Consider the following 82,995-nt stretch of genomic DNA (forward strand, 5'->3'; position numbering starts at 1 on the left):
AAGCGGCAAAGGTCATGAAGTGGGTGGATCCGACCATTGAACTTGTAGCTTGCGGAAGCTCGAGCAGCAGTATGCCAACCTTTGCCGATTGGGAAGCTACGGTTTTGGATCATACTTACGATCAAGTGGAATATATTTCACTGCATCAATATTATGGGAACCGGGATCATGATACGGCCAACTTTGTTGCGCGTTCTCTCGATATGGATGCCTTTATTCGCTCAGTAACAGCGATTTGCGATTATGTGAAGGCGAAGAAGCGAAGCAAGAAGAACATCAACCTATCCTTTGATGAATGGAACGTATGGTACCACTCCAACGAAGCGGATCGAAAGATGGATCCTTGGCAGATTGCTCCCCATCAGCTTGAGGATGTGTATACATTCGAGGATGCCATTCTGGTAGGCTGCATGCTGATTACGATGCTCAAACATGCGGACCGGGTGAAGATAGCTTGTATGGCACAGTTAGTTAATGTTATTGCACCGATCATGACGGACAGAGGGGGCGCTGCTTGGAAACAAACGATTTTCTACCCGTATATGCATGCTTCAGTATTTGGAAGGGGCACCGCATTGAACTCCATTATTTCGTCTCCATTATATGACAGTAAGGATTTTACAGATGTGCCTTATCTGGAATCGACCGCTGTATATAATGAGGAAACGGATGAACTCACGATTTTTGCAGTCAATCGGGATTTAGAAGAGCCATTGCTGCTGGAATGTGACGTTCGGAATTTTGAGGGCTACCGAGTCATCGAACATATCGTGCTTGAGCACAATGATGCAAAGGCTCGAAATACGATCAGCAATCCTGCGAATGTGATTCCGCACAACAGAGGAAACGCGGAGATTAAAGACGGCTATATCCAGTCTACATTGTCTAAGTTTTCGTGGAATGTTATTCGGCTGTCGAAATAACCCTGGCTGCTTACGGTATTGATCCTTAAAATCTGTAAGCACCATACGAAGCTGACTATAACCGCCACCGCCTGTATTGATTGGGTTTGTGGCGGTTTGTGTATCCGTTTCAGACCATTTGTGATATATCGCCGTTGCACTTTCCTTGAAGCGAGGCATAGTATAAGATAGTCTATGAGCAGGATGATGCAGAGAGGAAAGTGAACGAAGCAATGAAAACAATAGCTGTATTTTGTGGATCAGGTACCGGAAAAGACCCCATCTATATGAATGAGGCCAGGAAGCTGGGACAAACGTTAGCAGCGCATGGATTGGATCTTGTGTACGGTGGAGCCGTCGTTGGCTGTATGGGTGCCGTCGCCGATGCGGTATTGGAATCGGGCGGCAAGGTCATCGGAGTGATCCCCCAAAAATTGGTGAATGTTGAAATCGCGCATAACCATCTGACCGAGCTTCATGTCGTGGAAACGATGCATGAAAGAAAGGCGCTCATGGCACAGTACGCTGATGGCTTTATCGCACTCCCTGGCGGGACAGGCACCTTGGAAGAATGGTTTGAAGTTTTTACATGGGCACAGCTAGGGTATCATAACAAGCCGTGCGCCTTGCTTAACATTAATCAATACTATACGCCGATTTTATCGCTCTTTGACCATATGGTTGAACAAGGGTTTGTAAAAGGAGCGTATAAAGATTTAATTGTAACCGACGATGATTCAGCCCGCTTAATTGATAAGCTCAAGAGCTACAAAGCGGAGTATGTACATAAATGGAGCGCCTCATCAGTTAACGGATAAAAGCCGCTCCATAAAATTCGGAAGCAGGCTGCCGCACGGCGGCCTGTTTGTGCTTGTATAGGAAATGTTGCGCAGACAGATTAACTATACCTGAATAAGCTTTTGACTATCAAACATACTATGGGTACTATTGGGATGAAGGAGGGAAGAAGGTTTATGAACAAAATAAAATCCATGTTGAACCATCATTACGATCAACATATTATAGACGTTTTACCGCAGCAGGGCGGCTGGTCGGCACTTGCCTTTAAAGTGTGCGCCAACAAGCAGAGCTTCTTCTTGAAGATTTATGAAAAACGCAGAGCATCCACCCTTAGATGGACCGCTCTTATCGATATATATATACCGATCACGATTTGGCTCATGTGGCATAGCCGCTTGAAGGCTAAAATTCCTGTCCCTGTATTAACAAAGGACGGTCATTACAAGTGTGAAGATGAGGATGGCATTTATTTGCTTTTTGAATATATCGAAGGAGAAACCATTGGAGATAAAGATTTAACAGGCGAGCAAGTTCGCCAGCTTTCGGAACTAATATCGGAGCTTCATTTATTTGGCGAAGATGTGTCTGTTGAAACGGATACGGATGCTATCAAGGAAAATTTTGAAGTCCCGTTTCTGCAGAGGCTGAGAGATTTACTTGTTAAGGAGTTTCATCGCATTCCAACTGATGTTAGAGAAGCGATAACCCTCACATCGAACAAATAAATAGTTGGATAAATATCGTTGAAATGCTGTCTCTGCGCTTGAAGAGCAGCCATATAAGAATGGCTCTGTGCCATACGTATATTCACAATTGGAATCTGATGCAGTCCGGGCAACAACTCATATTGATTGATTGGGAAGGTCTGAAATTGGCTCCCGTTGAAGCGGATCTGATGTTTCTGACTGACAAGCCGTACTATCATGATTTTTTAACCGTCTATCAAAAAAAGCATCCCCATTTTGTCATCAATCCCGATGCACTGCAGTTTTACCAGGGCAGACGTAAATTGGAAGATATATGGGAATTTATCGAGCAGATTTTAAATGATAAGCAAGTGGGGGATGCAAGAACTACTACCTTAAAAAGCTTAAGAAAAGTATTGAAAGAGATTGACGACTAGGAAGTTGCGACTTTTCACACATCATTGCCGGGCAGCGGATTCATAATCAGTATATAATTAATATGGTTAATAATAAGTTTCGTTTAGTATTTATCAATTCGCTTACAGAAGGAAAATGGAATAGGCTGTCGAAGTTTTTTGAGGTTGTAAAAAATACTTAAACCTTGCAATTCAAGGGAGAAAGGACTTTTAAATGGTCATTGCTATTAAAATACCGAAAGAACAAAAAACAGAAATGATTAGGGACGTTCAAGCTTATTTTGAAGAAGAGCGTTCAGAAAGCATAGGGGATTTAGGGGCAGAGCAATTCATCGATTATATGATTAAAGTTCTTGGGCCGCATATTTATAACCAGGCAATAGAAGACTCGAGGAAATTAATAAGCGAAAAAATGAATCAACTGGATGATGAATTGTACACGCTCGAAAAACCTATTCAAAACTGGAAAAGGTGAGCCCCTTGGTGCAAAGTGGAATCTGAGGGAGTTATTTCAAGCAGGTGATCAGATGGAATTGGTTATTAAGGAAGCGGAAGTCAACCAAATGAATATCGTTTATACAACGATGAGGTACATTGGACGAGTATCGGTAATCCCGAACAACTCAATTATACGGAAATTGAAGAAATTCAATACCCGGAAGGGACAGATAGCTGGTACATTATGAAAAAGGATTTGAAATTCCCGGGATTTTGTAGAGGTAACGAGAACCCAAGTTAAAATTGGTATCGGAAGCAATCTGTTGTAAAGAAACAGAGAGCTGGGACTCAATTTGATTAAGGAGAGCCAGTATGAGTAATTACTTACTATGGGATTTTGATGGAACCCTTGGTTGGCGAATCGATGGTCTGCAAGGGAGAGCATGGAGCTCATCGATGTTAGAGGCAATTATTCATTTATATCCCGAAAACAGTAAAATATTGATTGATGATATAACGCCTCATTTAAGATATGGTTTTCCTTGGCATGAACCTGATATGGCACACACTCATTTGAACTCTTCCGAATTATGGTGGAAGCATATAAGGAAGGTGATGTCTGATGCTTACATGAAGTTAGCCTTTACAGAACAACAGGCAAATGAACTTTCCGTCGAAGCACAAAACAGGTTTGTTGATTTAAGTACTTGGGAGCTTTACGAAGATACAATACCTGTATTAAGCTCTTTACAAACTCACGGATGGAATCACATCATAGTATCTAATCATGTTCCGGAGCTTGAATTGATCATTAATCATCTGGGATTAGGCGCATATGTTGAGGAAATTATTAACTCTGCGATTATCGGTTATGAGAAACCGAATCCGGAAATATATAAACAAGCATTGGTGAAGGCTGCCGGCTCAAAAAACATCTGGATGATAGGAGATAATATTCATGCCGATATTTTAGGAGCGGAAGCAGCAGGTATTAACGCAATTTTAGTACGGAATGCCGATGAAAGAGCTAAGAACCAATTTGATCATTTATATGACCTGCAAAAATTTTTGATGCATATCGAATAGGGAAAGGACTGACCAAGAGTAACGAGGTATTCCTAAACTATCATGCAATTGGCGTTCCGTCAGGTACTTTCCCATCCGGTCTAAGCAGTACAACATCCCCCTTCTCAGGAACGCCTCCGAGCACCAGTACCTCCGATTCGAATCCGGCGATTCGTCTAGGCGGGAAGTTCACAACCGCCACGATCTGAATGCCCACAATGGTTTCCGGCGAATACCGGTTTGTAATCTGCGCACTGGAGCGTTTTATACCGAGCGGACCAAAATCAATCTTCATCTTGATAGCCGGAACGCGCGCTTCCGGGAAAGGTTCTGCCTCCAATACCGTTCCAACGCGAATATCATGTTGTATAAAATCATCAAAGGTTGCCATGAGAAAATCTCCTTCTACGTGGATTGCTATGCTTTTTCAATCTTTGCATCCACAGTTATTATAGTCAGATCATAAGATGACAAAACGTCTCGCTTCCAGATAAAAAATTGTTATAAATGTGCTCTCCTGCTTCAGTTAATACAAATTTGCAAAAATATCTTTACTCTATCAGGATGATCTGGTAACCTGATTTCAATAATTCAAATGCGATGAAGAGAAAAGTAAATAAATGGACTTTTTCACAGAGAGCTCCGATTGCTGAAAAGGAGTATAAAGTCGTTTATTGAAGAAAGCCTCCGAGCAGTACATCGGAACCGTAAAAGGGGATGGTGTAACAGGAGCTCCTGTTACAGAGCTAGAGTATAAGCATTTTTCGAAATAAATGCCGTACTTGAAGAGGCTGATATGGCGACATATTCGGCGAATCTGGGGTGGTACCACGAGCATACAAATCTCGTCCCTAAGACTAAGGTCTTGGGGGTGGGATTTTTTTTATTTGGTTTCATATCATAGGTTAAGGAGAGTGATCGCAATGTCCCGATTAAAAGCAGCGGTTGTCGGAGCAACCGGAATGGCAGGTCAGCAATTCGTTCAGGCTTTATCCAACCATCCGAATTTTGAAGTCGTCATTATGGTAACTTCAAGAACGGTGAACCATTATGAAGAAGCATTATTGGAAGCAAACGGGTCTTCAAGATGGACACAGTCCGAGCCGGTTCCAGATGATATGCGGGGAGTTCCTGTTGTGTCTTCGAAACAATTCCGACCGGATTCTGTCGATGTTATCTTTACGGCAATTGAATCCGACCTTGCCAAAGAGCTGGAGCCTTGGTTTGCACAGACGACTCCAACCTTCTCAACGGCATCGGCTTTTCGCTACTTTGACGATACCCCGTTACTCATTACCGGTGTCAATGATGAACATGCGGAATTAATACGAAAACAGCAGCGGGAACGCGGCTGGAAAGGATTTGTATTGCCTGTACCGAATTGTACGGTAACCGGACTTGCCATTACTTTAAAACCGCTGCACGAACGGTTTGGCATTAATAATGTCCTCATGGTTTCCATGCAATCGGTCAGCGGCGCAGGAAGAAGTCCCGGGATCCGTACTTTGGATATACTGGATAACATCATTCCGTACATCCCGAACGAGGAAGGTAAAGTAAGAAAAGAGCTTCAAAAGATACTCGGTCAATTGTCCGGCGAATACATCCAACCGGCAGAAATTAATATTAATTGTATATGTACGAGGGCAAACGTCTTGGACGGACACACAGAATCCGTGTTTGTAGGGTTAAGGAATCAAGCGGATTTAACTGAAATTAAGGAAGCGATCACCGGCTATAATCCATTCAATAATAAGAACCTGCATTCGGCTCCCGAGCGAATGATTCATATTTTTGACGATCCATTTCGTCCTCAGCCTCGTTTGGATCGCGATCTCGGAGGCGGGATGACAACAAGTATGGGGCGACTTGAGGAAGAACCGGTATTAGGCGGCGTGAAATATGTTCTGGTATCGCACAATACCAAAATGGGCGCAGGGAAAGGCGCAGTGCTGCTTGCTGAATCCATGTTGGAACAAGGCTTGCTGATTAAGAAACGATAGATTACATGAATGGCTGTAGACCTATTCCGTATGGGCAAATTACAGAAGCGGAAGCGACATTATCATTGCCCAGCTTGCGGACTACTTTCAGTAGACTTTTATATCAAAACGCCCCATTATAAAAGGTGTGCAGTTCCTATTATAATCGGGGCTATTATTATGTAAAACCTAAGTTTCTGCGCCTGGAAGCGGCAACCGGGGAAGGGGCATTACGTGATCCTATTTCAAAATCGGCGAATCCGATTCGCGCTGCTGTTAGCCATCATACTAGTTTCGATTGCCGCAGTGGTCCTGCCCTTCGCCGCTCCGTATTCCGGGAAGGCCGGTCCCCGGGCGAAGAACGGCGTACTGGACTTGCGAGAATGGAGCTTGGACAAAGATGGAGCGGTCCGGCTAAACGGTACCTGGTCCTTTTATTGGGAACGGCTGCTCACTTCCGCCGACATACTCGGAGCGAACGCTGCCAAATCGAACCTGCTCGCTGAAGTACCAGGTGTGTGGACGCGCTTTGGAAAACCGGGTCGCGGTTATGCGACACCAACGGGGAAGACGGATCGCTCGGTTTGCAAATTCCTGCCATAGCGCCGGCCTACCAAATCATCGTAAACGGGAATGTTATCGCAAAGGCGGGGACAGTCGCAGTGGACCGGTCAAACATGCACGCCGCCTACTCGCCGCAAACCGTCATATTCGATCCTCCCGGCAAGGAGTTTGACATCATCCTGCAGATCGCCAACGATCTCTACCCGCACGGGGGTGTTTGGTACAGCATGACGCTGGGCACCGAACGGGACATGCTGAATATGAAGCAGCGCAATTTGATTGTCGATATGGCGGTATTCGGCGGCTGCGCGCTGGTCGGCTTGTATCAAATAGCCGTTTTTCTGCTTCGCCGCGCAGAACGCTCGTCTTTGTATTTTGGCATTTGCTGCTTATTGGGCAGGAATTCAACAGCTTCATGATTAAGCTGCTCGCTTGGATCGGCTGCGGCTTCGTCGGGACTGTTCTGCTGCTCCCTACCGAAACTTATACCAATCTGATCGGATATTACAAGTATGTGTCGTTGTTTTGCCTGATCTATTTCATTTACGGGTTCACATTGGCCTTATGGCGCGGCCGAAGGAGCGCGTTGCTTCAACTGTTCGGTTGGCTTGTTTTTGTTGCTACAGCCATTCATGATATCGCATACAGTAATGACCGGATCATTTGGATTGACCTGCAACTTGTTCCCTATGGTTTTATCCTGCTTGTGTTTATTGAAGCGATGGAGCTTGCCAGACGGTTCACCAACGCGTACCGCACCATTGGGACCATGTCGGACGAATTGATCGCCATGAACCGGATGAAAGACGAATTTTTGGCCAATACCTCACATGAGTTGAAGACGCCGGCTTCACGCCAAGATGATTGCTCTGCTGCTGCTAATGAACAGACAAGCGGACGCGCGTTCGTACCACGAGCTTGCACTGGAGCTGCTTGATCATGCGGACGCACCGTCCGAGCTGGACATCTCGAAACTGTCCGCAAATCCGCATTCCTTGTTTTTTGAATAACTCGGAGGCAGTTCAAGTGTTTCATATGGTTACCAGCGAGCAGTAAATTGAATTCGAAAAGGGTTCGCAATAACGAAAGGAGTGACTGGAGTAATTAAAGAGTTTATAATAATTAACAAAATCAAGAACTAAATAGGAGCTTCGAAATGAACTATCAAATACGTTTTGGTCAAGCAGATGATTTGGAAGTAATTTCTGCAGGAGACCTGTCCATCCCTGGGCATATATTGAACTGGAAGCTTCAAAATCATGAAATTATAGTGGCAGAAGAAGAAGGTGAAATAGTAGGATACTTGAGATTGGAGTATTTATGGTCCAAGTACCCGTACATAGGATTGATTATAGTGAGGCCAGAGCTTAGAGAAATAGGGATAGGAAAGTCGATGCTCCATTTTTTGGAAGAACATTTAAGAAAACAAGGAATTCACACCCTGTACAGTTCTTCCCAGATCAATGAAGCGGAACCGCAGAAATGGCATAGACATTTAGGGTTTAAAGAGTGCGGAATCATTAACGGAATAAATCCGGGCGAGATCGGCGAAGTCTTTTTTGTAAAGAGCCTTTAAAAGGAGACGATGGAAGGAGCATCGCCACGGCTCCCGACGAAATCTTGCCCAGTCAAGTAATTCAAGCTGTACGCCACAGCCGCATGAGTGGTGATAATGATTGGAATAAGGGATCAGGGCGCCGGATGTTCGGCGCTCTTTTTCGTATACGAATAATGAGAAGTCATATCGACTAAAATGATGGTTCTAACGTTTCCAACAATATTTCTCCTGTTCGAGACAAGTCATAGCCTGAGATCGTTTGAAGCTCTTGTTTGAATTCCATGGACTGCAAAATTTGCAAAACGGAATGAATCCATGCTTGATTTTCCGTGCTTTTAAGCATGACGAGATCATAGCGTTCCCGGATTAACGGAATAAAATCGAGTTGTCCGACAATGGAGGCGGCTTTCTCTATGCCCACGCCAACATCGGCTTCACCGGATGCCACTTTGGACGCCACTCCCAGATGGTTGGTTTGTTCATTGTCATATCCGTCAAGCTGCCCGGGGTTGATTCCGTGAAGGCGGAGCTGTTCATCCAGCAGCACTCGCGCGCCGGAGCCTTTCTCCCGATTCACGAATCGCAAGCCTTGCCGGCTCAAATCAGTCCAATGTTCAAGCTGGAGCGGATTGCCTTGTTCGACGTACAAGCCGGCATTTCTGGAAAGCAGATTGACGACTATATAAGAAGATCCGACGAGCAGCCTGCGAATATAGGGGAGATTGTACTCTCCGGTATCTCCGTCCAGCAGATGAGTGCTTACGATGTCCGACTCACCGCGGTACATGGAGATCAAGCTGTCGAGGCTGCCGACAAATGAACGTAATGGCCGTATGCCGGCTATATGCTTCTCCATATGCTTGGCTAATATATCGAGTCCGATGTCATGCCCGGTTATGACGATAGGGCGAATCGCATTGATGGAAGCCGATGGAAGGGAACGTAAGGGCTGATTGGCCCCATCCGGGCGATTGGCATTCGTTTTGGTTCGTGCCCGTTGTTTATATGCTTCCAGATCTGCGGCATCCACTCGCATTTGCTTGCCAACCCGGTAAGAGGACAGCTCGCCTTTTTTGATCAGATCATAGACGGTGAGCTTGGATATTTTCAATAGCTTGGAAATTTCTTCGGTCGTATAAGACATGTCGCCGGGCATATCAGGATCCCCCTAGTCAACTGGTAAACTGCTTAGTTCTGTGCCTTATTATATCACAATTGGACCGGCAGGATGACTCCGAATCGATTGGATATCTTGCCGGCTTAAAGTTTACAACAACTCAACCCAAATGTATAATAAATATGCCTATTTATAATTATATATCATTTCGGAGGGGAATCTATGTATAATAAAATTAAAAACAGTATGATCCTATTATTAGTCTTAACGATGGCACTGGTGTTCTCAGGCTGCGGAACGGATCCAAAATCAGCATCAAATGTTAAGGTCGGTACGGAGACATCAAGCAGCAGTGCTCCTAATCAGAAGCCTGTTGAAACCGTAGAGCTGATTGTATCTGCCGCAGCAAGCATGACCGACGCTCTAAAGGAAATTCAGAAAGCTTATGAAACCAAAAATACTAACATCAAAATAAATTTCAACTTCGGCGCATCCGGCGCACTGCAGCAGCAGATTGAGCAGGGGGCGCCGGCTGACTTGTTTCTTTCCGCAGCAACCAAGAACATGAACGCGCTTGTAGATAAACAGCTAATCGATGCGAAGCAGCAAAAAAAATTGTTGACTAACGAATTGGTGGCTGTCATTTCCCCAGATGGAAAAGCTGCGATCGGGAGCGTGGCGGACTTGTCCAAGGCTGAACTGAAAAACATTGCGATCGGCATTCCGGAGAGCGTGCCTGCGGGTAACTATGCCAAAGAAGCGCTCACCAACGCGAAAGTTTGGGACAGCTTGCAACCTAAGCTGGTTCAGGCGAAAGACGTAAGACAGGTGCTTCAATATGTGGAAACGGGCAATGCGGATGCCGGATTCGTCTATAAAACGGACGCTCTGACTTCGCAAAAAGTGAAAGTCGCATTCGCTGTCGATCCGAAAAGCTATACGGCTGTCGAATATCCGATCGGGATCGTCAAAGCAACCAAGCATAGTAAAGAGGCTGAAAATTTGTACGCTTATCTGCAATCTCAACAAGCGCTTGACGTGTTTGTGAAATACGGATTTTCCGTCGTTCAATGATCGTATCGGCTATAAGTTGGCATGAATTTTGGGCGCCCGTCGTACTTTCCCTGCAAGTCGCATTGTTATCCAGCCTTGTCGTTATCGTGATCGGCGTCGGGGCTGCATGGTGGATGTCCCGACGATCGTTTAAAGGAAAGACGGTGCTTGAGACGGCTTTTATGCTGCCGCTTGTACTTCCTCCGACCGTGATAGGCTTCGTGCTTCTGGTCATGCTGGGACGAAAAAGCTGGTTTGGACAGTTCATCGAATGGCTGTTTGCCGCGCCGATCATATTTTCCTGGTGGGCTGCCGTCATCGCTTCAATTGTAGTGGCTTTTCCGCTCGTGTATCAAACCATGAAGGCAGGTTTTTCATCGGTTGACAAGGATTTGGAGGGAGCCGGGCGATCCATCGGAGCCAATGAATGGCAGGTATTCATCTATATAACGTTTCCATTGACCTTTCGTTCGCTTGTCTCCGCATTTATCCTCGGTTTTGCACGGGGGCTTGGCGAATTCGGGGCGACCTTGATGATTGCGGGAAATATTCCGGGAAAAACACAAACCATTCCAACTGCGATTTATGTTGCGGTTGATTCAGGCAATATGGCGATGGCCTGGGCTTGGACCTGTTCAATCATTATCATTTCCTTTATCATGCTGATGCTCACCAGACGAAGAAATTAAGTGTAAAGGGCCGGGAGTTAATTCTCTCGGCCTTTTAAATCTACTCAAATCGGGTACGTATGTGGTAATATTAACCTATTTAGATAAAGTGGAGAGGTATTCTGCTATTCCGGTTCCCGATTCGAATACAGCTGTTTGAGAGTGATGTTGAACTTGATTTGGAGGTGCCCTACATGGAATTAAATGAAGAAATATCGATCACAAATCACAATCCGATATGGAAACAATGGTATTTAAACGAAAGCAAAATTATTCAAGAGGTATTTACAGCCGATCTAATGGAGATTCAGCATATCGGCAGCACGGCGATTCCGGAAATTCATGCCAAACCAATAGTAGATCTATTAGTCGGTCTTAAGACTTATCATGTGTCAGAAGAGCAGAATGAACAGCTCGTCAAGTTAGGATATGAGGGATTTGGAGAAGCCGGAGTGCCCGGCAGATTATATTACAGGAAGCGTTCTACGGAATCTTTTAATCTGGCTGTTTGTGAATGGAATAGTGAGGTTTGGAGCAACAATTTGATCTTTCGCGATTATTTAATATCCCATCCTGAGGAGGCGGCTGCTTACAGCTTATTGAAACAGGATATATTATCGCAAGGAATTCATACGTTACTGGGGTATTCAGAAAGAAAAGCGGCTTTTATACTGGAAATGATTTTGAAGGCGACTCAATGGAAAGAAGAGAAGAAGATATAATACCATGTTCCCTTTGAAAACCGCGTCTACAACTTAAAACGAGGAGAACTTCAATGAAACCTATAAGAAACTCGGCTAGAGCATTCATTGTTAAGGACGATCGAATACTTCTAACAAAAAATCGGGATGATCAAGGCTATTTCTATCTGTTTCCCGGAGGGGGACAAGAAAAAGGGGAGGAGCTAAGGGCGGCAGTTATAAGAGAGTGTGCCGAGGAATTAGGATGTCTAGTAGAAGTAGGGGATATTGTATTTATAAGAGAATATATCGGCAAAAATCATGAGTTCGCGGATTGGGACTATGACCTGCATCAAGTAGAGTTCTATTTTGAGTGCAGGATTGATATCCACATCGACAGCTTTAATGGAACAAATCCGGACAATGACCAAGTCGGGGTTGAGTGGGTGGAAATAAATAAACTGGGCGAAATAAGAGTTTATCCAAGGAAATTGGCCGATCAGTTAAAAAATAACCAGTTGAAGCTCTGTTACATTGGAGATTCGAATTAAGATTCAAGGTCGTTCTGCTTCCTTCTCTTAAGAGACGTTTCCCGCTCCTCAGGACGGCCGGCTTACTTCTTCCCAAATATGTCCCTTGCTAGGACTTGGCATTCCACTCCAGCTCATCCGGGGCCGTTTGCAGTAACGATCTTGGGGAGGCAGTTCCTCTTGTCCGTATATCCTTCTTCATCCACTTCGCAATTTCATGATTCCAGCAGTTCCCCGACCATGACGGTTCTTCCATAACATCACCCAGTGACAAAAACTCCGCTACAATTATTTTTCTCATCATTTATCTGCTCCCTTTGAGGTTAGGCTTGAATCTAACATGAAAATAACAAAGTGATTGGTTTTTCAAACAAATAAATGCGTTTAAATTAGGTGCATATACGAATTTGTGTTAGGTAAATTGACGTATAGCGGCCAAGGAACTATATTGTAAATACCGAATGTAAGACATTATCACATTTATTTAGTTTTAATTGTTTGTGTGATCGATTAGGTTCGATTCAATTATTGGACGGAAGTCCGGAGAGGAAGATGATGATGCTAACGACGGTAACGCATACGGGTCATTTTGAAAACTGTCCGGTGCATAAAATTTCTGCCCGGGACAGCAACAAATTTGTCATCCTGTGCGACGGAGAAAAGTTTCCTTTTGTATCCGTTGTAGAAATTTTTGATGTGGGCGGGAAAACACCGCCGAATGAACATAGTGTAGCCTACGAATATTTTTACGTAATTGCGGGGGAAGGCAAAGCGACAGTAGACGGCGGGACGATACCGATTCGGCCGGGATCCTATTTCGTTGTATATCCGGGACATACGCATGAAGTTGAGAATACGGGGAGCGGAAGGCTTTATGTGTTGACCACGATGGTTCCCGACGAGAAATTTACGGCTCTTATTCGATCCGGACCGGAGGCTAGCCTGGATGACGAAGATTTAAGGGTATTAAGAGGAGCGTATTGAGAGGAGTTAAAAATATGTTTAGATATGAAGGCAAGGTTTGGGAGGAACGGTTTTTACCCCGGCTCTCTTCTCTGCAAATCAAGCAGCTTCCGAAGGATGACGCCCTCGTCATCTTGCCGGTCGGAGCCATAGAACAGCACGGTTGGCACTTGCCGGTCATGACGGACTCTCTCATAGGGGAAGCGCTGCTGACGCAAACGATCGAGCTGCTGCCGGAGGAATCGAACGTCTGGCTGCTGCCTCCGATTTCTTATGGCAAGAGCAACGAGCACCTGGATTATGCCGGCACCTTTTCTTTGTCTTCGACAACGCTGATGCATGTGCTGTCCGACATTGGAACCAGCTTGAAAAGAAACGGATTCAGGAGGCTGCTGTTGTTTAATACGCATGGCGGAAACGTTGATTTGCTGAACGTTGCCGCAAGGGAAATTCGCGTTTCAACCGGCCTGATGGTTTTCTATGTCAATCCGCACAGTTTGGACACGACGCAAGGTCTTGTTTCGGAAGAGGAACAGGAATACGGTATTCACGGAGGTGACATCGAAACCTCCATGCTTATGGCGATTAAGCCCAACTGGGTTCAGGAAGAGTTGAGAGTATCCGAAACGCCGGATGTATCCGCACTTGAATTTTTAACCTTAGAAGGAAAAATCCGATTTGCCTGGGTGATGAGCGACATTTCGCATAGCGGAATAGCTGGGGACGCGACAAAAGCGACCGCTGAGAAAGGAAAGGTCATCATGGAGCGGAGCGCAAGCGGACTGGCCAAATCAATGCAAGAGCTGTGCCGGTTTGACATCGAACAGGTTCTTCCCAAAGTGAAACATGAGCCTTCCTACAACAATCGGATCTAAGAGGGTAGAGGTCATGACTCAATGAGATACAGCATACAAGCGGAAGGGATGAGAGAATGACACTATTAGGATATCCCCGAAACAGCTGGCAGGTGACCAAGGAGCAGGTGGATCTTCAAAGGCTGCCGCTGCCCGCCAAACCGGTTACCTTCGATGCGCAGCCCCAACGGGTTACAGTAGATCTGGCGAAATCAGCGATAGTCGTCATTGATATGCAGAACGATTTTTGTACGGCCGGAGGTTGGCTGGATTATGTCGGGGCTGATATCACGCCTAACCGCAAGCCGGTCGAAACGTTAAACCGATTGCTTCCTGCGATGCGCAAGGCGGACGTTCCCGTCATTTGGCTCAATTGGGGGAATCGGCCGGACCGATTGAATTTAAGCCCGTCCGTCCTCCATGTATACAACCAGAGCGGGGAGGATGTCGGTCTGGGCGGGAAGCTTCCGGCAAACCATTCAGCCGTGTTGGAGAAAGGCAGCTGGGGGGCGGCTATCGTATCGGAATTGGACGCTCAGGAAGCGGACATTTACGTGGATAAATACCGCATGAGCGGTTTTTGGGATACTCCCCTCGACAGCATCTTGAGAAATTTAAACCTTCATACGCTGTTCTTTGCAGGCGTCAATCTGGATCAATGCGTGATGGCTACGCTGGAGGATGCGGTTTGCCTCGGGTACGACGCCATATTGCTGGAAGATTGCTGCGCGACAACCTCGCCGGCGTTTTGCGAAGAGGCGACAATCTACAATGTAAAACAGTGCTACGGCTTCGTCGCTCAGTCGACGTCCGTATTATCCGGAATGATGTAATGGATCTCCGAAAGGGGGGCAGCAACATGTCCTATATCAAAGTAGAGAATCTCAGCAAACGTTTTGTTCGCCGGGGACAGATGACCGAAGCGTTAAGCGAAATCAATTTGGACATTCATCAAGGATCGTTTGTGAGCTTTATAGGTCCCAGCGGATGCGGCAAGTCGACATTACTGCGGATTATCGGCGGTTTAATGGGCGCGGAAGAGGGCGGAATTACAGTTGGCGGCCGAACGCCGTTTGAGATGCAAGCGGATAAGCAGTTCGGATTTGTTCCGCAAAGTCCGGCGCTTTTTCCTTGGAGATCGGTACTGCAAAACATGAATATTCCATTTGAAGTGAACCGCAAGAGCAAAACGGACCTCTCCGGGGAAGAAGGTGATCCGATCGAGCTGCTGCATGCCGTCGGGCTTGGGGATTTCATGCACGCCTATCCGAAGGAGCTTTCCGGAGGGATGAAGCAGAGGGTTGGGATTGCCCGAGCGTTTGCATCCGGCGCTCCGATATTGTTGATGGATGAACCGTTCTCGGCGCTGGATGAAATTACGAGAGAGCTGCTGATGCATATGCTGATGAAAATTTGGGAGCAGCACAAGAAGACGGTTATTTTCGTTACGCATAACATCCAGGAAGCGGTTTATCTTTCGGACAAAGTGGTTATCATGTCGAGCCGGCCGGGACGCATCTCGTATGATGTGGATATCGATTTGCCAAGACCGCGCGGGGAGGCCATCATCGAATCTTCCGAATTTTATCAATATGTGGTTCAATTGCGGGAATTGCTACGGGAAAGGTGGTAATGGCGAGATGAGTCAATCCGTATCGGAAACGAACGGTCGATCGGTTCTGGCCGCAGGCACGAAGAAACATGCCGACGATTCGACGGAATCCAAAATAAAAGGAATTGCAGGCAGCGCTCTTGCACCTCTCCTTGCTTTTGTTGCGTTGTTCGGCTTGTGGGAATTGATCATTCGTATATTTAACATCAAGATGGTAATTTTGCCGGCTCCATCCGGCATCTTTGCTGAATTAGTCCGTAATTTCGGTTTTTATGTGCCGCATATATGGACTACGTTTACCGAGGCGATATTCGGATTTCTCATCGGAGCTGCAATTGCGTTGCTGGCCGGTGTGTTGATGTCCCAGTCCCGTTTCCTGGAACGTGCGCTGCTGCCGCTTGCCGTACTGGCCAACGTGACGCCGATTGTTGCCATCGCTCCCTTGTTCATTGTTTGGTTCGGGTTCGGCGGTCTTCCTAAAATACTGCTCGCGGCCATCAGCACGTTTTTTCCGATGATGATCAATTCGATCATGGGCTTCCGTTCGATCGATGAGAACAATTATGAATATTTGCAATCATTGCATGCCAGCAAATTTGAAATCTTTCTGAAGCTTCGCCTGCCGAACAGTCTGCCGTATTTGTTTTCCGCAGCGAGCACCGGGATGAGTATGGGCGTCATAGGCGCGATTGTCGGAGAAATGTACGGCGGAAGCGAAGGGCTTGGCAATGTGCTTACGGTAGCGGCAAACTATTTGCAGATGGAACGTATGTTTGCATCCATCTTGCTGCTGGCATTAATGGGTATATTGCTGACCAATATCGTAAAGATTGTGGAACGCAAGTTCCTGCATTGGCACAGCTCTTCAAAGTAATTCAATTCCCATTGAAGGAGGAGAATATACCGAATGACCAATAAAATCCATTTTGGATGGTTTTCCCAATGTGCGGGGCCTATCGGCTTTGATAGCCCGAACGCGACAGAAGGCGCGGACTGGCGGGAGCCGGAAATGTATCAGAAAATGGCGCAAATTTGCGAGAATGGAAAATTTGATTTTGCCCTGTTCGCCGACCATCTCGGCATATCGGTCGATTCCGGAAACCGTATCGATACGCATGTAGAGCAAGGCGTAACTGTTTGCCACGATTCGACGGTACTGGCTGCTACGGTAGCAGCCCATACGAAACATCTTGGGGTTGGAACAACAATGTCTACCTCATTGACGCTGCCTTATCAGCTTGCCCGTCAGATTTCGTCACTGGATCACCTGACCAAAGGGCGTGTCGCATGGAACATCGTGACGTCATACAGCAAGGGGGCATTTGACAACTTTGGATATGACAGCGTACCGGAGCATGATGCGCGTTATGACCAAGCGGATGAATTTATGGATCTTTGCTGTCAATTGTGGGGCAGCTGGGAAAAGGACGCGGTAGTCATGGACAAGGCAAGCGGGTTATTTGCCGATCCGGACAAAGTGAAGCCGATTCACTTCAAAGGAAATTATTATAAGAGCGCAGGGCCGCTTAACATGGTACCTCCGGCAGCAGGCAGACCGGTGATGATTCAGGCCGGATCATCGAACCGCGGTATGGAGTTTGCGTCCAGATGGGCTGATGCTGTCATCGTCGCCAAGCAAACGGTGGAAGACATGAAAAAGTATTACGACAGCTTGAAGGAGATGGCGCGCAAGTACGGACGAAAGCCGGAGGAAGTAAAGGTGTTATTCATTATTAAGCCGATTTTTGCAGCGACAGAGGAGCTTGCCGCACAAAAAGCTGCTGAGCCGGTATCGGATAATGAACTTCATAGGGCGATAACACAATTGTCTCATAGAATGAATTTCGACTTATCCAAGCTTGAGCTCGATGAGCCGGTTCCTGTCATGAACGAGAAGGGAATTACCGGCGGTCAGACCACGTTGTCGCGACACCAGACCGCAGGTCACCGTCCGACACTAAGAGAGATTGCAACGAGGGAGGTTGTCGGAAACAATCTGAATATTACCGGTACTCCCGAACAGGTGGCGGATCAGCTGCAGCAGATTATGGAAACGATCGGAGGAGACGGCTTTGTTCTCAGAGTCAACCCTCACGAGCATGGATATATGCAGGAGTTCGTAGATACGGTTGTTCCGGTTCTGCAACAGCGGGGAGCTATCAGACAGCAATATACGGGGGATACGCTGCGCGACAATTTGCTGGAATTTTAAAGGATTTCAATTTATAAAAAACGGCTTTGACATCTACAAAATATAAATAGATCAAACGGGAGGATGGGGACGATGAAGAGAAACCACAGGATTTGGGCATCGATGGCGTTAAGTGTGATGATGGTCGTTTTGGCCGCTTGCGGAAGTACCGGATCGACGAATGCAACAAAAACGGACGCAGCAGCAGGTGCGACAAATGCGGCGAGCGCTCCTGAAACGAAGGGCGGCATTGACTGGGAGGCGCGGATCGCTGCCAACAAAGCAATCGGTGAAATCAGGACGATGACCAGCTTTAACTATTCGGCCAACATCGCAAATACGAATGCGTGGATCGCGGATGAGCTTGGTTTTTTCAAAGAGTTGGGACTTAATGTGAAAGTAATGCCGGGACTAAGTGCCGACGCGATGAAATTGCTTGCCGTCGGACAGCTGCAAATGGCTCATGCCGGCTCGGCGAGCGAGGTCGTTCAGTCTGTGGCGAACGGTGCGGAGATCAAAGGCGTTCTGGCCATGGCACCGGTCGGATTGAGCGTATTGATGGTGTTGGACAATTCCGGAATTAAAACCGTTAAAGATTTGGAAGGCAAGATTGTAGGGTATAAAGGAGCGATGCCCGCCCATATTACGGCAATGCTTAAAAAGGGAGGCGCCGATCTTTCGAAGATCAAACAAGTGGGCGTAGGTTTCGACCCTACGATTTTAAATACGACGGAAGTGGCTGCGATCACGGTGTTCAAGTCAAACGAGCCGTATCAAATGGAAAAGCTGGGCTTTAAAACCCGGATACTGGATCCGCAGGAATATGGAGTCAACACTTCGTTCGGGATTGTAGGCGCGAATAACGATTTTGCCGCCAAGCATCCGGCAGCCGTAGAAGATTATTTGCGAGCGATCATTAAAGCTCATGAATGGATTCTGAAAAATCCTGAGGAGACGATTAAAATTTTGGAAAAACGGGCAGGCGGCAACTTTAATAAAGAAATTGAAACCAATCGCCTGAAAGTGGAAACGGGACTCATCGATCCTGCGAAACAGCAAGGAAAAGGGCTCGGCATATTCACAAAGGAGCAATGGCAGTCCGAGATCGACATATTGTCCGAAAACGGAGTGCTTGTGAAACCGGTGACGGCAGATCAAGTGGCTGATGTTAAATATATTTCTAATGTTTACAATGGCGAGCAATTAATATGGCCGGAGCAAGGCGCCAAAAAGTGAACTCGTTCAGCTTTGCTGAACATCGGGGAATCAGATGGGGACTCTACCCCACCTGATTCAAGGCCCACCTTAGAGGTGAGGGTCTTAACCCGATAAAGTCGTAATCGGATAAATTGAAGAACTTATGGGGAGGAACCGACAGTGCTGCAGACCAAACAAAAAATATTTCGATCATTTTATTATCCTGTCATGCCGATAGCGGATCTTCAAGACGGTCCCAAGCCGTTCAAATTAATGGGTGAACCTATCGTATTGTGGCTGGATGAACAGCAGAAGCCTGCGGCAGCGGTCGACCGCTGCTGTCATCGCACGGCGAAGCTGTCCAAGGGTGAGCTCAGGAACGGCTGCATCGTTTGCCCGTATCATGGCTGGACCTTTAACAGAGACGGAAAATGCACCTGGTTTCCGCAATCGGAGCTGGAGGATCCGCCAAAGGTGTACAAAATTAAGGGCTACCGCTGCGAGGAAAGGTACGGTTACGCATGGGTAGCGCTGGATACGCCTGTTACGGAGCTCCCTGTATTCAAATATTCGGACAACACGGAATTTCGTAAGGTGGATGAATTTTATGAAGTCATTCATTGCGCCGCTTTGCGGTTGATGGAAAATTCATTCGATGCGGCACACGTCAATTTCGTTCATAAAAATACGTTCGGGGATATCGACAATCCGATCCCCCCGAAGGTGACCCTTACCCCGAATGAATGGGGATTTGAAGCCTACATGGAAATTCCGGTTCACAACAAATTGAATCAAAAGGTTAAGGCGTTGAACATGGATGAAGAAAGAACGGTGCGAAAGCAAGTTAGCGAGTGGTTCATGCCTTTTATTCGGCAAACGAGCATTACGTATCCGACAGGACTTATTCATTCGATCGTCACTTGCGCCACACCGATTGACGACGATAGCTGCCAGCTGGTGCAGTTCGTGTACCGGAACGATCGCGAGGAGGATGTCCCATCCGAGAGCATCATCGCCTTTGACCGAAACGTGGTAGATGAAGATATGGAAGTGCTGGAAACGACCGAAACCAATGTTTCTCTCGATATTACGAAAAAGGTAGAGAACCATATGCTTTCGGACCAACCGGGAATTTTGATGAGAAAAATGCTGCTGGAGCTGTTCGAAAAGCACGGCGAACAAGAAGTGTATTGACGGCTGTAACGAACATGCGGAAGGGGGTGAATTGTTATGGCGGAAAAACAACTGCATGAATTGACTCCGGAGATGATGGAGTTTCTGCAAGGAGAAAAGGTCATTTTTTTATCCACGCAGGATCATGAAGAGGGCGCGCCGACGATCACTTGCATTTCTTGGCTGTTGGCCGTCACTCCCACGAAGATTCGATTTGCCATTGATCCGCGCTCAAGAGTAATTGAGAACATAGCGGCCAATCCCCGGTTATCATTGGCCTTTATCGGATTGGAGAGCAGCTTTGCCGTTTCCGGCAGCGGCAGCAGCGAATTGAATCAGCTGGATGGAGTGACCATTCGAATGACCGAGGTCAACGTTGACGTTGTTGGCGTACGGGAAATCATGTTCTATGGCAGCAAAATCATAACGGAACCCGAATTCGAAAAAACGTACAACCTTGATTTGGCGAATAAATTCGACGCTGCCGTTTATGCGGCGCTCGGTAAAGCATAGCGTTCGATCAACTCATTGAGAGAATGTGTGGGAGGGGAATCCGTTGAAAAAGAAAATTCACTTTGGCTGGTTTACAGAATACGGCCCCATAGGCTGGGATGGCCCGGATGCGGTGGAGGGAGACTGGCGGCAGCCGAAGCTGTATCAGCAGATGGCGCAAATTTGCGAGAAAGGCATGTTTGACTTTGTGTTGTATGCGGACCATTTGGGAATTACGTCTTCCTTCAAAGGCTCCATCGATAACTACGTGAAGTACGGCTTGAACGGGGTTAACCACGATTCGACACTGCTTGCCACGATGGTCGCGGCATCTACGAATCATTTGGGCGTCGGCACGACCGTCTCGACCATGCTTACCCCTCCATATCTTCTGGCGCGCCAGATGGCATCGTTGGACCACCTATCCATGGGCCGCGTGGCATGGAATGTCGTCACGACCGGCAACGTTGCCGGGTTTTTAAACTTCGGCATGGATCAATTGCCGGATCACGATGCACGCTATGACCAGGCCGAAGAATATATGGAGCTGTGCTTCAAATTGTGGAGCAGCTGGGAACCGGATGCCGTCATTATGGATAGAAAAACAGGCGTTTTCGCGGATCCTGACAAAGTACAGCCGATAAACTTTGAAGGGCAATATTACAAGAGCCGCGGACCGCTGAATGTATTGCCTACTCCGCAGGGCAGACCGACGATCATTCAGGCGGGTTCGTCGCAGCGCGGGAAAGACTTTGCGGCAAAATGGGCGGATGCCGTCATCGTCGGCGCGCATTATTTGGACGATATGAAAGCTTATTATGACGATATGAAGCAGCGCGTAACCAAATTCGGACGAGAGCCCGAACAATTGAAAGTGTTTTTTATTATCAAACCGGTGCTTGGGATGACGGAACAACTCGTTAATCAAAAACTGGAGGCTCTAAGGCATCCGCCGGAGTCGGCCATTCATGCCGCATTGTCCGCTCTTTCGTCCCGGATGAACTACGACTTGTCCAAGTTTAACATCGACGAACCGCTGCCTCCGATCGATGAGAAGGAAATCCAGGGGGGTCAAACGACTTTGTCCCGGTTTTATACTTCCGGCCGCCGCCCGACACTGCGGGAGGTCGCCATTGAAGAGGCCGCCGGAAACAAAGGCTCCATTGCCGGCACGCCGGAGCAAGTGGCGGACCAACTGCAGCATATTATGGAATCGGTAGGCGGAGACGGTTTTGTCGTTCGGGTGGATACCCACGACCACGGTTATATGCAAGAGTTTGTAGATACGGTCATTCCCGTTCTGCAAGCAAGAGGCCTGGTTCGAAAGGAATATACAGGGAAGACGCTGCGCGATAATTTAATGGAGTTTTAATTCGCAAAAAAATACATTTCCTTCGGGGTTCCCTCCCAACGCTCAAACGTAAATCCTACACCAAGGTCGCCGCAAGACGTTTTTCTTAGCCGGGACGAATGAAACGAGGTGAAAGGAACCATATGTTTACCGGATTAATTGAAGAAATCGGATCGCTGCAGCATATAAACAGACAAGGCGAGTCGCTTGTGCTTACAATTCGCGCCAAGCGGGTTTTGGAAGGCGTATGTCTAGGGGACAGCATCTCAGTGAACGGAGTATGCTTGACTGTCATCCGGTTTGACACCAATACGGTCTTGATGGACGTAACAGCGGAGACGTTCCGCCGTACGGCTTTGAATCGGCTCATCCCGGGAGAGCGTGTCAATTTGGAGCGCGCCATGCAGGTAACGGCTCGATTCGGCGGACATATCGTCCAGGGCCATGTAGACGGAACCGGATTCATCCGGGACAAAGAAGTGCAGGTTCATGCCGTTTATTTCACGATTGAACCCGGAGATTCAAGCTTGTTTCGGTATATAATACCGAAGGGATCTGTCACGATCGACGGTATTTCATTAACTGTAGTCGATACTAACGAACATCGTTTCCGCGTTTCTATCATTCCGCACACGCTTGCCGAAACGGTGCTGCAGTATAAGCGGCCGGGCGACCCGGTTAACCTGGAGACGGATATTATAGGTAAATATGTAGAACGTCTGCTATTGTGGAACGCTGCGGATGTAACGGATCGCAGGGCGGTGCACCCAAACGGCGGATCGCGGTTGTCGGAAGCTTTTTTAAAAGAACACGGGTTTTAAGTAACGGCAGCATGATTTGATCGGGAAACGGAGGAGAAGACGATGACGAACCGGTCGATATTCGACAGCATTGAGGAAGCGCTGGATGATTTGAAATTAGGCAAGCCTGTTATTGTAACGGATGATGAAAACCGGGAGAATGAAGGGGATTTCATCGCACTTGCCGAAAAAACGACGCCGGAGGTCATTAATTTTATGATCAAGGAGGGCCGCGGGCTTGTCTGCGTGCCCATTACAGAAGAACGGGCGCAGGAACTCAACCTGCAGCCTATGGTTCAGCACAACACCGATTATCACGGAACCGCGTTTACGGTCTCCATCGATTATGCAGGGGCAACGACAGGCATTTCCGCGCATGAGCGGTCGCAAACCGTACAAGCGTTGATTGCCCCCGGTTCCGGGCCTGGCGATTTCCGTCGTCCCGGGCATATGTTTCCGCTTGTCGCCAACAAAGGCGGCTTGCTGAGCCGTGCCGGCCATACGGAAGCGGCTGTCGATTTGGCCCTCATGTGCGGAAGTTATCCGGCGGCAGTCATCTGCGAGGTTATGAAGGAGAACGGGGAGATGGCCCGCGTACCGGATTTGCGGGAGATCGCCGATCGTTTCGATATGAAGCTGATTACGATCAAAGATGTGATCCGGTACCATAATGGAAAGGAAATGCTTGTCCACCGTGAGGTATAAATAATGCGAACAAAAATAGGGTCGATACGATCTTTAGGAGGATCAGCTTATGATTCATCATTTTGAAGGCAATCTTATTTCGCAAGGTAAAACGTACGGCATAGTTATCGGCCGGTTTAACGAATTTATATCCTCGAAGCTGCTCAGCGGGGCGTTAGACGCCTTCAAGCGCCATGGCGCAACCGAGGATGAAGTTACCGTCGCCTGGGTGCCGGGCGCCTTCGAAATTCCACTAATCGCGCAGAAGATGGCGGCGAGCGGCCGATTCGACGCCGTCGTTACACTTGGAGCGGTCATTCGCGGATCCACTCCGCATTTTGATTATGTTTGCAACGAAGTGGCGAAGGGGGTGGCGGCGATTTCACTCAAAACCGGCGTTGCCACCGTCTTCGGCGTATTGACGACCGATTCCATCGAACAGGCTGTGGAGCGCGCCGGCACGAAAGCAGGCAACAAAGGTTGGGAAGCCGCGGCCACCGCAATCGAAATGGCTAATTTGATTGCCCAATTCGATAATAAGTATACATAATAAATAATATGTAAACTTATATTTTAATGGAACATGTGTTCCCGAATCTGTAAAGGCTATCGCTTGAAATAACGAACGAGCAGGTCGACATGGCGGCCCGCTCGTTAATTGTAATCAATTATTGCCGATTTGATTCTCAAGGTTAAATTCATCGACAAGATTAATCAAATATTTTTCCATGTACTTGCTGGGTGAAGTTGGAGGATGATGTACTATAAAATCTGTGTCCGGGGAACGGAAGAAAAGATTTTTGATATGTAAAGCAACAGGCTTTACATAACCAGGCAAATTTTCAGAAGTTAGCGTATGGTATAAATTAACCAGTATTTGTTTCGTGTTGCGGTCTTCCTTCGCTAATTCAATAACCTCCTGAAATAATTGTTTATCGGTCAAAGCGTAATATATAGCAGTCGTATTCATTCTGTCATGTTTAGTCGTGAGCAAGTGCTTCAATGACTGATTTTTAGGAGCCAGGAAGTTCTTCCAACGAATAGCTGATGCTTGAAAGTCCGAATAAATCATGGCATTCCCTTCAAAAGGAGTTATATGTGTTGTTGACCACAATAACGCAAGCTCCAAATACTTCTTTGATTTCTTTATTCTCCCCATAAAGCAGTAATGTATTCGGCGTGACGGTGATTGAAGCTGCTCCTATATCTCGCAGGTTCGATTATGGCGACTGTCGTGTTCAACTTGCCGCTGAATGATGCACCGGCTGCCGCGGATTCAAACTGTACTGAAGTTCTTTTTGCATGACAGACAGATCTTTCAGGAAAATGGTATAATGCTGGCAATCGCCGATGAACAAACAATGGTACAATCGACTTTCAAAAAAACGAATATAAGAGGCTAACGTCGTCTTCGAAAGGTAGGTTGCACAGTCCATTGATCATTCCCTCCAAATATAATCAAAATGGTAAAATAGATAAAGAAATTACTAAGAAAAGCTTCTGACCGAAGCCTTTCGATGAAGATACATTCGTGTTTTTGATGTAGCTTTTCTTGCAATATCAGAATTGTTCAGCTCCGCTGAAAACATATAAATCCTGATATTAAAAAATTAGGAGGAATAACTGTGACAAAAACAAATCAAACTATCGTTCCGCATTTATGGTATGACAAGGAGGCGAATGAAGCAGCAGAGTTTTATGCTTCCATATTCCCGAAATCAAATATTACGAATATCTCAAAACTCCACGACACACCATCAGGAGACGCCTATGTAGTCTCTCTTTTGAGCTGTGGGGGCAGAAGTTCATGGCAATCAGTGCAGGGCCTTATTTCAAATTCAATCCGTCGGCGTCTTTCATAGTTAATTTTGACCCATCGCGAGAAAAAGACACGAGAGAAAAAATAAATGAGGTTTGGAACAAATTGTCCGAAGGTGGCACAGCGTTAATGCCACTTGATAAATATCCGTTCAGTGAGAGGTACGGCTGGATTCAAGATAAGTATGGTTTGTCGTGGCAGTAATCCTATCCAATCCAGAAGGTGAAGAGCGGCCTGCGATAGTACCGTCGCTAATGTTTGTCGGTGATAAATGCGGCAAAGCGGAAGAGGCGATAAATTTTTATTTATCCGTATTTAAGAACTCAAAGCAGGGCCTTATTGCCCACTACCCCCAAGGCATGGAACCTGACAAAGAAGGAACAATCATGTTTTCTGATTTCATGCTTGAGAATCAGTGGTTTGCCGCAATGGACAGTGCGCAAGATCATAAGTCCAGTTTCAACGAGGCAATCTCATTTATGGTATATTGTGACACACAAGAAGAGGTTGATTACTACTGGGATAAGCTGTCTGCGGTTCCTGAAGCCGAGCAATGCGGCTGGCTGAAAGATAAGTATGGAGTGTCCTGGCAGATTGTGCCGAGAGAAATGGACGAGATGATGAGCAAGGGTACACCGGAGCAAAGCGCGCGCGTAACGAAAGCATTTCTTAAAATGAAGAAATTTGATCTTGCGGAGTTACAAAAAGCATACAAGGGGTAATGAAAATATAGACCGCTAATTTATTGCATGGAAGCGCCGAGTAAATCGAACAAATAACTGAAGAGTTGAGGGAAAGACCCAAGGCTGCCAATCATGTTGGTAACCTTGCTCTGACTGGAATTTACCATTAAGATCCATGCGTTTATGTCGGGTGACAAAAAAATTGTCCCATTATAAGTCGTGTAAATTGCGGCTTTTGCTTTTTATGGGATAAAGTTCTTGTCAAATTCCTGTGACAAGAACATTATCCCATTCCCGAAATTGACAAGAACATTATCCCATTCCCGACAATACAACGGGCCCAAGCGTTTAGATGTCACAAGAGGAGGGGCCATGCGTTCTCGAACATAAACCCTTAAAACCGAGGGACGAAAACGATAGCTCAACACAAACATCATGAGGCCGCCGCGGGATCTATCTGGTGGCCTCATTAAACTAAATGGCAGTTATCTTCAATAACTTCCTATGGTATGCGCAACAGCAAAGCTGCGCTTGCAAAAAAACATCGTCAAAAGTTAGTTTTGACGATGTTTTTTTGTCGGGAATGGGATAAAGTTCTTGTCATTTATGACATCAAGTTCTTGTCAACCGACACCGATAAAATATTCAAAATTATAGCTGCGCTTGCAAAAAATATATACATATGTATAAAATACGGATTTTGTGTAAATGTCCAACCGCATAAACCGTCGTGAAGGATACTTACAACTTCCCCGACTTTGACATTTTTATTGGATAAGTCGGCATATAATTGATCGACATTATCCGTGAAAAACATTCCGTCCATGGAACTAAGAATACCTTACTACCTGGGCACACCAAGCATATTCAAACCTCCATTTATAATGAGTTAAGAATCACTATTAGGGGTAGTACCAGCGAAGCTGTCACCAAGTGCCAACTTGGTAAATCGGAATATACCCTAATTCAGGTACAGCCGACATATACACCTAAAAACAGGTCCTTTTATGGAGGGAGTTACCATAAAGTGACCTGTTTTACATTAGCGCTGCTTAACTATCGTCTCCGTTAGTTAAGTCTCACAACCCTGATAATCGATTAATAATATTTGGTATATCCGCTAAGTCATCACAAACCGCATCGGGTTGTGTGAATGAATACTCCTTACTTTTTAAGATTGCAAGCATACCGAGTTCCTTAGCGGGAATTACGTCAGCTTTGAGACTATCACCAACGAATACACAACGTTCACTTGAAGATCTTAAATTACTCAATGCGATTTTAAATATTGCATGATCTGGTTTTTTTATTTTAACTGCACCAGAAGTAACGACATCGTTGAAATAATCTGAAATTCCTAAAGCTGAGATTTTGTTTCGTTGGTAAAAGTCCCTTCCATTCGTTACGATTCCCAGCTTATATCCTCCCTTTTTTAGAGTTTCAAGCATCACGTGAAGTCCAGGAAACCCAACACTGTTTAGATGGAAATTGTTGTTCAGATCATCAAGTAATCCAGTGCATAGGCTCCCCTCAATATTGAAGATGTCTACTAACTTTTGATAGACTTCATCTTTTGGCATTACAATATTGTTTAGTTCAGTGAATTTTTCAATAAAATTCTTCTTATCTGGAATATATCTGGCTAGGGAGAACTTTTCATACTGGTAATTTGCAAAGCTTGTTAATGACTGATCTTTATCAAGCAATGTCTGGTCAAGATCAAAAAGCACTGTATCAATTTTTTTCAAAGTAGCAGCTCCTTCCAAATTACTTCTAACATATTAGTAATTATGCGGGACGCTGTAAATTAACAGAAATAGATTTTTTACATTGCGACATAGACAAGTTCTATACCATTTCAGCACGATAGCTGAAGATTACTGCCAGTTAGCTTAACCAACGGGCGTCAGTCTACAACTTTATTTTTCAGTCTAATACTTTATTTTCTTCTGACACTTCTAACAGAAGACTCGCAATATAAAACACATTGCCAGCTACTGCCACTAGCTTAATGCCAATTGCTAGTCTATAATTTTTCAGTCTATTACTACATATCAAAATAAAGGGAGGCTGTCCCAAAAGCCATTTATTGGCTCTTGGGACAGCCTCTTCAAAATTTGGCTGATTATGATGCTTCTTCGATATCAGGGAAGGCCCAAAAATCGGGGGCCACGTCCGACCATGTTGGAACGGAAACATTTGCCTGCGGTATTCTATGCAAAATACGGTTGATGATCACAACGGCCTCCGCCCGGCTTAAAGACCGATCTGGTGCAAACGAACGGTCTTCGTAACCGGTCATAATCCCTTTTTTGTACACTGCCTCAATTTGTCCGCTGGCCCAGTGTCCCGCCGTATCCTTAAAGGAAGGTTTCGACGGGTTATTGTCCAATTTCAGCCACTTCCCTATAATTGAAGTCATTTCAGCGCGAGTGATCGGGGCGTTCGGTCTGAACGTTTGGTCGGGATAACCTGATAATAAGCCCGCTGCCTGGCCCCATCGAATGGAATCAGCGGCCCAGTAGTTCGGATCGATATCGGTAAAATCTGACGCTGCCGCCTTCTTCTCGACCGACTTTTGCAACAAGCGGGATAACATAACGCTCATTTCCGCTCTGGTCACCGGTTCATTCGGTCTGAATGTGCCGTCAGGATAGCCGAGTATATATGGATCGTGTTGCAGCGGTTCCTTTTTTATCGAAACGATCGTAAACGTACTGAATTGGTTGATTTGAATTTGTATGCCTGAGGGATCGCCGTTCACATCGAAGATGATCCCTCCCCGCTGCAACTCCTTCTCGCCGTCCGTGTGTTCGACATAGACGCTCAAGGTTTGCAAGAAAGACTCTCTTTGAACCGGATCGGCCGGAATGGCAGCTCGGTCAATCGGAAAAGCGACCTTGAATGGAGCTTTAGGCAAATTCGTTTCAATGGTCACCGGCGTACCAAGCACCTCAACGCCTCCTGCATTGGCCACATTGCGGATTTCATCCGCATTTGCGATTCTTTCTTTCACAGCCTGCCGTTCATCCTCTTTTTTGATCGGAGCTACACGAAGGTAGTAGTCCTGATTTCCGGGGAGGCCTTTGATCGCATCGTTCGGAATGGTGACCGTTGCATTTTCCGTTTTCATTTCCAGAGTTAACGACCGTTCTGCCAAAATAGATACGGAACGTGCCGGCAATACGATATTCACCACATCCGCCGAATCTTCCGACAAGCCATCAATGACGACCCGCATCGTATTTTGTCCGGATTGCAAGCTTGCTACGATTTCTTCCATCTCTTTGTCGCTCATAATCACTTGGTCGGCTTTTTGCTGTCCGACCCAGATTCTAGTTATTTCAAACCGCTCGATGATTTGTGAGGTTCCCACCTCAACCTTCGCATGCCGGGTGTTGGCCTTAGTCCCCGTGCCGGTTGATCTGTTGCTCTTGTTGTAAACGGTGACTTGCGTTTGGGCTTTCAATCCCCCATAGGTTGCTTCCAACACACCGGTTCCGACGGATCTTCCTGTCATTTTGCCGGTTTCTGATATTGTGGCGATTTCATTCGAAAGTGAGAATTCGGAGAGCAACGTAATCTCGGAATTCGAACCGTCGGAGAAGGCAGCGTTCACCGCCGTTTGCTGATCCATGTTGATTTCAACCCAGTAAGCCGGTTCTGCAAAAGAAATGCCCTTGAGAGCAGGGTCTACCGTTACCGTCGCGCTGGCCGTGTTATTGTCATAGACTGCCGTCACAACTGTTTGACCGTATTTTAGAGCCTTCCATTTACCGTTAGACGATAATCCGACAATTTCCGGATCTGCAATTTGAATTGTTCCTTGTTTCGTAACATCGATTTCTTGATTGTCCGAATATCCGATAATAAGCTGGAATGCCGCCTCATTCCCTTCGACTAACGAATAGGTCGCGGAATTAAAACGCAGTCCTGTCGGCTTCGGAATAACCGTCACCGTCCGCACTTTGTCTTGGGCCCGGTTTCCGGCCAGATCGGTGACGCTGTAGTGTATTGGATACGTTCCGGCTTTGCCGGTATTCACCGAACCGGTAACAGTTAACGGAGTAATGCCGGAAAGTGAATCCGATGCCAGAGCTCCCTTTTCAACATAATCATCGCCCAAGTACAAAGTAATTGTTTTATCCCCGATTAAGGTCAAAACCGGCGCCGTTTTATCGATCTTGATTTCGGCGGAAATCGCTTCGCTGACACTGTCCGAGCCTGCGGCTCTGGCATACATAGCCATTATCCCTTCTTGTTCGACGACGACCGGTGCGCTGTAATCCGTCCATTCTCCGGACTCTCCGATCTTGTATTGCACCCGGCTGCTGGAGTCGCTGTACACCGTTGCCGTTACGCTTTGATTCGTCCAGCCTGTATGGCTTAACGTAACCGTCAGATTGTTGCTGATAAGGATCCCCTGCGTAGCTCCGATATGGTTCAGCGTCAGATCCGCGGGATTGCCCGCCGTATCGTTAATGGTCACTCCGGATGCGTCAATGGCGGTAGATACCAGCTGTATGCCATCGGTGTCTTGATCCTGAACCCTTACTTGATAACGGAACAGAAGCTCCTTCGAATCAAGCGAGCTTTCGTAAACGGCTTTGACAATCGTATCGCCCACCTTAAGCCCAATCGTCGGAGCTGTACCCGACGCCATATTCACGACAACCGGCTCGCTCATCTTCACAATAAAGGTGAGGTACATTCCCGGTGTGTACGTCCCGTTCGCCGGTACGCTGACCGAGGTTACTACCGGAGCCGCCGTATCCACCAGCACCGCCGCCGTGCTGCCCACGCTGTTCAGCGCCAGGCTCGCGTTGTTGCCTGCGCTATCCCGCAGCGTACTTCCGTTTACGCTCAGGGCGGCGCCTACAGAGATCCCATCTGCGTCGTTGTCTCCGTTCTGCACCGTGTAGCGGAACACCAGTGCGCTCGTCCCCGAACCGGACACGTATGAAGCATTTACGCCCGTTGATCCGACCGTCAGCGGCAGCTGCGGCGTGCCTCCTGCCGTATTTACAGTCACGTTTTCGCCGTAGTTCACGGTGAAGTCGAGGTTGTCTCCTGCTTTGTATGCTCCGTTCGCCGGTACGCTGACCGAGGTTACTGCCGGGGCCGCCGTATCCACCAGCACTGCTGCCGTGCTGCCCACGCCGTTCAAAGTCAGGCTCGCGTTGTTGCCCACGCTGTCCCGCAGCGTACTTCCGTTAGCGCTCAGGGCGGCACCTACAGAGATCCCATCTGCGTCGTTGTCTCCGTTCTGCACCGTGTAGCGGAAGACCAGTGCGCTCGTTCCCGAACCGGACACGTAAGGAGCGTATACCCCTGTCGATCCGATCGTCAGCGGCAGCTGCGGCGTGCCTCCTGCCGTATCTACCGTAACGTTATCGTCGTAGTTCACGATGAATTCGAGGTTGTCCCCCGCTTTGTACGTCCCGTTCACCGGTACGTTCACGCTGCCGATCGTTGGAGCCGCGGCGTCCACTAATACTGCTGCCGTGCTGCCTACGCCATCCAACGTCAGGATAGCGTCGTTGCCCACGCCGTCCCGCAGCATGCCGCCGTTTGCACTCAGGTCGGTGCCTACGGCAATCCCGTTCACATCGTAGTCTCCGCTCTGCACCGTGTAACGGAAAGTCAATGCATTTGTTCCCGAGCCGGATACATACGGGGCTTTCACTGCCGTCGATCCGATCGTCAGCGGCAAATACGGTGTACCTCCCGTCGTATTTACTATCACAGTTTCGCTAAAGTTCACTATGAAACCCAACGGATCCCCTGCTTTGTACGTTCCGCCTGCAGGCACTCCTACGCTCCTGACAACCGGTGGAATGGCTTCGACTAATACCGACGTCGTGTTGCCTATATTGCTCAGAGCAAGGTCCGCATCGTTGCCCATGCCGTCCTGCAGTGTGCCGCCGTTTGCATTAAGGGAGGAGCCTACGGCGATTCCATCAAAATCCTGCTCGCCGCTTTGCACTATGTAGCGGAACAGCAGCGCACTTGTCCCCGAACCGGATACGTAATGGGCATTCACATCCTTTGATCCGATCCTCAACGGCATCTGTGGTGTGCCTCCTGTTGTATCTACCGTCACGTTTTCGCTGAAGTTCACCGTGAAGTCGAGGTTGTCTCCCATTTTGTAAGTCCTGTTTGACGGTACGTTGACCGAAGTTACCGTTGGCCTCACCGTGTCGATGGAATAAATGTTAGATTGGGTGTACCCGGTCCCTGCGGTGCCACTGTTATCAGTCACTAGCGCATTGTTGAGCGTGATAATATTGCTGTCGTCGACGACGCCAACGTCAGGTATCAAGGTTGCGGTATAGGCGATGTTGTTTGCAGTCGTGAGGTTGGTTAGGGTGCCGTTCTCCACTGTCATGTCAGTAAGAGTAAATCCGGTCACCGCTTCTGAGAAGGTGATCGTCACCGGCGAGGTTTCACCGATACCCAGATCATTGTTAATGACTGTAATGTTGGCTGTTAGAGGGGCGGCAAACGCTTTGTCGATCAGGAACAATGGTATCCCCCCTAAGATGACTAAACCTAAAAATAACTTCCATACTCTACTCGCAGGATTCATATCCTTGTTCCCTCTCTCAATTTCGATCTTCTTTTGCTATTGGCCGTAACGTTTCTGCCTTTCCGGATGACAGCAAAGGAGAAGCCATATCTTTATTTTCGGTATTTTTTGACATGGTATTAATAGTTTAATAGTTCTATCCCGCACCAAAAATCCCCCGTTACACTCTTCTGTAAAAAAACGAAGTGAATTTTATATAAATGTCACTATTTTGACAAAATTCACTTCCCCTAATCAACTTTGACCATTGCTTTCTACTCCGTCTATTCAACGAATAGGCAGGTCGCCACAGTGCCTGACCTAATGATAGGTATCCCAATTAACTATCGTACCGTTTACATCCAGATAAAATAGCACAGGTGTTCGGTGAAAATAAAGTGTTAGACTGGAGTCGTTGAATTACCGCGTTTTTGAGCTGAAGAATCGCTCAGCTTTTAAAAAATAAGTTTTAGACTGATCCATTAAAGCAGCGGCGGACCAAGACTTGAAAAATAAAGTCTTAGACCGCCGCTGTTGTCATTCAACTAACGTCACCCGTTAGCGTAACACTTGAACATTCTTTTTGTTATTTTCCTCCAACATGAAACACTCCAATTATGGCTTCACCATCAACGTTATACAGCGGAATATCACGACCACCTGGTGATCTACTGTTCTGTATCGCAATGGCTTCCTCGGGTGATTTTGGTTGCTCACCGTCCAAATCTTTTTTCAGCACATATCCCGAAGTGCCATCAACACCTATAGCACTGATTAATTCAGGTTCCGTTTCTGGAGAAGCAGCATCTGCGGCAGAACCGTATGTCTGTCCGTTTTTATTTTTAGGATAGTTCATAATCTTAGCGCGAATATGAAAAGAACCAATTATGGTTTTCCAATCAACATCATACAGTGGGACATTATGACCAAGTTCACCTAGATAATCTTTTTTCAGCACATATCCGCAATGCCATTCACACTTCCTACATGGATTAAGTCAGGTAGCATTTCAACGGAAGTGTCTTCTTCAACAGAACCGTTTGTCTGTCCATTTTCATTTTCAGGATAATTAGGAAGATTTGTGGGGCTTTGATTATTCGCGCTTTTAGCAAATGTGCTTTGGAACGCCATTACGCCTCCCACTACGCAAACGATAAAAACCACATAATCTTAAGCGATCCGGATTCTTTGGTGGTTTAACCCGCTCATCAGGTTTTCGAGTACGTTTTAATCCTACATAGGCGTATTGAATCCCCTCCCTCTGCCTTATTCCGCCTTTCGGGTAATGGTTCCGCAGCATCAAAGGCACTAAAGGAAACAAAAACCACGTTAGCGAATAAGTCATTCTTGCTTAAATTCGAAGTTGATGTAAAAAATCCTACTTTGCTTGGCGAAGCATCCTGATTGATTAAAGAATTGATCATATTGTTGAGGAGATGTGTCTTACCAACACCATTCCGACCGATCAAAATATGAATATTGGTCGGAGGGTTCGATTCCGGTATGACTTCAAAGGTTAGATCGATAGGCTTCTTTAAACTGCCTTTAATTTTAGGTGCGGTATAAATAAACGAATATTTCGTTAACCTAGCGTCCCCGTTCGCAAGACGGCGATATTGCCCTTTTACGGATACAGAGCTGACATCCCGCATAATTGATTGCCTCATAACGCGTTCGTGACGGGCGTTCTCGTACATACCCGGCAACAATGCGATATCATTCAAAGCCGTTAAAACGTGTTGACGAAAATCATCACCAATCTCGTTGAGCGTCTCATAATAACTGACGTCTTGTCCAATCGAAAAGAACGTGCCTGGCAGTTTATCGAAAGTTTCTGGTAGGTGTGGCCTATCCTGCTTGGCGACCATATCGAACTGACCGATCTTTACGCTGCCAATATTCTGTCTATCCCCATCCATATCGATATAGTACACCGTATACATGGTGCGGTATTCCCACCAATCATTCCACTGATCTTCAATCAAATAGATCCGGTCATGATAACCTGAGGCGATGTTGAAAGAGACCGGTTTAACCTCAAATAACATAATGAGCAGGCTCCTTTTCGTTCAAAATACGATTTCGCGTATTTAAATCTTATATTCTCTATTGTATTTCCAAGAAGTCAGCTGCAGCATGAAAAATTTGCCGGCTACTTAACTTCACGGGCGAAAAAAAAAACCTCAATTTATTAAAATACAAAGAATTGAGGGTTTTTTAAGAAAGCTTTAAGTACTATATCCAGTATATTATATCAGTTTAAGAGTTTAGTAATTTACGGATCAGACGCAAACTATCGTAATCACAAACATATACATATTCTTTACTCTTGCAAAGTTCATCAACAGCCCTTTTGACATCTTGATAAACCGTGTAGTCATGAAATGCAATCATACCACCGGCAACAACTTTTGGAGCATAAAGTTCTATATCTTTTTTTACGTTTAAATAACTGTGATTACCATCAACAAAAAGTGCGGAAATACGCTCAGGACACTCATGGATTGCTTCATGACTATCTTTTTTTATTGGAATTACATAATTTTCTAGATGTAATCCTCGTATGTTTTTTTGAAAATCATTAAAGTAATCTCCATAATCTCTACTAGGAATAAATGGATCAATTGCAAATATCGTTCGTTTCCGCTCACTAATCCACTTACTCCCGAGACCTAAGGCGATTGTACTTTTTCCTTTATAAGAACCAATCTCAATGATCTCCCCGTCTAAATGATCAACTAAAGCCGGCAGATGCAGAAGTGCTGTTTGTTCCAAGTTTGTCAACCAACCATCTATACTTTCAATGAATCCATACAATTGGCTTATTTGTAATTGAGGATAATTTTCGTGTTTATTCACTTTATTAGGTCACCCCTATAAAATTATAAGATACATCCAATAAATTTATTAATTATCGTAGAGATAATTGAAAATATCTATATAATTTTATCAAAATCCATTATTTTCCAAAGCATTCTTTACTGCTTCCAAATATTGATACCCATACTTTTTATCTGGCTCCAAATATGTTCCTTCCGCCCACTCATTCCAAGCATTAATAAACAAAAATTCACTGTTTCTGTTCACTGCCTTTTTAATTTGTTCGTTTAGATAATAACTGAATTTTTCGGGGGTTGACCCTTTGAAAATCAGTGCTCGGTTTCCAGTTCTTGCGGAGTTATCCCAATCAACAAATGCACCTAAAAATGTCTTAATATTATTTTCAGGTCTTTCTAGTATATTTAACCAAAATTTATCGTAATCCATCACATTAAACTTTTGATGATACCCATCTACAGCTCTTTCAAAATTGAAACCAAAATTTGTAAGAGTTAAGGTGTATGATGGTTCGAATTCAACACAAGCATCAAAACCTGTAACTTGAGGGTCTTTAAATACATTTAGGGTTTGAACAAAATAAATACCTTCGAGTCCATTCTGCTTGGCTAGATTTTGCCAATACAGTAGCATTTCCTGACATTTTGGAATGCTACGAGTTCGATAGATAATAAATAAAGGTTTGTTGTCCACCCTGATATACCTTTCGTCTTTAAATGCTGTTAATAGAAAATCGAAATGTTCTTTCCAATCCTCTTCATCGCCATAATCTTGAGGCATTAAGACATCGTAATTCGTTCCATCCCATCTTCTAGACCACGGTTCATTTGCCCATGAGAGACAGAAAGGAAAATGAGGTTCTCCTTTTCGAAGAATCTCATTAAAGGGTTTTTCGAGTAACCTTTTTCCTTTGAACCAGTAATGATAATAGCAAAATCCATAGATCCCATATTTTTTAGCAATTTCTGCTTGCCATTTCCTAGCAGTTTCATCTGTTAAATCATAATAATAATCTTGATAAGGTTCCCGAGGTTGATAATGTCCAGGAAATAGAGGCTTTGCTTTTCTTGTATTCGTCCATTCGGTAAATCCTTGTCCCCACCAAAGATTATTCTCAGGAATTTCATGAAATTGAGGCAAATAGAAAGCTATAATTTTCAAAAAAATCATCTCTCCTTTTGACCATCTATATCCGTTTTACGCTGCTTTTTCTCTACATTTTCCCACTTCCCATCTGACTTGCTTTTAACCGTAATGTAATCTTATGCTAAAAATCAGTTTTTAGTTCCTCAGAGATATAAGCTGTTGCCGCTAGAAGATAACGTCCAAAAGCTGGCGGGATTGCCTGTCCGGAAGTTGCTGAATATAATGACCTTATCACAGAAAAGGAAAAGGATGCGCCCCATAAATGTGGGCCTGCGGCAACAGGCTCACGGGATACATCCCCTACCCAACATGGTCATTGTAGCAGAGTACGATCAGCCACATGCCGCCGTAGCCGGCGATTTCGGAGCCGCATTCCATGACGACTTAGTGCGCGCGAACTGATTGTTTGTCAGCTTGTTGTGGAACGCCCCGGCCGACCACGGAGTCGTAAATGCCTCCTGCTCGATGGCGCAAATGGTAGGAATATCTTCTATTTTCATCAGGCTAAACGCAAAATGCCCGACTTCCTGATCGGGACGCTCCACTCGCTGTTCTAACGAATGAGTCATCTGGATTTTATGCTCTTATGATTCAACCTCAAAAACCACATTCAAAAGTTGTTTCAATCTATGCGGATACGTTTGCTCCTGCAACGTTCGATGAAGCCCCCTTAAAGCGATTGTATTTCGCTCCTCCTCGTGAGTCAGGTAATATCGTATTTTTTCGATTAGTTCCTCAGGAGACGAGTAGGTTTCGATTTCTTTTCCCACCGTATAATTGTGAACCAATTCCTCTCGTACATCCGTAAGCTGAAAAGTACCGCAAGCCGCGATTTCGAACGTTCTCGGGTTAATGGAATGAGCGGGCAATCTTCTGCTGTTTTTGTCGAAAAATGTCGTATCGTCATACGCCCGATGATTGTTGATAGCTATTTTGGATGCGTTCAAGCAGTATGCAGATTGTTCGGGAGACAAAAATACAGGCTGAATTTTATCGGGAAGCAGCTTATGGCCTAGTTTCCCCCAGTCAGGACCTACAACAAGGGTTTGATATCGATTCAATTCGGAGGCAATTTGGTCAAAGAGAGCGATTCTGTTAATCCATGCCGTACCCAAAAAACAAATATCCGTGTCTTTGGATACTTCTTCGTTCCGGTGAAATATTGCCGTATGGACTGCCAGCGGCAAATAATGGACATGGCTGCACCCTAATGACTGGTATAATGGTACACAGCTGATCTCTTGCGTAAAAACAAAGTCGTAATAGGCGGCATAATTTGCCGTTACATCCGTATAATAAGGATCGTCCGTAAACCATACGGCGGTTTTGACGCCCATTTTCCGAATCGCTTCCACTTGAGCAACCGGAAACATGTCGCCTAATATAACGAGAACAAGATCCGGGTGCAGTTCCGAGACCAAGCGGGCTACATCGTCTCGTACGTCTGCAGTCACGCATTCCTTGACCAAACCTGCCAAGCCTTCCACAATCCCTCGGGTAATGACCTTATAAGTCCCCTCGTTACTCGCGGGAACGACGACGATTCGTTTATCTTCATATATCGTACTAATGTCGGTTCCGACCTCCTTTGCGAAACATTTCCTGCCACATCGCCATCAAAGCTTGGAATCATGGATCAGTTTGGCAATCTTTTTATTAAATAGCTCATCAGCTTCAGTAGCCACTTCGAACAAGATGCCCAGTTTCTATTGCCGTCAGCACCCCGTTTTTTTTTCCATGTTCATAAAGAGCATTATTATGTCCGGGGTTTACGCCTCCTGGAACAACCTCCTTTACGCTAGGCAGCACACCTAGCGAGGAATATCAATCATTTTTAATTCGTGAAAAAACGGTATACCAGTTATGGTCTCCGTCAATTAAAACGATGTCACAATACTTAATTGTTTTCAAAGTCGTCAAGCTTAAATCCCGAATGAATTCGAACGGTCACCGTACGCCTCATTTGTCTGTACATTGAACATGGGGACCGGGTCGATGCAGATTAATTTGCTGTCCGCAGCTTCACAGTAGCGAAGCAAGTTGGCTGTATTCAAACCGTCCGCGCAGCCGATTTCAACAATGACTTTTGGACGAATCATGTTGAAGATCAGTTGAATAAGCGGGTCCTAAAATCTCTTCATGTTTACTCCCTTTCTCTACCATTTGGTAATTTCCGTCATAATTGCTCAAAGAGCGCGAAGCAACCACTTAGGTAATGGAGGTTTGCTTCATTGTACGTCCGGGATGGATGTTGTGAAACGGCATTTGTACGTTCACGGTGATTAAAGAGACATCCGGTTGCCCGTATTTAAGGCTGTGTTAGGTACTCCCAAGACCTGATACAAATCAACGAAAGACATCATAAATCCCCCGAACACCGTGATAGCTTTATTATATGACATTCCATATTTTGTAACAATAAAAGGACACAAATCCGAATGAGATTTGGCGGTTTTCGCAGCAGCCTCAAAAATACTGTATTTTCTTTCATGAAAAAATTATGTACATATGTATCAAATGCTCTATTTTGCGAGGATGTCAAAAGGAGCTGCCGTGGCAGCTCCTTTATCCGTATTTTTATTAAACAAACGTTCCCGTCCCTCGGTTTTAAGGGTTTATCTCACATTTACTCACTCATTCGCAGGATTTCATCAACTAGGAAGTCAATGTCGGAGGGAAAATAAGGTATGAACCCATGAGGTCACTTTTTTTAAGCATGCGTAAATAGAAGTACTGTCTGGAACTTTTCTCCAAGCATTTTCTACTGCACGTATTCTCCACAAGATCCCAGGAAGTTTACCATCCCACGGCTCGACGGGTCTATGCCCTTACATTCCTTCGTTACACTTATCCAAGGTGTGGAGACCGATAGCGTTTAGCTGATGGGTCTATGCCCTTATCGGGTACGAACTCGGTCCTCCGTGCTTTCTTTGTTTGAAATCCTACGAATGAGTCAGTTTACGTTATTTCACTTTTTATGCTGCTTGTACGTATGAGTGGACTGTTTTTTCAGGGGTGAACGAGTCTTCGTTCTGAACAATACCGACAAGGATTCGTGCCAGTTTCCCCAGTACTTTGAATACGGACTGCTGCTTGCTCATGTGCTTAACCTGAACATTGTTTTCATGCAGTTGCCGGAAGACAGGATTGGTTCCTACCAGTGTAAGTGTGGCTAGATACATATATTTTCGTAGCTTAGCATCTCCGCGTTTCGAGATCACGATCTCTCCCTTGCGCTTTCCTGACATGCTCTCTGCCAGGTTTAAGCCGGCTCTCCTCAGCAATTGACGCCCGTGGGCATACTGTCTCAAGTCACCGGCACTGGACAGAATCGCAGCAATGTAAATCGTACCAAGACCTTTGATCGAGCGAAGTTGGCTCACCAGCGGAATCCCTTCCAGTACCGTTCCGAGTTCCCGTTCAAACTGTTCTAAGATGTCAGCAATACGCTCAAACTCGTCTAACAAACGTTTTAGGTCCTGCTTTGCCTCCCTTAGTGAAGCACTCTCTCCTACACTCTGTCTGGCTTTAGAAAGGAGTTCAGCGGCTTTCTGTCTGCCAGTGTTGCCGCCAGCTCGCTTCATGTATGTTCTCCAACCACTAATGACCCCTTCAATGGTTTGGCCACGCAGATCGGACGGTGACGGAAATGCTTTGAGGGTTGCAATCGACCGCGGGCATGTCCAATCCTTAAAGACAGAAGCATATTCAGGGAAATAAATATCCAGCCAGCGGACAATCCGATTCTGTAGCCGAACGCTATTCGTGACCCAAAACTCCCGATCACTCATCATCGTACGCAGCCTCTGGAAGTCCCCCGCTTGACGAGTGTAATCGTAGTAATATCCACGGCTGACAACGTCTGCAATGACGAGAGCGTCTTTGGGATCGCTCTTGGAAGGGCAGTTATCTCGGTTTTCCTTGTTTCGTTTCGTTGTCGCTGGATTGACCATGACAACATCTTTGCCCTTGTCAGCAAGCCAATTGGCCAGATTATATCCATAGTGTCCCGTCGGTTCCATTCCGATTACGACGTTCTTCAACTGGTGTTTCTGCTGGATTTCATCGATCCACCGATCTAATTTCATATAACCTTCAATTGTGTTTGAGAATGAAAGATGCCTCTTGGTAAGTATGATACCGCGAAAATTGGTTGCTTGTGCTACGTGAGTTTCTTTCGCTATGTCGATTCCCACAATGAGGTGAGTCGTGGAAATTCGTTCAATTCGTTGATTTTGGCCGTCTGTTTGTTTAAACTTCATTATAAGAGCGCCTCCTTGATGGTGTTGGGTTTTAAACCTGTGGACAAACCCATCATACCGAGGCGCTCCTTTTTTGACAAAGCCTATTTCTTAGGCTATACAGGAATGTTTAGCTCAATGATCTGAAGAAATTGTTTCACTCAAGCTATTCCTCAGAAATCTCTACGCACTATCTAAACCCAATTTGACGCCAAAATTAGGCATTCACCTTGCCTATGGCGAATATCTTAATGGGGAAGTACATTTTTTAAAATTGAGGCGATACACTTGGGATACTTCGTTACTGTGGAACCGGGCGTAAAAGTATTTATAGAGGACATCAATCCGAAGGGAAATAAAACGATACTTTTTATTCATGGATGGCCGCTAAACCATAACCAGTTCGAATATCAGTTCAATTTCCTTCCTAATCTCGGATATCGTTGTATCGGAATGGACTGGAGAGGATACGGCAATTCGGATAAACCATTCGACGGTTACGGTTTCGACAGATTAGCAGATGATCTTCGTATGGTCATCGAAGCGTTACAGCTAAAAAACATAACACTGGCAGGACACTCTACCGGAGGCGCGATCTCGATTCGTTATATGGCTCGTTACAAAGGGTTCGGGGTATCTAAACTCGTCCTGATCGACGCTGCGTCTCCATCAAGCGTTCCAAAAGAATTTACGAATAAAATCATCGAAGAAACAAACAATGACCGTCCGAAAATGCTGCAAAACCAAACGGGGATTTTTTTCTTTCAGTACATTTCTGAACCGAAATCCGAATGGTTCTTTCTTATGGGTTTACAAGCTGCGAATTGGTCGACTTCCGCCATTATGGTCACGCTAAGAGACGAGAATGTTTACAACGATCTTGGACAGATCGATGTACCCACATTAATTATTCATGGAATTCATGATAAAGTCGTTCCGTTTACCCAAGCACAGGAAACAAATAAGCTGATTAAAAATTCGCGATTAGTTCCATTCCAATACAGCGGCCATTGCCCTTTTTTGGAGGAGCGTGATAGATTCAACCAACTATTATCTTCTTTTGCATAACGCCTCGGATTAGCCGCACCATCGCTACCCATAAATATAGTCCGATAATGCCCGATGATTGAGCAAATCTGCCCGATAGTTGAGAAAACGGCTGCAAATCCATTTCTGGACGGCAGCCTTCTTAGTTTATGGAGCTATCGTTTCCGTTAGCGTAATATCTCCAATACCATTTTTATCAATTTTAATTTTGTTCTTGAAGTTGTTCCTCGAATTCATTTACAAATACAAAACCTTTGGAGTTATAAAATCTTCGCCCAATGATATTCTCCTTTTCCACGACAACGAATAACCTTTTAATTCCACTTAATTCTTCAATGCCTTTGTTCATTAATTTACCTCCAATCCCTTGAGATTGTGCTTCTGGAAAGATATAGATTGCTCCTAGTTCCGCTTCCTCAGCATTTTGCTTTGAAGGAGAGAAGTTTGCAAATCCGTTCACCATTCCATCAATCACTGCAACTAATAAGACCGATCTTTCTATCCTGTTTTTCATAGCAATATCAGAATAATTTTTTTGAAGGAAGTCATCTTGTATTTGTTGAGGAATAATTCCTCTATATGTTTGATCCCAAGTAATTTTCGCAACCATTTGTTTCTCAGCAATATCATTGAAAGTCGCTTTTCTGATGATAGTTGCCATGTTTCTTCCTCCTAACGGTTTTTATTATTGTAACACGAAATGGATATTTATGGTTAAAAAGCATCGTTCCATAACTACGCATAACTGCCATTTAGTTTAATGAGGCCACCAGATAGATCCCGCGGCGGCCTCATGATGTTTGTGTTGAGCTATCGTATCCGTCCCTCGGTTTTAAGGGTTTATGTTCGAGAACGCATGGCCCCTCCTCTTGTGACATCTAAACGCTTGGGCCCGTTGTATTGTCGGGAATGGGATAAAGTTCTTGTCACAGGAAATTGACAAGAACTTTATCCCATAAAAAGCAAAAGCCGCAATTTACGCGACTTATAATGGGACAATGTTCTTGTCACCCGACAATTCGTTGATTTTTGTCGGTTGACAAGAACTTTGATGTCATAAATGACAAGAACTTTATCCCATTCCCGACAAAAAAAACATCGTCAAAAGTTAGTTTTGACGATGTTTTTTTGCAAGCGCAGCTATAATTTTGAATATTTTATCGGAGCATTTAATCTATGCAAATATTTATTGATGTAATTCTTTTCTTCTTGATAATTGTCTGGGTATTTCGATTCGAAATATCTCATTGAATATGCAATTGGCGTATGATCCTTTTCAACCATATGATTAATGCGTCTTTCACCAGTACAAACTAAATTATTTTCCTTTAAAGGCCGGCTCTTGGGCTCCTTAACAGTAATTAATTCAAGCCATTTTTGAGTTGTACGGCACTTAATTTCTGTATTGTTTTGCGTCCATCTACCCCACCCTTCACATAAATCAGCATATCTATAACCACATTCACAAGTGGATGGAGATGTCATCTTTTTATCGCTCAATAGATAAGGGAATGTCCCTTTACAATTGGGACATTGGTTACTAAGAGGAATTAAGTGGAATGGGCAATTGTGTATTAATACAAATTGATGCAATATACTGTGAAATCCGAATTTAATACACTGTTCGCACCAAATCGGCAACTCAACTTCTTTTCCTGAGAGCCCAAATTCTTGCCTTATGTCCAAGAACAGATTAAATAAGCTAGTTGAAAAATCAGCAAGTCTTTTCCCAGAGTCGAATGCTTGAGGAAAGTAATATCTTGAATAGAACCATCCACTATTCGGAGGAAATTCCGATTCATCATAGCTCTGAAGCACGAACTCCATTTCCTCTTTTTTCGTGATACCGTGAAACTGATGCTCCTTGGGCATAAACCTTCCAACTATGTGTGACTTTGCATTAGCCAGAAAGAAGGATCTACGGTTCACCAACTGTTCTTGACCTATAGATATCGTTATCATCGTTATATTCCTTCGAATCAACTGATTATAAATATCAATCAAACAGTCATACTGCTACTCTGTAAGCTTCTGTGCCTCATCCATAATTAAGGCGACCCTTCGTAGTCTGGAGTCTTCAGCTTTTTCATGCATTAAATTAACGATTTGATTCCGGAGTATGATTTCATCCTTTTTCCCATCAAATCCAAAGCGGAAATCAGAAAGCATATCTCGAAAAAATTTTTCTGCAGATGGTACTTTGTAACTTTTACTGTCCGCTATAAATACAGGTATTGGAGTATCTAGAAGCGCTGGTAAATAATTCACAGCGAACATTGTGGCTCTTGTTTTTCCAAGCCTAACAACGCCGCCATAGAGAGCTTCTTCTCGCATTTGAAAGCGGAAGCGCTCTATCCCTATCATATCCGTTCTTTGGACGAGGCACAACGGAGAATAGAAGAATTTATACATTTTTATAATCATGAGCGAATACAGCGAAAACTGAATAAGCTGACACCGGTAGAGTACTGGCGCCAGCTTGCAGCCTAGGGGCTTTTTTCAATGTCTACAAAATTGGGGCTTGACCAGATCTAGCGATGGTTTTTAATTTGGTGGCTTGTTAACATAGCAACATATTTATCGACATAGTTACTTAACAATTTATTTTCATCAGTTTGGTACTCAAAAACTCTCATGGCTACAGCGATGGCCCTTCCATTCGGTACCACGGATCACTAAGCCCGACTTTCGTCCCTGCTCGACCTGTTTGTCTCGCAGTCAAGCTCCCTTCTGCCTTTGCACTAATGATTTCCAACCATTCTGAGGGAACCTTAGGGCGCCTCCGTTACGCTTTAGGAGGCGACCGCCCCAGTCACCCTACCAGAGTAGACCTAAATCTACAATCCAAAGCTTCGGTGGTGTGTTTACCCCGTTACATTTTCCGCCCTTAAGGACGATATTCACTAGGAATATAACGGAGTTATCAATAAATTTCCCACATAATTTCATCTGCTTTGCGGTTGGTGTCAGCTTCGCCGGCAGCCCATCCAGACGAACCGTTCAATGACCGTCGCTGAAGCAGGCACTGCCACCTGAAGCTGCCCATTCCGTATTGCAGGATTGCTTTCATTCGCTCCGATCCTTCTTGGTTTGAATGATATAGTAAGGCTGATTGGACAAGCGGTTCTCAAATCCGGGTATCATCCATGCATCGCCGTTTGACGTTCTTACCTCAAAAAAATACGCAATCGGATACGGCGACATCGTATACGCTGCAGGGATCCAAGCCCGAAAGCTATCTCCCTGCCGTTCCATGTCCAAGGTTGCATACGATTCAGCCTGGTTGACATGACGATAATGCAGCAGCACATGCAGACCGGAGGCAGCTCCTGTAAAAGTAAGCTGTGCTTCCATCGGCTCCCCTTTTATAAAGGAGCTTACGGGAGCATGGACGCCTGGGGGACGTTCCCCTCTCGGAACTGCGGCCAGCATATCGTCCATGGTGCGGACTTCCGGTGAAGTTCCCGCCTGAAGCTCGCTATATATGCGTTCAATAGTCTGGATGTCCTTGTCAATATCGCTCAGCCGGTCGGACCAGTGTCCGCGCGAATAATGGGCGCGCCCGAAAGTCAGATCTTCCTTGTAAACGTCTGAAGAGGCTTCGATCACCCGCTTCCAGTGATCTCGGGCGGCATGATAATAATGGATGGCTTCCTTTAACAGGCCGGCGTCCCCTGCTCTTTCAAACAATGCATAAGCGAGCCCCGCACGAAACTTTTGCGAGAAGAACCGGCCGATGCCGGCCATAATCCGCACGTCCGCAGCCCAGCGCCGAAACGACGGCGCATGGCCGTACCGTATTCTCTCCTGCGACTCGGACAGCGTCAGCTCCGCATGCCCCGCCAAATCGTCCAGCCAATCCGCTATTTCGAGCGGCGAGTATTTTCCTCTCCGTTTTCCCGCCAGAATATCGTCCGCGAATTCGTTTACCCCATATATAAGTACAGGGTCCAGCGGACTGGCGGAACCGAACGTATGCGGTGCAGGGGTATCGAAATCGTAATTATACGGATACCCATAGGCTTGATATATATTCTCGATGCGTTCCCCGCTCCGGAATAACGGCATATTGGCATACATTTCGGGCCAATACACATTATTGGCAACGGACGGCGCATGAGCCACCAAGATAAGAGGCAAGATGCGGCTGGCATAAGCCATGGCTGCCTCACACGCTGTGGCAGCGTCCTGGAACTCCGATCGAAGAAATCTTCTCCACGTCTCCGGATCGGCGTCCGGATCATAAGAAAGTCTCCCCAACAGCCGGTACGTATATGAAAATTTGCTCCAATCGCGCACCCCTAGCCGCAAGGATTCGTCCGCATACAGCTCGCGTCCGCCCGGACTTCCCGACCCCTTGCGGCCTTTAAAAGAAAGCGGCTCGAACCACTCCACTCCGAGCGACCCGCAAAAGCCCGCGCTTCGGCCGTACCCGGCCGCCTGCTCCGGATCGCCCCACGTCAAGACCCGCTGGGTTCCCGGCCATACCCGATGGACGATCCCGTACTTGCGGTCATCGCGGTAATAATCGGCAAACCCGTAACGGGTATAGCTTCGTTTGGAGGTGACGTCCATGCCTCCCTGCTTCAGGTTGGAGTTCCCTATGCCGAAATGCGCCGACTTGGCACGAGCCCCAAGCGGTCTGGGAACAAACTCCCTGTCGCGGATGGAGGCTTGATGGTAGGAGAGCCCCATATGCTCTCCCCAGAATTTCGTCGACAATACGACCGGCATCCCTGTGTTTAACGCGATATCGACCAGCTCGCCGTTAACGCCTTTGGCATGAAAATCCACTTCAACGGAACGTCCCGCATCCTGGAGCCCCTCCATGACGACACGCCAGAAATCATGTGTCGGCTCAGGCACCCCGCCTTCAAAATGAACCCTGAAAGTGATGCCTTCGATAGCCGGACACGCTTGCAGCAGCAGCTTCAAAGCATCCCGGCAATAGGACGCATGGTTGGAGGCATCCAGGCCGTTAATTTTATACCTGGTGTTCGTATTGTCGGGGCCGTAATCGTATGCGTGGTTCCACAGCCCCAACCGGAATGTCAGTCCCCGCAGCTTTGCCTGTTCCCCGATATATTGCAGCATCTGCAGGTTTTTTTCTCGTTCCGTATCGGCAAGTCCGTCTACGTAAACCGAATATCCCGGAACCGGCAGCAAGTACGGATAGATGAAGCAAAGGTACGTATCTTCTACGATTTTGTCAATCAAGTAATCGTACCCGGCGCCGGTACCGAGCGTAAAGCGGTTAAACCGATGCGTGGCCAGCTCCGTCAAATAAGACTCCCAGAAGCCTTCGTCGTAAAACCACGCCTTGTCCTCGGCCTCGCTGCTGAACAATCGGGTCACGCTTCGTACTCGGTTGGTCGGCTTCTCCGCAAAGGAGCGGATCGAAGTCAGCGCTTCTAACGGATCGGCGGAGTGCTTGACCGTGTCCGCCAGTTCCAATACGGCATAAACAAGGCCACGCACATCCGCGCCAACTGCAATAAGTTCGTTTGCCGCCGCATGCCGGATAATCGCAAACGCTTCCGCCGCTTCCGGCAGGCCGATGCCTTGCTGCTCTGCGGCGCTTCTGGCAGCGGCTGCGTCACTTCCGGTCAACACAATGCTCAGCTTCGCTCCGCCACCTGCACTCGGCCGGTCCGACTGGATGACAGTCAGTTCCTTCGAACGCAATATCCCGGCCAAATATCCTGCGGCCCATTCACTCTCCGCCGAAGCGGCTGCTGCGTCACTTCCGTCCCTCGCGATCCAGACATCCGGAAGCTTCCTGTTCTCGCTCAACTCCCAACACCTCTTACCTATGGTTTATGCATACAGAACAACATGCCCTTCTTCCACGGTCACCGGGAAGGTTTCAAGATTTTCCTCCAGCGGTTCCACAGCCACATCGTATTTCTTAACCAGACACTGGTGCGGATTGAAGAGCGATTTCCCCGTTGTGACGTCAAACTCCCACCCGTGCCAGGGACAGGCCAATATTTCGCCTTCCCGCCCGTAACGGTAGCTTCCCGGCTGCGACGGCAGCGTTGTTCCCGTCAACCTGCCCACACACAATGGCGCTCCCTGATGCGGGCAGCTGTTGCGCAAAGCGTAATATTCCCCGTTTGCGTTAAATACGCCGATGGACCTTCCGCCGACTTGAACGATTTTTCGCTCTCCCGGCTGCATTTCGGTCGTTTTACATACTACGAATCGCTCCATGAACGGCAGCCCCCTGTTTAAAGGTTGTAAAATTCCTTCGCATTCTCAAAAAAGATTCTCCGGTGAAGCTCGTCCGGAAGCTTCGGAAAAGCTCTTCTCGGCGAGTCGAAGTCCCAATGCGGATAGTCGCTGGCAAACATTAAAATATGTTCGGCATCCATCGCTTCCAGCATCGCGAACAAATATTTGTCGTCATCCGGCCGTTCGATCGGCTGGCTCGTCATCCGCACGTGGTCCCGTAAAAATTCGCTCGGCCGTTTTTCAAGCCAGGGCACTTCATAGCGGAGCCCTTTGTATTCCGCATCCAGCCGCCACATCAACGGCGCAAGCCAGGAGACGCCCCCTTCGACAAGCGCGATTTTGAATTTGGGAAACTTCACAAAAACCCCTTCGGTCAGAAAGCTGACCAGATGAGCCTGGAAGGCAAGCGACAGGCAGGTGTGAAACTCGATGTAGCGGGTAGGATGCCCCGGCGTGGGCTGATGGTTAATGCCCATCCCATCCGTACCGGGATGAATCGCCAGCGGGAAGCCATATTTCTCGCATGCTTCATAGATCGGATAATACTGCCGCTGACCGAAGGGCGCCGTTGCTCCGGAGTCGGTCATCACCTGTACGAAATGAGGATGACCGGCCCATCGCTCAATCTCCCTGGCCGCACCTGCAGGGTCCTGGGTAGCGATATACAGCGACCCTTTGAACACGCCGTCATGATTATATTTATCCAGCCACGTATCGGCCAGCCAATCGTTATAAGCTGCGGCTACCGCGGAAGCCATATCGGGGTTCGGCAAGTTGTTCAGCATCGCGCGGGGCAGCAGAATGGCGTAATCGATCCCGTATTCGTCAATCAGCTGTTCCCTTAAAAAATCCGGATCGGTTCCCGCTCCTCCGCCGCCTGGCGGCTTGGCGTCCGCACGGTTACCCTGAATATTGCCGTAGGCCCGGGTTAACGGACGATACCAGTCCCTCCAGGGCTGAGGCAAATACTTGTTCAGCTCTTCCCTGGATTTAGGATAGACATGGACATCGCAGTCAATAATGCCTTTTTTTCCAGTCGCTTGCTTTGAACTCATTGGAACCCCTCCCGTTATGCATGAATGGTGATGAAAGCTTCGCAGCACTTTCGCACTGCGAAGTTTGGAGAATCGGATTAGCGGCTTCGGACGAAATAATACGGCTGATTCGAGATGTCCTCGTTCAAGCCCGGATAATGCCGGGCGCCGCCGTCGCTTTCAACGACCTCGAAGAAGTAGAGAATGCCGAAAGGCGACTTCGTGTAGGCTGCCGGAATTTCAGCGGCAAAGCTCGCACCGTCCCGATTCATTTCCGTGACGACGTAATGCTCGCTCTGATTCGCGTGCCGATAGTGCAGCACCACCTTCAGGCCGTCGGACGCGCCCGGCAGCTCAAGCTGCACGCCGAGCTTTTCGCCTTTGGAGAAATGCGACGGCGCCCGATGCACGAACAGCTGCCTGCGGTCCGCAGGCGAAGCGGCCAGCACCTTCATGGCTGCCTGCAGCTTTCCGGTGTCCACCGTCCGGCTGGCGTCCGAGCGGGCTGCCTGCAGCTGGCGCTCCATAGCCTGGATATCCGCTTCGATTGCAGGCAGCCGGTCCGCCCAGTGTCCTCTGACCGGTTGGGTATAGCCAAACGCAATATCCGGCTTATATTTATCCTGCGAAATCGCAACGACCCGGACCCAATGCTCTCTGGCCAGCTTGTAGAAATCCAGCGCCCGCTCCAGCTCGGCAACGTCCCCGGTCCGCTCGGACAAAGCGTAGCTTAACGCCGCCCGGAATTTGTTCGCGAAAAACTGGCCGATATGGATCAGCATGCGGGTATCCGTAACAAACCGCTGAAAATTCGCAGCTTGCGGGTCCACGGCCAGCTCTATGGCTTTGGACAAATATTGAGCGGCCGTTGTCGCCATCGCCTCCAAGCGATCGGCCGTCTCCAGCGGAGAATACTTGCCATGACGGAAGCCCTGGATAATATCATCGGCAAAATCGTCGATCCGGTAAAACAATGCGGTATCCAGCGGGCTGGCCGCACCGAACGTTCCCGGCTGCGGCGTATCGAAGCCAAACGGCGACGGCAGGTCCGGATCGGCAATCGGCTGGTTGGTATGCATTTCAGGCCAGTAAACGACATTCGCAGCGGACGGGCAATAGGCTGCGGTAACCAGGGGCAGGATGCGGCTCGCATGCGCAAGCGCCGATTCATAGCTGTCTGCCGCCTCGCCGAATTCGAAGCGCAAATATCTGCGCCATACGTCTGGATTCGTCTCGGGGTTGTAGAGCAGCCGTCCCCACAGCCGGTACGTATATTTATGCTTCAGCCAATCCCGGTTCGGCAGCTTCAGCTCTTCGGCAAGATAAGGCTCCCGTCCGCCCTCCGTGCCCGAGCCTTTGCGTCCCTTGAAGGTCAGCGGCTCGCACAGCTCGATGCCTTGCGTTCCGCTGAAATGGGAATACCGTCCGTAGCCAGCGGCCAGCGCGGGGTCGCCCCACAGCAGGAGCTTTTGAGTGCCCGGCCACAACCGGAACAAAATGCCTATTTGACGGTCATCCCGCAAATAGTCTGCATAGCCGTATCGCGTAAATCGGCGCGACCATGCAGTAATGGCCTGCATATCCATTGTCTGATTCTTCGGCAAAGAAAATTCGTTATCCCGGATAGCCGCCTGATGATAGCTGGGCCCCATATGCTCTGCCCAATATTTCGGCGAGATAAATATCGGCTGGCCGGTATCAATCGCGATTCGGATCAGTTCGTCATTAATGCCCTTCGCATGCATATCGATTTCTAACCGGCGGCCGATGTCCTTCGTTCCCGCCAGCGCAACGCGCCAAAACTCGTAAGCGGGCTCCGGAATACCGCCTTCATAATGCACGCGGAACGTCAAGCCGTCGATCTCTGTAAACTCCTTCAGCAGCTTGGCGATCGCATCACGGCAATAGGGGGCATGGTTCTTCTCGTCAATACCGGCGATCGTATAGTTCATATTCGGACTGTCCGTAAATATGTAGGAATGATTCCAAAGTCCGAGCTGAAAATGCATTCCCCGCCGCTTGGTTTCCTGGCCGATATAGCGGAGCGTTTCAAAGTTCAGCCTTCTCTCCTCTTCGGACAGCTCAAGAGCTTTCACCTCATAGCCCGGCACATCAAACAAGAACGGGTAGGCAAAGCTAAAGTAGTTGTCGCGCACATTCGGATCGTGGCCGTAATCATACCCCATGCCTAAAGACAGGGTGAACCGGTTAAATCGCTGTGTCGCCAGCTCCGTCAAATATTCATCCCAGAACGACTTATCGTAAAACCACGGCTTATCCTCCGGCTCGCAAGCGAACAAGCGGGTTACGCTGCGGATCTCATTGGCCGGTTTGTCGACGAGCGTCCTGACGTCAAGCAGCTCCCCGGTAATATCGCCGGAAGCATGCCGGATTCGATCCGTCAGCTCCAGGAGGGCATACACGAGCCCGCGTCCGTCAGGGGCCGTCAGTACGATTTTCCCTTGAGCGGCAAGGATCGCAAGCGATTCCGCTTCCTCCGGCAAAGCAACGCCAAGCTCACGGCCTGCAGCTATGGCTGCCGGGGAGTCGTTCCCGGAAATGATAATTTGCACCTTGGCGAATTGCCCGGCCCCTTCTTGTTCGAGGGCGACACCCATTCCGCGGCTTTCCAGCGCGCCGATCAAGGTTTGCTTCGCCCATTGGACGGATGGCTCCGAACCCAGCGCAGTTTGAGGGTCATGTACAATCATAATATCAGGCGAGCTGCCCGATTGATTTGCATGTGACACGGATTATCTCCTCCAATTCGATATATACATATATCGGTTTTTATCCCTTCAGACCGGCAGTAGCAATGCCTTCAATAAAATATTTTTGCAGACTCAAAAAGATGACAAAGATCGGCAGCAGGGACAAAACGGATGCCGCCATGATGGCGCCATAATTCGTCTGTTCCTCGGTTTGAAACTGCAGCAGTCCAAGCGGAATAGTGAATTTATCCTTGTTGCTCAAGAAGACCAGCGCGTTCTCGTAATTGTTCCACGAACCGACAAACGAAAAAATAACTAGCGTGGAAACGACCGGCATGGATAACGGAAGTATGATTCTTGTAAACGTTTTAAAGTGGTTGCAACCGTCCAATTTAGCCGCTTCAACCAATTCATCCGGTATCGTGGTGAAAAACTGCCTGAATAAAAAGGTGCCGAAAGCGCTGAAAATACCGGGAAGCATCAACGCCCACAGGCTGTTGTACAAGCCCATCAAGCGGTACAAGACAAACCTCGGAACCAGAAGCATCTGATGCGGAAACATCAGTGTGGCGATATAAATGACGAAGGCAGGCTCTCTGCCTTTAAACTTGATTTTCGCAAAAGCATACCCCGCAAGCGCGCTTGTAATCACCTCGCCGACGACACTGACCACGGAAACCTTGACCGAGTTCATAAAATACGTTTGGAAACGCGCAAACCATACGGTTACATAGTTATCGAAAATAAACGTTTTAGGTATCCATCGGATCGGAAATTCGAATACATCCGCGGTCGGCTTGAAGGATGCGGACAGCATCCAGAAAAAAGGCATGACGGATATGATGGAAAGAATGAGCATAACTACGGTTAAAACCGTTTTTTGAGCTAATTTAAAAGACCTCGCATTCATCTCGATCCTCCTCTCCTCTAGTTTACGTGCGAGTCTTTATTGGAAAATTTCCACTGCAGCGCCGTAAAGATGAAGACCAGGACGAACAGCACCCATCCGATCGCGTTGGCATATCCAATCTTGTTGTACGTAAAGGCAGCTTTATAAATATAGTAGACCAGAACCGATGTAGAGGTGCCCGGCCCTCCCTGCGTCATGACGTTCACCTGGGTGAACACCTGAAACGATCCGATAATGGAGATCACCGTTACGAAGAACAAGGTTGGCGACAGCATCGGAATTGTAATCTGAAAAAATTTGCGGATCGGTCCCGCTCCGTCGATTTCCGCCGATTCGTACAAAGTGCCGGGAACGCTTTGCAGTCCGGCCAGCAAAATGACGGCGTTATACCCGACGGCCTGCCAAACGCTCATGATGATAATCGAGATCAGCGCCCATTGGGACGAAGACAGCCAGCCCGGCGGGTTTTCGATCCCGATCGATGTCAGAAACATGTTGATCGGACCGAAGGTCGGCATATACAAGATACTCCACACCACGGATATCGCAACCATGGAAGCGATATTGGGCAAATAAAATCCTAACCGGACTAAGCTCTTGCAGAAGATTTTATCGTTCAAGACCACTGCAAGTATCAAAGCCAGGAATACAGAGCACGGAACCGTAACAGCCGCGTAAACAATGGTATTCACCAAGGACTTGATGAATACGGAATCCGTCCACAAATCGATATAATTTTTCAGCCCGATAAATTTAATTCCTTTCAGGCCGGATACCAGATTCCAATCGCAAAAGCTGAATATCAGCGAAAGAATAATCGGAATTAATTTAAAAACAATATAACCGATTAAATTAAGTGAAAGAAACAGCCAACCCGCTATATTTTCATACAGGATATCCTTGCGAAGCTTCTTTTTGCGCGTAGGTACCAATAATGAGTTCTTCTTTGCCAGTTCCATCGGGCATACCTCCACAGATCTCCTATTTCCCTGCTTTTTTAATTAACTCGTCAGACTGTTTTTTCAATTTGGCTACAGTCTCTGCCGGGGTTTGATTTCCCATCAGGCACGAAGTAATTTCCGATTTTACCATATCCATCATTTCAGCTTTTGCCGTATTGATTGTAGTCAGGTATGGCGTGAGCTTCATCTTATTATCGATAAATGTTTTCATGCCTGAAGGCTGATCAAAATGCGGGTAATCGAAAATAATTTTGCCCACCTTTTCTTTTACTGCAGCATCCATGGACGAAAGATTGGCAGGCGTCATTGCTTTGGATTGAGCGAAAATCTCCGGCGCCTCCAGGCAGTAAAATTTAAGGAACGTCCAGGCCGCCTCTTTATTGGGCGCGCTCGCTGGAATGCTGAAATCGCTTATATAGTATACATTGCTCAAGTCGTCTTCTTTTTTCACTTTAGGCAGATTGACAACGCCATAGTCAAAATTGGTAAAGCCATAGGACTCCTGCGAGCTGTACTTGACTATAAACGACGGCTGAATATACATCGCTGCTTTACCTTGCATAAAAATAGCATGCGGATTCGCATCGATCTTGAGCGCCTTGTACTCCGAAATCGGCCATGCCGATTTATCCTTCATTTCCATATCGTAATAATATTGCAATGCGTTTAAAAAAGCCGGATTATCCCAATTTGATTCCTGTCCGCCATTTTTATAGACATAGTTCATCCCGAGCTGTTGAATAGCGGGGAACGCCCACTGGCCGGTGTAGTCCGGCAAAAACCCGTATATTTTGGCGGCCCCGCTGCCTGAAGTCAATTTCAGCGCTGCCGCTCTGAGATCGTCCCATGTCCAGTCGTCGGTCGGATACGGAACTCCAGCCTTATCGAACATCGCTTTATTATAGTAAAGGCCGTAGGTCGCCATACTGTATGGAAGCGCATAATGTTTGCTGTTCACCGTTTCCAGTTCGTTAATGGATTCCCCGAACAATTGTTTATAGTCCAGATTGTCCTTCTTCAGGTAATCATCCAACGGCTCGTACATCCCGCTCGTGGCTCTGATCCGCATATCGTCAACCGAAGCTTGCGGGATGACGTCAATCGCTTCGCCCGAGGTCAGCAGGGAATTCGCGGTGGCAGGGTTGGAATCCGCCATCTTCGTATACTTCACTTTGATATTCGGATATTTCTTCTCAAATGCCTCGAAAAATGGCTGCATGCTCTCCTCGACCGTCCAGCTGTAGACATTCAGTACGGTCTGTCCCGGCGCTCCATCGGATGGCTTGGCAGCCGTCCCCGCATCTTGACTTTGGCATCCAGCCGCTACGATCGTGCTTGCGGTAAGCGTCAGCGGAACCAGATAACGTTTTACTTTTTTTACGGCAGCATTTTTCACCGTATTCACTCCCCTATTCTCATTGTTATGCGTTCATGTCTTCATTATAAAAAGTCAAAAAGCAAGTTGAAATGTGATTTCTTAGGGCAATCGTTGTTTTATATTACAAATTAAAACCATCCGCCCAAGCTGAATCCAAAGGTGCCAGGGACACCACATCCGGACATTGTCTTTATTGACGATACGTTGTTTTTTTTACTCATAGCGCCACAGGGCGTGCTTTAAAAGATTCCTGGGCAATCCCGTGCGCTTGAGCGTTGGGGCGGGATGGGTATGGGCTTCCAATCGCTTTTCCAGCCCATACCCATCCCCTCACTCCTGTTGCCGACTGCGACACTTCTTCAGAACCTGACCGATCTTCTCTTCGATCAGGAATTTCAATCAAGGCTCTGTTCACTTGCTAACAGACTCAGGGAGAGTGTCGATTAATAACGGAAACGAGGAGTGGAAAGAGAAAAGATTGGCTTCCGCGAGTTTTGGCTTTAAATTCCAAACCTCTAATCCCTTTAAAATCAAGGAATTTAAAACAACATGTCTGAGTGTAGGAAGGAAACTTTTCACTTGGAACGGCTTGTTCCATTTCATACACACTTCATCCACACTATCATTGATAAAAAAAACAGCCCGCACGCGGGCTGTTTCACTTCTGTAAGCTCCTGTATTCTTGAGGCGTTAATCCAGTCACTTTCTTGAAAATTTTGCTGAAATAGTAGGCGTCCGGATAGCCGACCTTCATGCCGATTTCATATATTTTACTGCCGCTGTTTTTAAGCAAATACCGGGCTTGCTCGATCCGGGCCTGAATGAGAAAATCGATAAAGTTTTCGTTCGTGGTTCTTTTGAACAGTGAACTCAGGTAATTCGGGGAAATGTTAAGCTGCTGGGAAACCGTCTTTAAGGAAATATCCTTATCGTAATGCTCCAGCATATATTTTTTGGCGCGGGCTACGATATTGTTCCCGTCGTCGATGTTGTGCAGCAGCGAAATAACTTTGTCTTTCAGCTCCAGAATCCAGTTGCGAAAATCGTCCAGCGTACGTAACTGCTCCAAGCTTGACAAGGGCGCGGTCCTGTCCAAATCTTCGCCCGTGAATTCCTTTTCCCAAACCGTCACCATAAAAGTCAGCGACCAGCAGCTTCCGCGAAGCGATTCCTCCGATTTGTTAAAGCGGCTGTCATCGATTTTCCGGACGAATTGATCGAATGCTTCCGTAAGCATCTCTCCGTCAAGCACGTGAAACGCCTTCTCGATTTGTTTAAACTCCTCTTCAAAGCCAACCGTGAGGCTGGCATCAAACTGTCGCTGATAATGATGAATGGTACGCTTCAGCTCCGAAAAGCCTTGATCAAGCGCCGTGCTTGCCTGGCGATAAGCGGTTTTCAGTTCTCGAAGGCGGCTGCATGGCTCGCTGATGCCGATTCGGCATTTAAAGTTCAAAAAAGTTTTCAAAGCGCCCTCCACATGAGCAGCCAATTTCTCGACAGCATGCTTGGTTTCGGTCTCCGAACCGGCCCCGATCGAATGAATAATGGCAAACTCCATCGTATTGGTCGAGGTGACGTAAGCGGGAGGATAATTTTGCAATATTTCTTCAATTATATTCGTGACGCCATAGGTTAGAACATACCTGTCGTCCACGCCGTACTTTTCATATAACTCCCTGTTTTCCACGCGAACTAACAAGCATACCAGATTTTCGGCATGAAGATTGATATCCAGGTAATCGAATTGCACTCGAACCTCTTCCTCATTGATATAGTAGCTGAACAGCAGGTCCTGGAACAATTTTTCCCGCAATGCAGGTAAATTCCTCCTTTTATACCATTCGTCCGCGCGCTCTTCCTCATGTCGGCTTCGTTCGGCTTCAATCTTCCCTTTGACTTTGTTAAGCAGCTCGACAAACGGCTCCGGCTCCATTTCCAGCTTTAAAATGTAGTCCTCAGCCCCGATCCGCATCGCTTCTTTCACATAATCGAAGTCGCCGTAGGAGCTCAGCACGATGAATTTCGTTTCCTTCAGCCGCTCGCGTAAAGCGGAAATAAGCTCTACGCCGTTTAATAGCGGCATCTTGATATCGGTAATGATAATGTCCGGCTTTAATTGCAGGGCTAAATCCATGGCTACTTTGCCATTCTCCGCCTCCGCCACTAAATTAAACCCGTATTTTTCCCAAGGAACCATCGTTTTCAAGCCAACCCTTGCCAACGTTTCGTCATCTGCAATCATCACACTGATCATCTGGTCCTCCTGCCTCGAAATCTGCATCCACAGGAAATCGGATCGTTACGGACGTAAATTGCCCTTTCACACTTTGTATGGCGACGCCGTACTCATCCCCATAAGTCAACCGTAGCCGTTCGTCGACATTTTTAATTCCTATGCCATTGAAGCGTCTGCCGCTGCCCTCGTCATGCCCCTCGCACATGATCTGCTCTACATCCATCCCCACACCGTCGTCGAACACCGTTATCTCCGCCACATCGCCATTGAGTTTCATCGTAATACGAATGCAGCCGGTGCCGCTTTTAGGCTCGATCCCATGGAATATAGCGTTCTCTATAAACGGCTGTAAAATAAACTTCACACATTTGGCCTTAAGCAATCCCGGATCGATATCAAAATCGACATGAAACTTATCCGAATATTTAACCTCCTGGATTTTGATGTAATCCTTGACGATAGCAAGCTCCTCTTCCATTGTAATCATGGCGTCGCTTTTGCTGGTGCTATTCGCAAGCAGCCGGCCGAGCGCCTCCACCATCTCTTTAATGTTGTCCGCCTTTTGAATCATCGCCATCCACCGGATGGAATTAAGCGTGTTATAAAGAAAGTGGGGATTAATCTGGGCTTGCAGCGACTGGTACTCCATATCCTTTTTCTTTGTTTGCTCTTCGACCATCCCGGAGATCAATTCTTGAATTTTCTCGATCATATAATTAAAGCTTGAGCTTAACAGGCCAATCTCATCTTTTCCCGTATATTCGGATTTAACGGCCAATCCGTCTTCTTTCACGCTTCGCATGACGGATGCAAGCTTCTTGATCGGGCGGACGATGCCGAACGCGACGAAATACCAGATAATCCCCGATAATATAAAACAAATCAAGACAACCGCAAGCGAAATATTAAATATAATTTTATTGTCTTTAAGAAGCTCGCTGAGAGGAATGCTGTCCGTTAACCACCATCCATAGCGTTCGATGTGGTAATAAACCATCAGCTGTCTGTCTTGAGTAATAAATGAACCGTGGTCTCCCTGCTGCTCTCTCAATTTATCCAGTCCTGGAAACGACTTCAGCAGCATGCTTTTGTCGGGATGATACACGATTTGCCCGTTATCGTCAAGGATCACGAATTTCCCGGCTTTTTTCATATTGCTGTCCTCGAACAAGTTATCGAACAAATCGCTTCTGATTTTAATATAGATAACCCCCAGCTTCTCTAACGTGGTACTGTTTCGAAACGTCTTGATCATCGAAGGATTATATCCGTTCCTTGATCCATCCGCTCCGTCGGAGTCTTCATTCGGCGTACCGAACCAAAACTGGGGCTGATCTGTCTGAACCGCTTGCTGGTACCAGATCATTTCCTTGAACTTCTCGTCGTCCGGATAAATATCGCTGGTAGCGCCGGTAAAAAGAATGATGCCGTTGTCCCCGAAAATTTGGATGGAGGCCACATTGGAAACGGCGAAGGCCTGCATCGTAAAATTATTGAGTGATTGCTGTGCGCCTTGCAGATCGTAATAACCTTGTATGGAGCCCGGTTTGAAATTGGGGGAAAGCACCTTCTGAATATCCGAATTATAGAGAATATAATCAGCGATTTGTTCGAATTGCTTAAACTCCATACCAATGATGTTCTTGTTATAAACGAGATTATCCAGGAAGGACTCGCTGACTTTGCGCTTCAGCAGGTCAACGGAGAAATAATAGGTGCTTATACTAATAAAAGTTGTCGGCAATAGCATGACCAACATAAATGAGATAAAAATTTTGCGATGGATGCTGCTTTTTATCCCTAGCCAATCCTTTAAATACATTCGAATCACCGAATTTCTGCGCAGTAAGATATAATGCTAATTCTGCTGCTCGTTTTTGGAAGCCATCCATGCGTCGGATCTCTGTTTCATATCCTTCAATGCCTCATCCACACTCCATTCTCCGAGAAATGCCTTGGTGACATCCTCGCTGACCACCTGCAATATTTCCCTCTTGGCAATCGTAATCGTTGTTTCCGGAGTCACATACCGTGTATTCGGGTCTTCGAACACTTGCTTGGCTTCGCGCTCATCAACCCCGGGCGCACTGTAAATCAATTGATCTACCGATTCGATGATTTGGGGGTCGGAGAGTGCAGCCGCAGGCATCATTCCTTTTGGAGCCACCGTTTCATCAGGACGGTCCAAACAATAAAATTGAATGAACTCAAACGCTTCCTTCGGATGTTTGCTGTTACTCGGTATGCTCATGTCACTGAAGGTGATCGGGGAAACCGTAGGAGCGTTAGCGTCAATTCTCGGCATTTGCACGACCCCCATCTGGAAATCATGTTTATATTCAGGAAGACGACTTCTCCATACATTATAAATCGGTTCTATAAACATCGCGAATTTGCCTTTGAAAAATAAACGGGTCCGATTCGTCCCTATGTCCAGCTTTTGCGCGGGAAATTCGGTTAACGGCATAATCGACCGGTCTCTATTCTGCATATCGATAAAAAACTGGAGGCTTTGCTTGTAGCTGGGATGATCAAAATTCGTTTCATGCTCGTTCTTGTACATGCCGTTCAAGCCAAGTGTTTGAATGGCCAGAGTGCTCCAGCCGATGGACGTGTCGAGCGGATAGATGACGGAGCCGTATACTTTGTCCGGGCCTTCCCCTTTCGTCAAAAGCTTGGCGGTTTCCATAAAATCCTGCCACGTCCAATCCGCCTTAGGATAAGGAATATGCGCTTCATCGAACAATTGTTTGTTATAAAACACGGCAAATTTATTGACCCCGTAAGGAATACTGTAATAATGCCCGTTGATTTTGGTCAAATCGGTAAGAGCCTTTCCAAATGTCTTTTCATAATCGATATGGTTTTCTATTAGATAATCGTCGAGAGGCAAATACAAATTATTTTTTACCCTCTCCCTTAGGTCATCCGGACTAAACTGGGCGGTAACATCTATGGATTCGCCGGAAATAAGAAAAGAATTAATTTTGGATGGAATGTTCGAGGTGCTGGGAAGCTGATGGAAGATGGCTTCAATAGCGGGATGCGACTTATTAAACGCTTCAAACGCCGGCTTCATTCCGGGCTCTGCCGTCCAATGCCAAACATCAATTTTGACTTTGTCCCGAGCAGTTGTCGTTTCGTGCTTGCTGGTCAGCTTCTCGTCCGAGGAACACGCGGTTTCGAAAAAGAACAGGATCAGAACATTTGCTGCCAGAAGGATGACCGGTTTCAGGTTCATAATCATAAACTCCCTTTCACATGAGAGAACATGGTACGTACAAATTCATTGTATCATAGGTTTATGTTCATATTCATCACGAATTTGTATGGACATCCCTTCTTTGGGGACGGCTTTTGCATCGTTTCATTACGGGTAAACGGCCGAACTCGGACATATGTCCGAGTTCGGCCGCTATCCTTATTCTTCATCCTTATGGATTCGAATGATATTATATTTTGAATCATCAAGCGCCGGCCCTACCCCGGGGTCTTGCGGCACGGTCAGGATCCCGTTCGCCGGTTCCGGCGCATATTTGAAATAACGGTTTCGATCGGGAATAACCTGGTATAAATATTCGGCGAACGGCGATAACGCCTCCGACTGGGCAGCTACAATTTGCGCCGCTGCTAAAACCATATGACCATGCGGAACTACGCGAACATTAGGATAGGATGTTTCAACCATCTTGCAGATGGCGATCGATTCAGAAATACCGCCACACCATTCGGGATCGCATTGAACATAATCAAGCAGCCCTTTATCCAGATACGGCTTCAGGCTCCACCGGGTATAGAGATGCTCCCCGCCGGCCAGCGCCGCCCCCGGATTGGCATGTTTGATCCTCTCATAGCCTTCAATATCGTCCGGAGCCACAGGCTCTTCGATCCAAACGGGGCGATAGGGCAGCATTTCTTTGACCAGCTCGTTAACCCAGGACAGTCTCCGGTTCCTGGTGGATGGGTCGTCCAGCTGATCGCTTAACCGGCTCAGGTCATACATCACCTGCGCATCCTGCGGCAAAGACTGGTGAAGAACTTCCATAATATGAAGATTGTTCTTGACTCCCGCAGCTTCTACCGGCCTGTGGGGAAGGAAGCATTTATGCCGCTTGAAGCCTTTATCATACCAGTAAGCTGCCTTTTCCAGCGCCTCTTGCGGTGTCTTGCTGCCCATGCAGCTGACGTAAGCCTCAAGCTCGGTGCGTCCGCCATGCAACAGTTGATTTACAGGCTTGCCGCTGGCCTTGCCCCGCAAATCCCATATGGCAATATCTATTGCGCTGAAAGCCGTAATGATTTCCCCTGTTGCCGAATGTCTGGACGTACGGTGCGAACGCCAAATAATGTCCCCGGTTAACGGATCTTTTCCTTGCTCGTAGAATGACAGCGGATGTTCCGGATAGACAGCATCCCACAGGGAAGCGAACTCGATTGCGGGATCAAAAATATTGCGTTTCGCAAGAAATTTGTAAAATACATGCAGCCGGTTTTTGACAGCAAGAAACTGATACTGCCCATCCAAGGGCCCGGCATGCCCCGTTAACCCGCCATAGCAAACAATTTCCACGTACCTTTGCTCATTTTGCAGGTTATGATCGGCTACTTCGATGATTCTGACTTCCTGAATCGTCGACTCAGCATCCAATGCCATATGAAAGCGCCTCCATTTTTTCCCTTAATTTGATCGTCATTTTGAACCAAGTTTACCAAATTGAATCCTATTGTCAAGAGTAAATTGGTTTACTTGAAGCCATCCCTCGGGCACAGATGAGCGTGGCAGAGCCGAATCATTTAATCGGGTTCTTGCGAAAAAACGCAGTAGGATGACGTTTCAATTTTCTACCACAATCCGGGCAAGTCTCCATTTCCGCACGAAAGTATATTTTTTGCTCGGGGACGATTCGATTTTTAGGTCATGCCGGATTGGCCAAGGGAGGACGTATTGTACGGACTGATGACCATCCATTTTCGAAGCTGGCCCTCCTCCAGCCACAATGACGTCATACTTGCTATTTTCAGCAGGGATTGCACTTTCAATTTCATGTCTGGACAGCATTAGAAAGTCTCCTTTCACTTTTAAATGATTTTGTATTCTGCTGGCTAAGTTTTACGATACATAATGCGGAATTGATTTGGGGTCGTATTGTTGTATTTTTGAAAAATTCGAATAAAGTGCCGACCAGAAAAACCGATGGCGGAAGCGATTTCATGAATACTCATATCTGTTTGCACAAGCATTGACTTCGATTGTTCAAGCTTGCACTGAATGGCAAATTCAACAAAGTTCATCCCCGTTTCTTTCTTGAACACTGAACTGAAATAAGTGGGGTTCATTCCTACAAGCTCGGAGCATTGCACCAGCGACACCCCTTCCAGCGCATGCTCACGCATATATTGACAAATTTGCGCAACGGCAGACTTCGCCTTCCCCTTGTTTTCTTCATGTAAAACTTTCATAAAAATGCCAAATAACCGATCCGCAAACCAGTCGTGTATTTCCATAGAGGTACGGCATCCCCGTAATTCTTCAAATAACATATTTTCGCTCAACAAATGATACGTGTTCCCTCCTTCCGATCGAAGAAAGAGCAGCAACGACGCAAGCAAGACAAAGTAGCATTGATAAATAAAACCGGGGTCTTCAGTGGTGCAGATGGATTCTGAAAAGTGCTGCAGCTCATCTTGCGCCTTCGCTTTATCGCCGGTTCTGAGTGCTTGGATCATTTGAGCCTCGACAGATTGGGAGAATACCTGTGAAGCGCTTCTGTGCATTTTATTGCCGTCAACCATGAAGAATACACCCTCGTTTTTTCCGTAAATGCGCTGCTGCAATGCATTCTTCGCCTCCTGATACGAAACGGACGCATCGGCAATGTGGGTATATACTTTTCCGATTCCAACTGAAACTTCGATTTTCATGATCTCTATCATTAATCGGCGAACTTCTACCGCATAACGTCGAATATGAAGCAAGAAGTTATCCGTCGACATTTCTTTCTCCGGATAAAGAATAGCGGAGGCTTTCCCTTCATGGCTGTTAAGTATATATCCGGAGATCAGAAATTGTCCGGTTTGCAGAAGCTCGTTCATCATATTGGCAGCCGCGTATGCGACGATCGGTTCATCGTCTTTCAAGAAGCGACTTTCTTTGTGTAAATTTTCAATATCAACGATCATAACCAAATATATCTCGTTCGGATTAATTCGATGTGTTCGGCAATCTTCATCCAGTGAATGGCGAATGAGTGGATTCCATTCCAGCAACATCTGCAAAAATTTTTCACGCATCGTCGGTTCGATTCGCGATACATAGCTGTTGATTTTGTGCGTTTCATCCTTAAGGTAGTCTATACAGTCTTTCAGAAATGAAACTTCGCTTTCAACCGTTTCCCGTCGCATGTTTCCAAGACTTAATTGTTCCCCGTACTTGATCAGCTGCTCAATCGGATTATATATTCGTCGCAAATGCAGCATGGTGATCCCTATGCTCATAATGACAACTAAAATGACGATCAATGTTACCAGCCACTGAATCCATAGAAATTCGCGTGCAATCCATTCTCTCGGAATCACCGATACATACGTTCTCCCGAGGGCTGTCTTCACATATGTATACAGATAGGTATGCCCTCGGTCGTCCCGAATGTAGCTGCTCTTGGTCGGATCCTCGCTCGTGAGCAAATCCTTCACTTGGGAGTCTGCCAGCAGTGATGGCATAGCTCCGGGTGAACTGAATAATATATCGCCTTGTGTATCACGTACAAACAATGCGGCCGTCCCAGACATATCCTCCAAATCGTTCTGCAAAACGTTGATTTTGATTTGATACATCAAAATTCCCCAGCCGGAGCCGTCATTCGGCTTGGTCAGCTGCCGCCAAAACGTTATATATCCTTTAGCTTTCCCGTACGGGAGCCATACCCATTGTGCCCGCTTGCTTTCTACGGGAATATTATAGATATCTTCTGTGAAATCATTCCGTTTTCTTAGCAAATTTCCAAATTCGCCGGACAATACATAATCATCGCCAAATCGATAGAGCATAATATCCCCGATTAAACGATTCAAATTTCGTGTCCTGCTAATGGCATTAATAAGGTCGTTTTGAAATAAGTAGTCCGTTGAATACCCCGGCTTCCGGTAAGCTTCGTTCATCAAAGGACCCGTTGCCAATTGAAACGAATCCTGTTCCACGTTATGCAGGATCTCTTCGACCCTATCTTTGACATGTGTCAGATTCGTCAGATTTTGATCTATCGCTTGACGTTCGGCTTTGGACATAGACAATTGATGATAGAGAACGCCTGTGATGATTGCAGGGATGCAGATTGAAACACAGCTCAACCATACCAGTCTATTGAGTAGATTTTTACGAAACTTCAGACTCCTCCGTATCTTAGGTGAGTACAGTGTACGAATCCTATTCCACATCGGCACCCCCCCAGCATACTCACAATAACGTTATACCGTCACAACAATCCAGCCCGCCTCTACGATGACCGGATAAGTTTCCACAATGGGGATGTCTTCCTCCAGCCGGTCTACGACTTCCACATCGTACGTTTTCACCAAACATTTGAAGGGGTCGAACATGGATTTCCCGTTGGTAATATCGAATTCCCAGCCGTGCCAAGGGCATCGCACAATTTCGCCGTCCCTCCCGTAAAGATACTCCCCCGGGTCGGAAGGCAGCATCATGCCTTGAACGCGGCCTACGCACAACTGCGCGCCCTGATGGGGACAACGATTTCGCATCGCATAAAACTGGCCCTTGATGTTGAATACTCCAATGGATCGTCCTTCAATAGTTACAATCTTCCGGTCCCCAGATGGGAGTTCCCGAACGGGACATACCATATGTTTGCCCATTACAGCCATCATACTCCTTTTGCGCCAATAATTAAAGATGATACAATTGCTTGGCGTTTTCCAATAAAATGCGATTCAAGGCCTGGGGAGTTAAAAATTCCAGTTGTCCAGGCGAGGCAAAATGTTCATCCGGGTAGTCGCTCGAAAATAATAGCATCTCTTCGAAATTCATCATGGACAACACCTCCAACAGCTCTTCATTGCGCTGAGGCCGCTCCAACGGCTGCGTGGTCATTCTCACGTGATCTCGCAAATATTCACTCGGGAGCTTTTTCACCCATGGAACTTCCGAACGCAGTCCCTTATATTCCTGATCGAGCCGCCACATCAGTGCCGGAATCCAGGTTACCCCGCCTTCCGTAATGACAATCTTCAGATCTGGAAACCGCTCAAACACTCCTTCCGTAAGCATGCTTACCAAATGGACCTGCATGGCGAAAGACAGACTAGCATAGTACTCCAAATAATGGGAGGGATATCCTTGCGACGCCAGTATATTGATGCCGATTCCATCCGCTCCCGGGTGAATGGCGAGAGGCAACCCATGGCGGGCGCAAGCTTCGTAAATGGGATAATAGTGACGTTGTCCAAAAGGGGCGCGCGCGCCCGAATCGGCCACCACCTGCACGAAGTGCGGGTGGCCGGCCCAGCGGTCGATTTCTTTGGCGGCCGCTAGGGGGTCCTGATGGGCGATCATGATCGATCCTTTGTAAGCGCCGTCCGCATTATATTCGTCTAACCAAGTATCGGAGAGCCAACGGTTGTAGGCCGCCGCAACAGCAGTGGCGTAATCCGGATCGTGGTTTGCCGAAACCTCGGCACGAGGCAGTAAAATCACCGTCGTGATGTCGTGAGTTTGCAGCAACTGCTGGCGTAGGAATTCCGGTTCCGTTCCAGGTTTTCCCCCATCGGGGGTTACGGTGCGGCAAGGCGTCACCGGACTTTGATAATAATGATTCACTCGTATATGAAAGCGATGTTTCCATGGTTGGGTCAAATATCGTCTGATCTCTTCGGCGTTTCGCGGATACACATGCACATCACAATCGATAATTCCAGAATGGCTCTTGGGCCATTCCGGTATGGCCTCTATTTCCGCGTTTATCGGGTCTGCCATTTCTTTTCTCCTCTCTTTGCTTCCTGTCTCTATGGACGCGCCGATCACCCGTTTATCCTTTTACCGAGCCCAGCAGCACACCCTTGGCAAAATATTTTTGCAAAAATGGATAAACGACAAGAATGGGCAGCATGGCCACAACGACTGCAGCCAGGCGTATCGTCTCTTGCGGCAAAATTTGATCCGAGTCGGTAAGCGACCCTTGGACTGAATTTGCATTAGCATCGACGATCAGCGATTTGACAAGCAACTGCAGAGTCCACTTTTTCGCATCCGACAAATAAATCAGGGCGTTAAAATAGGTGTTCCAATGACCGACCGCAAAGAACAGAGTAAATGCGGCCAAGGCCGGTAAGGAGAGAGGCAGCACAATCTTGAAAAATACACCGATATCGTTGCAACCGTTTATTTTCGCCGCATCCTCCAGTTCTTCTGGCAGCGATTGCAAAAAGCTCTTGACAACTATCAAACTGAATGAATTGATCATAGCTGACCAGATCAACGCCCAATACGAATTCAGCAAGCCCAAATTTTTAATCAGCAAGAAATTGGGTACGATACCCGCGTTAAAAACTAAAGTGAAAATAACGATGACCATAATCCAGTTGCGTTGAGGCAAATCTTTTTTTGTGAGCCCGTAAGCCATGGTGAACGTAAACAACAAATTGAGCAGCGTACCGATCACGGTAATATAGACGGTGCTATATAAGGCATTTTTGAAGTTGATTGAACCGAGAATATAGCTGTAACCTCTCAGTGAAAACTTTTCTGGAATCAGCGTGAATGCGAACGGCCGATACACCTCAGGATCGGTTAGCGATACGCTGATCACATAAAGAAACGGAAACAGACACAGTAAGGAAAAGGATAGCAGCAAAAAGGAGTTAATATAATCGAAAGCGGTCATTTTCTTTCCAGTGGGCATGCTCAAAACTCCTCCCTTACTCTTAGTAGATACCTTCTTGTCCCATCCGTTTGACGATTGTATTCGCTATCACCACAAGGAACAGGCCGACTACACCTTTGAACATTCCAACCGTAACGCCGACGCTGATCTGACCGCGTTGAATCCCTTGAGTAAATGTGTAGGTGTCAAATACGTCTGCCACATTATTGACCAGTGGGCTTTTCATTAGCAGCACTTGTTCGAAGCCGACGTCAACCATATGACCTAGCCGCAGGATAAGCAGAATAACGATCGTCGTTCGAATAGCCGGCAACGTAATATGCCATATTTTCCGCCAACGGCTCGCTCCGTCCATCTCAGCGGCCTCGTAAAGCTGGGGGTCGACTCCTGCCATGGCAGCCAGGAAAATAATCGTCCCCCAACCGACGTCCTTCCAAATGTTTTGTGCGGTGAGCAGGCCCCAGAAGTAGTCAGGATTGGTCAAGAAGGATTGAGGGTTCCCGCCCGACTGAATGATGAACTTGTTGACCAGACCGACGTCCTGAGAAAGCAGAAAAAAGGTCAGGCTCGCCACCACCACCCAAGACATAAAGTGGGGCAAGTACAGAATGGATTGGTTCAAACGCTTGAACCACTCGTGCTTCAGTTCGTTCAGCATCAGAGAGATGACGATCGGAAGCGGGAAAAAGAAAACGAGATTAAACAAATTAATGACCAGCGTGTTGCGCAGCATAATATAAAAATGCTCGTAGGTAAATAAGTCAATAAAATTATGAAGTCCAACCCATTGGCTGTGCCACATGCCCAACGCCGGACTATAATTTTGGAAAGATAACAGAAGTCCCCACATGGGGGCAACTTTGAACAGCAGATAATAAATAACTCCGGGCAGCGTTAGCAGATAAATGTACCGATATCGGACATACCGGCGCCAAGCAGTCGCTGCATGTCTCCGGGTTTTCGCGGAATTCAAGTCAAGGATATTCTCCCCCATATGCTCACTCCTTTGTGGGTAGTGGATCACTTTAATTTGTACAGTTCTTTTGCATTTTCGAAAAAGATACGTTGACGCATCCGATCGGGCAATTTGGGAAACGCATGTTTCGGTGAATCAAAGTCCCAGTGTGGATAATCGCTTGCGAACATCAAGATGTGTTCAGCATCCATGAATTCCAACTTTTTCACTAGATCACGATCCTTATCGGGTCTTTCGATCGGTTGGCTGGTCAACCGCACGTGATCTCTCATATACTCGCTCGGCTTACGGTGCAGCCAGGGTACTTCTTCGGCAAAACGCTCGTACAGTTGATCCAAGCGCCAGAGTAAAGTCGGCAACCATGCTACTCCTCCTTCGACCAGAACAACTTTAAGCTTCGGGAACCGTTCAAATACGCCTTCGATCAGCAAACTGACTAAATGCGATTGGTAGCTGATAGAATGCAGTGTGCCCCATTCAATATAATGAGTAGGATATCCGATCGTCGGTTGGGTATTGATTCCGATTCCGTCCGCTCCCGCGTGAATCGCGAACGGCAGGCCGTAATGCTCGCAGGCTTCAAATATGGGATAGTATATTTTTTGGCCGTATGGGGCTCGCGATCCGGAATCGCTCAATACTTGAACAAACTGCGAATGTCCTGCCCAACGTTCGATTTGACGGACGGACCCCTCCGGATCCTGTGTCGAAACCAATATCGAGCCGCGAAACACCTCGTCATAGTTATAATCCCTTAGCCACGTATCCGCCTGCCACTCGTTATATGCCGAGCAAATGGCTGTGGCGTAATTTGCATTCGGCATGGGATTGGAGAAAGGCCTGGGAAGCAGTATCGCATAATCGATGCCGTATTCATGGACGAGCTGCTCGCGCAAAAATTCGGGGTTGGAACCCGGCCCACCTCCCCCTGGGGGGACTGAATCCGTGCGGTTGACGTTCATTGGGTGGTGATAAAGATCACGACCCCTTAAAGAAAATTGGGTGCGCCAGCGAGGGTCCAGATACTTTCGAATTTCCTCCGCATTCTTGGGAGCCACATGCACATCACAGTCAATGATTCTTTGTTTGCGCCCCGAATTCTGATTGGCTTTCTCATTAAGAATCTGCATTGGTCACTTTCCTTTCCTCTATTGTTGCATCTGTTTGTAGTTCTCGGCAAATTCCTTGTAAGCTTTTTTGAAATCCGGCATAATGTTCAATTTATCGACGTAGGCCTGGAAGTCTTGGATCGAGATATTCCCGATAATTGCACGGGTTCGCATGGCCGTCCATTCATCGGAATATTTCGACCACACTTTTAACCAAGTATCAGAAAACAATACTTTGTTTAATGGTACTTGAGCGATCGAGTCAACCGGTTCCATCTCTTTGATTTTCGCTTCGTTCCATTCTTTCGATGCCTGAGGGTGTCTTACTTTCAACCAACGATCGTCAGCGATAGGCAAGAATTGATAAAGATCGGTGTTGATTTCTTTTTTGCCTATATCGGTCAATGTTTTCACACCATCCTTCGTTGTATAATGAACGCCCTCGATCCCGGTAGTAAGCAAATCCAGCATGTCGGGGGAGGCAGATTTATCAAATAGCTTTAAGATTTGTTTGACCTTTTCTTCTGGTACCTTTTTCGAAATAAAGATATATCCTCCGGATCCTACAGTTAACTCCAGTGCATAGCCTTTCGACCCCTTCATAATCAGCGAATCCACATTCGCATTGGGCTGCTGATGCTTTTTTATCGCATCCGTTGCTGTCCACGCATGATAAATGTTCCATACATAGGTGGCACTTGTTCCCGAAGTAAACATATCCTGGAGCTGGGATGTTTTCATGACGGAAAACTCTTTAGGCAACACACCATCCGCATACCGATCTCGATACCAAGCGACAAAATCGGTATAATTCTGTGTAAGGAACGGATAAACCAGGCCACCTTCGCTGTTATAAACCGGGTCATTCGTGCCAAAAGCACGGCTGTAATAATCGTTGAATTCCATTCCGATCGTATTCCCGTTGCCGGCCATGTTATTTTTGACGACCTGTTTTAAGGCAGCTGAAAATTCATCCATCGTTTTCGGCATGGGCAGCCCTAATTGATCCAACCAATCTTTGCGGATCTGCGGGATGACATTAAACTTGGGACGTGTAAGCGGCAAGGTGTACAGCTTTCCATCGATTTTAAAATATTTCCCCCACTCCGGTACAATCTTCTTTAGATTCGGGTAATCTTTATAATCGCCCAAGAACGGGCCAAGATCCCAAAACAATCCTTGCTTTGCCGCGCTTAAGGCAGGCAGGTAATTTTCCTCAGAATCGATGATATCGGGAAGGTCGCCGGAGGCAAGGACGATATCGAGTTTGCTGTTATAATCGCTTTTCGGCACCCAATCTACGGTTAAATTCACATTTAACCTTTTTTGAATTTCCGCCCAGGCTGCATTTTTCATATCCGGTACTTGAAAATAAAGAAATGACATGACTTTCAGATCCAGCGGTTTTTGATCGGCTTTCGCCGCCTTTTCCTGCATCGGTGTCTCCTGTGTCACGCCGCCCAGGGCACCGCATGCCGCCACCAACATGGCAAGGGTTATGTTAATGCTAGCCATGAAAAGCATCTTTTTTTTGTTGTACATACGACCTTTGCGCATACTGTTATACCTCCCTTAGTCATAATTTTGTACTGCATATTCAGACTATAGCTTCAAATATTGATGGCAGCCAGTGACATTATTCAAGAACCATAAAAAATCCAAAAAAATGTCCCTCTGATGTAAGGTAGTTTGGGACATGATCGAACGTATTTTTCGTGAAGGTAAGTGAGATTTGCCATCGCCCACGCTTACTTATATTAAAATAACGAGCCTACATTGTTTCAATGACTAGCTGGCCGAGGTACGAAACTATAGATAAAAAAATGGCCCATTGCTGGGCCATAAAACCATAGTTAGGAAGAAAATTGCAAAATATACTTTGTGCCTCCTACCGCTGTTCGTTTATTTCGCTCATCTCATGTACAGATGCATGCCTGACATGTCCATGTCACCAAAACCCTTGACTTTTGCAATATGGATCAGTTGTTCTACTTGAGCTCCTATCGGTAATGCGGCACCAATATCGTCCGCCATTTTCTTCATGAGGACCAGATCCTTGTGCAGACAGATTAAGGGCGAAGCCCTCCACAAATTGGGTATAGTGTCGGTCATAAATCCGGCTCTGAACGAAACTACTGCTCAGAATCTGATGCAGCAGTACTTTAGGCAAGCCCATTTTATCTTTTTCTCGGTCACGCCATCTTCCTTCGTCCGTTCTTTAGCTTCATAGTAGAACGTACTTCTTGCGATTTGCAGGACGTCGCACATTGCTGATACTGAGTATTTATCACGGTTGCTTTGGATGATAGCTACTTTCGTCCCATAATCAGCAATGTGCGACGTCCTACTCCCACCTTGATGCTTGATTTACTCTCAAGTATATCAACTTCGCCGCGGCAGACATATATACTGATTTTTCGTGTTCTCTTTAGTACGGCAGACAAAAAGAACCCCAAGAGACCGCTTTGAGGACGTCGATCGCCCTCAGGGCTTGTTCTTTGGTTTTGTATAGGACGACGAGATCGTCAGCGTATCGCACCAATGTTCCGGTTTCCGCGAACTTCTTCTCCCAGATCGTGTCCAGGTAATTCAGATAGATGTTCGCTAAGAGCGGGGAAATAACCCCGCCCTGTGGATCCCGAGTTCGGTTTCGTGAAACTGATCATCTTTCACGAAACCCGCTTTCAGCCATTTGCGAATCAGTTTCAGCACTCGACGGTCGCTAATGCGTTGTTCAATCAGCTGCATCAGCTTCTCGTGTGGTATGTTGCCAAAGTAGCCGCGAATGTCGATATCGACGACCCAGTACACGCCTTGTCGTACAGCGCATGAAATCGCCGCCTCGGATTTTCCTTGGCCGCTAGGTATAGTACGTTTTGGAGTTGTTGAGCTTTTACTTTGGCGTCGTTAGCAGATTTGTCTGCATTCACTGACTCTTACCTACTCCAGTACGTGAACAAAGCAGGGGTCCTTTCCTCCGCAAGGTTGTGTTGTCCTTGTTCGGTACTACGACCCCCTCCGACTCCCTTCCCGCAGCTCGCCACTTCACCTTTCGGGCTTATAGGTCCGCTCCTTACGAAAAAAATTCTCGTGCGGGTTAGGGTCTCCCTAGTTCCAAGCACAACTTTCCCAACATGCCGGATCCCCATACACCGGAGGATTCTTCCGCGCTGCACTTCCAAGGGCTTCACGCGTTCCATGGTCTTCACCCAAATATCCGAGGCCTCCTCTTGTCCTTTTCAGGTCTTTTTTGACGGTGCGGCAGGATTCACTTGATGTTACGGCCTGCATGTATTCCAAGGAACGGAATTAGTGAGTGATCAACTTTTTTCGGAAATGTATGACTTATTCCGGATCACTTCTGTTCATCCGAAGTGGATATCCGGAGTGAACAGCCAAGGACATCCTTTCTGGAGAACATTACCGGTTTTTATTACTAATCAGTTAATTACCTTTCTTGAGTTAAGTGCTGAGGGTGTCGGAAGGAAAAAAAGTCGAGAATTCGTGACTCACCAGTATCTCGCTGCTACGATAGATAAATACATGGCTATTGCATTTGGCCTTTACAATGATGACACTCTGGATCTCCTCCCCTATGCTCTCCTTCATACTGGCCATATGGAACGTTATTCTAATCCCAGAACCATAGGACAATGGCATGTGTTATGCGAATTGATCGATAATGATAGAAAATACACAATAAATCCACATGGTGTCGTAATCGATTGCTATAATGCTGGCGAAGTTGATCAAATTATTCTTGTTGAGCAAGATGGCTACATTCTCTTTAAAGTTCATTATTCGAATCCTGGGGTTCTTATTGATAATAAAGGTATTATGGTAGATAGCTCTACCGGAGCTGACTTCTGCGGTTATTTTACACCAACCCTACTCCCTCAAAGTTACTTTTTACAATGTTCCGATGAAGTAGCATTCGAATTTGATCTTTATTCTTTTATTTTGGAATGTTATGCAGACATCGTTTGTGGAAGCGAATCCGTCAATCGGAGATTTCGTAAGCGTGATGTCATTAATAAAGGTATAGTCGAAATGACAGAAGAAAGTGAATCAGATTCCCATAAACTCGGTATTCGTTTTATACCTCGAAATATTCACAGAAAGATCCAAACCGGAACCCAAAACAAAGCTGAGTATGACTTAGAACTAAAAAAATATTTCGTTACCGGCCATATTCGTAAATTACCTAACGGACATAGTGCAAGTCGCGAAGCAATTTCGCATGCAAGTGAATACGGCATCGATCTGCCACAAGGTTTTACATTTGTAAAACCATACGAATCTGGAGAAGAAAAAGTCCGGACACATTACATTAAACGTGTAGAAGAATCATAAAAATTTACACCTGTTCGGTGAATATAATGTATAAACCGAGACCCCCTCTTAACTATCAAGGAATCCCGGTTATTTTAGTTGTTGTCATAACCGTTCCTTCACGAAAGCGATGATTTCCTGCACATATCCGTCGTCTCCTGATGAGTGACATTATAGTGGAGCATCTTCCAGCTGGGCGTACAACGCAAAGAAGATGACCGCCTGCACTTCGGCGGCCATCTTCTTTATGCTTCTTGATAGTACCGGCTGCCATAGAATACTTGTTCGGTAACTAAGTCTCGTCCATCCGGCTGCACTGAACGGATGCCTTTGTGTAGTACGTTCCTAAATCCCAATCATCTTTGGAAGGGATTTTCATAAACTCTTCGCGCTGCTCTACGGTTAATAATTCTTTTCCTCTCAACGACTACACACCTTTCGCCTAACATAAGGTCATTTGATAATTTCAAACCTTTATGTGGGGATTAGTCCGGTTTTTCAGTGTTTGATAAATTTTCGCTTTAGACACACCCGTACGTTTCTGTGATTTCTTTAATTGTATATTTTTCGCTATCGTAGAGAGTCAGAGCCATGTCAATTTTATTTTTATCCATGGGTGGACGACCGCCTTTCCTGCCCCTAGCTCGTGCAGCTTGTAATCCAGCATGAGTTCGCTCCCTGATTGTCTCTGCTTCCATTTCTGCCAGTCCTGCCATGATTGCAAAAAAGAGCTTCCCGGCCGGAGTACTCGTATCGACGCCGAGAGTGATGATTCTGTAAACCGATGCCTCTTTCTTGCAATTGATGCGTTAGTTCAATTAGCTGCCTAGTAGTCCGTCCTAAACGATCCAGTTTCCAGATCACAAGAGTGTCACCAGTTCTCAAATATTCTAGACAGCGGGTCAACTCCACCCGATCATTTTTCTTTCCTGAGGCCTTCTCTTCAAATATTCGTTCGCAACCAGCAGTTTTTAATGTATCTATCTGTAGATTCAACGATTGTTCAGCTGTCGAGACACGGGCATAACCAATTTGGGACACGATACTATCTCCTTTTGTCTATTAATCGTTTTTTTACGACTTAATAGACATGAACAATATTATTTTTGACTGAAATATAAGCCTGCCTTCAAAAGTACATAAAACGATCGTTTTTTAGACTGTTATTACATCAGACTGCCGCATATAGATAGGCAACTGTTATAAGAAAATAAAGTAGATTGGGTAGCGTCATTAACGGGCAGGATAATTGAATTAAACGTTGAAGATATAAAGGATTCTAAAATCTGATGATCTTATTGAAGTTCGTATAGCTGAGTAAGAAAGGATCAGATATGAAAACGTTTTTAATACCCCGAATTGGGACTACGAACGTTCAACTGGAGATGGCCTCCGTTCCCAAATGGTTCGATGGAGGCCGCTTACTCGGAACAGGTGCTGCAGATCAATCTCCAGGCGGAAGCATTCGTCCTGACGTTGGGTTACAAGATGGAGAGTAGAGCCATTTACCGAAACATCGTACGGAGGGGCTGGCCGCTTTTAATCGAAAATGTACTGTTGAATTTTTCCACCTTCTTCGACATCATCATGGTAGGCAGTCTCGGCGCTTACGCCGTGACGGCTGTCGGCATCACGGATCAGCCCCTGCTGATTGTCAATTTTATTTTGTTCGGGCTCAATACGGTCATCGTAACGAAAGTATCGCTGTTCAAAGGAAGAAACGATGCCGAACAGACCAAAATTTACGTGGCCAACCTAATCTTTCTGTCTCTCGGCATTTCCCTGTTTTTTTCCGTATTAGGACTGCTTTTCGCACCTGAAATCATGCTCCTGATGGGGGCAGCCCCCGACATCGTGCCAGTATCGGCTGGTTTCTTTCAATTTGTCATCGCTGGCACCTTCGCCAAAGCTCTCATGAGCGCGATTGTCGGCGCTCTTCGGGGAATCGGGGAAACCAAAACGTCGCTTACCATCATCATGGTTTCCAACGGATCGAACATTGTATTTAATTACCTTTTCATATATGGCAATCTCGGTTTTCCGAAAATGGGTGTAAACGGGTCCGGACTGGCAACCAGCCTAAGCTTCCTCGTCGGGCTGGCATTATGTATCATCAGGCTGTTTTTTGGGGGCCGGGACAGCATAATTCGTTTCCGGCTTCACGATTTGCTGAGAGTCCGAATGGCGGTCTTGAAGGATATTTTCCGGTCCTCGCTGCCCGTCATGTGGGAACTGGTTTCCGTCCGCATCGGCGTACTCGTCACTGCCAAATTTACCATTTCTATTGGAACCTTGCCGTTTGCAGCTCATATGGTCGTGAGCAACCTGCTTAATCTCTCCTTTTTTATCGGCACGGCTCTCGCCACGACAGTGACGACGTTCGTCGGGGAAAGCATCGGGAATAACGATCCAGCTTTGGCGAAGCAGTATATCCGTGCCACGATAAAAACCGGTTTGGCCGCTTCAAGCCCGTTTGTGCTCGCTTTTCTGTTTATCCCACGTACCTTAGCCGGTATTTACACCAACGACCTTACCGTCATCCACATGGCGGTCGTGCTGCTCGGTATGACGGCTTTCATGCAGCCGTTCCAATGCCTGGCTACCATCTTGTTCGGTGCTTTCCGTGGGTATGGAGATTTTAAATCGCCAGCGAAGATCACGTCGATCGGCATCGTTATCATAAGACCTCTGCTTACTTTTGCGTTGGTGTACCTGCTCAAGATGAGCTTGGTCGGCGCGTGGATCGCGATTATAATAGACGAAGTCTTCCGCTTTTTAGCTATTGTCAACAAATACAGAAAACAGCGCGTAATGGAACAACGGACGGAGTAGTAAGCTCTTCTTCCGCCAATACCAACAAGGGGGTTCAACCACTCCTAAAATAAAGACCAACAATCCCAGTAAGGCTCCTGGTTTAATCGTGAACAGCTGTCAGAGGATATCATTCAAACATTTGTGTGGCCTTGCTACTGATGACATTAGAAGTCTGTAACAATTTGTTACGCTAGCGGAGCACGTTAGTTGAACTTTGCACAGCTGCGATTTACGAAAAGCGAGCCCCTTGTAGACAAAGGGAGAACTCGCTTTTTTTTATGCAACGAATTGCCTAGCGTACGTTTTCCGCGTTTTGTTGGCGGTACCCCATTAATAAAATATCAATTAAATTAAAAATTATGTCACAAAACAGCTCTTTGAACTGTTATAAGGGTACAGTCGACTGATAAATAATAGGAGGTGAGCCTATGGAGGAAATAGACATTGGAAAAAGGTTTGTTAATGGCGGAGAAGATGAACTGGAATAGATAATCAATCTCTATGGTGAAAAACTCCTTCGCTATGCAACGGCGATTCTATGTGATTATCATGAAGCAGAAAATATTGTACAAGAAGTCTTTCTTTCAGCCTATCAAAATCGGAATATTTTTGATGGCAATAACCTATCCGCATGGTTGTACAAAATTACATATAATCGCTGTTTAAATCAACTAAAAAAGCGTAAGATCCTATATTTTCATGATATTCGTAGTGAAGTAGTTTTACCAGAGAAAGATAAAGGTTTGAGTGATGAGATGCTTCGTGCGTTACAGAAGCTTAAACCTATGGAACGTGCCTTGTTATATGGGCGGATTATGGATGGGCAGAGTTACGAGGAACTATCTCAGCTTACAGGAAGTTCTCCAGCTGCATTACGCAAACAATATCAACGGGCCAAAGATAAAATAGTTAAATATTTTAATATTGAATATGGTAGAAAGGAGTCTAACTATGAGCAAATTTGATATGGACGAACAACATATACATGAAATGTTTTCCAAAATTACAGTCGATTCAAGTAAACTTGCAGAACAGGTTAAAAGCCGATTGCATGAGGATAGTGCTGGTATGCCTGCTAGACACCGCAATCGGTGGACAAGATCAACAATTGCAGCTATCGCGATGTCGTTCGTATTAGTTGCTAGTGCAACTGCTGCATCTTTAGGGAATTTTGATTGGTTCATAGAGAGATTTAATCCTGATTTTGGTAAGATTGTTGAACCAGTTGGAGTCTATAGTGAGGACAAAGGAATTCGCATGGAGGTTATCGGTGCACAGAAATATGAAAATAGGGCGATTATTTACCTATCTCTTCAGGATAGAACAGGTCAAAACCGATTGACGGAACAGACTGATTTTAGAGACGGATTCAATGTAAAAATGCATTCACAAACAAAAGAGGGAGCCAAAGGTGGAGACGAAGTTTTATCAGCCAGCATGTCATGGAAACAAAAAATGCTTTATTTTAATAAAGATACGAATACCATTTATTATGAGTTTAATATAACGGCTGATCCAGACACACCATTAGCAGATCCGTTGGAGCTTGGCAGTTTCCTTATTTATTTTGACGGAAAAGCCTATATAGACGAACCCATTTCCGTATCCCTTACAGGAATTGAAGATTTAGAAACGATTCCTATTGAAAAAGCACAGATTTGGGGGGGCAGTAATGTACCAAGTGACCTAAGTTCATTAACAGAGGCACTTATGCCAGGGGATTATGCTTCCATGCCCCATGGTGAAAAAGATCAATGGGTTTCAAATATCGGTATTATAGATGGAAAATTGCATGTGCAGATAGGCAAAATTTTTAATAAAGAGTTTGGTCCTAATGATGCCATGGTTTCTCTAAAGGGTCCAGACGGTAATTTAATCTCCAATGATTATAGTTTGGTATTTCTCAGTGATAAGAAGAATAACCTTCTTGATCTTGAAAATAACGATTATGGTGACGCTATATATAAATATGAAGAATTTGTATTTCCAGTAAGCAGCGAAAATCTTAGTAAATACACTCTTTATTATACTGGTTCCGTTTATTCTGGGGTTGAAGGCAACTGGAAGGTGGCGGCAAATTCAAGTGATACAACTTCCAATTTACGTACTTGGAAAAATGATATTTCAGTTGAAGGTCATCTTTTTGAATATATAACCCTCAGTCCTTTAGGATTACAAGTAATCGGTACCTATAAAGGTGAGAATTGCATGGTCAGTGATATGCTACTTGAAATTGAAACAGTAGACGGTATTATCCCATTGGAAGGTGGTGGAGGAAGCCAAAACCCTGATAAACATACCTTCAATTCAAGTTGGAATACGAAAACACCTTTAGATATTACCAAAGTTAAAGCAATAATTATAAATGGCACTCGAATACCGGTTAAATAACAAGATAATTAAAATAAAAATTTCAACACACTAGTTTAACAAAAGCTCCATTTTGTTAAACAGGAAACCCTTGATCTTGGATGGATCAAGGGTTTTTAATATTGTAATTTCCTTAACGTTGTAAATCCGCATTTTCCTGACGCTACCCCAAATAATTCAACAATTCTTGGCCTTCCTTCAGCATCTGTTCCTACAATTTTTAATCCTGTTTCATTAATTGGTGCTTCAAATTCCGGGTTTAGCCCGTAACTACATCGGAATTGTTCGATAGTAGTTGTTTCTTGGTAAATATCGGAAACCAATGAAGGGCTCTTTATAAATACCTCACCTTTTTGACCGACCAATGAACAAGTAAGTTTACTGATAACTAGTTTAGATGCATCGGGGTTTAATTCTTCGTGATCAGCTTCTTCAAGCATTAATTTATTTTTGGCATATTCCAGAATTATATTTTGAAATCCACCGCAAGTTCCTATTAATGGGACATTATGTTCGCGGGCATACCTAATAATTTGTAATACTCCACCTACAGATTCGAATACCTGGGGCTATCCAAAACCCTTTATAAGACTTTTTGATGGTTTCTAGTTGTTCAGGAATTGATGCTGTTGGAATCCATTCATACACAATCTGAACCCCAATTTTTTTAATGGAATGGTTTATTGCATCATTCGTGGCTTGCTGTGAGAGATAAATCGGATTAAAATCACCAATAACGCCAATTTTCAAATATATCCCCCCTTAAACTAAAATCACCAAATGATAATAGCACGGCCAAAAATTTTTTCCAAGATATCCATACGAATTATTACTCCATAAATCAGTAAAACTCATTATTTCCTGTGTTCATAATTCGTTTCTCTTACTGAAACTTCTCAAATTCATTTTTCAGCCAATGCTGATTCTGATATGCAATATACTGTTCCGTCCGAATCAATAGATCAACCAATTCCGGCTTTGTTAGCTGCATATATCGCTGTCTAACTCGATCTATGTCGCGATTTGCAAACGTACATGCCACATAGATTGGCTCGATGTTAATTAGGAGCTTATTCGTAATCTTGGCAGTTCGTGTTACGTCAAATCCTTGAACGAGTAAGCCTGGGTTCCTGGTAGAAAATGGGGATGGTATTTTCCCTCCATCTTCTATCTCGTACCCCCAATGATTAAGATAATCAACTATTTTTTCTCTTCGTTCATCCGAGACTTGCTCAGGGGCCCAGTTTCCCAACAGCCTTAGCCTTAGAAGCTCTAAAAACCACGGCCCCTCACCTTCAGACCCGTCCTCTAACTTTTCTGCTTTAACAAATTCAAGAACGCAGTCTTCGTCTTTAAAATCTCTGTAACACTTATTCTCACCTTGAAACTGGCCAAAGCCTTTAAGATCTCTAAGAATAAAATGCCATCGTTCACCAACATATTCTGATTCGTCGTAATGAAATTCTACTGGGAGCGCCAAACGCTGCTCTCTAACGTTCATAATGGCCTTAAGGTAAGCTTCACGCAGCCGGCTAACTTGATTCCCCTCAGCCCAGCTTATACGCCTTCACCCAAAGAGTTTCAAGCGTTAGAACATGAGAACGACAAGTTAAAAAAACTTTTGGGTGAAAAAGATCTGGAGATTGCGATCCTGCGTGACCTTGTAAAAAAGGCGAACCCCGCCTATCGGACAAAATAGAGATTGCCGACACATGGATTGCGCGGGGATATCAGGCTGCCGTAGTGCTGCGAATCGTCGGCGTCAGCGAACAGACGTATTATTACCGGAAAAAGCATCTCAAGTCACAACGCGTGTATAACGGTGGACGCCCGATCCCTGGGCTTTCCTTGGGTCAGAAGCAACAACCGGTTAGCGATGAGCAGATCAAGGAATGGCTGATGGAGCTCATTACGGGAGACGAGTCGATTTACGGCTACCGCAAGTTAACCTTATGCCTGAAACGGCAATATGGACTCATTATCAACAAGAAAAAAGTATACCGGCTATGCCGGGAGCTCGATATCCTGCAGCCCCAGCGTCGGAAACGAATCCATTACCCGAGAAAACTGGCGATAACAGGGAAATCCGTGCCTCGAATCAACTTTGGGAAATGGACGTCAAATACGGCTATATTGCAGCAGAGCAGCGTTTCTTTTTCTTACTCAGCCTCATTGACGTATATGATCGTTCCATCATCGATTACCATATGGGCCTCTCTTGCGAAGGCAAGCATGCCGCGCAGATTCTGCAGCGGGCGCTGTAGAAACGACAGCTCTTTGAGAAAGAACAACTGCCGGTGATTCGCACCGATAACGGCCCACAATTCATCAGCCATGCCTTTGAAGAAGCGTGCCTAAACCTGAAGGTGGAGCACGAGCGGATTCCACCGAAAACACCGAATAAAAATGCACACATTGAGTCGTTTCACGCCATTTTGGAGCAAGACTGTCTAGCCAGGCACGAGTTTGAGAATTACCCAGATGCTTACCATATTGTTTCCGACTACCTGTTGTTTTACAACCAGCGGCGGATCCATGGCAGCTTGTATGAACTTTCTCCGATAGAATTTTTTCAAGCGGTACGTCAGCAAACCGTCAAACCGTTTGTAATCAAGGTATAGCTGATGGGGGTAAAGCCCTTTACAGGGAGGGGCGGGCATGATAGGCTGCTAGCCTCGCGATGTTTCATTACCCGCATCGCCCTATCGCGAGAAATCATGCCCGCAGAGGCTCCGTGTCAAGGGCGGAAACGTCGTAAATCAATGAAAAACTATGCATTGGCGAGGATAAGGGTATAAGACTCTAAATTTACGGGTTTAAACCGAAAATACAGTAGATTCATAGCTTCGTCAATAAATCTTAGAAATTAATATTATATAGTATTTAATATAAAACCAATCTAATAATTAGATTAAATAAACCCAACATACCTCTAAAAATCTTAATATTACGATTACGTTAAACTGCCAGTTAGGTGAACGAAGGGGCTGCCGCGCGGCAGCCCCTTCAGAGTTGAACTATTGTCTTCCTTTAGCGTATGAGTCATGTGGAAACCATCATACACAGTTTCTTTTTATAGAAAGTAACCCCTGCTAAGTCTTAAATTGCAGCTAGCAAACAGGCGCCTTGGCTTCCCGTTCCAGCAACTCCAGCATCTGCGCAAGCAGCGCGACGCCTTCCGTCTCCGCGTTCTTCGCTTCCTTCAGCAGTTCGATCGCCTGGGTCGCCGCAGCTTCGTCCCCAGGAACACCACCGTGCGGGAACGGGAACATGTCGCGCATGATTGACAGGTTGCCGGCGACGATGGCATACTGCTCTGCCGCTTGACGAGCCAATTGGCGCAGCGACTCTTCGCCCGGCTCCGTTCCGTTGTCCGCCAGCTCTTGCAGGAACTGTACGGCAAATTCGCGCGCATCACAAACTTTGCCCGTATTGACGGCATTGCCGAACGGATTGGCCATCCTCTGCTCCAAGGCGTGTATCCAGGCATCGAACGCAGCCAGGCCGTTGGCGTGTCCTGCGCTCTCCTCCGCCGGGAACTGCTGTACATGCGCATGCTCAAGCGCAAGCTTCAACGCACCCCGTAGCATCGTTCGACGATCGACGGGTTTCGAGTCCGTAATCGTCAGCAGATACAGCTCCGTCACCTCGCCGCGGCCCAGCTTCTCATAGGGCATTTCGCTATCGCGGCGAACATCGCGGCATTGCAGCATGCGGGTCTCATCATCGTAACCGTAGATGACGCCCCATTCCGGGATGAACAGGTCCCAGCTTAATGCCGGGATGCCTGCGTCCAGACTCGTCTGGATCATCTCCAGTGCCGTCTCGAGCTCCTCCGGCGTCGGCGAAACATGGTTCTGCCTGCCGGTCGTCCGTACGGTAAAACCCAGATTCCGCAGCGCTTCCGCATG

Annotated in this window: 80 protein-coding genes, 5 pseudogenes and 2 other annotated features (1 of these 87 only partly in view); of the genes and pseudogenes, 40 read left to right on the forward strand and 45 right to left on the reverse strand. The window is 46.3% G+C overall.

Features of this window, described 5'->3' with window-relative positions:
• The 7 genes and pseudogenes from arfA to E1757_RS21760 all read left to right on the forward strand — a co-directional run.
• Nucleotides 1–923 carry the 3' portion of an arabinosylfuranosidase ArfA gene (arfA, locus tag E1757_RS21740; RefSeq protein ID WP_133232184.1) on the forward strand. 586 nt of this gene lie to the left of the window's left edge, so only the last 923 of its 1,509 coding nucleotides appear in the window; its start codon lies beyond the left edge, outside the window; the stop codon is at nt 921–923.
• A 212-nt stretch (nt 924–1,135) separates the two neighbouring features.
• A complete protein-coding gene (locus tag E1757_RS21745) occupies nt 1,136–1,720 on the forward strand; it encodes an LOG family protein (protein WP_133232186.1) in 585 nt (194 codons plus the stop codon).
• Between the two features lie 156 nt (nt 1,721–1,876).
• Nucleotides 1,877–2,428, forward strand: coding sequence for a phosphotransferase (locus tag E1757_RS37100; protein ID WP_342774585.1), 552 nt, complete (start codon nt 1,877–1,879; stop codon nt 2,426–2,428).
• A 59-nt stretch (nt 2,429–2,487) separates the two neighbouring features.
• A pseudogene (locus E1757_RS37255) lies at nt 2,488–2,571 on the forward strand (hypothetical protein); the annotation flags it as partial.
• Nucleotides 2,572–2,574: 3 nt separating this feature from the next.
• Nucleotides 2,575–2,826, forward strand: a complete 252-nt coding sequence (locus tag E1757_RS37105; RefSeq protein ID WP_342774586.1) for a hypothetical protein — start codon at nt 2,575–2,577, stop codon at nt 2,824–2,826.
• A gap of 193 nt (nt 2,827–3,019) precedes the next feature.
• On the forward strand, nt 3,020–3,280 hold the full coding sequence (locus E1757_RS21755; protein WP_133232034.1) for a DUF2164 domain-containing protein: 261 nt from the start codon (nt 3,020–3,022) through the stop codon (nt 3,278–3,280).
• A 335-nt stretch (nt 3,281–3,615) separates the two neighbouring features.
• Nucleotides 3,616–4,329 (forward strand): HAD family hydrolase, encoded by a 714-nt coding sequence (locus E1757_RS21760; RefSeq protein ID WP_133232036.1) that lies wholly within the window; start codon nt 3,616–3,618, stop codon nt 4,327–4,329.
• Nucleotides 4,330–4,369: 40 nt separating this feature from the next.
• Here E1757_RS21760 and csaA read toward each other — a convergent pair whose 3' ends face one another.
• Nucleotides 4,370–4,699: a chaperone CsaA gene (gene csaA, locus E1757_RS21765; protein ID WP_133232038.1), complete on the reverse strand. Its 330-nt coding sequence runs from the start codon at nt 4,697–4,699 to the stop codon at nt 4,370–4,372.
• A 200-nt stretch (nt 4,700–4,899) separates the two neighbouring features.
• Nucleotides 4,900–5,164, forward strand: a binding site (T-box leader).
• A gap of 67 nt (nt 5,165–5,231) precedes the next feature.
• Here csaA and asd point away from each other — a divergent pair.
• The 5 genes from asd (at nt 5,232) to E1757_RS21790 (ending at nt 8,430) form a co-directional block, all read left to right on the forward strand.
• A complete protein-coding gene (gene asd, locus E1757_RS21770) occupies nt 5,232–6,311 on the forward strand; it encodes an aspartate-semialdehyde dehydrogenase (protein WP_133232040.1) in 1,080 nt (359 codons plus the stop codon).
• 213 nt (nt 6,312–6,524) lie between these two features.
• On the forward strand, nt 6,525–6,893 hold the full coding sequence (locus E1757_RS21775) for a hypothetical protein (protein ID WP_133232042.1): 369 nt from the start codon (nt 6,525–6,527) through the stop codon (nt 6,891–6,893).
• A gap of 59 nt (nt 6,894–6,952) precedes the next feature.
• Entirely contained in the window at nt 6,953–7,273 is a 321-nt protein-coding gene (locus tag E1757_RS21780; RefSeq protein WP_133232044.1) for a hypothetical protein, read from the forward strand.
• Nucleotides 7,270–7,791 carry a 7TM diverse intracellular signaling domain-containing protein gene (locus E1757_RS21785; RefSeq protein WP_133232046.1) on the forward strand — a complete coding sequence of 174 codons (522 nt, stop codon included), beginning with the start codon at nt 7,270–7,272 and terminating at the stop codon, nt 7,789–7,791. Before E1757_RS21780 ends, E1757_RS21785 begins: the two co-directional genes overlap by 4 nt.
• A 219-nt stretch (nt 7,792–8,010) precedes the next feature.
• On the forward strand, nt 8,011–8,430 hold the full coding sequence (locus E1757_RS21790) for a GNAT family N-acetyltransferase (RefSeq protein WP_133232048.1): 420 nt from the start codon (nt 8,011–8,013) through the stop codon (nt 8,428–8,430).
• Between the two features lie 172 nt (nt 8,431–8,602).
• Here the strand turns inward: E1757_RS21790 and E1757_RS21795 are convergent, their stop codons facing one another.
• Complete coding sequence (locus E1757_RS21795; RefSeq protein ID WP_133232050.1) at nt 8,603–9,568, reverse strand: helix-turn-helix transcriptional regulator; 966 nt, start codon at nt 9,566–9,568, stop codon at nt 8,603–8,605.
• Nucleotides 9,569–9,751: 183 nt separating this feature from the next.
• On the opposite strand from E1757_RS21795, the gene modA reads away from it, so the two are divergent.
• From modA to E1757_RS21815, 4 genes are all read left to right on the forward strand, one after another.
• Nucleotides 9,752–10,603 (forward strand): molybdate ABC transporter substrate-binding protein, encoded by an 852-nt coding sequence (modA, locus tag E1757_RS21800; RefSeq protein WP_133232052.1) that lies wholly within the window; start codon nt 9,752–9,754, stop codon nt 10,601–10,603.
• Entirely contained in the window at nt 10,600–11,271 is a 672-nt protein-coding gene (gene modB / locus E1757_RS21805) for a molybdate ABC transporter permease subunit (RefSeq protein WP_133232054.1), read from the forward strand. Before modA ends, modB begins: the two co-directional genes overlap by 4 nt.
• A 173-nt stretch (nt 11,272–11,444) precedes the next feature.
• Nucleotides 11,445–11,972: a GrpB family protein gene (locus E1757_RS21810; protein WP_133232056.1), complete on the forward strand. Its 528-nt coding sequence runs from the start codon at nt 11,445–11,447 to the stop codon at nt 11,970–11,972.
• Nucleotides 11,973–12,025: 53 nt separating this feature from the next.
• Complete coding sequence (locus tag E1757_RS21815; protein WP_133232058.1) at nt 12,026–12,481, forward strand: NUDIX domain-containing protein; 456 nt, start codon at nt 12,026–12,028, stop codon at nt 12,479–12,481.
• Nucleotides 12,482–12,569: 88 nt separating this feature from the next.
• On the opposite strand, the gene E1757_RS21820 is transcribed toward E1757_RS21815, so the two are convergent.
• Nucleotides 12,570–12,764 (reverse strand): hypothetical protein, encoded by a 195-nt coding sequence (locus E1757_RS21820; RefSeq protein WP_133232060.1) that lies wholly within the window; start codon nt 12,762–12,764, stop codon nt 12,570–12,572.
• Between the two features lie 248 nt (nt 12,765–13,012).
• Here E1757_RS21820 and E1757_RS21825 point away from each other — a divergent pair, with 248 nt between their 5' ends.
• From E1757_RS21825 to ribH, 13 genes and pseudogenes are all read left to right on the forward strand, one after another.
• Entirely contained in the window at nt 13,013–13,444 is a 432-nt protein-coding gene (locus E1757_RS21825; RefSeq protein ID WP_246079362.1) for a cupin domain-containing protein, read from the forward strand.
• Between the two features lie 14 nt (nt 13,445–13,458).
• Complete coding sequence (locus E1757_RS21830; RefSeq protein ID WP_133232062.1) at nt 13,459–14,298, forward strand: creatininase family protein; 840 nt, start codon at nt 13,459–13,461, stop codon at nt 14,296–14,298.
• A 56-nt stretch (nt 14,299–14,354) separates the two neighbouring features.
• Entirely contained in the window at nt 14,355–15,110 is a 756-nt protein-coding gene (locus tag E1757_RS21835; protein ID WP_133232064.1) for a cysteine hydrolase family protein, read from the forward strand.
• A gap of 26 nt (nt 15,111–15,136) precedes the next feature.
• The gene (locus E1757_RS21840) at nt 15,137–15,910 is read left to right on the forward strand and encodes an ABC transporter ATP-binding protein (protein ID WP_133232066.1); all 774 of its coding nucleotides are present in this window, start codon (nt 15,137–15,139) and stop codon (nt 15,908–15,910) included.
• A 7-nt stretch (nt 15,911–15,917) separates the two neighbouring features.
• Nucleotides 15,918–16,763, forward strand: a complete 846-nt coding sequence (locus E1757_RS21845; protein ID WP_165972224.1) for an ABC transporter permease — start codon at nt 15,918–15,920, stop codon at nt 16,761–16,763.
• 33 nt (nt 16,764–16,796) lie between these two features.
• Nucleotides 16,797–18,101: an NtaA/DmoA family FMN-dependent monooxygenase gene (locus tag E1757_RS21850; protein WP_133232070.1), complete on the forward strand. Its 1,305-nt coding sequence runs from the start codon at nt 16,797–16,799 to the stop codon at nt 18,099–18,101.
• 72 nt (nt 18,102–18,173) lie between these two features.
• Nucleotides 18,174–19,316, forward strand: a complete 1,143-nt coding sequence (locus E1757_RS21855; protein WP_165972225.1) for an ABC transporter substrate-binding protein — start codon at nt 18,174–18,176, stop codon at nt 19,314–19,316.
• A 141-nt stretch (nt 19,317–19,457) separates the two neighbouring features.
• A complete protein-coding gene (locus E1757_RS21860; protein WP_133232074.1) occupies nt 19,458–20,471 on the forward strand; it encodes an aromatic ring-hydroxylating dioxygenase subunit alpha in 1,014 nt (337 codons plus the stop codon).
• Between the two features lie 36 nt (nt 20,472–20,507).
• Nucleotides 20,508–20,963, forward strand: coding sequence for a pyridoxamine 5'-phosphate oxidase family protein (locus E1757_RS21865; protein ID WP_133232076.1), 456 nt, complete (start codon nt 20,508–20,510; stop codon nt 20,961–20,963).
• A 43-nt stretch (nt 20,964–21,006) separates the two neighbouring features.
• Nucleotides 21,007–22,314, forward strand: coding sequence for an NtaA/DmoA family FMN-dependent monooxygenase (locus E1757_RS21870; protein ID WP_165972226.1), 1,308 nt, complete (start codon nt 21,007–21,009; stop codon nt 22,312–22,314).
• A gap of 122 nt (nt 22,315–22,436) precedes the next feature.
• The gene (locus E1757_RS21875) at nt 22,437–23,114 is read left to right on the forward strand and encodes a riboflavin synthase (protein WP_133232080.1); all 678 of its coding nucleotides are present in this window, start codon (nt 22,437–22,439) and stop codon (nt 23,112–23,114) included.
• Between the two features lie 42 nt (nt 23,115–23,156).
• Nucleotides 23,157–23,795 (forward strand): annotated as a pseudogene (gene ribB / locus E1757_RS21880) (3,4-dihydroxy-2-butanone-4-phosphate synthase); the annotation flags it as partial.
• Nucleotides 23,796–23,847: 52 nt separating this feature from the next.
• The gene (gene ribH, locus E1757_RS21885) at nt 23,848–24,327 is read left to right on the forward strand and encodes a 6,7-dimethyl-8-ribityllumazine synthase (RefSeq protein WP_133232084.1); all 480 of its coding nucleotides are present in this window, start codon (nt 23,848–23,850) and stop codon (nt 24,325–24,327) included.
• Nucleotides 24,328–24,441: 114 nt separating this feature from the next.
• Here the strand turns inward: ribH and E1757_RS21890 are convergent, their stop codons facing one another.
• Nucleotides 24,442–24,891 (reverse strand): hypothetical protein, encoded by a 450-nt coding sequence (locus tag E1757_RS21890; RefSeq protein ID WP_133232086.1) that lies wholly within the window; start codon nt 24,889–24,891, stop codon nt 24,442–24,444.
• Between the two features lie 511 nt (nt 24,892–25,402).
• Between E1757_RS21890 and E1757_RS37260 the strand changes: the two are divergent.
• A pseudogene (locus E1757_RS37260) lies at nt 25,403–25,800 on the forward strand (VOC family protein).
• Nucleotides 25,791–26,318 (forward strand): VOC family protein, encoded by a 528-nt coding sequence (locus E1757_RS37265; RefSeq protein WP_425464859.1) that lies wholly within the window; start codon nt 25,791–25,793, stop codon nt 26,316–26,318. Before E1757_RS37260 ends, E1757_RS37265 begins: the two are co-directional and overlap by 10 nt.
• A gap of 1,040 nt (nt 26,319–27,358) precedes the next feature.
• Here the strand turns inward: E1757_RS37265 and E1757_RS21905 are convergent.
• The 10 genes from E1757_RS21905 to E1757_RS21950 form a co-directional block, all read right to left on the reverse strand.
• Nucleotides 27,359–28,027 (reverse strand): HAD family hydrolase, encoded by a 669-nt coding sequence (locus E1757_RS21905; protein ID WP_246079364.1) that lies wholly within the window; start codon nt 28,025–28,027, stop codon nt 27,359–27,361.
• Between the two features lie 377 nt (nt 28,028–28,404).
• The gene (locus E1757_RS21910) at nt 28,405–32,805 is read right to left on the reverse strand and encodes an S-layer homology domain-containing protein (RefSeq protein ID WP_165972227.1); all 4,401 of its coding nucleotides are present in this window, start codon (nt 32,803–32,805) and stop codon (nt 28,405–28,407) included.
• 628 nt (nt 32,806–33,433) lie between these two features.
• Nucleotides 33,434–33,805, reverse strand: coding sequence for a hypothetical protein (locus E1757_RS21915; RefSeq protein WP_133232092.1), 372 nt, complete (start codon nt 33,803–33,805; stop codon nt 33,434–33,436).
• Complete coding sequence (locus E1757_RS21920) at nt 33,799–33,978, reverse strand: hypothetical protein (RefSeq protein ID WP_133232094.1); 180 nt, start codon at nt 33,976–33,978, stop codon at nt 33,799–33,801. Before E1757_RS21920 ends, E1757_RS21915 begins: the two co-directional genes overlap by 7 nt.
• A gap of 77 nt (nt 33,979–34,055) precedes the next feature.
• Nucleotides 34,056–34,895: a hypothetical protein gene (locus tag E1757_RS21925; protein ID WP_133232096.1), complete on the reverse strand. Its 840-nt coding sequence runs from the start codon at nt 34,893–34,895 to the stop codon at nt 34,056–34,058.
• Nucleotides 34,896–35,106: 211 nt separating this feature from the next.
• Nucleotides 35,107–35,706, reverse strand: coding sequence for a class I SAM-dependent methyltransferase (locus tag E1757_RS21930; RefSeq protein ID WP_246079365.1), 600 nt, complete (start codon nt 35,704–35,706; stop codon nt 35,107–35,109).
• A 90-nt stretch (nt 35,707–35,796) separates the two neighbouring features.
• Entirely contained in the window at nt 35,797–36,846 is a 1,050-nt protein-coding gene (locus E1757_RS21935) for a glycosyltransferase WbsX family protein (protein WP_133232098.1), read from the reverse strand.
• 317 nt (nt 36,847–37,163) lie between these two features.
• The gene (locus tag E1757_RS21940) at nt 37,164–37,400 is read right to left on the reverse strand and encodes a hypothetical protein (protein ID WP_246079366.1); all 237 of its coding nucleotides are present in this window, start codon (nt 37,398–37,400) and stop codon (nt 37,164–37,166) included.
• 15 nt (nt 37,401–37,415) lie between these two features.
• On the reverse strand, nt 37,416–38,309 hold the full coding sequence (locus E1757_RS21945; protein WP_133232100.1) for a CgeB family protein: 894 nt from the start codon (nt 38,307–38,309) through the stop codon (nt 37,416–37,418).
• A gap of 1,497 nt (nt 38,310–39,806) precedes the next feature.
• On the reverse strand, nt 39,807–41,093 hold the full coding sequence (locus E1757_RS21950; protein WP_133232102.1) for an IS110 family RNA-guided transposase: 1,287 nt from the start codon (nt 41,091–41,093) through the stop codon (nt 39,807–39,809).
• A 267-nt stretch (nt 41,094–41,360) separates the two neighbouring features.
• On the opposite strand from E1757_RS21950, the gene E1757_RS21955 reads away from it, so the two are divergent.
• Entirely contained in the window at nt 41,361–42,140 is a 780-nt protein-coding gene (locus E1757_RS21955) for an alpha/beta fold hydrolase (protein ID WP_133232104.1), read from the forward strand.
• Between the two features lie 181 nt (nt 42,141–42,321).
• On the opposite strand, the gene E1757_RS21960 is transcribed toward E1757_RS21955, so the two are convergent.
• From E1757_RS21960 to E1757_RS36580, 3 genes are all read right to left on the reverse strand, one after another.
• The gene (locus E1757_RS21960) at nt 42,322–42,780 is read right to left on the reverse strand and encodes a GNAT family N-acetyltransferase (RefSeq protein WP_246079367.1); all 459 of its coding nucleotides are present in this window, start codon (nt 42,778–42,780) and stop codon (nt 42,322–42,324) included.
• Between the two features lie 479 nt (nt 42,781–43,259).
• A complete protein-coding gene (locus tag E1757_RS21965; RefSeq protein WP_133232106.1) occupies nt 43,260–44,081 on the reverse strand; it encodes a hypothetical protein in 822 nt (273 codons plus the stop codon).
• Between the two features lie 54 nt (nt 44,082–44,135).
• Nucleotides 44,136–44,453: a hypothetical protein gene (locus E1757_RS36580; protein WP_246079368.1), complete on the reverse strand. Its 318-nt coding sequence runs from the start codon at nt 44,451–44,453 to the stop codon at nt 44,136–44,138.
• Between E1757_RS36580 and E1757_RS21970 the strand changes: the two genes are divergently transcribed.
• On the forward strand, nt 44,454–44,609 hold the full coding sequence (locus E1757_RS21970; protein ID WP_246079369.1) for an IS3 family transposase: 156 nt from the start codon (nt 44,454–44,456) through the stop codon (nt 44,607–44,609).
• Between the two features lie 147 nt (nt 44,610–44,756).
• Nucleotides 44,757–44,968 (reverse strand) — a sequence feature (23S ribosomal RNA rRNA prediction is too short).
• A 74-nt stretch (nt 44,969–45,042) separates the two neighbouring features.
• Here E1757_RS21970 and E1757_RS35905 read toward each other — a convergent pair.
• The 22 genes and pseudogenes from E1757_RS35905 to E1757_RS36585 all read right to left on the reverse strand — a co-directional run bounded on the left by E1757_RS35905 (nt 45,043) and on the right by E1757_RS36585 (nt 72,188).
• Nucleotides 45,043–45,189, reverse strand: a complete 147-nt coding sequence (locus tag E1757_RS35905; protein ID WP_165972228.1) for a hypothetical protein — start codon at nt 45,187–45,189, stop codon at nt 45,043–45,045.
• Nucleotides 45,186–47,912 (reverse strand): hypothetical protein, encoded by a 2,727-nt coding sequence (locus E1757_RS21975; protein ID WP_133232108.1) that lies wholly within the window; start codon nt 47,910–47,912, stop codon nt 45,186–45,188. Before E1757_RS21975 ends, E1757_RS35905 begins: the two co-directional genes overlap by 4 nt.
• Before the next feature lie 24 nt (nt 47,913–47,936).
• The gene (locus tag E1757_RS21980; RefSeq protein ID WP_133232110.1) at nt 47,937–48,332 is read right to left on the reverse strand and encodes a Rieske (2Fe-2S) protein; all 396 of its coding nucleotides are present in this window, start codon (nt 48,330–48,332) and stop codon (nt 47,937–47,939) included.
• A 17-nt stretch (nt 48,333–48,349) separates the two neighbouring features.
• Complete coding sequence (locus E1757_RS21985; RefSeq protein ID WP_133232112.1) at nt 48,350–49,408, reverse strand: amidohydrolase family protein; 1,059 nt, start codon at nt 49,406–49,408, stop codon at nt 48,350–48,352.
• 77 nt (nt 49,409–49,485) lie between these two features.
• Entirely contained in the window at nt 49,486–52,137 is a 2,652-nt protein-coding gene (locus E1757_RS21990; protein ID WP_133232114.1) for a hypothetical protein, read from the reverse strand.
• A gap of 40 nt (nt 52,138–52,177) precedes the next feature.
• Nucleotides 52,178–53,008 carry a carbohydrate ABC transporter permease gene (locus tag E1757_RS21995; protein WP_133232116.1) on the reverse strand — a complete coding sequence of 277 codons (831 nt, stop codon included), beginning with the start codon at nt 53,006–53,008 and terminating at the stop codon, nt 52,178–52,180.
• A 17-nt stretch (nt 53,009–53,025) separates the two neighbouring features.
• On the reverse strand, nt 53,026–53,967 hold the full coding sequence (locus E1757_RS22000; protein WP_133232118.1) for a carbohydrate ABC transporter permease: 942 nt from the start codon (nt 53,965–53,967) through the stop codon (nt 53,026–53,028).
• Between the two features lie 22 nt (nt 53,968–53,989).
• Entirely contained in the window at nt 53,990–55,366 is a 1,377-nt protein-coding gene (locus tag E1757_RS22005) for an ABC transporter substrate-binding protein (RefSeq protein ID WP_133232120.1), read from the reverse strand.
• A 640-nt stretch (nt 55,367–56,006) separates the two neighbouring features.
• Nucleotides 56,007–57,605 (reverse strand): response regulator, encoded by a 1,599-nt coding sequence (locus E1757_RS22010; RefSeq protein WP_165972229.1) that lies wholly within the window; start codon nt 57,603–57,605, stop codon nt 56,007–56,009.
• Nucleotides 57,580–59,409: a cache domain-containing sensor histidine kinase gene (locus E1757_RS22015; protein ID WP_133232124.1), complete on the reverse strand. Its 1,830-nt coding sequence runs from the start codon at nt 59,407–59,409 to the stop codon at nt 57,580–57,582. Before E1757_RS22015 ends, E1757_RS22010 begins: the two co-directional genes overlap by 26 nt.
• Before the next feature lie 36 nt (nt 59,410–59,445).
• Nucleotides 59,446–60,828: an ABC transporter substrate-binding protein gene (locus E1757_RS22020; protein ID WP_165972230.1), complete on the reverse strand. Its 1,383-nt coding sequence runs from the start codon at nt 60,826–60,828 to the stop codon at nt 59,446–59,448.
• Between the two features lie 180 nt (nt 60,829–61,008).
• A complete protein-coding gene (locus tag E1757_RS22025) occupies nt 61,009–62,241 on the reverse strand; it encodes a mandelate racemase/muconate lactonizing enzyme family protein (RefSeq protein WP_133232128.1) in 1,233 nt (410 codons plus the stop codon).
• Between the two features lie 449 nt (nt 62,242–62,690).
• Complete coding sequence (locus E1757_RS22030) at nt 62,691–64,784, reverse strand: helix-turn-helix domain-containing protein (RefSeq protein WP_165972231.1); 2,094 nt, start codon at nt 64,782–64,784, stop codon at nt 62,691–62,693.
• 267 nt (nt 64,785–65,051) lie between these two features.
• Nucleotides 65,052–65,459, reverse strand: a complete 408-nt coding sequence (locus E1757_RS22035) for a Rieske (2Fe-2S) protein (RefSeq protein ID WP_133232132.1) — start codon at nt 65,457–65,459, stop codon at nt 65,052–65,054.
• 31 nt (nt 65,460–65,490) lie between these two features.
• A complete protein-coding gene (locus tag E1757_RS22040) occupies nt 65,491–66,576 on the reverse strand; it encodes an amidohydrolase family protein (protein ID WP_133232134.1) in 1,086 nt (361 codons plus the stop codon).
• A gap of 52 nt (nt 66,577–66,628) precedes the next feature.
• Nucleotides 66,629–67,501 (reverse strand): carbohydrate ABC transporter permease, encoded by an 873-nt coding sequence (locus tag E1757_RS22045; RefSeq protein WP_133232136.1) that lies wholly within the window; start codon nt 67,499–67,501, stop codon nt 66,629–66,631.
• A gap of 22 nt (nt 67,502–67,523) precedes the next feature.
• Nucleotides 67,524–68,477 carry an ABC transporter permease gene (locus tag E1757_RS22050; RefSeq protein ID WP_133232138.1) on the reverse strand — a complete coding sequence of 318 codons (954 nt, stop codon included), beginning with the start codon at nt 68,475–68,477 and terminating at the stop codon, nt 67,524–67,526.
• Nucleotides 68,478–68,503: 26 nt separating this feature from the next.
• Complete coding sequence (locus tag E1757_RS22055; RefSeq protein WP_133232140.1) at nt 68,504–69,589, reverse strand: amidohydrolase family protein; 1,086 nt, start codon at nt 69,587–69,589, stop codon at nt 68,504–68,506.
• Between the two features lie 18 nt (nt 69,590–69,607).
• Nucleotides 69,608–71,125 carry a type 2 periplasmic-binding domain-containing protein gene (locus E1757_RS22060; protein ID WP_133232142.1) on the reverse strand — a complete coding sequence of 506 codons (1,518 nt, stop codon included), beginning with the start codon at nt 71,123–71,125 and terminating at the stop codon, nt 69,608–69,610.
• 354 nt (nt 71,126–71,479) lie between these two features.
• The gene (locus E1757_RS36925) at nt 71,480–71,611 is read right to left on the reverse strand and encodes a hypothetical protein (protein WP_281282525.1); all 132 of its coding nucleotides are present in this window, start codon (nt 71,609–71,611) and stop codon (nt 71,480–71,482) included.
• A 168-nt stretch (nt 71,612–71,779) separates the two neighbouring features.
• Nucleotides 71,780–71,899 (reverse strand): annotated as a pseudogene (locus E1757_RS22065) (IS3-like element IS655 family transposase); the annotation flags it as partial.
• Nucleotides 71,900–71,996: 97 nt separating this feature from the next.
• Complete coding sequence (locus E1757_RS36585) at nt 71,997–72,188, reverse strand: reverse transcriptase domain-containing protein (RefSeq protein ID WP_342774589.1); 192 nt, start codon at nt 72,186–72,188, stop codon at nt 71,997–71,999.
• A 32-nt stretch (nt 72,189–72,220) separates the two neighbouring features.
• Between E1757_RS36585 and E1757_RS36590 the strand changes: the two genes are divergently transcribed.
• Both E1757_RS36590 and E1757_RS22080 read left to right on the forward strand, forming a co-directional pair.
• Nucleotides 72,221–72,400 carry a hypothetical protein gene (locus tag E1757_RS36590; protein ID WP_246079372.1) on the forward strand — a complete coding sequence of 60 codons (180 nt, stop codon included), beginning with the start codon at nt 72,221–72,223 and terminating at the stop codon, nt 72,398–72,400.
• A gap of 480 nt (nt 72,401–72,880) precedes the next feature.
• On the forward strand, nt 72,881–73,921 hold the full coding sequence (locus E1757_RS22080; protein ID WP_133232144.1) for a hypothetical protein: 1,041 nt from the start codon (nt 72,881–72,883) through the stop codon (nt 73,919–73,921).
• Between the two features lie 271 nt (nt 73,922–74,192).
• On the opposite strand, the gene E1757_RS36235 is transcribed toward E1757_RS22080, so the two are convergent.
• Nucleotides 74,193–74,324 carry a DUF4158 domain-containing protein gene (locus E1757_RS36235; protein ID WP_165972232.1) on the reverse strand — a complete coding sequence of 44 codons (132 nt, stop codon included), beginning with the start codon at nt 74,322–74,324 and terminating at the stop codon, nt 74,193–74,195.
• Nucleotides 74,325–74,366: 42 nt separating this feature from the next.
• Nucleotides 74,367–74,941: pseudogene (locus tag E1757_RS22085) on the reverse strand (recombinase family protein).
• A 369-nt stretch (nt 74,942–75,310) separates the two neighbouring features.
• On the opposite strand from E1757_RS22085, the gene E1757_RS22090 reads away from it, so the two are divergent.
• The 3 genes from E1757_RS22090 (at nt 75,311) to E1757_RS22100 (ending at nt 79,105) form a co-directional block, all read left to right on the forward strand.
• Nucleotides 75,311–76,732 carry an MATE family efflux transporter gene (locus E1757_RS22090; RefSeq protein WP_133232146.1) on the forward strand — a complete coding sequence of 474 codons (1,422 nt, stop codon included), beginning with the start codon at nt 75,311–75,313 and terminating at the stop codon, nt 76,730–76,732.
• Nucleotides 76,733–77,205: 473 nt separating this feature from the next.
• The gene (locus E1757_RS22095; RefSeq protein WP_281282526.1) at nt 77,206–77,679 is read left to right on the forward strand and encodes an RNA polymerase sigma factor; all 474 of its coding nucleotides are present in this window, start codon (nt 77,206–77,208) and stop codon (nt 77,677–77,679) included.
• On the forward strand, nt 77,666–79,105 hold the full coding sequence (locus E1757_RS22100; RefSeq protein ID WP_133232148.1) for a DUF4179 domain-containing protein: 1,440 nt from the start codon (nt 77,666–77,668) through the stop codon (nt 79,103–79,105). The genes E1757_RS22095 and E1757_RS22100 overlap by 14 nt, the downstream gene beginning before the upstream one ends.
• A 95-nt stretch (nt 79,106–79,200) precedes the next feature.
• Here E1757_RS22100 and E1757_RS22105 read toward each other — a convergent pair whose 3' ends face one another.
• The 3 genes from E1757_RS22105 to E1757_RS35915 all read right to left on the reverse strand — a co-directional run bounded on the left by E1757_RS22105 (nt 79,201) and on the right by E1757_RS35915 (nt 80,585).
• Nucleotides 79,201–79,617 (reverse strand): CTP synthase, encoded by a 417-nt coding sequence (locus tag E1757_RS22105; RefSeq protein WP_133232150.1) that lies wholly within the window; start codon nt 79,615–79,617, stop codon nt 79,201–79,203.
• Nucleotides 79,610–79,834, reverse strand: a complete 225-nt coding sequence (locus E1757_RS22110; protein ID WP_133232152.1) for a CTP synthase — start codon at nt 79,832–79,834, stop codon at nt 79,610–79,612. The genes E1757_RS22105 and E1757_RS22110 overlap by 8 nt, the downstream gene beginning before the upstream one ends.
• 133 nt (nt 79,835–79,967) lie before the next feature.
• Nucleotides 79,968–80,585 (reverse strand): hypothetical protein, encoded by a 618-nt coding sequence (locus tag E1757_RS35915; protein WP_165972208.1) that lies wholly within the window; start codon nt 80,583–80,585, stop codon nt 79,968–79,970.
• A 398-nt stretch (nt 80,586–80,983) separates the two neighbouring features.
• On the opposite strand from E1757_RS35915, the gene E1757_RS22120 reads away from it, so the two are divergent.
• Entirely contained in the window at nt 80,984–81,385 is a 402-nt protein-coding gene (locus E1757_RS22120; protein ID WP_425464860.1) for a helix-turn-helix domain-containing protein, read from the forward strand.
• Nucleotides 81,382–81,705: an integrase core domain-containing protein gene (locus E1757_RS22125; RefSeq protein WP_165972233.1), complete on the forward strand. Its 324-nt coding sequence runs from the start codon at nt 81,382–81,384 to the stop codon at nt 81,703–81,705. The genes E1757_RS22120 and E1757_RS22125 overlap by 4 nt, the downstream gene beginning before the upstream one ends.
• 489 nt (nt 81,706–82,194) lie before the next feature.
• Here the strand turns inward: E1757_RS22125 and E1757_RS35920 are convergent.
• Nucleotides 82,195–82,995 (reverse strand): hypothetical protein (locus tag E1757_RS35920; protein WP_165972234.1); only part of this gene is annotated, 801 nt, incomplete at its 5' end.

Source organism: Paenibacillus piri, from assembly GCF_004354045.1.
Classification (GTDB): Bacteria; Bacillota; Bacilli; order Paenibacillales; family NBRC-103111; genus Paenibacillus_S; species Paenibacillus_S piri.

What these genes read in the sequence shown, in the direction of transcription:
- E1757_RS37100 (WP_342774585.1), top strand. Translation starts at nt 1,877, where the DNA reads ATGAACAAAATAAAATCCATGTTGAACCATCATTACGATCAACATATT.
- E1757_RS21980 (WP_133232110.1), bottom strand. Translation starts at nt 48,332, where the DNA reads ATGGAGCGATTCGTAGTATGTAAAACGACCGAAATGCAGCCGGGAGAG.
- E1757_RS36580 (WP_246079368.1), bottom strand. Translation starts at nt 44,453, where the DNA reads ATGCGAGAAGAAGCTCTCTATGGCGGCGTTGTTAGGCTTGGAAAAACA.
- E1757_RS22000 (WP_133232118.1), bottom strand. Translation starts at nt 53,967, where the DNA reads ATGGAACTGGCAAAGAAGAACTCATTATTGGTACCTACGCGCAAAAAG.
- E1757_RS22055 (WP_133232140.1), bottom strand. Translation starts at nt 69,589, where the DNA reads ATGCAGATTCTTAATGAGAAAGCCAATCAGAATTCGGGGCGCAAACAA.
- E1757_RS21995 (WP_133232116.1), bottom strand. Translation starts at nt 53,008, where the DNA reads ATGAATGCGAGGTCTTTTAAATTAGCTCAAAAAACGGTTTTAACCGTA.
- E1757_RS21825 (WP_246079362.1), top strand. Translation starts at nt 13,013, where the DNA reads ATGATGATGCTAACGACGGTAACGCATACGGGTCATTTTGAAAACTGT.
- E1757_RS21815 (WP_133232058.1), top strand. Translation starts at nt 12,026, where the DNA reads ATGAAACCTATAAGAAACTCGGCTAGAGCATTCATTGTTAAGGACGAT.
- E1757_RS22045 (WP_133232136.1), bottom strand. Translation starts at nt 67,501, where the DNA reads ATGCCCACTGGAAAGAAAATGACCGCTTTCGATTATATTAACTCCTTT.
- E1757_RS21790 (WP_133232048.1), top strand. Translation starts at nt 8,011, where the DNA reads ATGAACTATCAAATACGTTTTGGTCAAGCAGATGATTTGGAAGTAATT.
- E1757_RS21855 (WP_165972225.1), top strand. Translation starts at nt 18,174, where the DNA reads ATGAAGAGAAACCACAGGATTTGGGCATCGATGGCGTTAAGTGTGATG.
- E1757_RS22060 (WP_133232142.1), bottom strand. Translation starts at nt 71,125, where the DNA reads ATGCGCAAAGGTCGTATGTACAACAAAAAAAAGATGCTTTTCATGGCT.
- E1757_RS22100 (WP_133232148.1), top strand. Translation starts at nt 77,666, where the DNA reads ATGAGCAAATTTGATATGGACGAACAACATATACATGAAATGTTTTCC.
- E1757_RS21865 (WP_133232076.1), top strand. Translation starts at nt 20,508, where the DNA reads ATGGCGGAAAAACAACTGCATGAATTGACTCCGGAGATGATGGAGTTT.
- modA (WP_133232052.1), top strand. Translation starts at nt 9,752, where the DNA reads ATGTATAATAAAATTAAAAACAGTATGATCCTATTATTAGTCTTAACG.
- E1757_RS36925 (WP_281282525.1), bottom strand. Translation starts at nt 71,611, where the DNA reads ATGAAGAAAATGGCGGACGATATTGGTGCCGCATTACCGATAGGAGCT.
- E1757_RS22020 (WP_165972230.1), bottom strand. Translation starts at nt 60,828, where the DNA reads ATGAACCTGAAACCGGTCATCCTTCTGGCAGCAAATGTTCTGATCCTG.
- csaA (WP_133232038.1), bottom strand. Translation starts at nt 4,699, where the DNA reads ATGGCAACCTTTGATGATTTTATACAACATGATATTCGCGTTGGAACG.
- ribH (WP_133232084.1), top strand. Translation starts at nt 23,848, where the DNA reads ATGATTCATCATTTTGAAGGCAATCTTATTTCGCAAGGTAAAACGTAC.
- E1757_RS35905 (WP_165972228.1), bottom strand. Translation starts at nt 45,189, where the DNA reads ATGAAAGCAATCCTGCAATACGGAATGGGCAGCTTCAGGTGGCAGTGC.
- E1757_RS21875 (WP_133232080.1), top strand. Translation starts at nt 22,437, where the DNA reads ATGTTTACCGGATTAATTGAAGAAATCGGATCGCTGCAGCATATAAAC.
- E1757_RS21745 (WP_133232186.1), top strand. Translation starts at nt 1,136, where the DNA reads ATGAAAACAATAGCTGTATTTTGTGGATCAGGTACCGGAAAAGACCCC.
- E1757_RS21960 (WP_246079367.1), bottom strand. Translation starts at nt 42,780, where the DNA reads ATGGCAACTATCATCAGAAAAGCGACTTTCAATGATATTGCTGAGAAA.
- E1757_RS22040 (WP_133232134.1), bottom strand. Translation starts at nt 66,576, where the DNA reads ATGGCAGACCCGATAAACGCGGAAATAGAGGCCATACCGGAATGGCCC.
- E1757_RS21785 (WP_133232046.1), top strand. Translation starts at nt 7,270, where the DNA reads ATGATTAAGCTGCTCGCTTGGATCGGCTGCGGCTTCGTCGGGACTGTT.
- E1757_RS35915 (WP_165972208.1), bottom strand. Translation starts at nt 80,585, where the DNA reads ATGAACGTTAGAGAGCAGCGTTTGGCGCTCCCAGTAGAATTTCATTAC.
- E1757_RS21925 (WP_133232096.1), bottom strand. Translation starts at nt 34,895, where the DNA reads ATGTTATTTGAGGTTAAACCGGTCTCTTTCAACATCGCCTCAGGTTAT.
- E1757_RS21845 (WP_165972224.1), top strand. Translation starts at nt 15,918, where the DNA reads ATGAGTCAATCCGTATCGGAAACGAACGGTCGATCGGTTCTGGCCGCA.
- E1757_RS22120 (WP_425464860.1), top strand. Translation starts at nt 80,984, where the DNA reads ATGGAGCTCATTACGGGAGACGAGTCGATTTACGGCTACCGCAAGTTA.
- E1757_RS22015 (WP_133232124.1), bottom strand. Translation starts at nt 59,409, where the DNA reads ATGTATTTAAAGGATTGGCTAGGGATAAAAAGCAGCATCCATCGCAAA.
- E1757_RS21965 (WP_133232106.1), bottom strand. Translation starts at nt 44,081, where the DNA reads ATGATAACGATATCTATAGGTCAAGAACAGTTGGTGAACCGTAGATCC.
- E1757_RS21835 (WP_133232064.1), top strand. Translation starts at nt 14,355, where the DNA reads ATGACACTATTAGGATATCCCCGAAACAGCTGGCAGGTGACCAAGGAG.
- E1757_RS22035 (WP_133232132.1), bottom strand. Translation starts at nt 65,459, where the DNA reads ATGGGCAAACATATGGTATGTCCCGTTCGGGAACTCCCATCTGGGGAC.
- E1757_RS21840 (WP_133232066.1), top strand. Translation starts at nt 15,137, where the DNA reads ATGTCCTATATCAAAGTAGAGAATCTCAGCAAACGTTTTGTTCGCCGG.
- E1757_RS21795 (WP_133232050.1), bottom strand. Translation starts at nt 9,568, where the DNA reads ATGCCCGGCGACATGTCTTATACGACCGAAGAAATTTCCAAGCTATTG.
- E1757_RS22050 (WP_133232138.1), bottom strand. Translation starts at nt 68,477, where the DNA reads ATGGGGGAGAATATCCTTGACTTGAATTCCGCGAAAACCCGGAGACAT.
- E1757_RS21920 (WP_133232094.1), bottom strand. Translation starts at nt 33,978, where the DNA reads ATGGCGTTCCAAAGCACATTTGCTAAAAGCGCGAATAATCAAAGCCCC.
- E1757_RS21755 (WP_133232034.1), top strand. Translation starts at nt 3,020, where the DNA reads ATGGTCATTGCTATTAAAATACCGAAAGAACAAAAAACAGAAATGATT.
- E1757_RS22090 (WP_133232146.1), top strand. Translation starts at nt 75,311, where the DNA reads ATGGAGGCCGCTTACTCGGAACAGGTGCTGCAGATCAATCTCCAGGCG.
- E1757_RS21820 (WP_133232060.1), bottom strand. Translation starts at nt 12,764, where the DNA reads ATGATGAGAAAAATAATTGTAGCGGAGTTTTTGTCACTGGGTGATGTT.
- E1757_RS21760 (WP_133232036.1), top strand. Translation starts at nt 3,616, where the DNA reads ATGAGTAATTACTTACTATGGGATTTTGATGGAACCCTTGGTTGGCGA.
- asd (WP_133232040.1), top strand. Translation starts at nt 5,232, where the DNA reads ATGTCCCGATTAAAAGCAGCGGTTGTCGGAGCAACCGGAATGGCAGGT.
- E1757_RS21950 (WP_133232102.1), bottom strand. Translation starts at nt 41,093, where the DNA reads ATGAAGTTTAAACAAACAGACGGCCAAAATCAACGAATTGAACGAATT.
- modB (WP_133232054.1), top strand. Translation starts at nt 10,600, where the DNA reads ATGATCGTATCGGCTATAAGTTGGCATGAATTTTGGGCGCCCGTCGTA.
- E1757_RS21830 (WP_133232062.1), top strand. Translation starts at nt 13,459, where the DNA reads ATGTTTAGATATGAAGGCAAGGTTTGGGAGGAACGGTTTTTACCCCGG.
- E1757_RS21810 (WP_133232056.1), top strand. Translation starts at nt 11,445, where the DNA reads ATGGAATTAAATGAAGAAATATCGATCACAAATCACAATCCGATATGG.
- E1757_RS22025 (WP_133232128.1), bottom strand. Translation starts at nt 62,241, where the DNA reads ATGGCATTGGATGCTGAGTCGACGATTCAGGAAGTCAGAATCATCGAA.
- E1757_RS21850 (WP_133232070.1), top strand. Translation starts at nt 16,797, where the DNA reads ATGACCAATAAAATCCATTTTGGATGGTTTTCCCAATGTGCGGGGCCT.
- E1757_RS21985 (WP_133232112.1), bottom strand. Translation starts at nt 49,408, where the DNA reads ATGAGTTCAAAGCAAGCGACTGGAAAAAAAGGCATTATTGACTGCGAT.
- E1757_RS22010 (WP_165972229.1), bottom strand. Translation starts at nt 57,605, where the DNA reads ATGATCAGTGTGATGATTGCAGATGACGAAACGTTGGCAAGGGTTGGC.
- E1757_RS21940 (WP_246079366.1), bottom strand. Translation starts at nt 37,400, where the DNA reads ATGACTCATTCGTTAGAACAGCGAGTGGAGCGTCCCGATCAGGAAGTC.